101 protein-coding genes and 1 tRNA gene (2 of these 102 running past the window's edge) are annotated in these 115343 nt (G+C 41.9%); 50 read left to right on the forward strand and 52 right to left on the reverse strand.

The genetic code is table 11. The features are described 5' to 3' along the window. From A7985_RS00745 to A7985_RS00775, 7 genes are all read left to right on the forward strand, one after another. On the forward strand, nucleotides 1–2604 hold the 3' portion of the coding sequence (locus A7985_RS00745) for a bifunctional aconitate hydratase 2/2-methylisocitrate dehydratase (protein WP_081310375.1). The gene continues 207 nt to the left of window position 1, outside the view; the window shows 2604 of its 2811 coding nt (coding positions 208–2811); its start codon lies beyond the left edge, outside the window; the stop codon is at nucleotides 2602–2604. 822 nt (nucleotides 2605–3426) lie between these two features. Further along, nucleotides 3427–4257, forward strand: coding sequence for a formyltransferase family protein (locus A7985_RS00750; protein ID WP_065788541.1), 831 nt, complete (start codon nucleotides 3427–3429; stop codon nucleotides 4255–4257). Then, nucleotides 4244–4852: a LysE family translocator gene (locus tag A7985_RS00755; protein ID WP_065788542.1), complete on the forward strand. Its 609-nt coding sequence runs from the start codon at nucleotides 4244–4246 to the stop codon at nucleotides 4850–4852. Before A7985_RS00750 ends, A7985_RS00755 begins: the two co-directional genes overlap by 14 nt. Nucleotides 4853–4897: 45 nt before the next feature. Further along, complete coding sequence (locus A7985_RS00760; RefSeq protein ID WP_176716669.1) at nucleotides 4898–5314, forward strand: ParB N-terminal domain-containing protein; 417 nt, start codon at nucleotides 4898–4900, stop codon at nucleotides 5312–5314. Then, nucleotides 5304–6281: a 2,3-diaminopropionate biosynthesis protein SbnA gene (sbnA, locus tag A7985_RS00765; RefSeq protein WP_065788544.1), complete on the forward strand. Its 978-nt coding sequence runs from the start codon at nucleotides 5304–5306 to the stop codon at nucleotides 6279–6281. Before A7985_RS00760 ends, sbnA begins: the two co-directional genes overlap by 11 nt. 12 nt (nucleotides 6282–6293) lie before the next feature. After that, on the forward strand, nucleotides 6294–7295 hold the full coding sequence (gene sbnB, locus A7985_RS00770; RefSeq protein ID WP_065788545.1) for a 2,3-diaminopropionate biosynthesis protein SbnB: 1002 nt from the start codon (nucleotides 6294–6296) through the stop codon (nucleotides 7293–7295). Nucleotides 7296–7689: 394 nt separating this feature from the next. Then, entirely contained in the window at nucleotides 7690–7914 is a 225-nt protein-coding gene (locus tag A7985_RS00775) for a hypothetical protein (protein WP_065788546.1), read from the forward strand. 639 nt (nucleotides 7915–8553) lie between these two features. On the opposite strand, the gene A7985_RS00780 is transcribed toward A7985_RS00775, so the two are convergent. After that, the gene (locus A7985_RS00780) at nucleotides 8554–9381 is read right to left on the reverse strand and encodes a hypothetical protein (protein WP_065788547.1); all 828 of its coding nucleotides are present in this window, start codon (nucleotides 9379–9381) and stop codon (nucleotides 8554–8556) included. Nucleotides 9382–9904: 523 nt separating this feature from the next. Here A7985_RS00780 and A7985_RS00785 point away from each other — a divergent pair. Continuing rightward, nucleotides 9905–10228, forward strand: coding sequence for a hypothetical protein (locus A7985_RS00785; protein ID WP_065788548.1), 324 nt, complete (start codon nucleotides 9905–9907; stop codon nucleotides 10226–10228). Nucleotides 10229–10436: 208 nt separating this feature from the next. Here the strand turns inward: A7985_RS00785 and A7985_RS00790 are convergent, their stop codons facing one another. Together A7985_RS00790 and A7985_RS00795 are read right to left on the reverse strand one after the other, a co-directional pair. After that, on the reverse strand, nucleotides 10437–11042 hold the full coding sequence (locus A7985_RS00790) for an HAD-IB family phosphatase (protein WP_065788549.1): 606 nt from the start codon (nucleotides 11040–11042) through the stop codon (nucleotides 10437–10439). A 138-nt stretch (nucleotides 11043–11180) separates the two neighbouring features. Continuing rightward, the gene (locus A7985_RS00795) at nucleotides 11181–13211 is read right to left on the reverse strand and encodes an EAL domain-containing protein (protein ID WP_065788550.1); all 2031 of its coding nucleotides are present in this window, start codon (nucleotides 13209–13211) and stop codon (nucleotides 11181–11183) included. A 159-nt stretch (nucleotides 13212–13370) separates the two neighbouring features. Here A7985_RS00795 and A7985_RS00800 point away from each other — a divergent pair, with 159 nt between their 5' ends. Beyond that, a complete protein-coding gene (locus A7985_RS00800; protein ID WP_065788551.1) occupies nucleotides 13371–14519 on the forward strand; it encodes a hypothetical protein in 1149 nt (382 codons plus the stop codon). Between the two features lie 144 nt (nucleotides 14520–14663). Here the strand turns inward: A7985_RS00800 and A7985_RS00805 are convergent, their stop codons facing one another. The 3 genes from A7985_RS00805 to A7985_RS00815 form a co-directional block, all read right to left on the reverse strand. Continuing rightward, complete coding sequence (locus tag A7985_RS00805) at nucleotides 14664–15566, reverse strand: sterol desaturase family protein (protein WP_065788552.1); 903 nt, start codon at nucleotides 15564–15566, stop codon at nucleotides 14664–14666. Nucleotide 15567: 1 nt separating this feature from the next. Then, nucleotides 15568–16170, reverse strand: coding sequence for a hypothetical protein (locus tag A7985_RS00810; RefSeq protein WP_065788553.1), 603 nt, complete (start codon nucleotides 16168–16170; stop codon nucleotides 15568–15570). An 89-nt stretch (nucleotides 16171–16259) separates the two neighbouring features. After that, complete coding sequence (locus A7985_RS00815; RefSeq protein ID WP_065788554.1) at nucleotides 16260–16838, reverse strand: TetR/AcrR family transcriptional regulator; 579 nt, start codon at nucleotides 16836–16838, stop codon at nucleotides 16260–16262. A gap of 208 nt (nucleotides 16839–17046) precedes the next feature. Between A7985_RS00815 and A7985_RS00820 the strand changes: the two genes are divergently transcribed. Together A7985_RS00820 and A7985_RS00825 are read left to right on the forward strand one after the other, a co-directional pair. Beyond that, nucleotides 17047–17250 (forward strand): hypothetical protein, encoded by a 204-nt coding sequence (locus tag A7985_RS00820; protein WP_065788555.1) that lies wholly within the window; start codon nucleotides 17047–17049, stop codon nucleotides 17248–17250. A 120-nt stretch (nucleotides 17251–17370) separates the two neighbouring features. Further along, on the forward strand, nucleotides 17371–18414 hold the full coding sequence (locus tag A7985_RS00825; protein ID WP_065788556.1) for a fibrinogen-like YCDxxxxGGGW domain-containing protein: 1044 nt from the start codon (nucleotides 17371–17373) through the stop codon (nucleotides 18412–18414). 52 nt (nucleotides 18415–18466) lie between these two features. On the opposite strand, the gene A7985_RS00830 is transcribed toward A7985_RS00825, so the two are convergent. Then, a complete protein-coding gene (locus A7985_RS00830) occupies nucleotides 18467–19687 on the reverse strand; it encodes a phosphatidylserine decarboxylase (RefSeq protein WP_065788557.1) in 1221 nt (406 codons plus the stop codon). Nucleotides 19688–19894: 207 nt separating this feature from the next. Then, nucleotides 19895–20791 (reverse strand): TIGR01777 family oxidoreductase, encoded by an 897-nt coding sequence (locus A7985_RS00835; RefSeq protein WP_065788558.1) that lies wholly within the window; start codon nucleotides 20789–20791, stop codon nucleotides 19895–19897. A gap of 148 nt (nucleotides 20792–20939) precedes the next feature. Between A7985_RS00835 and A7985_RS00840 the strand changes: the two genes are divergently transcribed. Further along, a complete protein-coding gene (locus A7985_RS00840; protein WP_065788559.1) occupies nucleotides 20940–21971 on the forward strand; it encodes an AI-2E family transporter in 1032 nt (343 codons plus the stop codon). Here A7985_RS00840 and A7985_RS00845 read toward each other — a convergent pair. The 5 genes from A7985_RS00845 to A7985_RS00865 all read right to left on the reverse strand — a co-directional run bounded on the left by A7985_RS00845 (nucleotide 21961) and on the right by A7985_RS00865 (nucleotide 25003). Then, nucleotides 21961–22374, reverse strand: a complete 414-nt coding sequence (locus tag A7985_RS00845) for a hypothetical protein (protein ID WP_065788560.1) — start codon at nucleotides 22372–22374, stop codon at nucleotides 21961–21963. The genes A7985_RS00840 and A7985_RS00845 overlap by 11 nt on opposite strands. Next, a complete protein-coding gene (locus A7985_RS00850) occupies nucleotides 22358–23701 on the reverse strand; it encodes an ATP-binding protein (RefSeq protein ID WP_065788561.1) in 1344 nt (447 codons plus the stop codon). Before A7985_RS00850 ends, A7985_RS00845 begins: the two co-directional genes overlap by 17 nt. Further along, nucleotides 23695–24369, reverse strand: a complete 675-nt coding sequence (locus A7985_RS00855) for a response regulator transcription factor (RefSeq protein ID WP_065788562.1) — start codon at nucleotides 24367–24369, stop codon at nucleotides 23695–23697. The genes A7985_RS00850 and A7985_RS00855 overlap by 7 nt, the downstream gene beginning before the upstream one ends. 2 nt (nucleotides 24370–24371) lie before the next feature. Then, nucleotides 24372–24623 (reverse strand): PepSY domain-containing protein, encoded by a 252-nt coding sequence (locus A7985_RS00860; protein WP_065788563.1) that lies wholly within the window; start codon nucleotides 24621–24623, stop codon nucleotides 24372–24374. 80 nt (nucleotides 24624–24703) lie between these two features. Further along, a complete protein-coding gene (locus A7985_RS00865) occupies nucleotides 24704–25003 on the reverse strand; it encodes a YciI family protein (protein ID WP_065788564.1) in 300 nt (99 codons plus the stop codon). Nucleotides 25004–25178: 175 nt separating this feature from the next. On the opposite strand from A7985_RS00865, the gene A7985_RS00870 reads away from it, so the two are divergent. After that, the gene (locus A7985_RS00870) at nucleotides 25179–26603 is read left to right on the forward strand and encodes a sodium-dependent transporter (RefSeq protein ID WP_065788565.1); all 1425 of its coding nucleotides are present in this window, start codon (nucleotides 25179–25181) and stop codon (nucleotides 26601–26603) included. Nucleotides 26604–26640: 37 nt separating this feature from the next. On the opposite strand, the gene A7985_RS00875 is transcribed toward A7985_RS00870, so the two are convergent. Beyond that, on the reverse strand, nucleotides 26641–27285 hold the full coding sequence (locus A7985_RS00875) for a CPBP family intramembrane glutamic endopeptidase (protein ID WP_065788566.1): 645 nt from the start codon (nucleotides 27283–27285) through the stop codon (nucleotides 26641–26643). Nucleotides 27286–27409: 124 nt separating this feature from the next. After that, the gene (locus tag A7985_RS00880) at nucleotides 27410–28018 is read right to left on the reverse strand and encodes an inner membrane-spanning protein YciB (RefSeq protein WP_065788567.1); all 609 of its coding nucleotides are present in this window, start codon (nucleotides 28016–28018) and stop codon (nucleotides 27410–27412) included. A 121-nt stretch (nucleotides 28019–28139) separates the two neighbouring features. On the opposite strand from A7985_RS00880, the gene A7985_RS00885 reads away from it, so the two are divergent. Next, on the forward strand, nucleotides 28140–28415 hold the full coding sequence (locus A7985_RS00885) for an HU family DNA-binding protein (protein WP_065788568.1): 276 nt from the start codon (nucleotides 28140–28142) through the stop codon (nucleotides 28413–28415). Nucleotides 28416–28422: 7 nt separating this feature from the next. Here the strand turns inward: A7985_RS00885 and trpA are convergent, their stop codons facing one another. The 6 genes from trpA to A7985_RS00915 are packed head-to-tail and all read right to left on the reverse strand — an operon-like array spanning nucleotide 28423 to nucleotide 34942. Further along, the gene (trpA, locus tag A7985_RS00890) at nucleotides 28423–29229 is read right to left on the reverse strand and encodes a tryptophan synthase subunit alpha (RefSeq protein ID WP_063374940.1); all 807 of its coding nucleotides are present in this window, start codon (nucleotides 29227–29229) and stop codon (nucleotides 28423–28425) included. Then, nucleotides 29226–30410: a tryptophan synthase subunit beta gene (gene trpB / locus A7985_RS00895; protein ID WP_063358447.1), complete on the reverse strand. Its 1185-nt coding sequence runs from the start codon at nucleotides 30408–30410 to the stop codon at nucleotides 29226–29228. The genes trpA and trpB overlap by 4 nt, the downstream gene beginning before the upstream one ends. Before the next feature lie 7 nt (nucleotides 30411–30417). Further along, the gene (gene trpCF, locus A7985_RS00900; RefSeq protein ID WP_065788569.1) at nucleotides 30418–31782 is read right to left on the reverse strand and encodes a bifunctional indole-3-glycerol-phosphate synthase TrpC/phosphoribosylanthranilate isomerase TrpF; all 1365 of its coding nucleotides are present in this window, start codon (nucleotides 31780–31782) and stop codon (nucleotides 30418–30420) included. Beyond that, nucleotides 31775–32779, reverse strand: a complete 1005-nt coding sequence (gene trpD, locus A7985_RS00905; protein ID WP_065788570.1) for an anthranilate phosphoribosyltransferase — start codon at nucleotides 32777–32779, stop codon at nucleotides 31775–31777. The genes trpCF and trpD overlap by 8 nt, the downstream gene beginning before the upstream one ends. A gap of 8 nt (nucleotides 32780–32787) precedes the next feature. Beyond that, a complete protein-coding gene (locus tag A7985_RS00910; RefSeq protein ID WP_063374943.1) occupies nucleotides 32788–33372 on the reverse strand; it encodes an aminodeoxychorismate/anthranilate synthase component II in 585 nt (194 codons plus the stop codon). Continuing rightward, nucleotides 33362–34942, reverse strand: a complete 1581-nt coding sequence (locus A7985_RS00915; RefSeq protein ID WP_065788571.1) for an anthranilate synthase component 1 — start codon at nucleotides 34940–34942, stop codon at nucleotides 33362–33364. Before A7985_RS00915 ends, A7985_RS00910 begins: the two co-directional genes overlap by 11 nt. Before the next feature lie 509 nt (nucleotides 34943–35451). On the opposite strand from A7985_RS00915, the gene rnm reads away from it, so the two are divergent. Genes rnm through rluB form a run of 5 tightly spaced genes read left to right on the forward strand, consistent with a single transcriptional unit; the run spans nucleotide 35452 to nucleotide 39223 of the window. After that, entirely contained in the window at nucleotides 35452–36300 is an 849-nt protein-coding gene (rnm, locus tag A7985_RS00920) for an RNase RNM (protein ID WP_065788572.1), read from the forward strand. A gap of 1 nt (nucleotide 36301) precedes the next feature. Further along, nucleotides 36302–36922, forward strand: a complete 621-nt coding sequence (locus tag A7985_RS00925) for an L-threonylcarbamoyladenylate synthase (protein WP_065788573.1) — start codon at nucleotides 36302–36304, stop codon at nucleotides 36920–36922. A 2-nt stretch (nucleotides 36923–36924) separates the two neighbouring features. Then, entirely contained in the window at nucleotides 36925–37722 is a 798-nt protein-coding gene (locus A7985_RS00930; RefSeq protein WP_065788574.1) for a segregation and condensation protein A, read from the forward strand. A 56-nt stretch (nucleotides 37723–37778) separates the two neighbouring features. Next, the gene (scpB, locus tag A7985_RS00935; RefSeq protein ID WP_065788575.1) at nucleotides 37779–38366 is read left to right on the forward strand and encodes an SMC-Scp complex subunit ScpB; all 588 of its coding nucleotides are present in this window, start codon (nucleotides 37779–37781) and stop codon (nucleotides 38364–38366) included. Then, the gene (rluB, locus tag A7985_RS00940) at nucleotides 38363–39223 is read left to right on the forward strand and encodes a 23S rRNA pseudouridine(2605) synthase RluB (RefSeq protein ID WP_065788576.1); all 861 of its coding nucleotides are present in this window, start codon (nucleotides 38363–38365) and stop codon (nucleotides 39221–39223) included. Before scpB ends, rluB begins: the two co-directional genes overlap by 4 nt. Nucleotides 39224–39284: 61 nt before the next feature. Here rluB and A7985_RS00945 read toward each other — a convergent pair whose 3' ends face one another. After that, a complete protein-coding gene (locus A7985_RS00945) occupies nucleotides 39285–40028 on the reverse strand; it encodes a YciK family oxidoreductase (RefSeq protein ID WP_065788577.1) in 744 nt (247 codons plus the stop codon). Nucleotides 40029–40278: 250 nt separating this feature from the next. On the opposite strand from A7985_RS00945, the gene A7985_RS00950 reads away from it, so the two are divergent. From A7985_RS00950 to A7985_RS00970, 5 genes are all read left to right on the forward strand, one after another. Then, complete coding sequence (locus tag A7985_RS00950) at nucleotides 40279–42732, forward strand: VolA/Pla-1 family phospholipase (protein ID WP_065788578.1); 2454 nt, start codon at nucleotides 40279–40281, stop codon at nucleotides 42730–42732. Between the two features lie 90 nt (nucleotides 42733–42822). Next, nucleotides 42823–43827 carry a protease SohB gene (gene sohB, locus A7985_RS00955; protein WP_065788579.1) on the forward strand — a complete coding sequence of 335 codons (1005 nt, stop codon included), beginning with the start codon at nucleotides 42823–42825 and terminating at the stop codon, nucleotides 43825–43827. Nucleotides 43828–44058: 231 nt separating this feature from the next. Then, entirely contained in the window at nucleotides 44059–44580 is a 522-nt protein-coding gene (locus tag A7985_RS00960; protein WP_065788580.1) for a hypothetical protein, read from the forward strand. Nucleotides 44581–44794: 214 nt separating this feature from the next. Further along, nucleotides 44795–45544 carry a class I SAM-dependent methyltransferase gene (locus A7985_RS00965; RefSeq protein ID WP_065788581.1) on the forward strand — a complete coding sequence of 250 codons (750 nt, stop codon included), beginning with the start codon at nucleotides 44795–44797 and terminating at the stop codon, nucleotides 45542–45544. Between the two features lie 38 nt (nucleotides 45545–45582). Continuing rightward, entirely contained in the window at nucleotides 45583–46869 is a 1287-nt protein-coding gene (locus tag A7985_RS00970; RefSeq protein WP_065788582.1) for a cytochrome P450, read from the forward strand. A 39-nt stretch (nucleotides 46870–46908) separates the two neighbouring features. On the opposite strand, the gene A7985_RS00975 is transcribed toward A7985_RS00970, so the two are convergent. Next, entirely contained in the window at nucleotides 46909–48282 is a 1374-nt protein-coding gene (locus A7985_RS00975) for an alkaline phosphatase PhoX (RefSeq protein WP_065788583.1), read from the reverse strand. Between the two features lie 167 nt (nucleotides 48283–48449). Here A7985_RS00975 and A7985_RS00980 point away from each other — a divergent pair, with 167 nt between their 5' ends. The 4 genes from A7985_RS00980 (at nucleotide 48450) to A7985_RS00995 (ending at nucleotide 54943) form a co-directional block, all read left to right on the forward strand. Continuing rightward, nucleotides 48450–48935, forward strand: coding sequence for a Fur family transcriptional regulator (locus A7985_RS00980; protein ID WP_065788584.1), 486 nt, complete (start codon nucleotides 48450–48452; stop codon nucleotides 48933–48935). 69 nt (nucleotides 48936–49004) lie between these two features. Continuing rightward, complete coding sequence (locus tag A7985_RS00985) at nucleotides 49005–50336, forward strand: dihydroorotase (protein WP_065788585.1); 1332 nt, start codon at nucleotides 49005–49007, stop codon at nucleotides 50334–50336. A gap of 416 nt (nucleotides 50337–50752) precedes the next feature. Beyond that, on the forward strand, nucleotides 50753–51358 hold the full coding sequence (locus tag A7985_RS00990; protein WP_065788586.1) for a porin family protein: 606 nt from the start codon (nucleotides 50753–50755) through the stop codon (nucleotides 51356–51358). Nucleotides 51359–51844: 486 nt separating this feature from the next. Further along, nucleotides 51845–54943: a hypothetical protein gene (locus A7985_RS00995; RefSeq protein WP_065788587.1), complete on the forward strand. Its 3099-nt coding sequence runs from the start codon at nucleotides 51845–51847 to the stop codon at nucleotides 54941–54943. Nucleotides 54944–54983: 40 nt separating this feature from the next. Here the strand turns inward: A7985_RS00995 and A7985_RS01000 are convergent, their stop codons facing one another. The 3 genes from A7985_RS01000 to codB form a co-directional block, all read right to left on the reverse strand. Next, nucleotides 54984–55865, reverse strand: a complete 882-nt coding sequence (locus tag A7985_RS01000; RefSeq protein WP_065788588.1) for a bile acid:sodium symporter family protein — start codon at nucleotides 55863–55865, stop codon at nucleotides 54984–54986. A gap of 223 nt (nucleotides 55866–56088) precedes the next feature. Beyond that, nucleotides 56089–58716: a TonB-dependent receptor domain-containing protein gene (locus tag A7985_RS01005; RefSeq protein ID WP_081310377.1), complete on the reverse strand. Its 2628-nt coding sequence runs from the start codon at nucleotides 58714–58716 to the stop codon at nucleotides 56089–56091. Nucleotides 58717–58846: 130 nt separating this feature from the next. Beyond that, entirely contained in the window at nucleotides 58847–60055 is a 1209-nt protein-coding gene (gene codB / locus A7985_RS01010) for a cytosine permease (RefSeq protein ID WP_065788589.1), read from the reverse strand. A 149-nt stretch (nucleotides 60056–60204) separates the two neighbouring features. Here codB and A7985_RS01015 point away from each other — a divergent pair, with 149 nt between their 5' ends. The 4 genes from A7985_RS01015 (at nucleotide 60205) to A7985_RS01030 (ending at nucleotide 64463) form a co-directional block, all read left to right on the forward strand. Next, nucleotides 60205–61437, forward strand: coding sequence for a DEAD/DEAH box helicase (locus tag A7985_RS01015; protein ID WP_065788590.1), 1233 nt, complete (start codon nucleotides 60205–60207; stop codon nucleotides 61435–61437). Nucleotides 61438–61554: 117 nt separating this feature from the next. Next, entirely contained in the window at nucleotides 61555–62118 is a 564-nt protein-coding gene (locus A7985_RS01020) for a DUF6817 domain-containing protein (protein WP_065788591.1), read from the forward strand. 294 nt (nucleotides 62119–62412) lie between these two features. After that, nucleotides 62413–63189 (forward strand): hypothetical protein, encoded by a 777-nt coding sequence (locus A7985_RS01025; protein ID WP_065788592.1) that lies wholly within the window; start codon nucleotides 62413–62415, stop codon nucleotides 63187–63189. Between the two features lie 290 nt (nucleotides 63190–63479). Then, on the forward strand, nucleotides 63480–64463 hold the full coding sequence (locus A7985_RS01030; protein ID WP_065788593.1) for a hypothetical protein: 984 nt from the start codon (nucleotides 63480–63482) through the stop codon (nucleotides 64461–64463). A 66-nt stretch (nucleotides 64464–64529) separates the two neighbouring features. Here A7985_RS01030 and A7985_RS01035 read toward each other — a convergent pair whose 3' ends face one another. From A7985_RS01035 to A7985_RS01045, 3 genes are all read right to left on the reverse strand, one after another. Beyond that, nucleotides 64530–66185, reverse strand: coding sequence for an alpha-keto acid decarboxylase family protein (locus A7985_RS01035; protein ID WP_065788594.1), 1656 nt, complete (start codon nucleotides 66183–66185; stop codon nucleotides 64530–64532). 31 nt (nucleotides 66186–66216) lie between these two features. Continuing rightward, nucleotides 66217–67047, reverse strand: coding sequence for an MBL fold metallo-hydrolase (locus A7985_RS01040; protein ID WP_065788595.1), 831 nt, complete (start codon nucleotides 67045–67047; stop codon nucleotides 66217–66219). A gap of 334 nt (nucleotides 67048–67381) precedes the next feature. Next, nucleotides 67382–68818, reverse strand: coding sequence for a glycoside hydrolase family 15 protein (locus A7985_RS01045; protein ID WP_065788596.1), 1437 nt, complete (start codon nucleotides 68816–68818; stop codon nucleotides 67382–67384). Nucleotides 68819–69262: 444 nt separating this feature from the next. On the opposite strand from A7985_RS01045, the gene A7985_RS01050 reads away from it, so the two are divergent. The 5 genes from A7985_RS01050 to A7985_RS01070 are packed head-to-tail and all read left to right on the forward strand — an operon-like array spanning nucleotide 69263 to nucleotide 74850. Continuing rightward, entirely contained in the window at nucleotides 69263–71188 is a 1926-nt protein-coding gene (locus tag A7985_RS01050) for a GMC oxidoreductase (RefSeq protein WP_081310379.1), read from the forward strand. Continuing rightward, nucleotides 71181–72311 (forward strand): ferritin-like domain-containing protein, encoded by a 1131-nt coding sequence (locus A7985_RS01055; protein WP_065788597.1) that lies wholly within the window; start codon nucleotides 71181–71183, stop codon nucleotides 72309–72311. The genes A7985_RS01050 and A7985_RS01055 overlap by 8 nt, the downstream gene beginning before the upstream one ends. After that, nucleotides 72311–72826, forward strand: a complete 516-nt coding sequence (locus A7985_RS01060) for a hypothetical protein (protein ID WP_065788598.1) — start codon at nucleotides 72311–72313, stop codon at nucleotides 72824–72826. The genes A7985_RS01055 and A7985_RS01060 overlap by 1 nt, the downstream gene beginning before the upstream one ends. Nucleotides 72827–72878: 52 nt before the next feature. Beyond that, nucleotides 72879–73796: a myo-inosose-2 dehydratase gene (gene iolE, locus A7985_RS01065; RefSeq protein WP_065788599.1), complete on the forward strand. Its 918-nt coding sequence runs from the start codon at nucleotides 72879–72881 to the stop codon at nucleotides 73794–73796. A gap of 22 nt (nucleotides 73797–73818) precedes the next feature. Further along, on the forward strand, nucleotides 73819–74850 hold the full coding sequence (locus tag A7985_RS01070) for a sugar phosphate isomerase/epimerase family protein (protein WP_065788600.1): 1032 nt from the start codon (nucleotides 73819–73821) through the stop codon (nucleotides 74848–74850). A gap of 61 nt (nucleotides 74851–74911) precedes the next feature. On the opposite strand, the gene A7985_RS01075 is transcribed toward A7985_RS01070, so the two are convergent. The 5 genes from A7985_RS01075 to A7985_RS01095 form a co-directional block, all read right to left on the reverse strand. Further along, entirely contained in the window at nucleotides 74912–75094 is a 183-nt protein-coding gene (locus A7985_RS01075; protein WP_141685238.1) for a hypothetical protein, read from the reverse strand. A gap of 288 nt (nucleotides 75095–75382) precedes the next feature. Then, the gene (locus A7985_RS01080) at nucleotides 75383–76405 is read right to left on the reverse strand and encodes a fibrinogen-like YCDxxxxGGGW domain-containing protein (RefSeq protein WP_065788602.1); all 1023 of its coding nucleotides are present in this window, start codon (nucleotides 76403–76405) and stop codon (nucleotides 75383–75385) included. A 299-nt stretch (nucleotides 76406–76704) separates the two neighbouring features. Continuing rightward, nucleotides 76705–77223 carry a hypothetical protein gene (locus tag A7985_RS01085; RefSeq protein ID WP_065788603.1) on the reverse strand — a complete coding sequence of 173 codons (519 nt, stop codon included), beginning with the start codon at nucleotides 77221–77223 and terminating at the stop codon, nucleotides 76705–76707. A gap of 9 nt (nucleotides 77224–77232) precedes the next feature. Further along, on the reverse strand, nucleotides 77233–79299 hold the full coding sequence (locus tag A7985_RS01090; RefSeq protein WP_065788604.1) for an LruC domain-containing protein: 2067 nt from the start codon (nucleotides 79297–79299) through the stop codon (nucleotides 77233–77235). 286 nt (nucleotides 79300–79585) lie between these two features. Then, nucleotides 79586–81790 (reverse strand): serine protease, encoded by a 2205-nt coding sequence (locus A7985_RS01095; RefSeq protein ID WP_065788605.1) that lies wholly within the window; start codon nucleotides 81788–81790, stop codon nucleotides 79586–79588. Nucleotides 81791–82099: 309 nt separating this feature from the next. Here A7985_RS01095 and A7985_RS01100 point away from each other — a divergent pair, with 309 nt between their 5' ends. From A7985_RS01100 to A7985_RS01110, 3 genes are all read left to right on the forward strand, one after another. After that, a complete protein-coding gene (locus tag A7985_RS01100; protein ID WP_065788606.1) occupies nucleotides 82100–82492 on the forward strand; it encodes a hypothetical protein in 393 nt (130 codons plus the stop codon). Nucleotides 82493–82723: 231 nt separating this feature from the next. Then, complete coding sequence (locus tag A7985_RS01105) at nucleotides 82724–84184, forward strand: YHYH protein (protein WP_065788607.1); 1461 nt, start codon at nucleotides 82724–82726, stop codon at nucleotides 84182–84184. Next, the gene (locus A7985_RS01110; RefSeq protein WP_065788608.1) at nucleotides 84181–84702 is read left to right on the forward strand and encodes a hypothetical protein; all 522 of its coding nucleotides are present in this window, start codon (nucleotides 84181–84183) and stop codon (nucleotides 84700–84702) included. The genes A7985_RS01105 and A7985_RS01110 overlap by 4 nt, the downstream gene beginning before the upstream one ends. Nucleotides 84703–84769: 67 nt before the next feature. Here A7985_RS01110 and A7985_RS01115 read toward each other — a convergent pair whose 3' ends face one another. Beyond that, nucleotides 84770–85897, reverse strand: coding sequence for an FAD-dependent oxidoreductase (locus tag A7985_RS01115; RefSeq protein ID WP_218061272.1), 1128 nt, complete (start codon nucleotides 85895–85897; stop codon nucleotides 84770–84772). Nucleotides 85898–86169: 272 nt separating this feature from the next. Here A7985_RS01115 and A7985_RS01120 point away from each other — a divergent pair, with 272 nt between their 5' ends. Both A7985_RS01120 and A7985_RS01130 read left to right on the forward strand, forming a co-directional pair. Then, nucleotides 86170–86613 carry a hypothetical protein gene (locus A7985_RS01120; RefSeq protein ID WP_065788609.1) on the forward strand — a complete coding sequence of 148 codons (444 nt, stop codon included), beginning with the start codon at nucleotides 86170–86172 and terminating at the stop codon, nucleotides 86611–86613. 315 nt (nucleotides 86614–86928) lie between these two features. Continuing rightward, nucleotides 86929–87780 carry an ATP-grasp domain-containing protein gene (locus A7985_RS01130; RefSeq protein ID WP_065788611.1) on the forward strand — a complete coding sequence of 284 codons (852 nt, stop codon included), beginning with the start codon at nucleotides 86929–86931 and terminating at the stop codon, nucleotides 87778–87780. A gap of 173 nt (nucleotides 87781–87953) precedes the next feature. On the opposite strand, the gene A7985_RS01135 is transcribed toward A7985_RS01130, so the two are convergent. The 8 genes from A7985_RS01135 to A7985_RS01170 form a co-directional block, all read right to left on the reverse strand. Then, entirely contained in the window at nucleotides 87954–88310 is a 357-nt protein-coding gene (locus A7985_RS01135) for a hypothetical protein (RefSeq protein WP_141685239.1), read from the reverse strand. A gap of 95 nt (nucleotides 88311–88405) precedes the next feature. Next, nucleotides 88406–88897 carry a GNAT family N-acetyltransferase gene (locus tag A7985_RS01140; RefSeq protein ID WP_065788613.1) on the reverse strand — a complete coding sequence of 164 codons (492 nt, stop codon included), beginning with the start codon at nucleotides 88895–88897 and terminating at the stop codon, nucleotides 88406–88408. A 347-nt stretch (nucleotides 88898–89244) separates the two neighbouring features. Then, on the reverse strand, nucleotides 89245–89547 hold the full coding sequence (locus A7985_RS01145) for a hypothetical protein (RefSeq protein ID WP_065788614.1): 303 nt from the start codon (nucleotides 89545–89547) through the stop codon (nucleotides 89245–89247). Between the two features lie 235 nt (nucleotides 89548–89782). Continuing rightward, entirely contained in the window at nucleotides 89783–90067 is a 285-nt protein-coding gene (locus A7985_RS01150) for a DUF7684 family protein (protein WP_441843336.1), read from the reverse strand. A 797-nt stretch (nucleotides 90068–90864) separates the two neighbouring features. Beyond that, complete coding sequence (locus tag A7985_RS01155) at nucleotides 90865–91290, reverse strand: hypothetical protein (protein WP_065788616.1); 426 nt, start codon at nucleotides 91288–91290, stop codon at nucleotides 90865–90867. Between the two features lie 3 nt (nucleotides 91291–91293). Further along, the gene (locus A7985_RS01160; protein ID WP_065788617.1) at nucleotides 91294–91545 is read right to left on the reverse strand and encodes a hypothetical protein; all 252 of its coding nucleotides are present in this window, start codon (nucleotides 91543–91545) and stop codon (nucleotides 91294–91296) included. 800 nt (nucleotides 91546–92345) lie between these two features. After that, entirely contained in the window at nucleotides 92346–92744 is a 399-nt protein-coding gene (locus A7985_RS01165) for a hypothetical protein (RefSeq protein ID WP_065788618.1), read from the reverse strand. Between the two features lie 582 nt (nucleotides 92745–93326). After that, nucleotides 93327–93403 (reverse strand) — tRNA-Pro (locus A7985_RS01170). 350 nt (nucleotides 93404–93753) lie between these two features. On the opposite strand from A7985_RS01170, the gene A7985_RS01175 reads away from it, so the two are divergent. Then, complete coding sequence (locus tag A7985_RS01175; RefSeq protein ID WP_065788619.1) at nucleotides 93754–95139, forward strand: fibrinogen-like YCDxxxxGGGW domain-containing protein; 1386 nt, start codon at nucleotides 93754–93756, stop codon at nucleotides 95137–95139. A gap of 50 nt (nucleotides 95140–95189) precedes the next feature. On the opposite strand, the gene A7985_RS01180 is transcribed toward A7985_RS01175, so the two are convergent. The 5 genes from A7985_RS01180 to A7985_RS01200 all read right to left on the reverse strand — a co-directional run bounded on the left by A7985_RS01180 (nucleotide 95190) and on the right by A7985_RS01200 (nucleotide 101893). Next, nucleotides 95190–95675, reverse strand: coding sequence for a DUF6702 family protein (locus A7985_RS01180; RefSeq protein ID WP_370671160.1), 486 nt, complete (start codon nucleotides 95673–95675; stop codon nucleotides 95190–95192). A gap of 11 nt (nucleotides 95676–95686) precedes the next feature. Next, nucleotides 95687–98143: a M1 family metallopeptidase gene (locus tag A7985_RS01185; RefSeq protein WP_065788621.1), complete on the reverse strand. Its 2457-nt coding sequence runs from the start codon at nucleotides 98141–98143 to the stop codon at nucleotides 95687–95689. Between the two features lie 153 nt (nucleotides 98144–98296). Next, nucleotides 98297–99295, reverse strand: a complete 999-nt coding sequence (locus A7985_RS01190) for a CobW family GTP-binding protein (protein WP_065788622.1) — start codon at nucleotides 99293–99295, stop codon at nucleotides 98297–98299. A 263-nt stretch (nucleotides 99296–99558) separates the two neighbouring features. After that, nucleotides 99559–100977, reverse strand: a complete 1419-nt coding sequence (locus tag A7985_RS01195) for an alanine/glycine:cation symporter family protein (RefSeq protein ID WP_065788623.1) — start codon at nucleotides 100975–100977, stop codon at nucleotides 99559–99561. Between the two features lie 193 nt (nucleotides 100978–101170). Next, nucleotides 101171–101893, reverse strand: coding sequence for a metal-dependent hydrolase (locus tag A7985_RS01200; protein ID WP_065788624.1), 723 nt, complete (start codon nucleotides 101891–101893; stop codon nucleotides 101171–101173). Between the two features lie 319 nt (nucleotides 101894–102212). Here A7985_RS01200 and A7985_RS01205 point away from each other — a divergent pair, with 319 nt between their 5' ends. The 4 genes from A7985_RS01205 (at nucleotide 102213) to A7985_RS01220 (ending at nucleotide 108110) form a co-directional block, all read left to right on the forward strand. Then, entirely contained in the window at nucleotides 102213–103703 is a 1491-nt protein-coding gene (locus A7985_RS01205; protein WP_141685241.1) for a hypothetical protein, read from the forward strand. A 165-nt stretch (nucleotides 103704–103868) separates the two neighbouring features. Continuing rightward, the gene (locus A7985_RS01210) at nucleotides 103869–104180 is read left to right on the forward strand and encodes a hypothetical protein (protein ID WP_065788626.1); all 312 of its coding nucleotides are present in this window, start codon (nucleotides 103869–103871) and stop codon (nucleotides 104178–104180) included. 309 nt (nucleotides 104181–104489) lie between these two features. Continuing rightward, nucleotides 104490–107276, forward strand: coding sequence for a collagenase (locus A7985_RS01215; RefSeq protein WP_065788627.1), 2787 nt, complete (start codon nucleotides 104490–104492; stop codon nucleotides 107274–107276). Between the two features lie 81 nt (nucleotides 107277–107357). Continuing rightward, nucleotides 107358–108110 carry a transporter substrate-binding domain-containing protein gene (locus tag A7985_RS01220; RefSeq protein WP_081310381.1) on the forward strand — a complete coding sequence of 251 codons (753 nt, stop codon included), beginning with the start codon at nucleotides 107358–107360 and terminating at the stop codon, nucleotides 108108–108110. Between the two features lie 39 nt (nucleotides 108111–108149). Here A7985_RS01220 and gloA read toward each other — a convergent pair whose 3' ends face one another. The 4 genes from gloA to A7985_RS01240 form a co-directional block, all read right to left on the reverse strand. Next, entirely contained in the window at nucleotides 108150–108590 is a 441-nt protein-coding gene (gloA, locus tag A7985_RS01225; protein WP_065788628.1) for a lactoylglutathione lyase, read from the reverse strand. Between the two features lie 69 nt (nucleotides 108591–108659). Continuing rightward, a complete protein-coding gene (locus tag A7985_RS01230) occupies nucleotides 108660–110609 on the reverse strand; it encodes a pre-peptidase C-terminal domain-containing protein (RefSeq protein ID WP_065788629.1) in 1950 nt (649 codons plus the stop codon). 5 nt (nucleotides 110610–110614) lie between these two features. Continuing rightward, on the reverse strand, nucleotides 110615–111292 hold the full coding sequence (locus A7985_RS01235) for an Lcl C-terminal domain-containing protein (protein ID WP_065788630.1): 678 nt from the start codon (nucleotides 111290–111292) through the stop codon (nucleotides 110615–110617). Next, nucleotides 111289–112800, reverse strand: coding sequence for an ethylbenzene dehydrogenase-related protein (locus A7985_RS01240; protein WP_065788631.1), 1512 nt, complete (start codon nucleotides 112798–112800; stop codon nucleotides 111289–111291). Before A7985_RS01240 ends, A7985_RS01235 begins: the two co-directional genes overlap by 4 nt. Before the next feature lie 158 nt (nucleotides 112801–112958). On the opposite strand from A7985_RS01240, the gene A7985_RS01245 reads away from it, so the two are divergent. From A7985_RS01245 to hda, 3 genes are all read left to right on the forward strand, one after another. Next, nucleotides 112959–114146, forward strand: coding sequence for a sensor domain-containing diguanylate cyclase (locus tag A7985_RS01245; RefSeq protein ID WP_065788632.1), 1188 nt, complete (start codon nucleotides 112959–112961; stop codon nucleotides 114144–114146). Nucleotides 114147–114220: 74 nt separating this feature from the next. Beyond that, nucleotides 114221–115279 (forward strand): DUF2066 domain-containing protein, encoded by a 1059-nt coding sequence (locus A7985_RS01250; RefSeq protein ID WP_065788633.1) that lies wholly within the window; start codon nucleotides 114221–114223, stop codon nucleotides 115277–115279. After that, on the forward strand, nucleotides 115279–115343 hold the beginning of the coding sequence (hda, locus tag A7985_RS01255) for a DnaA regulatory inactivator Hda (protein ID WP_063359204.1). Its footprint extends 640 nt past the window's final position; the window shows 65 of its 705 coding nt (coding positions 1–65); it begins with the start codon at nucleotides 115279–115281; its stop codon lies off the right edge, out of view. The genes A7985_RS01250 and hda overlap by 1 nt, the downstream gene beginning before the upstream one ends.

A 115343-nucleotide genomic window follows, 5' to 3' on the forward strand; every position in this document is an offset into this window, starting at 1 on the left:
CAATTCCTAAAAGAAATTATCCTAGGTGAAGAGACCGTCGCTGAAATCACAGCTGATTTCGCATTTGAGCTTCTTTCTCACATGAAAGGTGGTCCTTCTATCGCTGTGCTTCTTGATCTTGCAATTGGCAATGACGAAGTGACTGCGAAGCAAGCTGCTGAAGTACTTAAAACACAAGTATTCTTATACGATGCTGATACCGCTCGTCTACAAGATGCATTCAAAGCAGGTAATGCAGTTGCTAAAGATATCCTAGAAAGCTATGCAAAAGCTGAGTTCTTCACGAAGCTTCCTGATGTTGCAGAAAAAATCGAAGTGGTTACTTTCATCGCGGGTGAAGGTGATATTTCTACTGACTTACTTTCTCCAGGTCACCAAGCGCACTCACGTGCTGACCGTGAACTTCACGGTCAATGTATGATCACACCTGAAGCACAACAAGAAATTGTTGCGCTGAAAGAAAAGCACCCTAACGCGAAAGTGATGCTTATCGCAGAAAAAGGTACTATGGGTGTAGGTTCTTCACGTATGTCTGGTGTGAACAACGTAGCATTATGGGCCGGTACTCAAGCAAGCCCTTACGTTCCATTCATCAACATCGCACCTGTTGTTGCAGGTACAAATGGTATTGCGCCTATCTTCCTTACTACCGTTGATGTAACGGGTGGTATTGGTCTTGACCTTAAAAACTGGGTTAAGAAAGTAGACGCTGACGGCAATACAGTGACTGATGAAAATGGTGACCCAGTATTAGAAGAAGCATACTCAGTAGCGACTGGAACTGTGCTTACTATCGATACTAAAGCGAAAAAATTATTCAACGGCGAAGCAGAGCTTGCTGATATTTCTTCTGCATTCACGCCACAAAAAGTTGAGTTCATGAAAGCGGGCGGTTCTTACGCGGTTGTATTCGGTAAGAAGCTTCAAACGCTAGCGGCAGAAACACTAGGTGTAGAAGCACCAACTGTTTATGCACCTTCTAAAGAAATTTCACACGAAGGCCAAGGCCTAACGGCTGTTGAGAAAATCTTCAACCGTAATGCAGTTGGTGTTGCTTCAGATACGCCATTACATGCAGGCTCTAACGTTCGCGTTAAAGTTAACATTGTAGGTTCGCAAGATACTACAGGCCCTATGACGTCACAGGAGCTTGAAGCAATGGCTGCTTCAACGATTTCTCCACTTGTTGATGGCGCATACCAATCTGGCTGTCACACAGCGTCTGTTTGGGATAAGAAAGCGCAAGCTAACATTCCAAAGCTAATGGCATTCATGAACAAGTTTGGCCTTATCACTGCGCGTGACCCTAAGGGCATTTACCACTCAATGACTGACGTTATCCACAAGGTACTGAATGACATTACTGTGGATGACCGTGCTATTATCATCGGTGGTGACTCACATACTCGTATGTCTAAAGGCGTGGCGTTCGGTGCTGACTCAGGTACTGTTGCACTTGCACTTGCAACGGGTGAATCGGCTATGCCAATCCCAGACTCTGTAAAAGTGACCTTCAAAGGTAAAATGGCAGAGCACATGGACTTCCGTGACGTTGTACACGCAACGCAAGCACAAATGCTTAAGCAATTTGGCGGCGAGAACGTGTTCCAAGGTCGTATCATTGAAGTTCACATTGGTACTCTAATGGCTGACCAAGCGTTCACTTTCACTGACTGGACTGCAGAAATGAAAGCGAAAGCGTCAATCTGTATTTCAAACGATGAAACGCTTATCAAGTCAATTGAACTTGCTAAGAGTCGTATCCAGATCATGATCAACAAGGGCATGGAAAACGAAGCGAAGACGCTTCAAGGCCTTATTGACCTTGCAGATGAGCGTATCGCTGGCGTTAAGTCTGGTGAGCAACCAGCTCTAGCACCGGATGACAATGCTAAGTACTATGCAGAAGTTGTTGTTGACCTTGACGAAATCGTTGAGCCAATGATTGCAGACCCTGACGTAAACAACGAAGATGTGTCTAAGCGTTACACGCACGACGTAATTCGTCCTGTTTCATACTACAACGACAAGCCAGTTGATCTTGGTTTCGTAGGTTCTTGTATGGTTCACAAAGGCGATATGCAGATCATCGCGCAAATGCTTCGTAACCTTGAGAAGCAAAACGGTTCAATTGAATTTAATGCGCCTCTAGTCGTTGCACCACCAACATATAACATTGTTGATGAGCTTAAAGCGGAAGGTGATTGGGAAATCCTAGCTAAGTACGCTGGCTTTGAATTTGACGACGAAAAGCCAAAAACAGCTGCACGTACTAAGTACGAAAACATTCTATATCTAGAGCGCCCTGGGTGTAACCTATGTATGGGTAACCAAGAGAAAGCTGAGCCTGGTGACACTGTAATCGCAACTTCAACGCGTCTATTCCAAGGCCGTGTTGTAGCAGATACATCAGAGAAGAAAGGTGAGTCTCTACTTGGTTCAACGCCGTTAGTTGTACTTTCAACTGTACTTGGCCGTTTCCCAACTATGGACGAGTATAAAGCTGCGGTTGAGGGCATTGACCTAACAGCATTTACTCCGCTTGAAGAAGAACTAACGACTAAGTTTGGTTCTGAGCAAGCTGTACCGGTAAAAGTTGTTTAATCTGTAAAGATAAACAAATAACCACCAGAAAAAGCGCGTTTTATACGCGCTTTTTTATTACTTTTGAAATTGAGTCTAACAGGCTTCGTCGTATATAAGGTGTATATGCAGCGCTTTATAGCTAACCGTGTGGCGTCTCTATTCACACTGAAATTAGTAAGCTGGAATATCCTGTTAGCCAAAATTCAATTTCCTCATCGCTTCTACACTGCATTCAAAATACATAACTTTGAGCTCTCTGCTACTGCGTAAATAGTGGCATGAATCTATTTGATCATTGCTTTTCCTATTTATAGATTTCGAGACTGTTTTCTTTTTTAGTGTTTTACCCTTCGTGTAAATTTAAGGGCTCATATTTTTAAGAAGTAGGCTAAATAATATAAGTCATTAAATGGTCGAGTAATTATAATAGGGCGAGAAATTAGTAATCGCCTTCTATAATTCACGCCTTTAAAACGAATAATCCTAATTAATTTTAGAGTTACATGGTGTTACAGGTTATAAAAGTAACTCTTTTAAATAATTCGATTGTCCTTATTTTCAGAACTAGTTAGCAGTAAACAATTTATTTTTTACCCTTTTTGGGAATTAAAACCCATGAAATCAATTGTTAATGTGCTAGCTAGTGTAGGAAGTAGTGTTAAAGGGTTAGTTTGGTTTTTAAAATTAACCTAAAAACAATAATAAAGTTTTATGGATATTGCCATATTGGGGATTTTTTAACTCTTTTTTTAATTGACATTGAATGTACCAAAGATCAAGAATAATAGGCCATTAGGTGAAAATAGATTATTTCGTGGGTAATAACCAAAGGATATTGAAATGAAAACCCTATACGTGCTTACCGAAGCGCTATTCCATACAGCGTATCTTGTAGATAAAATATCGAAAAACAAAGCGTTCGATAATATAGTTTTTCTAGTAAGAGATAATAAAGATCTAGACAAAGAACTGCTCATCAGCTTGCATAAAAAATATGAAGGAAATTCTGATTTATCAATTGAACATCTTAATGAATTTGACAGAGCGTATGGTGGACTGTCTCTTTCTGAAATAGATATGATTAAGAGGTTTGGCGTACCTGGTATACCGCCTATTGGAGTAGATAATTGCATCGTACTCACGAGCTTTAATAGCGATACTATAAAAAAAATGGTGAGTGCTGATAAAACACTTAAATGCGCGGCAATATTTCTAGACTGTATTTTAGATGATTGGTGGATAGACTGCTTTGAACAAAGAATAGTAAATGCGCATTCCGCCGTTCTACCTCATGCCCGAGGTATGTTTGCCATTGAGCAATACTTACTTTGTGCATCTCCCGCTGATATTGAAGAGGCTGCTGGTGCAACGATTCATTATGTAAACAGTGGTATAGATAAAGGAAATATCATAAAAACTAAAAAGCTGAAAAACCTATGGGAGTTGGAGTCAGTGTGGTCTATCAAGGCTGATTCTTACATGACAGCATTTAGTCTGATAGAAGAGTATACTAACCAAAAAGATTGTTTTTCCCTTTCTGATTCCACACCGCAATCTCATTTTGGTCCATTATTTTTGGAAAAGAACTTTACTAAAGAGAAGCGTATATTAGCTCAGAAAACATTTTCTGAAATGAAAGAGTCTCTTGGAGTTTGCAATGGAGCAGCTTAACATTGTCTTATTTTTAACTACAAGTTTGGTGATCAATGCGATTCCCGGACCAGATGTTCTGTATGTTATTAGTAATTACAAATATAAGGGTTGGAAAGCGGCAACTCCTAGCATTATAGGGCTGTTCTTAGGGTACTTATTTCACGTGTTGATTACATTTATTGGTATATCAGCAGTTATTGCTAGTACCCCTGTTTTGTTTAGTGTAATAAAGTACCTTGGATCTGCTTATTTAATATGGATGGGTGCTAGTATTATATTGGAGGTTTTCAGAAGGGATGGCCATAAGCCAGATCAAGTTGAACAACCCAATCAAACAAATAAGTATCTAACAAGAGGGTTTATTATTAGCGCATTAAATCCTAAAGTTAGTGTTTTCTTTTTATCTTTTTTACCTCAGTTTATCCCTCAGAATGATAAGAACAGTTTTGTTATCGTGATTCTTGGTCTCATTTTCTGTATAGGGGCTACATTTTTCAATTTTTTATACTGTTTTCTTAGCAGTGTTAGAACGAAGAAAGTATTCAAACATAAACTTTTAGATTACTTACCAGGCGTTATATTAGCTTCGGTAGGTGTTTATACCGCATTTTAAAAAAACCTTATGTCAACCAAGGAACTCGGAGAAAATGATATGAGTATGGCAGAGATCACACTCGGCTTTAAATCAGTATCTTCACTTTTACCATCGGAAGAGCACTGTTCAAATCATGCTAGTTATCTAGCCGATAAAATATCTAAACATAAAGTTTGGACACACCCTGTTTTAATTGATGAACAAACCAATGTAATTCTTGACGGACATCATAGATTTAGTGCTGCTAGAGCATTGAAGCTTACAAAAATCCCTTGCCTTATGGTTAACTATGATAGTCCATTGATTAGTGTAAAGTGCTGGGATACTGGTGTTGAAATAGACAAGTCTCAAGTTATCTCAACAGCGCTTGCAGGCAAGCTGCTGGATAAAAAATCGACTAAACATGAATTACTAATAAACATTCCATTGCAATATGCGCTACCAATCGAATTTTTGATGGAGGGTAGTCATGATCTTTAAGTCACCCTTAGATTGCGTGTTTGATGATTTATTTGTTGAAGAAAATACACTCTTACCGCATGCCAATTTATTCCTAAAAATGGAAGGTTTTTCAATTGGTGGCTCTATAAAGATAAAACCAGCGCTTAAGATGATCAGCCGCCTTGAGTTGCAAGGTAAGTTGAAAAAGGGCAGTAAAGTTATTGAAAGCTCTTCAGGTAACTTAGGTATTGCATTAAGTATTATTTGTGCTGCGAAAGGTTATGAATTTATTTGTGTCGTCGACCCGAACATATTACCTAGCTCAGAAAGGCTTATTAGAGCTTACGGGGCTAAGATCATCAAAGTAAAAAACAAAGACGCGAATGGTGGCTTCCTGAATAGTCGCATCGCTAAAATAAGAGCGCTTTGCCAGCAAGATGAGTCGTTAGTATGGATAAATCAGTATGAGAATATTGATAATATAGAAGCACACTATTTGTACACGGCAAAGTCTATTGCGGGTCAATTTCCTAATTTAGACTATATCTTTGTCGGCGCTGGTACTACCGGAACTTTGGGTGGAATAAGCCAGTTTTTCAAAAAGAATATGCCTCAAACTAAAATTATCGCTGTAGATTCTGTCGGTTCAATCACTTTTGGTGGGATCAGTGGCAAGCGGAAAATCCCCGGATTGGGAGCGAGTAAAGAGCCGCCGATTAGTCGTCTATCTTATTTTGATGGATTAATCAGGATTGAAGAGCAAGACACACTGGACATGTGTCATCAACTTGCAAGCCGAGGTTTATTAGTCGGTGGGTCAACAGGAACCGTTTTGTGTGGTGTGAAAGCATACGCAGATCAAATACCTGTTGGGGCAACGGTCGTCGCAATCTCACCAGATCATGGTGAACGTTACTTAAATACAATTTATTCACCCGAGTGGCTTGATGAACATTTTTCTATCAATAACGCCGACTCAGAGCAACTTTTACAAGAAAATTTTTAAAGGAGTATTAGTATGAAACCTTTTAAGGTTATTGGTGCCAAGGCTGTATCACAGTGGTTAAATAGTCATGGAGATAAATTACTTGATAGTGTTGCTGATTGTTATTGCGAATTTGAAGCTGGTAATACAGTTTGTCCAGACAGTTATTTTTTGCGCTACCCTGAGCAACCACAAAATCGCATTATAGCGCTGCCTGCGTCTATAGAGTCTGAAAAAGAACCTGTTTCAGGCATCAAATGGATAGCGAGTTTCCCTGACAACTTAAAGTCTGGTTTGGACAGAGCATCTGCGGTTGTGATCTTAAATGATAGAGAAACTGGTTACCCTTTGGCGTGTTTAGAAGGCTCGCAAATTTCATCATTTAGAACAGCTGCTTCAGCGGTTCTTGGCGCAAAATACCTCCACACAACGCCAGGTAAAATTGAGAATTTATCTGTTATTGGCAGTGGCTTGATTTCTCATACAATCGTCACGTTATTGGAGCAAACTGGGTGGCAAATTGATACGATGACAGTCATCGATTTGGATATGCAGCGAGCGCAAGAGTTCTGTGCTAAATTCCCTCATATCCGAAGCAAGGGAAGCGATGATATTTCTGATATCGCAAAGTCTGACTTAATCATGTTCGCAACTTCTGCAATTACGCCTTATGTTAAAGACAAAGCGCTTTTAGCACATAACCCAACAGTTATTCATATGTCACTTAGAGACATTGCACCGGAGCTTGTAGTTGATAGTCAAAACTTTGCTGATGACATAGATCATGCAATCAAAGCCAACACGTCACTAGAATTGGCTGAAAAGCTCAATGGCAATAGGGCGTTTATGGGAGGTAATATCGTTGATTTAATTAAACAAAGGGTGAAACCTGACTTTAATAAGCCACGTATTTATTCCCCATTTGGGATGGGCATACTTGACGTATTACTAGGCTATCGAATTTATCAGGATACGACGTCGGATAATTCAGTTGAAATAGAAGACTTCTTCCCTGTTCCGTATAGTAAGAACTAAGCAATTTCGACTAATAAGCAAGTTGCTACTCAGATTGTACAACTTGCTTATATGTGACGTGATGGCCAAATCAGAAATCCCAAGCATGGATACGGAAATAACATGGAAACTATCCGTCGCTACCCCTATCCACTGGTCATATGTAAGTTAATTAATCTACAACGGCCATGTACCTTGCCTCTTTAAGTGCTTTTTGCCGCAGCCACATAGGCTTTCAGTTCGCCTTTGCTCAATTCCTGACTAAACTTTGCTGGATGTACTTCGTTTAATAACTAGATGATTGGTGTGAGATATTAAGAATTCAGGGCGGCTATGTCTGTTTCAAGTAAGTATGTTGGCCGCAGGTACATGAGCACACTAAGGTGAAATATTAAAGCTTTATGGGGGCCAAGGTATGGTGGTTGACGCGACTAATTTTTATTTTCAGAGCTATGAGCAGTGGCGGCATGCGATTACTGTGAAATGCAATATCAAACTGACACCAGAGTATGCGCGATCACGGATTGCATCATTAAGTGACTCAAATGAGCGTCATACTAAAGAGTTTGCTGACAAATATGGTGAAGCTTATTTAATGCAGGTCATTGAATGGTTCGCACGTGCTGAGCAGGAAAGCTAGCTGTAAAGTTTACTAGGCTTAAATGGTAATAGCCTTAGCTATTATTGATATTTAAAACCTGTGCAAACTAAGCATTTTGTATGTAAGTGCATATCACCATATAACGCTCTTACAAGTTTTGCAAAGCTGTTAGCGTTGTGTTTGGGCGTTGAAAACTGATTCTTCAGGTGCAGCGTGATTCGTGGGCACCTTGTCCTACCGGACTCACATAGTGAGACATTTCAGATATAGGGTAGGTATTAATGCCTTTTATAGCGATATATCTGATGCTGATAAGATGGCTATTTTATCGGTATTGGGAGTGTTGATAACCCAAAAATACTCAATTGCATAAACTTAGAGTCGGATTTTAGTTTCAGATAACAGTTTGGTGCGACTCATATATAAGTTACTTGGAATGGTTAAACATTGCAGGTTTAAAGCTGTAATTTTTTCACCAAAAGGGACTTTTTTAGTCAGTTTAACCAGTGTCCATGTTGAGCTCGAAGATGTGTATTCTGAGCAAGAATTTTGGTTCCTACAGTATTGATGAGAATAAAAAGCTCTGACATTTATATTTGGCAGAGCTTTTAAATTAAGGAAAAGATATTAATTTTTATTCATGTCAAAATAAATTCTGATACTACCGTCGTGGACGTATTACAATTCGACACAGCCTTCGCATGGAGGAATACTGGGACCTTGTACCCAAGTGCTGCCCATGTTAATGGTTTGGTGATAGTTGCCATCATGCACAGTGACTTGAATGTCGTAAATACCACCACCTGCGTGGGCTGAAATTGGTAAAGTGTAGCTACCAGATGTACGGGTTGTGGTAAATGTCTTTGAGCTGCGAGTATTGTAACCGTCACTGCGAGAGGTAATGGTTAGTTTTACTGGGGTTTTCGAGTCTTTAGCAGCTTTTGAATATTTATCAACAGAGTAGTTCACTTTGGCTGTGATCAGACCGCCAGACGTACTTAATCCACGTTTTGACACGGATGGTTTATTTTGTACCCATACCCCCTCCGCAGAGCATAAATTACCGCGTGTTATCCAGACTAGGCCGTAACCATGTGTCTTATTAAAAGACATGTAGTGATATGAGTTTGCATCTAAATTGGATTTATCTCGTCCCGTATAACCTTTCTCTGAATTGTGAAAGTTTACATAGGCGTACCTATCGAATAAATTGCCTTTTGCTCTAAAACTTGAGCCTCGCAAAACGTGTTTTGGAGTTTCGACTCTCAAATAATCGAAACTGTCCAGTAGCTCAGACATACTCTCAAAAAATTCTGCCCACGCTACGGGGTTGTATGGGTTGCCATATACCTCTAATCCGTCTGACACTGCGTGATACACTTGATGAACTTCTACGTCATATGGCGCATGTCGCCCGTAATCACAATTTGCGGGTAGGCTATTAGTTACCGCAAGTGCAGAGTTACTAACAAGCAGTGTCGCTAAAGCAAGCATTGTTTTTTTCATTTTTTATTTCCTTATTTAATTATTGTTTTTATAAGTTTTTTATTTTTGTGGTTTTTAATTTGTATATTTAAAGTATTTGTGTTTTTTGTTTTTATCAATGCTTTGTAGCAGGTTTTATAATTATTTTAATAGTTGCTCGGTGCTCTTAATATAGGATTTTGCAATGGTAGGTATGTGTTTGAATGTTAATTTGTTTTTGTTTTTAAACTGTTATTCTTGTCAGTTGATTTTGTCTTTTTGTTTGCTTTTTGTCCGCTTTTTAATCTTTTTTCTTCTCTGTTTTTCTTTCTATTTATTTTTTTAAATTTGTTTTTCTTTCTTGCAACGATTTTTATTTTATTGTTCTTTTTTTTGAGTTTTATTTAATTAATTTAATTATAAATTTACTTGTTGTTTTTTATTTTTTTGTTGTGTGGCGAGTGAATATTAATCAAAAGGGGAGGTTGGCAGTTCATGTTCGAAGTGCTTTGAACGCCTATGAGGACAAAGCCTATATGGATTTCAAGCGACAGGTACCCCTAGTATGACACTCTCTTCATCAGAGATTTACGATATATTTATGAATGGCAATGGCAATGGTAATGATTGGTATGAGTGCGCAGGTGGTTTTGTTGTGACGGGCATGTATTTTTATGTTGAAGGCGATAGAAGTGTAGAACGGTTTGAATGTAAGAGGGTCATGGGCAAATCAACTTCTTATCTCCATAGCCACAAGGATGCTGATATTAACGGCCCTGTAGTGTGCGGCAAAGTGGATGGTAGAGAAACTTACGCGACAGGGTTTTATTATCAAGAGACAGGTGATGGTCGTATTCGCTATATGCAATGCAGTTTTTTTGATAAATAAATTCTGGGATTGTCTAGTAGTACTAATAAATTTTAAATTATTTTCTGAGGAGTGGTTTTAAACTTCTTTATGATTTAATTCTCACCTTTATATGTTGATTATAAATGCAGGCTGTCGAAAGCTTGTTGAGGTTTTTACTGAATGTCATTAATGAGTTAGCTGCTCCTTAGCTTTTCTAACTCTTAAAAAACGCTATATTCATGCGTGTTTAGGTTATTTTATTACCCTGGTAAAAGCGTGTGTCGGCTATACTTAACATCGCCATATCTTCTTCGGTGTCACCATAAGCATATATATGTTCATATTCGCTTAGGTTGGTCTGCATTTCGAGTAATTTCACTTTATTTACTCCACTACAATCTCCAAGAATATAGTTTCCTGTATATTCTCCATCAATACATTCAAGTTCACTACATAATAAGTTAATGCCGATTTGTCTGCACCAGATTGATAAATATGGGTTTATTGATGCAGAGACGACATATACATCGTGATCCATAGTTTGATGCCATTTAATCTTATTTAGCACCTCTTGTCTTATTAGTGGTGGCAAAACATACTCGACGTATTGGCGTGCTTTTTCCACTACTTCATTTTCAGTACGACGCCAAAAAGCGACTTTTGATAGTATGGGACGCGTTTTGTTCGCTGGTAAAATGCCAAGCTTATATAGTGCTATGATTGGGAGCACTAAAAAGTAGCCGATATAAAGCCGAGCTTTAGGTGTGGCGAAGAAGATGAATTTGGTGTAACAGTCTTCTGTTGTAATGGTGCCATCAAAGTCGAACAAGGCAAGTGCCTTATGTTTCTTCATTGCGTTTTTTGTAGTGAAGTTAATTAGTCTAGTCTACCCTAATTGGCTGAGGTATCCCTTATAAAAATCTCGATGAAATACATAAAGTAACCATTCGTGTCTCATGATGTATGGGTAGGCCTTCTGATAATCGCCCTATTACTTGTTTGAATAAAACTGACTCAGATAAGCAAGGACCTCTTGTTTGGGGAGCGCTTTTTGGTAATACCATCCTTGTACGGTTTCGATTTGTAGCGCACGTACAAACTTTAATTGCTGTTCCGTTTCGACGCCTTCGGCGACCAAACGCTTGTTCATCTTGTGCAGCAATTCAACGACATGTTGATAAAAATCGGCACCGGCTGTAGTTTGTGCTTTGTCCAGCATGGATTTGTCTAATTTTATGATGTCTATTGGCAATTCCGCCAGCATGGACAAACTAGAGTATCCGGTACCAAAATCGTCGATAACGGTTTTAATATTATGTTTTTTTAATTTTTCGATATTAGAAATGACAGTCGTCTTGTCTTTGAGATATGCAGACTCGACCACTTCAATTTTCAATTGATTGGGAAAATGCTTAAAGTTATCGCAAACATGGGTAATGAGCGTGTTGTCGCAAAGTACTTTGGGGTTTACATTGATACTGATAATGGGCTTATAGCATCTTTTGGCAAAGTAATGCAGGTCTCTTTGTGCTTGTTCTATGACCCATGTATCAATGATATCTGTTCTGTCATTTTTAATTAGTGTGTCTAAAAAGTAAGGGCCTGTAATCGTGTCATCTGGTTTTTGTAATCTCAATAGTGCTTCAAAACCGCGAATTTCATTTTTCTTCTGACATATTTGTGGCTGATAAAAGAGCAGTAATTTTCCATTACTTATCTCCAGTAGCGCATGCTGTAATTCCTTGTTTGATTGTTCAATATCTTGGCGATGGGATAAAAAGTCTTGTTCGCTAGATTGCCTCAACTGCTCTGCAATATTGAGTGAGTCACTGAGCTTACTGACCGCATTGACAAAATGAAACTGCTCACTTTGTTTTTTCAGAAATGGGTAGTAGATAAAAGCGTTTAGTGAAATCAAAAAACACTGCAATATCACGCCTGAAAAGCCATTAGATACCTCGTAGCCACTAAAAAGTGTAGGTAGCATCCAGCTTATGTGCACATCAGATACAGTGACCCAACCCGCGCTAATAACGGTATAAGAAATAATAAAATTTACAATCGGCGCAAGCAAAAAAGGAATTAGCATGACGGGGTTTAAAAATACCGGTAGCGCAAATAGGATAATTTCGCAGAAGTTGAAAATTGTAAAAGGCAAAGACAGCTTGACGATGTTTCGCTCATGGCTGCCTCGTTTCAAGAAAAATGCCGCAACAATCAGTCCTGCAAAACAGCCGGTGCCGCCAGTTAAAACAAAAGTATCGTAAAAAGTTTTAGCTGGTAGATTGGCCAATATTGGCTGGAACAAGTACTGTGCGTCAAACAGCATGTTAAAAGTATTGTCGCCATGAATACCCACAAACCACAGAGTATGAATAACAACCATCCGTTGAAAAGTGAGTTGAGCAATAGAGAGCTCATCAGGGTTTGGTGTGATGAAAGTTGCGATTTCATTCCCCATGACGTTGAGCAAGGGCATAAATGCGTAAAAGCTGAAAAAGGCGATAAAAAAGGGCAGAATGATCAGTAGCTTTTCACTGAGGAAACGGCTTACTTGGTGAAAGTAAATCGCTAAGTTGGGCTGTTTCTTAATTAAGAAAATAAGAAGCACACTGCTAATACTGGGGATTATAATCGCATAAGGAGTGGCACCGCTTGGGTTTAGTGCGAAAGCACCTTGGTCTAGGACTATGTATTGCCCGTGAACAGAGAAGGATAACAGTGCCAACATCGCTCCTACAATGCCGCTCTGGCCGTAATTTTTACAAACAAAAAAGCCGATTGATATTGCCACAATGACGGGAAAGAGAGCCAGTATGAGTGATGCTGCATTGAATACATTTTCGTATAGTGGGTGGGTAACGGTAATGACGTTTAACGCCAATGCACTATTAAGAATAAAAATCGCCAAAGCGCTACAAACGAAATAGGGAATTAATGCTATGAATGCCTCTCTCAGCGAGAGTAAATACTTGCTGTGTAAGATAGCTTTTAATATTGATTTTAAGCGAGGGTACGACAATCAGTTAGCTCTTTAATTCTTGTAACGCTAAGTATAATCGTCCTTGGTAATTCTGCACGATACTTTGCGCTATTCGACTGAACATAAAAACATTATCAATGAGTACTATTAAGTTGCGTCCTCTATCTTATTTGTTCATATGACCGCCGGAGTGAGCGCATGCCCGACAAAACTGAGCCAACCCATGTAGAGGGTGAGTCCTTTTCACTGCGCCAAAGAGTAAAACAGAACATACGCAGTGTTATGCTCGGCTTAGCCGGGCTTATTTCAGCTGCTGTAATTCCTGTATGGCAAATTTATTTTGTTGAGACGCCAGAAGTTGTGATTGAAATAGCGTCTATTAACCGCAATGAATCCACGCGCTTCAAGGTGCCACTGGATACAGACGAGCTTGTGTTGCTGGAGCCTTATATCTCTGACGAACTGCTGTATGAGTATAACAAGTTAGGGCAGCAAGGCGACAAGATAGATTATCCTGAGTTTACGCTTAACACTGTTTACAACGCCTATGAAAAGGCTAAGCAGGACCTAAAGAATATGGCCGTGACCAAAGCCAATTTGCAAAAAAGTATTGAGCGCATTGAGGCTTATTTAGATCCTAATAACCATCAATACCCTTTAATTGAATTTCGGGTCAGCGAACTTAAAGAGTGGGATTTGAGTAATTACATTGACGATTCTGAAGCCCGCTATTTTGAAGAGCAGGTACTCGCAATTACGCGAAATTATTCTCAAATGACTTTTGATCAACACGAAGAGCCACAAATTAATATTGTTGCACTTAAGTTCCTACTTAACGATGTAAAAGAGGACATTCATGACGTCATCGCAGAATCGAGCATCAGATATGAGCGCCTACGAGATGATATTAGAAACATAGAAACACAACTTCAAAAGCTCAAGTCTCAACAACATGAGTTATACAGCTATTTCGAGGTGGAAATTGTTGCCTCGAATGCTGGCCGAGCAAGTACTTCATTGCGTCCTTTAGCACTCATGCGGGTGCAAATCAGCCGAAATAACTACGTAGATATTCGTCTGCAGCTTCTAGACTATACCGAACAAGCCGAGCTTTCACCGTCATCAACAAATATCTTGCGCTATCGCTCAAATGAGCTGAATACTTTTCCTCATGAAGATCTGGGCCTCATTAATACATTCTGGGGCAGTACTGGACGAGTGCGACTTTACGCCATGGATACGAAACACAATGTATTTGTATCGAATCAAACCGCCTTTGTAGATAATCGCAATCAAAAATTGATAGTGGATAAATTAAAGGATGTCGCAGCAGATTACATGCAATAAGAATGGACACTTATAGTGAACGCCTATTTAAGGATTATCAGTCAGTGCTTGCTGATGATTACAATTTAAATGGTACGAGTAAGTTTGTTAGTCAATAAAAGCCAGAACCAATCGAGTCGATACTGGCTTGTTGGTGATAATGGCCTAATTAGATTCGCTGTTTTTCTTCTGTTGGGTTTGCTGCCAAGCCCAAAGAGGTGGCTTATAAAGCAGCCTAAACTTATCAGCCCAACTAGAAACCGTACTTATTTGTTGTACTAATTTTATGTAGCCACTAAAAAAAACCTTTATTGGGTTAACGCTATTTAATTGTGGATAGACGCCATACTTTACTTTTTCTTCTTCTTTGGCAAAGGTGCCAAAAAGCCTGTCCCAAATGATAAAAATGCCTGCGTAGTTTTTATCTAGGTATTGGGTATTTCTTGCATGATGCACTCTGTGATGTGATGGCGTGTTAAAAATCGTCTCAATTGGACGAGGTAATTTTTTAACGGTTTCGGTGTGTAACAAAGTTTGATAAACCTGCACTATCACTTCTGCAAGCAGAATAATAAATGGATGAAACCCTAATAAAGCAAGAGGTAAGTAAAAAAACAGTGGGAAAAGCCAGTCTAAAGGACCGTGACGATACGCAACTGAAATATTGAAATGCGGTGAGCTATGATGGACCGTATGTGTTGCCCATGCAAACCCATTCTTGTGTAAAAATCGATGTTCCCAATAATAGGCAAGATCTGCCAAAATAATGCAACACCCGATTGTCCAAAGAGTTGGTGGCAGTTCAACCAGCTTAAAGTTGTCGTAGACAAAAAAGAATACGGCGATGTAGGCAAGTGCAACAAAACTTACTAATAGCATGAACAAGCCCAGCGTAATGAAGTTTGTGACGCTATCCCCTAATAGGTTTCTAGTGATCTGCTTTTTAAAGGCATATCTTAGTAACTCAACAACAAATAGGGCAAGGGCAATGACAAAGAACCAATCATCAATAAATGCTTCGAGCCACCAGATATCGTCAACGGAAAAAGGTATGGTGAGATAATCCACGTTATTGCTCCTCGTAATTCACGAGTACTTCAGTTGCGATCACTTCACTATTTTCTGACAGGTGATGGATCTCAATGACATGTTCTAGATTGCGTCGATAATCTATTTCTTGCCACGCTTTTGAAAGCTGTGAAGGCGTATATTTTTTCTTTTGCAGCAAGCGGTCATATGTCGCTGAAGCAATCGTGGTTGTCGCTTTGGTACTTGATAAGTCTGAGGTCGGGTATCCTATCGTGACTTTGGCACTATCATAGTTGGCCGAAAAGTCTCGATAATAGACGTAGATAACAGCAGGGTTTCGTACCAACTTTTGGTTAAGCTGCTTATTGTTACTTAACTCGCGCCAAAGTTGCTCCACTTGTGAAGTTGCAAGCATTGCTGTATTCCCTTCAATCATAAGCGCTTCTAATTGCTTTGTATCACTTCGACTGGTTTTACCCTCTGAGCTCACGACTACGGTGTTGTTGTTTACGATTGGCTGCTCGCCAGTTTTAGTGGTAGTTGGAACGGTGATTGCGCGCGCAGGAGTCGGTTGCAATAAAGCAACGCCCCACACCGCAAATACAATGGCACCGGATAGTAATATTGAGCCTGCTAGTTTCATATCTTGTCCTAAATATGGCAATGATTTAATTCTAGCTTAAATTTCGAGCTTTAAATTGTCAATGTGAAAATTTATTATTTGGGCTGGTTTCACTCCAGGGTGGTACATAAAAGCTTAGTACTTGATTTAAGCTTATGGACTTGGTCTACGAAAGTGAGTGGTAAAAACGATTCAGATAACAAGTAATTAGCATAGATGCCGTAAGCCACAAGTTCGATTTTATCGTCGCTAGCTCTGGTATATTGGGATTTTAAAATATTACTTACTATTTCAATAAATTCAGACATTATTTGTTGTTGATCCGCTTTAATTGGCGGTAGCCGCTTCGCTTCGGAAAAAATAGCTTCTCCGACAATGGTGTCATTGACTTGTTCCTTTGAGCCTACTGTAAACAAAGCATCTATCAAAGACTCAGCTTTATTTTCACTGGGCAACCATGGAAGCAATTGCTGCCATTGCTGGCTATATTTGGCTTTAAGCCTGCTGCTCAGAGCACAAATGATATCGTCCCTGTTTCCTATGTAATGGCGTAAGATGGTGCGTTTGACGCCTGCCGTTTCGGCAATATTTTCAAGTGAGGTGGCTTGAATACCATATTTTAAGATGCATACTTCAAGCGCATCTAAGATCTCTTCTTGACGCTGAGCGGCCATGCTAGGTCTAGGCATGTTGATTACCTTTTTCGTGATTTTGCATACTATAACAACCCGCATTTTAATTGTCATGTTGACAATTAACTTCAGATAAGAGTATAGTTTAAATTGTCAGATTGACAATAAATGTGAGTTAAAAGGGCCGTGGAGTGAGGAGAAGAGGCGCTGACGCTATCACTTCATGTTTTTAACAGTGAGATTTTCGATAAATGTTGGAGGTTATATGTTGTTCGGTTTTCCTTGGAGTTATTGGTTGGGCTTCGCTTTGGTACTTTGGTTGTTATTTGATCTTATCAGAGGCGAAGCATACCTATGGCATCCGTATAATCGCAAGGTGCAGCCTGGGATGTACTGGCTCACGATGTTGGTTTGGTCTTTGATTGCGGCATCTTGTTTTATTTACCCCTATTGGTCATTTTCCTATTAAAGACATGTATAGCAGATGTTCTGAAAAATATGTTTGTACCTTATTAAGAAATTTATCCCATAAATGTGTACTGTTCATAACTATGAAGATTTGTTTGTAGTTGATTAATAGAGCATATTTATGAATAACATAGTTAAATTTAGCTTAATTTCTGTCGCATTAACATCGAGCCTAGGTCTATTGAACCAAGCGTTTGCCCAAACAGGCACTGAGCAGCAACCTCAAGTAGTAACAGATACGGATTGGCAGGAATCAGCGACGAGTGTGACTACCCTTAAGCAAGTTGGCGTGGGTACTAGTGCACCAAGCGATGCGCTACATGTCATTGGAAATGCGATTGCTGACGATCCTTTGCAACCGTCTCACTTAGTTACAAAGCGCTACGTAGATTCACAAATTCAAAGTATTACGTCTCAATCAGCAGCCCAACAGCAGCAAATACAATCTCTGCAAAGTCGCGTGGCTGAACTAGAAGGCCAGTACCAAACAATACGCAATGACTACACTCAGGTGATAGCACGCTTAGACGAGATTGAAGATACGCTCTCACCAACGGGTCGTAATTGTTTAGATATAAAAACGCAGTTGCCAGTCGCCGCTACCGGATTCTATCTTATTGACCCTGATGGCGAAAATATGGGCGTAGAAGCCTTCAAAGTCTGGTGTGATATGGATTATCAGGGCGGTGGTTGGACGTTATTCGCTAATCATAAAGACAATATCGTGAATATTCAGGAAGGCGAGGTTATTTCACCAGCCAACTTCTCCGTAATGAAAGCACAGAGATGGCAGGCACTGAGACAGACTGTTACTGGCGGCATGATGTTTAAAGATGAGCACGGTCGCATTACGCAGGTATATCAGGCTAAAATGAACAACGCAAATTGTCGCAATATTTATACAGATGATAATTTAGCGGCATTGTCCACATGGGGCGAGTATGGCTTGATTTGGCATCATGAAGATACTCACTGCGATGTATCGTGGGACTTTGCGGGCGTCATACTTGGAGACAAAGATTCTACGCGCGTTGAGTCATATACCTATCAAGGTGCATCGGTCATTCAAGCGCCTAATTCTAAAACGAGTTTTGATGTTTGGCCTTATGGCAGTGATGAAAGTTCGCGACATCAACAAAATGAATTACTTTACTTTGTAAAGTAATTTAGTACAAAGACATCTCAAAGTGCATGATTACGCACTTTGAGATAGACCGCTATTTTTGATGGCCTAGTGCTTGTCTGACCTTCATTAGCCTTGGCTTATCAGGTCCTTTAACCGATTTGTCAGCAACTTTAAACTCGAGTCGCTTGTTTGGTTCAAACGCGAGTACGATTGAGGAGCCACCGTAGCCAAAATGACCCATATATTGACCTTTCTCTATTTTTTCACCAGTACTTATCGCATTAGTAATGCTGCCGACACCCCAAAAGCCGATTGCTATCATGGCCACTAAACCTAAACTGTCGGTCTTGATGACCCAAACATAGCGTTGATGTTTACCGAGTTTTTGATACCAACCAGCCTTATCACTGGTGGTAGGCGCTAAAGGTCCATAAGGGTTACTGGGATCGAAGTCATCAAAGTCATAATTATAAGAGCCCGCATACAGTCCTTGTTCTATCACCTCACCTGTGACCGGCGCGTGAAAGTGGTGGTAGTCAGTAAACCAGAGCAGGGCGTCAAGTAATGGCCCGCCAATAAATAATCTACCATAGCCAGGGATCGCCTCAATTAAGTTAAATTCATCACCCGATTTATTAGGTAGCAAATAGCGAGTATGTTGGTTGGATTTTTTGTCTTCATGTGCCAGATAAAAAACCCCGCCGTCACATGGGGCGACAATAATACTGTCTGATTCTGGACGCTCATCGGGTTTTAGGTTGCGTAAAAAGAATTGATTAAATGATTCAAAGCCGCCAGAAGGGCTATTGGGATCTGGTCTGTCGTATTCGTTGATATCGAAAGGATGGGCCTTTGTTCCTGTATATTTCATCCACGCTTGTAATGTGGAGGTAGAGTCGGTGCTGTTTATCCAAATGCCATGGCAATCTAAGAAGGTTTTAAACCAATTTCTAAAGCATGATTCATTTGCAAGCTGAAGCCCAGTTTCTGTATTGACCAAGTAATCCCAGTACTCAATATACTCACCTGGGTTACTCGGTGCTGGCGTGTATGTCAGCCATTTAGTGAAAAAGTGGCTAAGCGTATAACCAGGTTGCTGGTAAAGATAGGGCAACCAGTAGTTAGCAACTTCTTGTCTGCGTGCAATGGTTGTCTCAATACATAGCTCAGAAAGCGCGCCTAAATATAAATATTTATAATGTGGATTTTGCTCAAAAATAACCGTTAGCTGGTTTATATGTGCCTCGCAAGCGCTTACATGATCAGACCAGTTGCATGGCGTGGGAAGAGGGATAGGCGTAATTTGTGACATGTTAATGCATCCTTATTTAGTCGAATTTGATAGCCCACATCACTACAAAAACACTTTGAATGGCAGTAAAGTTGTTTCAAGAAAGGTGGTTATCGGTCAGTGTAGCTGAAAATGAACGAGGTGCAGTGTTGTGAAGTAGCAAACATAACTGGATTCAAAAAACGCTTTAGGCGTACACTTTTTGAATCGCAGGACAAGAGGAATTGCTCAGTGCATTATTTGTTTCAGTGCCTCTTCTAAAGAGGTATATCGAAATCGATAATTGGCATCCAGTGCTTTTTGCGGTATGACTTTTTGGCCATAAATAAGAATGTCTGACATTTCACCAAAAGCCCATTTCAAAAAACTCTCAGGCAGCCAAAAAAAGGCAGGCCGATTAAGCACGTTAGCTAAGCAGTAAGTGAACTCTTTATTGGAAACGGGGTTAGGTGCTGTCGCATTGAAGGCACCTTCTAATTCAGTGTGTTTAATTAAAAAGAGGATCAGTTGGATCATGTCATCAATGTGGATCCAAGACATCATTTGTTCTCCCGACCCCATCGGGCCGCCCATTCCCCAAGAGAAAGCGGGTAACATTTTTTTTAGTGCGCCGCCATGGCGAGATAACACAACACCTGTCCGTAACAGGCACACTCGAGTTTGTTCACTTTTAGCGGCTAAAGCGGCATCCTCCCAGTCTCTACAAAGCTGGTGGCTGAATTCATCGAAAGGTTTGTTGAAGCTTTCATCTACCGTAATATCTGCTGACTGCCTGCCATAAACGCCTATGGCACTGCCTGAAATGAATGTGTGTGGCGGATTTTGAGCTGCATTTATGTGGCGTGAAATTTGTTCTGTCAGTCCAACACGGCTAGAGGTAATGGCCTCTTTTTGTTTATCACTCCAGCGTTTGTCTGCAATCGGCTCACCGGCGAGATTAATGATGATGTCTATTTCATTAAAGTCGACCTCATCGAGCTGTGAAACAAAATGTCCATTTTGTGGCAAAACCTGTCGCGCTTTGACTTCGCTTCTAGTTAATATGGTTAGGTTATGTTTGTTGACTAAAAACTTACAAAGTTCTTGGCCGATAAGTCCTGTAGCTCCAGTGATCAGTATATTCATTCCACGCCCAAATAGTGATTGGTTTAAATATGTTTTTAGTTTTACCCTAGTGTTTTGAAAACATTTTCCATTACAATAGTAGCAGATACATATAAAAAATTATGTGTGATCATTTCTTCAACGTTGCGACCTCGCATAAGGATCAAAAGTGTCATCATTAACAGGAATAAATAAAAGCTTAGTCGTTTTAGCTTCCTTATTCATTGTATTGGCAGGGATAAAACTTGCAAACGATATATTGGTACCGTTTATTTTGGCTGCCTTTATCGCGATTATTTGCAACCCATTATTAAAGTTTTTTGCCAGTTATCGTATTCCAAAAGGGGCTTCGATCTTGATCATCATTGCCTTTGTTGGACTACTGGGCATGAGCTTAGCTGGCTTAGTTGGCCAGTCTTTAAATGATTTCTCTCAACAATTACCGAGCTATAGAGAGGCACTGCAAGATAAGTTCATTTGGTTGGTAAATATTGCAGCAAACTACAATATTTTAATTGATAAACAGCAGTTAATTTCTCTTTTCGATCCCGGAAAAATGATTGATGTCGCCACGAACATGTTAGCTGGTTTTGGTGGTGTAATGGCAAACATCTTTTTGATTTTATTGACCGTGGTATTTATGTTGTTCGAAGCGCCCATGCTAAGCAAAAAAGTACATCTGGCACTCGATGATCCGCAAATGAAAATGCAGCAAATCGATCGTTTTCTCAATTCTATCAACAGTTACCTGGCCATTAAAACATTGGTCTCTTTGGCAACGGGGGCATTGGCAAGTTTGATACTGTGGATTTTAGACGTGGATTACTTTGTCCTATGGGGCGTCTTGGCATTTTTACTCAATTATATACCCAATATCGGTTCTATCATTGCTGCCGTACCACCTGTGCTTCTTGCATTGGTAACTCATGGACCGGTTGTAAGCGGCCTTGTCGCAGCAGGGTATCTTTCAATTAATACTGTCATGGGCAATATTGTTGAACCTAAATATATGGGCAAAGGCTTAGGCTTATCTACGTTAGTGGTATTTGTCTCGTTAATATTTTGGGGATGGTTATTGGGCACCGTTGGTATGTTGCTATCTGTGCCATTAACTATGGTCGTAAAAATTGGATTAGAAAACAGTGAAGATGGCCGCTGGTTAGCGACCATGCTAGGTAGTTTCGAAGGGTCTAAAAGTTAGCTTTTAGCTCTTTGGTATGGTGCTGTAAAAACGCTATTTTACAGCGCTTATACACCTTAGCTGCACTGGTAGAGTTTGGCAGTTCTTTTAAATAACGCCATTTGCAGGAATCTTCCATGTAATGGCTTTGACTTAGAAGGCTCCGTTTAATGATAGGCATTAATTGCGTATTACCAGTGTCTTTTTCTAGCTCTTCAGTGTCCATGATTAGCTTGTTGATCCAAGCCTGTCGGTCCCGCTCGAGCATTTCGATATTCCCATCCAAACACATCAGGTAACGCTTAGCTTTTTGCGGATGGTCAGAATCTAAATGTGTGCAGTCTACGAGTGTATTGGTACGCGCACTCGTATCAAAACTGAGTGCCGCCACGGTAATTATAAATAGATTAGTGATTTTGCTCATAGCCAAATTCTATTGTAAATTGCGCCCCACCAAGTTCACTGTAATCAATGATAATGTTGCCATGATAAGAGGCGACTAAATCTGAAACGATAGCCATTCCAACACCATGTCCAGCTTCATATGTATCCAAACGCGTGCCACGTTGTAATAGCTCGTGACGTTTACCTTCAGGTATGCCTGGACCATCATCACCAATAATAAAAACGGTGCCTTTACTTGGAGTTGTTTTTACTTGTATATCAATTTTATGCGCACATGCCTTACATGCATTATCGATGATATTGCCCAATATTTCCATTAAATCGGTTTTATCACCAAGGAAAGCGGCATCGTCAGCACAAAATGCCGAAAATTGAATCGCTTTATCATGATAGACCTTACTCATTGCATTTAATATAGAGTCGAGTACAGGCTTAACGAGCGTTTGCTTTTTCCAAGTATCGGATGCCCCCGTTGCTGCGCGTTTAAGTTGATGCTCAATCATGGCATTGATACGGTCAAGCTGTTCTTGTGCCTCTGCGTCATTAGCTAAGGAGCTTGATTTTAATACCGCTAAAGGTGTTTTAAGCGCATGTGCGAGATCGCTAAGTGAAGCCCTATAGCGCTCTTTTTGGCGACGTTGAGAGTCAAGCAATAGGTTCAAATCAGCCTTAATTGTATTGAGCTCAACTGGGTAAAGGCCAGAAATCTTGTCACGTTCACCAGCCTCGACTTCTTTAATTTCTTTATCAAGGCGTTGAAGCGGTCTGGCATTCCAAACAAAACCAAAAGCCATCAATGCGGCTATCACAACGCCCATAATCAGCATCCAGTTGACCAGCGTATTTCTGAACTCGGACATGAGGGCTACCAAGGCAGAATTCTTTTTAAGTAAAATAAACTTTGCTTGTTGGGATTGCTCGGCATTACCGAGTATGACCGTCAGGCTGAGTTGCCAAAACTCTTCGCCACTGTATTCGACCTTTTTGAATTCGGATGCACCAGCTTGTGTCTGAGACACATCAGGTGTCACGGTTAAGCTAACAGCAGACTCTGAATACCAAACCAGAGTATTCTGTTGGTAAACGAGTGCGTACGTATCAGAGTTTAGCCTGTTAAGCTCTGGTGCAAGAATGGTTCTGGGCATTGAAATACCATCAGATACAAACTCTACTTCGGAGATCAGCGAGTATAGGTGTGCTTCCAGCGTCTTTTCTGTGGCATCAATCAGCGTCGCGTGATAGGCGCGGCCAATCGAAAAGAATAACGCGGGCAGGGCTATTATTAAAACAAAGACAAGGATAAATCCTTGCCTTATTTTAAGAGAAATCTGCGCGCTACTTACCACTGGGTTTTAAACCTGTAGCCTCTACCACGCAGGGTTTCAACTGGGTTTAATGTACCATCTGGGTCTAGCTTTTTCCTCAGGCGCAGTACAAACACTTCAATCACGTTTGAATCTAGGTCAAAGTCCTGATCGTAAATATGTTCTGTAAGCTCCGATTTAGAAATCACTTTGTGCGGGTTAACCATTAAGTACTCAAGCACTTTGTATTCGTAAGCTGTAAGAGTCAGCTCTCTTTCGCCTACAAATACTTGCTGAGAACGTGTGTGCAATGTGATTGGACCGATTGAGATTTCTGGGTTTGCTTGACCTGCACTGCGTCTTATCAACGCATTGCAACGTGCAATCAGCTCTTCAACATGGAATGGCTTAGTGAGGTAGTCATCAGCACCCGCATCTAGCCCTTCGACCTTTTCTTGCCAGCGATCGCGCGCGGTCAATATCAAAATTGGAATTTTGATGTCTTGGGCTCTTGCGCGTCTTATTAACTCAATCCCATCAATTTTCGGTAGACCTAAATCAACCACCGCCAAATCAAGTGGGTATTCCGTTAAGTGAAAAAGGCCATTTTCTCCGTCGTGACAAAGGTCTACGCTGTATTTCTCTTTTTCTAAAACGTTACGTAAGTTTTCAGCTAATTGAACGTCATCTTCTATTACTAAAATTCGCATTGTCAATCCTTCTTCACTTCACCCGTTACTTTGTGAACTTTAACATCAATGATCCTGCCGTCGCTTTGAAGAATTCGTACCACATAGTAATCACCTTCAAGAGAGATCTTTAAGGTTTTTCCTGGCTGTTTGGTCGTTGCTAATTGTACGGCTTCTTTTTTGCTTATGGTGTCTTGAGTATTTTTTGCTTGTACAGGACTGACAGCCAGTGCACAGACCATAAAAATAGCCGCAAGACAGTTTGGCAACTGCATTCTAAGCTCCACAGTAGGGTTGCTTAACATCTTGATCAGGAGGTTAAGATTTTTTGTCTTAACCACTGCTGAACTTTACGTTAAGGTAAAACTTTCTTATATGGTTTGACTACGCTTTGAGCGTATACACCAGCTTCAATATAGGGGTCTTCATTTGCCCAAGCCTGTGCCAACTCTAATGAGTCAAACTCCGCGATAACCAAAGAACCCGTAAAGCCAGCTTCACCTGGGTTTTCGTCATCAATAGCGGGTAGTGGGCCTGCTACAAATAGCCTTCCCTCTTCCTTAAGCGCATTTAAACGTGCCAAGTGAGCAGGGCGAGCGCCTAAACGTTTCTCTAGTGAATTTTCCACGTCCGTTGAGTAAATCATGTAAAGCATAATAGTAAGAAATAATGCGTAATTAATTTTGTGTTTCGTATCATAGACTGGATTGTCCCCAAATGTAAATGAATAGGCGTTATCTTAAGAGATTCTTGTTTGGGACTTGAAATCCGCAGGCCTTGGCTGTTACAGTCCTTCGACTATCGTGAAAAATAATAATAAGGTTGTTTTAATGAGTGCAAACCGCGAGCAATTTAGCTCCCGACTGGGTTTCATTTTAGCAGCGGCTGGCTCCGCTGTGGGGATCGGAAACTTGGTTGGTTTTCCTGTATCTGCTGCCAAAAATGGCGGTGGTGCGTTTCTGATTATTTATGCACTGTTTGTTGCGTTTATCTGTTTGCCAGTCATGATTGCCGAAATGGCACTTGGTCGCAAGGCTCAAAAAGATCCGTATGGCGCTTATCATTCGCTTACTGGGGGAGATAAGAAGTGGTCCTTTGCCGGTGCACTCGCTGTTTTAACACCATTTATGATTGCCGTCTTTTATATGGTGATCACCGTTTGGATTTTTGGATACCTAGTCCAGACCCTTATTGGTAACCTCGATCAACTTGCAAACCCTGACAATTTCGGCACGTTTATTAATGAATACACTGTGTTTGCCTATATGGCAGGGGTGGGATTGCTGGTGAATTTAATTCTGGTTGGTGGTGTGAAAGAAGGCATCGAAAAGGCCGCTAAATTGATGATGCCGGCCTTGTTTGTGCTGCTTATTGGCTTGGTTGCGTATGTGTTGACATTAGATAATGCGATGGACGGTGTACGTTATTATATTGTGCCAGACTTTTCTAAAATGGATGCCAGTGTATTGAACGGTGCGCTATCACAAGCGTTTTTCTCGTTATCGTTGGGTATGGGTATTTTAATCACCTACGCGTCTTACATTTCTAAAAAAGAAGACATTGTTGGTAGTTCCAAAATGGTTGCCGTGACGGACTCATTAGTGGCGTTTATAGCAGGCCTAATGGTTATTCCAGCCATCTTCAGCTTTAACCCGAACGTCAATCCTGAAGAACTATCTGACTCTTCGGTCTCAATGATCTTTGTATATTTGCCTCAGTTATTACTGACAATGCAAGCTGATATTGGCTACGTGGGTGCATCAATTGTTGCCGGAATATTCTTTTTGTTGGTTTTCTTTGCCGCGATAACATCTTTGGTGTCGATTGTTGAGGTACCCACTGCCAGCTTAATGGAAGCGAAAGGTTACAGCCGTAAAAAGTCGTTGACTGTATTAGCCGTAACAACGGGTGTTTTGACTGTGTTGTGTACAATGTCATTTGGCATGGTAGATAGTTTAACTCAGTTTACCCAGTATGGTGGCGTAAATAAGAGCTTCTTTGACATTGTATCTGACGTTTTTTATGACACGATTTTGCCATTTAATGGTTTGTTACTGTGCCTATTTGTAACGTATCGTTGGCGTAAAGCGAACTTGTCAGAAGAGCTTGCTCATGGCAATGAAAGCTATAAAGGCAGCTTTATGGAAAAGTATGTTAACTTCTCATTGTCGACCTTTATTCCAGTAATTTTGCTGCTGATATTTGTGAATACGGTAGCAACCAAATACTTTGCTATTAGCTTATTTGGTTTTTAAGTAAAGCGTAAGATATGTGGGGTGGGCGCCCCACATATCATGTAAATGTCACGCCAGCATCTAAGTATTTCCCTGCACCAATCGTAAATAACCACAATCCCCACAAACTATGTTCAAGCACACACACGGCTAAAGAGCGACTGTGCGCATAGGTATAAGAAAATAGCAGTCCACCAAAGAAAGACATGATAATGGCCATCCAGTTGTCATACACACAATGAGCGAGCGCAAAAACACTGGCACTGAGTAATATCCTCACCGTTTTACTCGGTAAGATACGTTTGTAGCGGTGGAAAAAGTAACTTCTAAATATAAGCTCTTGAGGCAAGACGGATAAAATTGGATAGGCGATAAGTAATACCAACCAATCTGTGGTTGAGTTGATGGGTAAGTCAAACCACGTTTCTTGACTGATTAATCCGTATAGCATGCCTGAAAATAACGCGCCGATAAAAAAGATGGAGAACAATCTCTTTTTGATGGCGGAGAACTGCCCCAAGCTAGTCAACCTGAAACGTTTAAAGTGTGGATCTGAAAGCAGTAAGTAGGTACACACCGACATAATAATGATGAGGGCGGGAAATAGCCAATTGGCCAATTCATGACGAAAAAAGTAGGCAATAAATGGAAGCAGAAAAAAGACCGAGAATAGCTCAAACCAACGAAACTGATGTGCGTTCAAAGAAGTGACCCCAAGTGTTGCTGTATCAATAAAATATAGCAAGTGTCGGGAGGATTTCGCGTAATCTAGAAAAAGATTACGCAATGGATAAGGTATACAAAACCCCAAATAGATTGGATGCTATTTAGTCGTCTTCAGGCAGGTATTTCGAGACTTTCATGATGGTAATGAGGATAGCAACAAAGGTAATGGCCATCAGCCCGAATACTTTAAAATTAACCCAAAAATTCAAAGAAAAGTTATAAGCGACGTATAAGTTGAGCACTGCAATAAAGAAAAACAGTGCAGACCATGCAAGATTCAGCCTATCAAACAAAGTCTCTGGAATATCTAGCTGTGCAGCTGGGTTATCAGATTGAGTTTTTTCGTCTTTATTCGCTTTTTGATCTTGTAGCATCGCACTATTCAAAACGCTTAACAGTGCCTTTTTGGCAAGATTCTTTTTAAATATGTAGTGAGACACCAACAAACTGGCCCCGAGTATCGCGTAGATGATGGTTGCTTTCCACATGATGAACTGCTCATCTTGGAATAGGATTGTCATGCCCCCGAGTAATAAAGCGATTGCAAAAAACACCCAATGTCGTTGTGATACTTTACCGTCGGTGAAGTATTGGTAAATCATTTGAATGACTGACGCCACGATTAATACCCCAGTGGCCCAAAATATGTCCATAAATTTGTATACTGCAAAAAACAGGATTAGGGGAAAATACTCTAGTATAAAAGTCATTCACTTCCTCGATGATTAAGCCTTTATTGCGTTGTATCAAGATATTGTCACAAGTTCAAGATTGACTTTTTAAGGCGAAGCTTCTAGCCTCCGCACAATTTAAAAATAAATTGAGAACTCTATGAATAAGAGCGAACTAGTATCCGCAATGTCCGCAAACAGTGAACTGACCAAAAAGGACTCAAAAGCAGCGCTAGATAGTATTCTAAACGCGGTCTCAAAGCGTTTATCTGAAGGTGACCCTGTATCTTTGGCTGGGTTCGGCACATTGTCTTTGAGCTATCATCCTGCTAAGGCTGGTCGTAACCCAAGAACGGGTGAAGAAATCATGATTGAAGGGCAAAATAAAGTGTTGTTTAAAGCGGCCAAAGCGCTCAAAGACGCTTTAGCCAAGTAGTATAAAATTATTTCTGTGTTGCAGCCTTCATGGTTGCAACAAACTCACGTAATCGCTCACACATAAGCGCAGGCTCAGTTAAGTTTTCTTCAATAATTTTCACGACTGCAGAACCAGAGATTGCACCGGCTGCGCCTGAGTCGATGGCAGCTTTCACATGCTCTGGCGCTGAAATACCAAAGCCCAGTAATGCTGGTGCGGCATTATACTCTACTAACTTATTGATCATGGTATCCGCTGGCATTTCAGCCTTTGTCTCAGTGCCTGTTACACCTGAGCGAGAAAGTAGGTAGGTGTACCCGCGACCGTAGCTTGCACACTGACGCAATGTGTCATCGCTTGCATTAGGCGTTGCGATGAAGATAGGCTCAATTTCAGCCTGCTGTGCAGCTTGTCTGAACATCTTAGACTCATGCAGTGGTACATCTGCAACAAGGATAGAATCAACCCCCGCATCTTTGGCTTGCTGGTAGAAGTTTTCAATACCTTGCGCAAAAATAAGGTTTGAGTACAGCAACAAGCCGATTGGAATATCTGCATTGTATTCGCGGATTTGGCGAATAATATCAAAGCAGTCTTGGGTGTTGATTTTGCTCTCAAGCGCGCGAATATTAGCTGCTTGAATAACCGGGCCATCCGCAATTGGGTCTGAAAATGGAATACCCAGCTCTAGTGCGTCTGCACCGCCATCAATCAGACTTTTTACGATATCTAGGCTGATTTCTTTCGTTGGGTCACCTAAGGTTACAAACGGTACAAAAGCGCCTTGTCTGGCATCGTTTAGACGTGTAAATAGGTTGCTATATCGGCTCATAGTTCACCTCGCTCATTCAATACGTTGTGTACATGGGCAAGATCTTTGTCACCACGGCCACTTAAGTTAACGACAATTATGGTTTCTTCAGTTTGTTGCTCTGCATACTTAAGTGCATAAGCTAAGGCATGGCTTGATTCAAGCGCAGGGATAATACCTTCATTTTTTGCCAGAGCTTGGAATGCATCTAGGGCTTCAGTGTCAGTAATACCGACGTACTGAGCACGACCGGTTTGATGCAGGTAGGCATGTTGCGGGCCTACCGCAGGGTAATCAAGACCCGCAGAGACTGAGTACGACTCTTCGATTTGACCATCATTGTCTTGCATGATGTAGGTATACGCACCATGAAGGATACCTTGGCTACCTTTACAAAGTGCAGCGCCATGCTCTTCAGTATCAAGGCCTTTACCAGCAGGCTCAATACCGACAAGTTTAACGTCTTTTTCATCGATGAAATCAGCGAACATACCAATCGCATTTGAGCCACCGCCTACACACGCCATAACAACGTCTGGTAAACGGCCTTCAGCGTCAAGAACTTGCTGTTTAGCTTCTTCACCAATCATACGTTGGAAATCTCTAACCAAAGTTGGGAATGGGTGAGGACCAGCGGCAGTGCCAAGCAGGTAGTGGGCAGTTTTGTAGTTTGCAGACCAATCACGCATTGCTTCATTCACGGCATCCTTTAGCGTGCCTGAACCCGCTGTTACTGGGATAACTTCTGCACCCATTAAGCGCATTCTAAATACGTTAGGCTGCTGGCGTTCAACGTCTTTTGCACCCATGTATACGCGACACTTTAAGCCTAATAGCGCACACGCCAATGCGGTCGCAACACCATGTTGTCCAGCACCAGTCTCTGCAATAACTTCTTTTTTACCCATGCGTTTAGTCAGTAGGGCTTGACCCAATACTTGGTTTGTTTTGTGCGCACCACCGTGAAGCAAGTCTTCACGTTTAAGGTAAAGTTTTACCTTAGGGTTTTTGATTAGGTTGCGAGACAGCGTTAAAGGCGTAGGGCGACCTGCATATTCATTTAGCAGTGCATAAAATTCTTCTTTAAAGCTTTCGTCTTGCTGTGCTTTGTTAAACTCTTGCTCAAGTTGTTTAAGCGCTGGTACGAGTAACTCAGGGACGTACATGCCGCCAAAGTCACCAAAATATCCTGTATTAGTCATATCCACCTCAGTATTTTCGAATATTGTTGAAAGCATCACGTAATTTTTCTGGACACTTTTTGCCGGGGCTCGTTTCTACCCCTGAGTTAAGGTCAAATCCAGCAGCACCCAAGTAGGATGCGTCACTGACATTGTCTGCATTTAGCCCGCCTGCGAGCATAAATGGCTTTTTCGCACTTTTAAGTAGTTGCCAATTAAATACTTTACCCGTACCACCAAATGCGCTTGCAGTCTTGGTGTCGTAAAGATGTTTGTCTACTTCATCAAAAGGCGCAGGGAACTCATCGACAATGCCCTGTGCTTTCCATATCTGACAATTTACTGGTAATTGCTTGCGAAGGTTGGTGATAAACTCTTGTGTTTCGTGGCCATGCAATTGCACTACACTTAGGCGTAGGCTTTGTGCATATTCAACGATTTGCTCAGCGGGTGCATCGACAAAGACACCCACATATTTCAGTGGCGCGCTATCAACGACAGCGCGAGCGCAATCAAAATCGACGTATCTCGGTGATTTAGGGTAGAAAATTAATCCACCGTAAACAGCACCTGCGTCATAGGCTGATAAAGCATCATCTACACGCGTCAATCCACAGACTTTATTTTCACCTAAGATAAGCTTACGACATGCGCCTTCTAAGTCTTCTTCTGCCATCAAAGAACTGCCGACCAAAAAGCCATTGCAGTGTGGCGTGAGGCGTTTAACATCATTGTGCGTATAAATGCCAGACTCAGAGATAACGGTTTTATCTTCTGGGATTAAGGTGCGCAGATGCTCTGTTGTCGCAAGAACTGTACTCAAATCTCTTAGATTGCGGTTATTGATACCAATCAGCTTGGCATTTAACTGGAGTGCACGATGAACTTCTTCTTCGTTGCTCACTTCTGTGAGTACGGCCATATTTAACGAATGCGCTAAATCGGCAAGTTCATTGTAAGTTGCATCATCTAATACCGAGAGCATGAGCAAGATGGCATCGCCACCTTTCAAACGTGCTAAATACACTTGGTATTCATCAATAAAGAAGTCTTTACAAATAAGAGGTTGATTGACCTTTGTACGAACGTAACTCAGATAATCATAACTTCCTTGAAAGTACTTCTCGTCAGTCAATACACTAATGCAGGTGGCATATTGTGCATAGACGGCTGTGATCTCATCGAGATCGAAGGTTTCTCTGATCAAGCCCTTTGAAGGAGAGGCTTTTTTACACTCCAGAATAAACTGTGTGCCAGACTTTGACATTTCGCCGTAAAAATCACGCTCAGTGGGTGTTACTTGATCTTTAAACTCGCTTAGCGGTAGCATCTGTTTACGCGCTTCGAGCTCCACACGTTTGTCAGCGACAATCTTTTCTAACACGTTAGCCATGACTTACCTCCGCAATGGCCGTTAAAGTTTCTTCACAGCGACCAGATGCCAGCACCTCAAGCACTTGCTTGGTAGCAGACTTTAGGTCAGCTGCTTTACCCGACATAACAAGTAAAGCACTGACATTTGCAGCGATTGCAGCGTTATGTGCAGGTTTACCGTTACCACTTAAAATGTCTCGAGTTGCCTGTGCATTATACTCAGGTGTATCACCCGCAATGTCCTCCAACGAGTAGTTGTCTAAACCGAAATCCGCTGGCGTTAACGTATACTCTTTGATTTCATTGTCTTTAAGTTCAGTAACCTGTGTTGTACCGTGTAATGCAATTTCATCACAGCCAGCGCCATGAACAACCATTGCACGCTTGGTACCCAGCATTTGCAGCGTTTCAGCCATAGGACGGCAAAGTGCTGGATCGTATACCCCGAGTAGCTGAATATCCGGTTTAGCTGGGTTTGCCAGTGGGCCCAGAATATTGAAAAGGGTACGTGTTTTAAGCTTGGTACGTACTGGCATCGCATGCTTTACGCCACTGTGATAGAGCGGGGCAAACAAAAAGGCAAAGTTGGTTTTTTCAAGGCAGTTGGCGCCTTGCTCTGGTGTCATCTCTAAATTGATACCTAATGTACGAAGCAAATCAGCCGAACCAGATTTACTGGAAACACTGCGGTTGCCGTGTTTAACCATCGGGATGCCGCAAGCCGCTGCTACGATGGCAGCCGTAGTACTGACGTTGATGGTATTAGTGCCATCGCCACCCGTACCGCAGCTATCTGCACAATCTAAGCCTTTATTATCAAAAGCAACAGCATGATCGCGCATCGCCTTTGCAGCACCTGCAATCTCAGCCGCAGTTTCCCCTTTGATTTTCAAAGCAATCAGCGCAGCTGTGAGCTCCACTTCAGAAAGCTGGCCTTGCATTACTTGGCTAAATAACTCGGTTGTTTGTTCAAAGCTTAGCGACTGTTGGTCAATCAATTGATTTAAACTTTCCATGTTGCCTCCTAGCAGGTCAAATAGTCGATGCTTTGCTTAAGTAGCTTGGCACCATCTGGTGTTAAAATAGACTCAGGGTGGAATTGATACCCGATAACCTTGTCTGTTGTATGGTATACAGCCATTGGGATATCTTGGTATTTCGCAATCACTTTGAGTGTGTCAGGTACGCTGGTTGCCATCAGTGAGTGATATCTTGCCACTGGGAATCGCTTACCTAGGCCGGCAAAAACAGGGTGTTCTTCAACATCAATATATGAAGATTTACCATGTACAGTTTCGCCAGCATGGCCAATTGTGCCGCCATAGCTTTGTGTAAGCGCCTGCTGACCTAAACAGATGCCAAGCATTGGAAATTTGCCTTTACAGAGATCTATCAGTTCTAGCAAGCAACCAGCTTCGCTTGGCTTACCTGGACCGGGCGATAATACCAAGACAATAGGCGCAGTTTCATTACACATTTTGTCGTAGATGGTGCGAGCATCAATGTGGTTCCGGTAAACGACGAGTTCACTGCCCAGCTGAGACAACTCATCAACAAGGTTGTAGCTGAATGAGTCAAAGTTATCTAAAAAATATACTTTAGGCGTCATGACCCACTCCTTGATAGCTGGACTGAATGGCTTTGATCACTGCGCGTGCTTTTGCTTTTGTTTCGTCTGCTTCAGCTTGAGGATCTGAGTCGAATACAACACCAGCACCCGCTTGTACATAAGCCGTATCGTTTTTCACAAAGGCTGAACGGATCACAATACAGGTATCCATCGCACCGTCTCCAGTGAGGTAGCCAACGGCCCCCCCGTAGCTGCCACGACGTTGTTTTTCTGTATCGCGAACTAACTGTGCTGCCTTTACCTTAGGTGCGCCAACCAACGTGCCCATATTCATACAAGCTTGGTAAGCGTGAAGTGCATCTAGGTCTGGCTTAAGTTGACCAACTACGCGAGACACTAAGTGCATTACTTGTGAATAACGGTCTACTTTTAATAGCTCTTTAGCGTGGCGCGTACCTGGGACGCTTATTCGCGCTACATCATTGCGTGCTAAGTCCACAAGCATTAAATGCTCAGCGCGCTCTTTTTTGTCGTCACGTAATTCAAGCTCAATACGGCTATCTAAGTCTGGGTTAATGGTGCCATCCGCAAATTTTCCGCGAGGACGAGTACCCGCTATAGGGTAAACCTCCACTTGGTTACTTTCTTCACAGTACTTCAATGCCGACTCTGGCGATGCACCAAATAGAACAAACTTTTCATCGCGCATATAGAACATATATGGACTTGGATTTTGTTTCTTTAGGTGTTTGTATGCCGCAAGGGGTCTAGGGCAAGGTAGTGAGAAAGTGCGAGAGGGGACAACTTGGAAAATATCGCCATCGACGATGTTTTTCTTCAGTTGCGTCACTTGCGCTTTAAACACATCATCTGAGATATCCACATGCACTTCATGTTCGGAATCTTCAGGTCCTTCTTTGTAAGAGACATATTCGTCGCACTGACGATTTAGCTCTTCAAGTTGTCTGCCTACCTCAAAACAATTGGCATGAACATCTGGGCCGTTAAAAACATTACCGATAAGCTCGGTGGTTTTTGCTTGATGATCTATCAATACCATTGTTTCAGCGAGATAAAAGACATAATCAGGACAGTCATTTTTGCCATCAGGCACTTCCGGTAAGGATTCGAAGTTTGCCACCATATCGTAGGCAAATACGCCACCTAAAAATACCGAAAACGGCGTGTCTGAGTTACGTTTTATAGAATCAACACAAGTTCTCAGAGCACTAAAAGCATTATCTGCTTTTAATTTACTGTACTCATCCAAACTAAGATCCTGCGCATTATACGTGAGCGTTAGCACTGCATATTCTTTAACAACAGTACAGTTTTCTACTTTATCTGCGAGATAATTTAGTAACTGTTCACCATTGTTAGAGAGTGCACGTACTTTTACTTCCAGTCCGTTACACTCAATTCTCAATGCAGCATCCGCTAAGATAATGCTTTTTACATTGTCCTTGGAATCAATTTCAGCTGACTCCAGTAACAGCGAATTGGGCTTATTGAGGGCCGCGTATAAAGACAGAGGGCTTGCGATATAATCACGCCGCTGCCTTATACTTGTCACCTCACCCGGTGTTGTAGTTATATGACTAAAAATCAAACCTCATTCCTCTTTAGTACAAAAAACCCCCCGAAGTATTTTTACTTGCGGGGGGTGTGTATTTAGTTACAACAATGCCTTCCCGCTAATTCAGGCACCACCACCAAGATTTTGTAGATGAATTGTTGCAAAAATTGTTAATCATTATAAAAATTCCATAAAAAAACCCGCGAGCTCAGCGCGGGTTTATAAGTCGTCAGACATAACGAATCACACCCGCAGTTACGAGTGCCACCACCAAACGATTTTTGTTTTTTGTGTTAGATTCATTTGTAAAGTTTTCGTTATTCCGATTTAAGTAGGTACAGTAAACCTTACTCTGGTACAAACTGTCAAGTACAAACATCAAAAAATAACCAATAGCATTAAATTATGTTGAACTATACGAATATTGACCTAGTGATTATGTTGTATTCGCCTCGTTAACTGCGACTTTTTAAGTAAATTAAAACGTACGTGAAATTCTCCTCGTGATATACTGCGAGCGTTTGTTTTTAGAGGATTAAATTTTGATTAAATATGACTTACACAGTCATAGTACTTTTTCTGATGGGCGTTTAGATGTGGCAGACCTTATAGAGCGCGCAACAGAAAAAGGCGTTGATGTACTTGCTTTGACGGATCACGATACCGTCGCCGGTATTCCCGTTGCTCAGCAATATATTGCTGAGCAAAATCTTGACCTGAGATTGATCAATGGGGTTGAGATTTCAACGAAATGGGAAAGCTTTGAGATTCACATTGTTGGCTTAAACATTGATATTGAATCCACACCACTTCTCACGTTACTAAAGACACAGCAAAATAAACGACGTGAGCGTGCAAAAGAAATCGGTGCCAGACTTGAAAAGCGAGGTTATGAGGGCATTTACGCGCAGGCACTCGACTTGGCTAAGGGCGCTGAAATAACCCGCGCACACTTCGCTAAAGCTCTAGTCGAGCGCGGTGTTGCCAAAAACATCCAAGGGGTATTTAAAAAATTTCTAGCACGCAACAAAACGGGCTATGTTCCCAGTTGCTGGTGCACCATGGCTGAAGCAATTGAGGCAATTCATAGTGCTGGTGGTGTTGCGGTACTTGCGCACCCCGGGCGCTATCAGATGTCTAATAAATGGCTGCGCAAATTATTGGATGAGTTTAGTGCATCTGGGGGCAAGGCGATGGAAGTGGCTCAGCCGCAACAGGCCCCAAGTGAAAGACAGTTTTTAGGGCAGTTGTCTCGTGAGTATCACCTTCTTGCAAGTCAAGGCTCTGATTTTCATTATCCAACAAGTTGGTTGGATCTAGGAAGAAACCTATACTTACCAAAAGATTGCCAAGGTGTATGGCAGTTTTGGGGAGCCACAGAGGAATGTTAGCATGAGTCAATTTTTTCATATTCACCCAGATAACCCACAAGCACGTTTAGTACGACAGGCTGTCGAAATTATTCAAAAAGGCGGTGTGGTGGTTTACCCAACTGATTCCGGCTATGCCATAGGTTGCAGCCTAGGCAACAAACAAGCCAAAGAGCGAATTGAGCGAATTAGAGGGATAGAAAAGCACCATAATTTTACCTTGATGTGTCGTGATCTGTCTGAGCTATCTACTTATGCAAGAGTCGATAATCAAATGTTCAGAATGATCAAGAACAACACACCGGGCCCCTATACATTTATTCTTAAAGGTACTAAAGAGGTACCTCGCCGCTTGCTCAATGATAAGAAAAAAACCATTGGGATCCGAGTGACTGAGCACCCGATAACTTGCGCAATCTTAGAAGAGTTAAATGAGCCGCTAATGTCCTGCTCTTTGATTTTACCGGGTGAACAATTTACAGAGTCAGACCCAGACGATATTCGTATGCAACTTGAAAAGCATGTGGATCTCATTGTACATGGCGGTTATTTGGTTGAGCAGGCTACCACGGTGATTGATATGTCTGATGACAGCATTGAGATCTTACGTCACGGTTGTGGTGATGTATCACCATTTGAATAAGCATGACTGAGCAACAACAGCAAACACCGCTGGCTTTTTTGAAGGGGGAGGCCGTTTTAGAAAAGCCGGAAGACCTTTATATTCCACCCGATGCCTTACAGGTTATTCTTGAGAGCTTTGAAGGCCCGCTTGATTTGCTTTTGTATCTTATCAAAAGGCACAAGCTCGACATATTGGAGTTACCAATACTGAGTATTACGCAGCAATATGTGAGCTATGTTGAAATGATGCAAGAGATGCAGTTAGAGCTTGCCGGTGAGTATTTAGTGATGGCGGCGTTACTGGCACAAATAAAATCACGCTTGCTATTGCCAAAGCATGAAGAGTTAGAAGAAGAGGAAGATCCGCGCGCAGAGCTGGTTAGACGCTTACAAGAGTATGAGCAGTTTAAACAAGCCGCTGAAAACTTAGATAAGATCCCGCGCGTTGATCGAGATATCTTTATTGCCCGCGCATTAATTGAAGACGCGAATGATAATGCGGACACGTTGCCAGACGTTGAACTCAGGGAGCTATTGTTAGCGATGAGCGAAGTCATGGCCCGTGCCAAAAAATTTGAACATCACCAAATTAGCGCAGAGGCTTTGTCGACTCGAGAGCGAATGTCTATGATACTGCAATACTTGAGCGAAAACCCGAACCCTGTGGAGTTTAGCGCTTTGTTTAGTATCAATGAGGGGAGAAGTGGTGTTGTAGTAACTTTTATTGCTATGTTGGAGCTTTTAAAAGAGCAACTTATCTCTATCGTGCAGGTGAATATCGGCAGTGCAATTTATTTGTCATTAAAACTACAAGAGTAATGCGCTCTCTGTCATAATACCGCGCTTTCTACTAGCCTTATGAAAAATACTGTGACATGACACGCCGAGTAAGTGACGAACAATTGGTCGAACTGGTTGAAGCGGCCATATTTGTGGCAGATAAACCACTGTCTAAAAAGCACATGAAAGAAACTGTGTTGCAAGACATCAGTGTGTCTGACCGACGTTTACAGCAGGCAATAGAAACCATTTCGGAACATTACCAAACTCGGGGCATAAAATTAGTTGAAGTAGGTACTGGATATCGATTTCAGGCTTGCCCAAGCTTAAGCCCTTGGCTCAATATGTTATGGCAAGAAAAGGCACCGAAATACTCTCGAGCAACGCTCGAAACACTGGCGTTAATTGCCTATCGGCAGCCTATCACTCGTGGCGAAATTGAACAAGTCAGGGGTGTTACAGTGAGTTCTAATATTATGAAGAGCTTACTTGAGCGTCAGTGGATAAAAGTGGTTGGGCATAAAGAGGTGCCAGGCAAACCTGCGCTGTATGCGACCACCAAGTTATTTTTAGACTACTTTTCGCTGAATAGTTTAGATGGTTTACCAAAACTGCCTGAACTACAAAGTGAGAAGTTAGATCAGATGTTAAATGATCCTTCTGTGAGAGAACCATCAGAATGAGTGAAAAGCTACAAAAAGTATTAGCACGTGCGGGCGTTGGCTCGCGTCGTGAAATGGAAAAGTACATTGAATCTAACCGAGTTAGTGTCGATGGCAAGGTGGCAAAGTTGGGCGACCGTGTTGAAGAAAATGCGGTGATCCGTGTTGATGGGCACGTTGTTAAGATTGAGCAAAAAGAAGAGCGCATCTGCCGTGTGTTGATGTATCACAAACCAGAGGGTGAGTTGTGTACACGTAAAGATCCAGAGGGCAGACGCACAGTTTTTGATAGGTTACCGCGTTTAGAGGGCGACCGCTGGATAGCGATTGGTCGATTAGACATCAATACGTCGGGTCTACTGTTATTTACGAATGACGGTGAGCTGGCTAATCGTTTAATGCACCCTAAATATGAGGTTGAAAGAGAGTATTCTGCTCGCGTATTTGGCGAAGTAACGAATCAAACGCTTAAAACGCTAACACAGGGTGTTGAACTAGAAGATGGCCCTGCCAAGTTCTTGTCAATCAAGCCTCGTGGTGGAGAGGGGATCAATAAGTGGTTCAACGTAACACTAACGGAAGGGCGTAACCGTGAAGTGCGTCGTTTATGGCAGTCTCAAGAGGTTGAAGTATCGAGGCTGATCCGTGTTCGTTATGGGAAGTTGGAATTGAATAAACGCCTTCCTCAGGGGGGCTGGGAAGAGCTGAAGCTTGAAGATGTTAACTATCTGCGTAAATCAGTCAGTCTGCGCCCTGAAACACAAACAAAGCTCTCTGTGATGCCTGAAAAGCGCAAAGATAAACGTGCTAAAGTAAATCGCATCAGAAAAGCTGTTCATAAACACAATCAGCGACTCAAGCAAAATAAACGTCGCTAGAATGGGTTAACACAATAAAAAGGGCGCTTTGGCGCCCTTTTTTGATTCTAATAATCGGTGATTACTTAGGTTGTGCGTCTATTGACTGGCCATTCACATCTGCAGAGTCATCAGACATTAAATATAAGTAAGTTGGCATTAAGTCCTGTGCAGTTTTTAGTGTGTCTGCATCTTCGCCAGGAAAGGCGGTTGCACGCATACTTGTACGTGTTGCGCCAGGATTAATACAGTTAACCCGAATATTCGTTTTACCCACTTCAGCGGCCCATGTTTGCATCATGCCTTCTGTCGCAAATTTAGAAATAGCGTACGCACCCCAAAATTCACGGCCTTGCCTACCAACACCGGAGGAGGTGAATATGATTGATGCTTTAGGTGCTTTGCGCATAACAGGGAATAGGAAACGTGTGATCATCGCTTGCCCGGTTACATTGACTTTCATAACATTTTCGAAGGTCGATACACAGAAATGCTCAAGTGGTCCCATAGTGCCTAGAATAGATGCGTTATTTAACAAACCATCCAATTTGCCGAACTGCTGCTCTATGGTAGCTGCGAGGTCGCGATAATGCTGTTTAGTTGCACCTTTGAGGTCCAATGGGACGATAGCAGGTTGTGGATAACCAGCTGCCACAATTTCGTCGTAAACAGCTTCTAATTTACTGGTGGTTTTACCCAGAAGAATAACTGTTGCGCCATGTTTCGCATAATTTATTGCGGCAACACGGCCAATACCGTCACCCGCCCCAGTGACTAAAATCACCTTATTTTCTAGCGCGTTGCTAGCTGCATCATATGTGTGCATATTGGACCTCTAACAAATACATTTGCTATATTTTATCATAGTCATGACGCAAGTTATCGAATTTATTGCAAATAGGAGTGGCGAAAGGCTACACTTTGCGTTAAGTTAAACTGGTCTAATGTCTTATTAAAAGCAAAATTACATAGTTTTAACGAATTATTCTCGGCGGCTTATGGGTGCTTACATCTTAAGGCAGAGGTAAGACTCGACCGAGAAACAATAATAATAAAATTATGTCGGAGCCAATATAATGAAGAAACTGATACTACCACTTGCTGTTTCAGCCGCATTAGCGGGCTGTGGTGGCGGTGAAACGCTAGAAGATGTAAAACAAGATACTAAACCTGTAACCCCTGTTGCATCGGTTAAGTTTGATCCTTCCAACGGCGTTATTTCCATACCAAATGACATCCTATTTAGTGGCACGCAAGATGGCACACTGAATATTCCAGGAGAACTCGACTCAGAGTCGATGCCTTTGGTTTCAAAAGCCGGCTATGCGGATCCATCTCTAGCGATTGGTGGTCTTGACGGGTGGTCAACACAAATGCCATACCAGATTGCGTTAGACACACCAGCAAATGTTGCGATTGATGCAGCCTCTGTGGCGACTCCGGGCTCTGTGCGTATATTCGAAGTCGTGATGGGTGCCGATCCAGAAACTGAAGCGTGTGCAGGCTTCTCTGCAGCATTAGCATGTAAGGTAGTGAGCGAGCTTACTTTTGGTCCTACAGGTGATTTCGTTTCTCAGCTGAGCGCAGATGGTAAAAACATCAATGTTATTCCTGTGAAACCATTCAAAACGAATACGACCTATATCACGGTTTTAACAACCGGTATTAAAGATAATGTAGATGGTGGTCGCAGTTTATCTCCTTCTTCAACATATACTTTGCTACGTCAAGAAGCGCCGTTAGTAACAGATGCCCAAAAATCACTACAAGCGGTGATCCGCAGCTATGAGCAAGCTTTGGTAGCAAGTGAGTCTATTGGTGCATCAGACATCGTATATACGGCTGCAATGACGACGCAATCTACGGGTGCCGTTGTTGGTTCAATTAAAAAGATTTTAGCGTCAACCATTGGTACCGAAAGACAGCCAATGGTCACTGTGCCTGAACAAGGTGTGACGTCTGTCGCTGACATTTTTACAGCGCTGCAAATTCCTGTTTCGGATCAAGTGCTTGCTTTGGCTCAAGGTGTGAGATACCTAAAGGGTAGTGTTCAGTTACCTATGTATTTGTCACCACCAAAAAGCGCTGAACCGACGGCTTTAGCGGACACATATTGGGAAGCGCAGTGTGATAACGGTGTCGCTTTGGCAGCCGTCAAAGCTGCTGCTGGAGAGCTTCCTCCGGTCACCGACCCTGAGTCTAACGATGCTCTGTGTAGCGCGTTATCAAATGGTCAGTTACGTGATTTGGGGCTTGATAAGCAAAAATTCTTAACCAAGTACAACCCAATTCCAAAGCAGTTTGGTGTAGCAAATGCGCCAGTTCAAATCACAATGCCAATGATTGAGACCAATCGTCCAGAAACGGGGTGGCCGGTTGTTATTATGCAACACGGTATTACCAGTAAAAAAGAAGATATGCTGGGCCTGACGCTAGCATTAACTCAAGCTGGTTTCGCGACAGTGGCTATTGACCACCCATTACATGGTGAACGCGGCATTGACGCTGATGATGATGGTGTAGAAGATTTCAATGCAACCACTAAGAGTGTGCTGCATTATATGAACCTGCAGTCGTTACTTGTTGCAAGAGATAACCTGCGTCAATCTACAGCTGACTTACTAGCACTTCGTTTAGGCTTACACGCTATTAATGCGGCCTCGCAAGTGCCTTTACTTTTCAATACGAACGACGTTAGTTTTGTGGGTCAATCATTAGGTTCTATTGTCGCTCCGAGCTTTATTGCGCACGCTAATCTACCGTTTGAAGAGGATGTGTTAAAACCAGCTGAACCACTCTTTAAAGTGGGCGCTTCGGCACTATCAAGCGGTGGAGCTGGCATTGCAAACTTCTTGGTTGAATCTGCGTCATTTGGTCCTGTCGTTAAGGCATCGGTACTCCTCGGTGCGTCTGATTTAGCCGTTTCTAAGAAGTTTAACGACTATAGAAATACCGGCGCTGTTTCAGATTGTAGTGAATTTGCACAAGACCCAAGCCGTTTTACAATTTGTGCATACAATACATTCACAGCGACGTTGCAAGCTGAAGAAGATACAGCTTCGTTGGCGGTGATTGACGCGACGGTCAATCAATTCGCATATGCATCCCAAACGGTATTAGATAGTGCTGATCCACTTAACTACGCTCCGTTAGTTAGGGCGGTAAATACACCAATGTATATGAGCGTTGTGGTTGGTGGTGAAGGCGATAATAAAGCTGACCAAGTGATTCCACCAAATACTGCGGCACGTAACCCGCTAGGTGGTAGTACGCCGCTTGCTGCATTTATGGGCTTAGAGACTGTAACTGAATCAAAACTGTCAACTGATGGTACACCTGGGCGTTATGTCGTGAACTTCTCGCAGGGCCACCACAGCTCGCTGCTAACACCATCCTTTGATGAAAATACTGGCGGTACAGCTCAGGGACACGCTCAAGCAAGCCTTGAGATGCAAACTCAGGTTGCAACTTATCTCGCTTCTAAAGGTTTATCTTTACCAATTACTGATACAACAGTTATTGCAAAGTAAGCTTATTTAAGACAAGATTGAAAAGCCGCTAGTGAGCGGCTTTTTTTTTGTAATATAGTTTGATTTAAAGAATGACATCAGGAGATTACATTGGCATTTTTGTTTGAATATGGGTTGTTCCTAGCGAAGGCTATAACGGTTGTTGTTGCAATTGGTGCTATTGTGGTTTTGATAGTGGGGGCGAGTCAAAAGCCAAAGAGTAAATCTGGAGAGATCGAAATCAAGGATCTTTCGGAAGAACTAGCGCAAGCAAAAGAATCATTTTTACACCAAACTTTGGATAAAAAAGAGTTAAAAGCGCATTTAAAAGAAAGCAAGAAAGCTTCTGAGGAAAAGCCTCAAGGCCAAACGTTTGTGATTGACTTTTCTGGTAGTCTTGATGCACATGAAGTGTCGAGTTTGCGTGAAGAAATCACCGCAATCTTGACTATCGCTAACAAAGAAAAAGATCAAGTATTGGTCAACTTAGAAAGTGGTGGTGGCGTGGTACACGGTTATGGATTAGCGGCTTCGCAGCTGATTAGGCTTAAACAATCAGGCTTACCTTTGACTGTGTGTGTCGATAAGGTTGCAGCAAGTGGTGGCTATATGATGGCGTGTGTAGCAGATAAGATAGTCGCCGCTCCTTTTGCAGTGGTGGGCTCAATAGGTGTTCTTGCTCAGCTACCAAACTTCAATAAAATCCTGAAAAAGAATGATGTTGAATTTGAGCAAATTACAGCAGGACAGTATAAGCGTACATTGACAATGTTTGGTGAAAACACAGATCAAGGACGTGAAAAGTTTAAAAGTGAAATAGAACATACACACACCTTGTTTAAACAGTTTGTGGCTGAACACAGGCCAAGCTTAGATATCGACAAAGTGGCAACTGGTGAACACTGGTTTGCAACCCATGCAAAAGAGTTTGAGCTAGTAGACGAAATTAAGACCAGCGATGATATTTTGCTAGAGCTAAACAACACGCACCAGCTGTATAAAGTCAAATACAAAGCTAAAAAAGCGCTTGCGGAACGTTTGGGCATTGGTCTGAGCGTTGCAGCAGAAAAGCTAGGTATAAAAGTATTGTCTCGATTGCAAAGTAATAAGTTCTAAAACTACATTAATCTTTTTTAAGACGATATTTTCAAATATAAATTGGCCCGATTGTTTATGCGATTGGGCCTTTTTTATTATAGCCCTCCTTACTATAAAATTAAGCTCAAAGGCTTATTAAATCCCTCTAATACTAATTACTTTTTATACTGTCATTTATAACGGTTTTTGCTGTGTCTCTGGGTTGATAGTATAAATCAACTAGGACAATGAGTTATATAATAGAGTAGCATGGATCAACTACATAATTTCTCTAATTCGATAGAGAGTCGACAGCAATATTCACAAGTAATGACTTACCAAAATGAGCATGTGATTGATAAGTTTACAGAATCATTCGACGTGTCTAGAGATGAGTCCGCAGCCATTTTCGAAGAGATGAAAAAGTTACTGTGGTTAATGTACAGTGCCTCACAGGAATCTGGTCCGGAAATATATGTGCATAAAGAAATTTTAGTCATCGATGAAATGTGGCACACCTTTATTCTATTTACTCAAGATTATGACGCTTTTTGTCGTCAATTTTTCGGAGAGTTTCTGCATCATAGTCCCACGACGTTAAGTGAAAAAGAAAAAATGAAAAGAGACTATGAGAACGCGCAAAGCTCGTTTGTAAGTGCGCGCAAAGCCGAGTTAGAAGCCCAATATTCTTACGTTTATGATGTATTGGGTGAAAAAACTTTGCTCAAGTGGTATCAGGAATATCCAGAAGTATACTCAGAGCAAAACCTTAAAAACCTTAGAAAATACTAACAAAAACTATTTGGAGAAATTATGAATAAAGCAAAAATCATCAATTCACTTGTAAATAAAAATCTGGAGAGTAACAACGGCGCAAGATTCTGCGGATGTGTTATTTGTTGTGTTGACAGACATTCACCTAACAATAAGTAAGCGTATGAAGGCTGTACTATAGCGTGTACAGCCTTTTACTGGTTTTAATGATAAATATATGAGGTGATAGGATTTGTCAGAATTTCTTTTTAATTACGAGCGAGCTTTTAATCCTTTAATTACAGGCCATTTAGAAAGTGCGTCTTTTGACCTCATGTTAAATCAGCAACAAGCGAAGCAAATTCATCGCTTTCTCGCTTTAGAAAAGGGCATGAATATACTCGATATTCCCTGTGGCACTGGGCGTCACGCAAAACTATTAGCAGAGCAAGGATTTGAAATAGACGCATTAGATTATAATGCCGCGTTTATTGAGCAAGCTCATCAGTATGCAAAAGACGCTGGTCTCTCTGTTAATTTTATGCAGGGGGATATGCGTGAGCTCAGGTTTAAAGAAAAGTATGACAGAATTTTTAACGTTTTTAGTTCGTTTGGTTACTTTGACGATAAAACTAACTTGAAAGTGATGCAAGAAATGTCATCAGCACTTAAACCAGGTGGACGTCTGCTGTTAAATGTTCTCAATGGTGAGTCTGCGGCAGTAAAGGCCTGCGAAAATGGTATTGTGCGTCAATTTAAAGACTTGAATTCGCATTACGACCCAGTCAGTAAAATATTAACAACCAATCGTGCGCTTAAAATAGAAGGTGACGAATACAGCTACGAGTTTAAGGTGCGCCTCTACAGTGCCTCTGAATTAACTAACATGTTAGAAATGTGTGGTTTAGTGCCTTTAGAGTGGTTTGGCGATTGGTCGGGATCAGCTTTAACCAGTACTTCGGCACAAATTTTTGTCATTGCGGAAAAAAGCTTAGCCGCTTAGTGCTCCAACAAAGTTGCTATAAGTCATGGAGGAGTGTTGTGGATCTACTTGAAAAAAAACAAAATGGTATTGAGCAACCAGTGCATGTCGCATTGACTGACGTGAGTCAACTGAACGGTTTAAGCTTGGTTGATTATATAAAATCGTGTGTGGCTCAATTTGGAAATGTATTCACATTGTCTATTTTTGGTGGGCCAAAAATCACGTTAGTTCAGGAGTCAGACCTATTCAGCGAAACCGTGGCAAAAAATAAGATGAATATTAATCCTGAACTTGTGGAGGTTAGGAGCAAATTTGAAATTGAAAATGTATTTTGCGATGAGCAACAGATTGCCCAAATGAATCGAGACTTTGTACTCGCATTAAAAGGGAAAAAGCTAGCAAATACACAGGCACGTTACAATGAAAGACTCGATTTTGAATGTCAGCAATTTGCCGAGCACAATTTAAAGGCACAGGAATATTGTGAAGTTGAGTTAGCTAAGCTACAACTCAATACCATGGTAAAGGCGAGCATGTACGCACTTTTTGGTGAACCTTTAGCAAAAAACGAGGCCATTGCTGAATATTTTAGCTTTAGCGAAAGCTTGTCACCAAGCGCAACTGATGACACTGAAGATTCAAATAGAATGCACTTCGCCAAAGAAAAGCTACTTTTAAGGTTTGAGCAAGTCCTCGCAGAAGCTCAAACACCACTTATACAATCATTAAACATTGGATTGTTTAGCAGCCCAGTGTTAAATCAAGAGGATAAAGCAAAGGTATTGCTATATTTTTTATGGGGTTCACTGTCAAACATCCTACCTGCGATGCAATCGTTTTATCGAATACTGGTTCAACATAGCAACTATGCCAATGAAATTAGAGCAAACCTTAATTTTGATATGTTGCCTCTAATCAAAGAGGTGCTTAGGTTACGTGGGAATAAGCCCATTTATAGGTTAGTAGAATCTAATATCGTGATTAAAGAGACAGATGGTAAAAAATTTGTCGTGCCAAAGGGTCATTGGTTGGGTTTCATTTCACAACTACACCATCAAGATGAACTGAACTTTAGTGAGCCAAACAAGTTTGACCCAACACGGTTTTGCAAAGCTATCAGCCCTATAAAAAATAGTAAGGGCCCGTCATTATTCGTTTATGGGGTAGGAAACGCAAAATGCCCCGGCAGCGCTTTTGCAAATCACATGATGGCAAGTACGGCAGAGATTTGGCTTAAGCATTTTGATGCTCAATTATGTGACTCGTACCAAATAGAAGCCATGCGCATGTTTGATTCTGTATTGGGAGACAAGCAGTCACTTTTATTGAAAATAAGATCTTAGCCAAGGGTATTTGGACCATTGGCTAACATGGAAACGCGACTACGCTTTGTAATTCGTCCAGTTGCCACGGATCGCCAGTGTTTTTGTCGGAGAGTAGATGTTCACGAATAAAGTGGAGCCATCTGGAGAGAAGCACGCACCCGCAAGCTCTGTTTGGGCATTGAGTTTACCAAATGGGTAAACTGCGCCTTCTGGTGATACGCCACGCAAATGATTTTTTGTGATAGCGGTATATTGATCTTCACACACTAATAGGTGGCCCTGTGGGGTAACTGTTAAATTATCGCCGAAATTGTACAGTGACTTATCAGTGCTTTCTAAAAATAGTTGTAACTGCCCCGGATGTTTTGCTTCATCTTCGGTACCTTCATAGGCTGATGGTTGATAGCGCATGATTTGGCCTAGTTCTTTTTCACCCCCATTAGTACAGCAAAAATATAGCTCGTTGTTGCCAAAATGAATGCCTTCGCCTCTCGCAAACAGCGCAGCGCCTTTTTCATGTCCCCGAACACGAAGGTCATCATTTGGACTCTGAGGATTGTCTAAAGTAATCCAGCTTACCTCGTACCATTGAGACACAGGCATTGTTTTGTGATGCCAATTACGGGTGTCAAGTTTGCTGGCATGCTTTAATACAAGGGCTTGAAGGGTGCCACCCGCTGTCAACTTGCCTTTCTGGTTAGGTATAAATCGGTAAAATAGGCTGTCGTTTCTATCTTCTGTCAGGTATATGATACCTGTCCTTGGATCAACAGCCGCGGCTTCATGGTTAAATCTACCCATATCTACTAGTGGCACAGGATCACACAAACCGATTTTGTCTGTTGGGACTTCAAATATGTATCCATGGCTTTTAGATATTTCGTCATCAGGCGTGCGTACTGTTTCCTCACATGTCAACCACGTCCCCCAAGGTGTTGTGCCGCCTGCACAGTTTCTTATAGTCCCCACTAGGCTGTAATATTGCTGTTCTATTTTTTGTTTCTGTAGGTCATATACAATCGTGGTTGTGCCACCGGGTAATGCAACACCTTGCTTGTTTGTATCAAAAGCTTTTTTACTTTGATGCAGGGTGATTTCTGGCGCAGCTGATTTGAGGTGTTTAGGGCTCAACTCGTGGTTTCTAACAAGTGCAACGCGATGATTATCTAATCCGATACAGCCCATCCCATCGGCGTTGTCTGGTACAACAAGCCCATCGTCCATTGGGTCATTTAAAGACGAAATTACTTCATAACTAAAACCTGCGGGTAAATCTAACAAACCGTTTGGGTCCGAAATGAGCGGCCCATAACCTGAGCTGGTTGGTGTTTTATTCAACGGTTTTTTTTGAGAGCAGCCAAGTAGGCTGTTATTTAAACCCAAAAATGCGAGTGCGGCCGAGCCTTTTGTGAATTGTCTTCTAGAGACCATGCTAGATACCCCTGAGATTTGCTGATGCTTATACATGACTTATTTTTACACACCAGTTTGTGGTTTTATCTTACGCACTAAATTTGACGGGAAAATTATTGCGATAGATAGATATTTTGTGAGATGTTATAATATAACAAATTCAATTGCGACATCATCGGGGCAATATGTGTCAAAAAAGTATTAGCAATGATTATTTAATCGACGTTTTTAATCATGCAGGGATCAAGGCCACAGATAAAAGAGTGGCGATTTTCAAAGGCCTTATGATGGCAGAGCAAGCTTTATCACCCTATGAATTGGCACAATATTGTAAAGAGCACTTAGCGCTAACGCTCCCTGCAGTGTCAATCTATCGGGTATTAGACTTGTTGGTGGCAGCTGACCTAGTTCACAAACTAAATACGGTCAATAAGTATATTTGTTGCTCCCATATTGATTGCCATAAACCCCATCCACACAATCAATTTTTGATTTGTTCTGTCTGCCAAAGAGTTGATGAAGTACACATGTCTAGCCAATTGATGACGCAATTATCTCAGCAGATCCAAGAATGTGGCTATCAACTCAATTCGCCACAGTTTGAGTTTCAGGGGGTCTGCAAAAGTTGCCAAGCACAGACTGGTGATTCATTAAAAGGGTTGAGTGCGTAGTGCCTTGCAGCAAAGCATATACCCGATCGTAATTCAGATTTATTAACACTGTTTAAAGGTGAAGTATCCATGGCGAATATTCTTATTAAAAATGCGCAACTAGTTAATGAGGGCAAGGTTGAACAGCGCGATGTGCGCATCGTTGGCAAGAGGATTGATAAAATCGCTCCAGACATTAAAGCCACAGGGATAGAGCAAATTATAGATTTAAAGGGTGACTTTTTACTACCAGGGATGATCGATGACCAAGTGCACTTCAGAGAGCCTGGATTAGACTGGAAAGGGACCATTGGGAGTGAATCTCGCGCAGCGGTAGCTGGTGGCATTACCAGTTACATGGAAATGCCAAACGTAAGCCCTGCAACAACAGATCAACTCGCGGTCATGAATAAACATCAAATCGCAGCGCGCACTTCTGCGGCAAACTACTCATTTTACTTGGGGGCAACGCCGGACAACTTAGATGAGATCAAAGCCTGTGATCCTAGTTTAGTCTGCGGTGTGAAAGTGTTTATGGGAGCATCTACAGGAGATTTACTGGTAGAACACCCGAGTGCACTAGAGGCCATTTTCAGGGAATGCCCAGTACTTATTGCGACCCATTGTGAAAAAGGGGATGTGATAGCAAGCAATTTAGCAACATTGGGTGGCAAAGAGCTAACAATACAAGATCATCCTGTGATCAGAGATGCTAACGCATGCTATCAGTCATCTTCATATGCTGTAGAACTTGCCAAAAAGTATGGTACACAGCTACATGTACTGCATATTACAACTGCAAAAGAGATGGATCTTTTTGAGCCGGGACCAATAGATGGCAAACAAATTACCGCAGAAGCTTGTGTACACCATTTGTGGTTTAACCAAACGGATTACGACCGTTTAGGTAATTTAATCAAGTGTAATCCTGCGATTAAAGCAGAGTCAGATAGACTGGCGTTAATTGAAGCATTGACTAGCGGCAGACTAGATATTATTGCCACTGACCACGCGCCACACACATGGGAAGAAAAGCAGCAGGCCTTTGCTAAAGCACCAGCCGGTTTGCCTTTGGTACAACACGCTCTGCTGACTTTATTTGACCAAGTTCAGCAAGGTAATATGACTTTGCCTCAGATTGTGGAGAAAACCGCGCATAATCCTGCAAAGCGATACAAAGTAAAAGAGCGTGGATTTGTCAGAGAAGGATTCTTTGCTGATTTAACCGTCGTGAGTGCCAAGGCTGGTGAGGTTGTTAGGCATGACAATACGCGCTATCACTGCCAGTGGTCTCCATTTGTTGGTCATCAATTCTCGCATCAAATACGCTACACGTTTGTAAATGGTGAGTGTGTCTACCGTGATGGAGAAGTGATAGATGTGGCTGACAATGCAATGCCACTGGTATTTGATAGATCTTAACCAACTTCAAGGTGGTAGCATCATTGCTGCCGCCTACTGAGTCCCTTACTTGTCAGTTTTATAAAACTTCTTATTTTCCCTTCGTTTTAAGGCTTAAAGTAATCAGACGCCTAACTGACTCATTTTTACCCGAATGAGAGTTTTACTTTTTGCGCAACCGAAGTAAACGATTTTCATTAAAATCGACAGGCGTTATTGAAAATAATCAACTTTATGATGTGTTATTTTTTGAAAATTAATATTTTAATATTGTTGGTGTCTTTTATATTATTGATGGTTTTTTAGTTGGTTTTTGTTTGTATTTTAATTTTATCTTACATTTTTTTACAAAGGCGTTTTTGTTTTTATGGTTAAATCCTTTTCGATTTTAACAAAATAAACCTACAATTTAAAACTGTGGGATAAAAGGAATTTAAATGAATAAAATACTTCCATTATCGATCTTAAGCCTAAGTACTTTTTTTGCTTCTGTTGTTCAAGCCAACGATGAAAGCGATAACGGATTCTATACTGGTGCTTTCTATAACTCTCAATCTATTTCTATTTTCTCAAATGACCGCGATTTTAAGGTGGCGGGGTTTGTCGGTGGCTACCAATTCAATAAGTATTTCTCAGTTGAATCGCGCTATGGCAAGGGGATTTCGGGCTACGATAATTCCATTTTTATTGAAAGCTATGATTATAAGGAAGATATAAACTATCAGATCTCACTATCAGCCAAAGCAGCCTATTATTTTACAGATGACTTTAAGGTTTATGGTATGCTGGGGTACACTGATACAGAGCTCAAAATTGCTACAGTGGCAGGCACCTATATTGATGATGTGTTTCAAGGCTATCGTGCGGCAAAAATATATAAAGATGTGAGTGGGCTTAGCTATGGTATTGGTATTAGTTATGCGTTTAATGATCAGTTTGCTGTATTTTTAGACCATCAAAGATTACCTGATTTTGATGTGGGCCGACCTGAAGTTTCTTACCGTTGGGATAGCACAACATTGGGTGTTACTTACTCATTTTAAGCAATTTCAATTCTTATGAGGGGTTACATATTAATTGAGTAACCTCATTTCTCGTTTCGTTGAATTAAGCAGCGTTTTAAGATAGCACATTCTCTTTCGTTATCATTTTTATGATAGCGGTAGGTTTAATTTTTACTTGTTGGGATAAGAATTTTACCCATTTATATTTAAAATTAATGAGTGATTATTAAGCTAAAAGAGTGTTTGTTACTTTTTTATGTTGGGTTGATTTTGGTATGGTTAATTGGAGTTAAGTTTATATAAAAATAATATTTTATAAGATTTTGGTATTTTAAGTGTTTTTTAATAGGGTTTATTCAGTTTTACATTTTGAGTCTCTTCAGCAAATATCTCCGTTAGATTTTCTCACGCCATTCGCGCAAAAAGCGTCCAAAACTCATGATTTTACTTTAACGTTTATTGTTGCTCAATGTTCAAGGTACAGTTATTTTAACCTGTGGCTTTAATGACGAGTAAGGATTGCACATGCCCATGTTAGATACGCTTCCGCATATGATTTTACCTCATTTAGACTTTTCTGCTGTACTGGAGGGTCTAGATGCAGAGCTGAAAGAGCTTGAACAGAAAGTTCAGAAGGTGACAGAGAATAGGGCGTGGGATGAATTAACTCACACACTCTTAGCGATAGAACGATGCAAAGAAGTGTTCCAACAGCCACGGTGGTGGAAAGACTTTGCTGACCTGTTTGACATGGTAGAGCAACTCATTTTGTGCTTAGAATCACGTGATGAAGAGAGTTACAAAACCCTGTTAGAGACGAGCGCTTATCAAAATTGGTCTAAATTAAGGCGCTCGTGGGGTGATATTACCCAATCAATAGGGGGGCGATCACTGGTTATCAATGAGTCGATTAGTCATGCTGAAGAATTCGGCTTTAAGCGACCTATGCAGCAATTGAGTGTTGCAGATCTCAGCTTTGGCTTGTTTATCAATGCAGGTGCCCGTTTTAAATGGGAGGTGTTGCATCAATCTCATGCCCACGACTTGTTTGGATCTACCTTATGCCGTGAAGCGGCGATTGTGTCACATTATTTAAAGGCCTCAATCGGTTTGAAGGCATCAGTGCAAGCCCGTGCGAGCGTTATACAAGTTGCCGGTAGCACAAAAAGCGATGTCACACTTGAGATGACCGCGCTCTACCAAACGCCAGCTCGAAACAAAACCTGTACTGTATTACATGCCATGAGTGCAACGCCACTTATTCCTTGGAGCCTTGGCAGTGTCAGCGAGGCCATACAGTGTCCAAACCACCTTGGAGAAATGGAAGGGTATCGAGCATTTAATGTGATTCGCAAAGCTTCTTTCTCACTACAAGGAGAGTTGGCAGTTGGCAGGTCGATCAGTACATTTTCAAAAACTGCAGGTCAGCCAGTTGATATTGATGTAAGTGCAAGATTAAAAATAACCAAGCATGTTGCTGTGACTGGTGAAGTTGAGCTTCAAATTTTTAAAAGCCCGACCAATCAATTGTCAATTCGGGTGAAAAAAGCAGTGCGGGACGCCGATGAAAATCGAGCTAGTTTGGTTGTGGGTGGGCGAATAACGGGTTTAGATGCACTCGCAAGTCATCAACTAGAAAAGCTGCTTGGTTACGGCGATAGACTGGTACAGTCTCTAGGTACGTACAGTAATGTCGGTCAATACTTAGCCGATAACTTAAGTGCCAGAACGAAAAACAGTGAATGGGCTTCGCACTTGAACACATTGTTTTTGAGTCACGATCAAACAAGGCAATCACTCAATGAAGCCGTTGGCGATGCTATCAACTTGGCATTTGAAAAGCTGAATTTTAGCCTATCTACAGCAACAGACGATTTCACACGTGAATTGACAGAGCAATTGATGCACACCTTTGGTATAGATCTACAAGAAATAGTCGGTAATCCGGCGCAAGAGAGCGTATTTTATGGCATTCAAAGCTTGATAAAGGAAGAAGTTGAAAGGGTCAAGGGCGAGTTTTCACACGCTGCTTGTCAGTTGCATCAGGACGTGCAAGCAGGTTCACAAGCAGCACTTAAACCTATCAAAAAAATCAGCAAAAATGCCCAGATGCTTATTGAAGATACAAGTGTGACGGCCGTTGAGTTGTATGAGAAATTAGCCCAAGAATATACAGAGACTAAAAATAGAATGAAAACTGCGTTGTCTCGCGCAGCGGATATACAGCTAAATTTGCACTACCAGTCGACAAGCAGTCATGTAAATTTGATTGACCAAAGTTTAACCATTGTACTCAAAGATTCAACTTCAGAGTCAGTTTCGAGGTTATATCGCAGTTTGGTAGTTGGCAATGACGACGCGGTATCAACGTTAATTAAGAGTTTGAGTAAAGCAGGTGTAATTGAGTACCAAGCTGAATCATTGTCGCTTACAAACTTAACGAAAAACGAAATTTCTCTTGGCATAAATGTTTTGGGGTATGACATTGATAATGTATCGGACACTGTCAGCGATCTTCAATTACATATCGACCCGATGGGTAAAATTATGCTTGTCCATACGCATAACTTAAGTAAGCAAGCGCGTGGCTTTGACGAGGCGCGAAAGGCCTGTTTTAACTTTAGTTATGGATTTGCACAGGCTGCGCTCGAACAACAATGTCACGGGGCACTCGCGTTTAGCTACTCTAATCTAGATCACAACTTGCATAGCCCAGCGGAGTTGCGGTCAGTATTATCGGCTTTGACACTATCGCACTTTAATGCGCAATTATCACAAAGTGGATTTGGCTTTTCACCTTTGGTAAGTCAAGTTGAAGCGGATGATGCGTTGAATATGTTTGAGCAATACACTCACCCTTCAGCTGGAAAGGGTATTCAATATCATTCGAATGATAGTCGTAGCAACATATTAATCACCCTGCGTGCAGGTGGTTATATCTATAACCAGTTACTTTCTCTTGATGATACGCAGCTGTTTGATACCGCTTTTAAGGCATTACTCTTTTCTGAAAAGGGTCGATATAGAAATCGAGGTTGGCGTGAATATAGCCAAGGTTTACGAAATATTATTGCTGCATATACACGGTTAGAGCCACGTTTTCACGATACAGCAAACTTGTATCGTCATTTAGGAGAAAGCAATTCTTTAGACTATAAATTGATTCGCTCAGAGTTGGCTTCCAGCCGTTACTATCAAGATTACTTTGGTTACTATGATGATACAGATTGGCGGGCACTATCAAAACGCTTAGCACTGTTATTTCGTAAAGCTGCTGCATTGCGCGACATTTTTGTGGAGCTGCAAAAGATAGCGCGGTATATCACTGATTTGCCAGAATATGTATCTCATGATTTGGCTAAGCAGCTTATGCATAATATAAACATCAGCAATCAAAAAATTGAACGTTGTCTGGAGGAATGGATTCAGGTTGACGGAGTATTTCAAGCCTTGCTGAAAGATTTAGGCATGGCTTTTGGTGTGAGTTTAAGTGGCATTAACACCACGCTGCTTCTATTTATGGTGCTTTTGCAACGCACACTTCGACAAGATAACCTGTTTGCGGTCACCATTGAACTTCAGAAAAACGATGACTCCCATCGTAGTGTGATTTGTGTTTCTTAACGGCCTAATTAAGGGAGGATAAAAAGCCCATAAGGGCTTTTTAGACCGAAGCGCTGGATTCGACCTGAGGCGCGGAGCGCCTAACCCAAGCGACAAAAATCCCTGCACTAACAAACATAAATAAACCATAAATACTGGGGGCAATTGACATCACCTCATCTTTTAGCAAACCAGTCGTTACTAATAGGGCCAAGGTACCATTTTGCAAGCCAACCTCTAAAGTCACTGTGCGGGTTTGCGCACGGTTGTGGAGGTAAAGCGTTGCCACGGCATATCCCATAAGCATGGTAATTAAGTTGAGAACAATTACAGCGGGACCAGCCATGACAATATAGTCAATAAGCTTATCGCCCAGCTGAATACATATACTGAGTATCACTAAAAGAAGCACCGCCACAGAGAACCAGTTAATATAGGGGCCTGCTTTTTTGGCAGACGTAGGCCACTTAGCCCGAATGCCCATACCAACGATGACTGGGACTACACCAACGACGATAAGCTGCAACCATGCTTTCAAAATCGGGAAGTCTATTTCACTACTTCCTTGACCATAAAACCCGATGGCCCAAGCTGCCATAAACGGCAGTATAAAGGGCGTGATAAACCCCACGACAGCCGTTAACGAAACGGATAATCCAACATCTCCTTTGGCAAGATACGTGTAGAGGTTCGAAGTGGTGCCCCCTGGACAAAGGGCGAGTATAAATAAGCCAATGGCTAATTCAGCTGTGAGCCCAGTTACCGCTATAACCGCAATGGCCATTAGAGGCAGCAGCAGCAACTGACATGCTGCGCCAACAAAAAAGCTTTTGGGCTGCTTTAAAACTCGATAGAAATCTTGTGTAGTTAGGCTTAGACCCACGCCGGTCATGATTAAAATAAGCGCTATTGGCAAACCTATTTCTATTAAGTTGGTGGGCATGTTTATTATCCAATTAGTTGTTGTAAAGTTAAGCTTAGCAAGGCAAGCGTAGATTATATATGACTCTGTTATAATTACATTGAGATTTTGTAAAAGTTTGGCGATTAAGAATAGCGGCTCACCAAGCAAGTAATGATCCGCGACAGTGAAATGATAGAAGGTGGCCAAACGCTAGCCACATTTTATTGTTATATGTAGCTAGCTTGGTGTTAATCGCGGGAGCCTAAAACTGATAGTCGAGTTTTAAATAGCCTCGTCTACCCACAGTGTCATAAGTGAATACATCAGTGTTAGCGTCGTTCCACGATGTTAAAAATGGCGGCCGCTTATCAAATAGGTTATCAATCCCAACAGATAGCTTCAGAGCTGCATTGATGGCGTAGCTGGACTGAATATCGTGGTAGAAAATATTTGGCACGCTACTGCCAATTGGACCGCCTCCATTCTCATCTTCCGCTTTACCTATGTACTGAACACTGTAAGTACCTTGCCACTTAGATAGCGCCACAGTAGCAGATAGGTTGGATTTCCATTTCGCGAAACTGCCCCTATCCGAGGTTATTTTACCTAACAATTGCTCGGTTTCGGCGCCTGAAAATGCGGTGTTTTCGTGTTTTAGCAATCTAGTTGTGTCCCAATTGATGCGATAGTTAATCCCGTCAATGGTGGAGGTAAAATTGAGATTAAGATCTAGTCCGGCAACTTGTTCATTTGAAGCATTCATTGGGCGCTTTTCAAGCGCAGTGATTTGATGGGTACTTGGATCTCGAGTAAAGCTATTACAGTAGGCTTGATAGGCATTCGGATCACTGTAACACAAACGAAGCATATTTGAACCTGACACGGAGTTGATGGCATTATCCACCTCTATATCAAAGTAGTCGAGCGTTGCCGAAAACGCTTCCGACTGATATGCAAATCCAAAAGTAATCGTATTTGCTGTTTCTGGGCCGATTTCCGGGTTGCCGCCAACACCGGTTCGAATTGTTGAACCGTCTTGCACGAAACCTTTTGGCACACCAGCAGACAAGCAGTTGCGTAAAATGTCCCCTGAGGCACCATCGCATGGATCCATGGTAATGAGGTTTTCGACGTTTGTTCCACCAAATTGCTCAGTGATAGTGGGGGTTCTAAATGCACTAGATCGCACGCCACGCAGCAAAAGCTGTTCGTTTACCCGCCATGTTAACCCAATTTTATAGGTTGTTTTTGCATCGACATGCGCATAATCCGAATATCGTACTGCAATATCCGATTTAATCGCATCTGCATATGCAGCGTTGCTAATAAGGGGAACTGATACTTCTAAGAATGCCTCTTTGACGTTTGAGTGTCCTGAGATTGGGTCTTCTTCACCGTTTCGCATTGCAATCGCATCTGGATTTCGCCACCCTTTCTCTTTTCGGTATACCGCTCCTGTCGCAAAAGCCAAAGTGCCAGCGGGTAGTTCAGTAATATCACCGCTTAGATCAAAGCTTAGAGACTGGAGTTGATTTCCGCCTGTTCCTTCGCGTCGGTAAGTTACATAGTTGATGACTTGCTCAGAGAGTTCCCCCACACCAAAATAATCTCCGCATGGGATAGAGGCATCTTTTGATGTACTACATATATCACCATTAAGGGTCTGCGCGACTCGCTCATCATCAAAGTCATAACGCCATCCGTCAGTACCTGTATTTCTTCCATAATTATAAGACGCTTGCCAAATCCAGCTATTATTTAACTCACCGGATAAGCTCACTCCCCCCTGAAAAGTGTCTGTTTCTTGGTAGAACTCTGGGTTAGGTACTTCAATATTCCTACGGCGTTTGAGCGTCAGGTCTTGACCTGTTGGGTTATAGACAAAATCAGAGGCTACATCGATAGACTTAAACCCTCTGGGTGTGACGATTTGGTCTGAGCGTCGGTTTGCATACAGTAATGAGGTGTTAAGTTGCACGTTGTCTGAAAGCGCATAATCGATGAAGGTTGCTAAGTTGAGACGCTTCATTGGGTTGTATGAGTTTAGCGACTCAAACCAATTGTAGCCATGCAATGTGTTGTTGTAGTCTTCAAATTGGTTGCCGTCGCTATTAGGAGTCTGATTGAATTGCACTTCTCGACCGTCTGATAGTCTTGCGCGACCACCAATCGTAGTGCCGGAGTAAATGCAGTTTAGTTTACCATCCGACTCACTGAGCGGGCATGGGTTTCGCGTGGATTGCAGTGCATTTCCATTGTCGACATAGTTTACATTGACCGTCACATACCCCCGCTCAAATTCGCTGCCTAATGTGATGTTCAGCTCCGTATTTTCGGCATCTTTTTTACTACTTTGGCCAACTTTAGCGCTGAGGTGTGCACCACTAACGTTGGACTTTGTGATGATGTTTACCACACCAGCCACGGCATCTGCACCGTAGATGGCTGACGCACCATCTTTCAGAATATCAATGCGCTCAACTAGCCCCATAGGGATCATATTAAGATCTGGACTGTCATTCGCGCCTGTACCGCCTGCGACCAGTCGCTTGCCATCGAGTAAAACGAGGGTTCTTTTGATACCCATACCACGCAAGTTGATTTGTGCGGTAGCATATCCATTGCTCGTCCAATATGCATTAGTGGCATTGCCGGCGGGACCTGCGGAAGCACTTAAGCTTTGCAATACCTCTTCTAAATTTGAAATACCAGTCAGTGCTAAATCATCTGCGGTGAGCGTGGTAATAGGGCTGGCTGACTCAAGATCAATGTTTTTAATCTTAGAGCCAGTCACCTCAAAACGCTCTATTTGGTTAGTTTGTTCGGCCATTACCACTTGAGAAAGGCCTAGAGTGAAAAATACAAGAGAAATTTTTGAATACGAAAACATAAAGACAACTCACTGAAAAAACTGCGGCGAGTATAAAGAACTTATGAGCGCTTGAGATGTGACATATTGTCGCACTCTAAAAGTTTTTTATTTTATATAGTTAGCATTTTTTCAGTGGTTGAATTAAACGTTACCGGGTAACTTTTTGCAGTAAATAAAAACCAGTTAAACTGACCAACACCGCATTGAGTGGGACAATACCGGGCATCCAATGTCCTGCGGCAATGCCTAATACAACGCTAATAAGTGCCAGCCAATTAATGGTTTTAAACTCGCTATGTTCAAAGTCTTTGTAGGCTGCCCTGTGACTGAAGTAGTGGGCGATGAGCACGCCCCCAATAGGCGGAATCGCGGCAGACAGAAACACGAGCCAATCTACAAAGTGGTTATAGAGCCACAGAGCACACAAAGTGCCGACTGCGCCATTGATGATAGTGAGGTATTTACTAGGGAACCCTGTGATGTTGGCAAAGCCTAAGCTCGAAGCATACAGTGCATTATCATTGGTCGTCCAAATGTTTAAGCCAAGTACGATCATTGCGGGTAATATGAGACCTTGGAGCATCAGCACCTCAGAAATATCTGCTTTGCCCGTCGTCGCAGCGCCCGCACCGCCAAATACAAACATTAAACTATTGCCGATAAAAAACGCGACGATAGTAATAAATACAGCCACCTTGGCGTTTTTGCTAAACCGCATAAAGTCTGCTGTGAGCGTGCCCGCCGAAATAAATGATCCTACGACTAAGGTGATTGCTTGAGCTTGGTTCAAGGGATGTTCAATTGACTGTGAGGCTAATTGGTGCAAGCCACCCGCGCTTTCAAGCGCCATCCAAACAGAAAATCCGCCCAACAATGTAATGGCCGGCACGGCAATGGCAGACAAGATCATGAGCGCCGAAATACCAATATACGCAGTGGCGGTCATTAAAATGCCGGCGATTAAAATAAGAATGTTGAGGTCAACCCCTGTCACTTTTTGCACTGGTAAAGCAAACATGGCAACGCCAACACCAAACCAGCCTACCTGTGTGCCCGCGAGTAACAAAGAGGGCAACCAAGCACCTTTGATACCAAACGAGTAACGTGCCAATAAGTGAGTAGACAGTCCTGTTGAAGCGCCAATATATCCAAGGGTTGCAGTATATATGGCCAAAATACAATTACCTACAGCTATGCTTATCAGAAACTGAGTTGAATCTAGACCAACACCTAATTTACCTCCTGTCCACATACTGGCCGAAAAGTAAGTTAAGCCAAGCATCAACATCAGCATTGAAAGAGAAGCGCGTCTCGCTGTGTTCGGCACAGCGGCTAACTCGTATTCGCGGTCTGCCATAAAATCTCCATGGTGTGATTATACCTTTTAGTTTAGTGGGATATTGCAGATCAAATATGGAGAAGTCATATTGCGCGAAGGATAAAGTACACAAGAGGAAAGCGTATTTGCTATACTCCGCGCATCTTTAGCAGTATCAATAGGCACATATGTCTTTTCAATCCTTAAATCTCGTTGATGAATTGAATCAAGCACTCACCCACCTTGAGTTTGTAGAGCCCACAGAAATACAAACTTTAAGTATTCCTCTCGTCTTACAGGGGAGTGATTTATTGGCCACGGCTCAAACGGGAACAGGCAAAACAGCGGCCTTTATGCTGCCTATTTTAAATAAACTGATAAATGAAGACCATGCTCATCAAGCTGTGCGCGCTTTGGTACTTGCGCCAACGCGAGAGCTTGCGCAACAAGTTGCTAAAGATGCGCGGCGCTTAGCAAAGTTTAGCGAGATTAAAGTAGCGTGTATTTACGGCGGGGCAAATATTGGCCCGCAAGAAAAAATTCTAAAAGAGGGCGCTGACATTGTTGTGGCGACCCCTGGACGGCTTTTAGATCATATGATTAAAGGCTCCTTGTCATTAAATGCGGTTGAACAGCTCGTATTCGATGAAGCAGATCGTATGTTAGACATGGGGTTCATCGGTGAAATAAAGCGGATCATGCGCAAAATGCCTGAAAATCGTCAAACGTTATTGTTTTCGGCTACCATGGATGACGTTGTCCTCTCACAAGTGAATACTTGGCTGAACAATCCTGAACGTGTTGGTGTCGAGCAACAAAACAGTACTGCTGATAAGGTAGAGCAGCTATTCTATGCCGTTGATGAAGAGCGTAAAAGAGAGTTAATCGCTCACTTGATTGGCAAGAATAATTGGCAGCAAGTGCTGGTATTTACCCGTACTAAAAAAAGTGCGGATGATTATGCAAAAGAGCTGAACAAAGATGGTTTGGCAACGTTGGCTATTCACAGTGACAAATCGCAAGGTGCGAGAGACCGTGCACTTGAGCAATTTAAGAATGGTAAAACACGTGTCTTGGTCGCAACCGACGTAGCAGCACGTGGTATTGATATTAAAGCGTTAAACTACGTTATAAATGCTGAGTTGCCTTATGTGGCCGAAGATTACATACATCGCATTGGTCGAACTGGCAGAGCTGGCAATGCTGGGCATTCAATATCATTAGTCAGTATTGACGAGCAGTGGTTGCTTGAGGAAATCGAAGTACTCCTAGATACGCGTCTAACACCACAATGGCTAGAGGGGTATGAGCCAGATTTAACTCGTGAGCCTAAAGATAATCGCAAAAACTCATCAAAATCTCGTAAACAGCGTGATAAAAAACGCATTCTTGGCCAGCGCACTAAAAGGCGAAAGAGATAGCACTATAATGAAGGCTCATCAAATGAGCCTTTTTTAGTAGGATTGATTGCTGGTTTCACTGGCTTGTTCAATTCAGGTACACTAATGAGCAAAAATAATAACAGGTGTGATTGATTAATGGATAAATTTAAGGTGCTACAGGAACTGGGGGCGGGGGATTTTCAGCACCTCGACGGTTCTTTGCAATCTCATTTACAGGGTACGGAACGTATTTTGAAAGAGTGGGAAAGTAGTGAGTTGTTACAGGTCGCAGGCTTGTTTCATGCTGCGTATGGCACTGATGGTTTTGACGAAAGTATGGTGTCCTTAGCCCAGCGTAACCGGATTGCTCAATTAATTGGTGACGAGGAAGAAGCATTGGTTTATCTATATTGTGCATGTGACAGAGACTTTGTATTTCCTCAATTTGGAAGTGATAAGCCTATTCGATTTAGAAATCGGTTTACAGAGCAAGAGTTCCTTTTAAGTGAAGTGGAGACCACACATCTATGCGAGTTAACAGCCGCTAATGAGTTGGAGTTAGTATGTCGATACGCTGGGTTTAAAGCTCGCCATGGTGTTGGCCTTTTGAACCTATTCAAGAGAATGGACCCTTATCTGAGTGACAATGCACATACTGCATACACTGCCATTTTAGCGGATCTTGATACCCCAGAAAGCTCCCCCTGTCTTGAGGTATAAATACCTATTTTATATGGAGTAAGTTGGCTGCGTTGTACATTGGCGTATTTTTACGAGAAAATATACAACGCTAAAATATATTCTTCCTAGTTTAATTTTATAAATAATCATGTTCTTAATAATATATATCGTGATTTTAAATCCGCCTTTTTGGAGTTAATATTCATTTTTTATTAAGCATTAAACGAAAAATTACATAATAATTTAAAATCTTACATAATGTTCATTTTTAATTCACTGTTCGTGGCATAAATTCATTTCATGAACTACTCATACAATAAAATGGACTTAAAAATGATTAAACGAAACCGAAAATTTTTACTTGGCACTCTACTTACGCTATGTTCTGCATCTAGCTTTGCGAGTGAGCGAATTGCAGATATGCAATTTTCTGATGACAACTTTAGAAGTTGTGTACAAATGCAAGCAGATGCCAATCGCTGGACATATACTGAACAAGTGACAGAGCTAAACTGTACACAGTCGATGATACAGCAAGTGGATGAGTTGAAATACTTTTCGTCCCTTGAAAAGCTAAACTTATCTTTGAACGATATTGAAGACATTGATATAACGCAAAATAAATTATTGACTAGGTTAGAGCTGTCCGCAAACAAAATTAAGGAAATTAACTTAAGTAATAATACTAATTTAGACACACTTTATATGTCGATGAATGACATTAGCACGATTGATTTAAGCAAAAATAAACAGCTTAAGGTGTTAAGTGTGATAGGTAATAAGCTGTATTCAGCTGACTTATCTAAAAATGAAAGTCTAACTTATGTCGACCTTGGCAGAAACCAAATTAGCTGGGTATTTTTGCCAACAAATAGCGCAATCACTGAGCTGTCACTGAGTAATAATAATCTCTCGAGTATTAATATCGATAAATTGAATGATTTGAGAGTATTGAGGCTGGCAAACAACAACCTTAAATCGCTTTCTATCTCACAAAACCGAAATTTAATGTTGCTTAATGTTAAATCTAATCCGCTGAATGAATCGACTAAACAAGAATTGAAAAGCAAACATGCAATCTACAATTTCATTTTCTTAAAAGACTTCTAACTTAGCCTAATTTACTCCGCTGACTTGCCATTCAGGTGGGTCAGCACCCCCTGCCCATAGCCATTTTTTTTAAGCAATCATTTTTGGAGAATTGACGCAATTGCTGCTTTACAAGCGTTCAATATGTGTCTTTCATAAAACCGATTTCTAATAGGCTAAAGCTTATAAGCAGTGCGTACTCTGAGCGCTTAGACTATGTAATCATTCATGAATTGTTGTAATGTAATTGTGTACCCAATTTGGTTCTGTTATTTTAAGACTATTAAGTACTTATATTTGGATTAATAATTGTGTCGCCCTCAGTTGTATCAAAATTGCCACTGCTTTTCTTTGTTGCCATTTCAATTTGGTGGGGGTTTTACTATCAAAGCAACAGTAGCTTGAATGACTTCGGACAAGCAAATTTCGAATTCTTGTATCTGCTCGACGCACTTATTGTCTTACCAATTATTTGCTTTTTGGCAGTTAAAAATAAAAAGGAAGCGCTACTCAAGGCGCTCGCTCTATGTTGTTTAGCGGTTTGGGTAGGCAGCTATATCATCCCAGAAAGTAGCAAGTTGATATGGCCCTACCTTGAAAATGGTCGTTATGTTGTGACGGCGTTGATTTTATTATTTGAAATGGTCGCCATAGTTACAGTGATCCTCGCGATTAAAACGGCGTTGTATGACGATGTTGATCCTGATTTGGCGATATCAGAACCCATCGAGAAGTATTTAGGTAAAAGTGCTGTCGCGACGATTCTTAATTTTGAAACTAGAATGTGGACATTTGCGTTGTTTGCCAAGCGTGTAAAGTCAGAGAATTATCAAGGTTCAAAACATTTTACCTATCATCAAAAAGATGGCGCTCAGAGTAATTTACTGGGCTTTGTGTTTTTAATTGCCTTAGAAATGCCGTTGATGCATCTTCTTTTACATTTTGTCTGGTCACCAATGGCTGCTAATGTCGTCACCATTTTGAGTGCACTCAGTTTAGTGTTCTTTTTGGCTGAGTACCGGGCTTTTGCCAAGAGACCCATTTCGATTGATGGTCATGATTTGATAATACGATTCGGTTTATATCAGCCATTAAAGGTGCCGCTGTCGAATATTTCGAGTATTAACGATTACGATACGTTTGTCGCCCGTGATAAAAAGATAAAACGCTACAATTACTCGGGTGTGCCAAACGTTGAAATTGTGCTGGCAGAACCGATAGGACAGGTTGAGAGAGTTTACCTAGGCGTGGACCAACCACAGCCGTTTATCGCTTCTATTGAGCAAGCACGCTAAGCCAGATGGGCATGAATAAGCCAGCATGGTCATGCTGGCTTAAGTCGTGTTAATTGGAAAAACCGGCTAATTTTTCTTCCATTTGGCATTATCAGGAAGAGATTTTGCAGGGACCTTCACCTGAATAAGAGAAGGCGTATTGGCATTTTCCAGCGCGCCTAAAATGGCCTCATTTAGGTCTTCATAGGTATTAACCTGCCAAGCTTTACAGCCAAATACATCCGCAAGTTTACAGTAATCCCATTGATGTAAAATACAAGAATCAAAAAACGGTTGGTCACTGGAGAAGATTTCTGCATTGTATAACCATTGCTCTACACCATATACGCCATTGTCCATTACAAAAATAATTGGGTTGAGGCCAAACCGTGTCTGCGTTGACAAGCATTGAGGGGTCATTTGAAAACCACCATCACCGGTAAATATAAACACGCGTTGATGATCTTGCTTTGCCAAACTCATTCCTGTCGCAGCAGGGCCTATATACCCGATGGAAGAATAAGTAGGCTGCGCAACAAAGCCTCTTGGTGTGCCGACTTTCAACAATAAGCTGCCAAAAAAGTTCAGGCTTGCGTCACTGCCAATTAAGACGTTGTCGCTAATGTATTCTTTACTCTGAATGAAGTCGTAAAAGCCTTGATAAGAAATATCACCCGAAAAGCTCTGGCAGGGCTGTGCCGACGGCGCTGGAATCGCGCAAGGCGGTGCGCAGTTAATCGTTTGGTTAGTCAAAGCGTCAATGAAGTTACCTAATGGGACTTGCGGAACAAAATAGGTGCCCAGTTTCACGGTATCCCAAGCGATTAAGGCTGTTTTATCATAGTCTACGCTTTGGCCTAGTGAATTTATATCCGAGAGCCAAACACCCAAACCAAGTATGAAGTCTGACTCATTGACCAAAGCTTGTGTCACGTCCGATGAAGCCTGCCCATCAAAAACTCCCGCAAATAGAGGGTCGTTTTCTGAAAATACCGCTTTGCTGATAAGCTCGGTTACATAAGGTAGATTTAATTTTCTGATTAAGGCATTGGCCTGGTCATGTAGCCCCATCCGGTCGACCTCTGCACCTAGCCAGATGATAGGCCGCTCGGCAGCTTCGATTGCCTGCTTTATTTTTTCGACAGATTGCCCTACACCTTGTTCATAGGGAATGGGCTTTAGTGGATTTAATTGGCCAACTGGGGGTGAACACGGCTGCTGTACCATGTCTTCTAGGAGTTCTATGTACGCTGGGCGTTTTTGAGAGATGCACTGGGTCAGAGCGTAATCGATTAGCTGAGGTGCCAATTCTGGCGCATCGATTTTAATGGCTGCGGCGGTGATGTTTTTATAAATATTTAAGTCCGTCTCACCGTCGATCATATGGTGATATGTAAATCCAGTCTGTTGGGCTGTCAGACGTTTTTGAATGCTTGGTGCGCCGTTAATCACCACCACGGGTACTCTTTCAGCATAAGAGGCTGCGACTGCATTCACGGCGCTGAGTGTGCCTGCAGAATATGTGAAGCACATTGCACCAATGCCATTTAGTCTTGCATATCCGTCGGTTGCATAGCCCGCATTTAGCTCGTTTACTTCTTCGACTAGCTCGATACTACTGGGCTCAATATGTTTATTAATCCATTCGATGGTGTAATCTCCGGCAATGGAGAAAAGGTGTCTCAGGCCAAGTTGCTCAAGTCTTTCGGTGAGGTATTGTCCTACGGTATATTGTGTATCCATGCTGTGCTACCTATGTATTTAGTCAAAGAAATTAATATTCGCTCGCGCCATCAAACAGTCTGGGCAGGTAAATGTCGAAAATTGCAGGGCATTGTCGAGTCGGAAATTTTTGCAGCATAAACTGTTTAAACTCCTGATTTTTCAATCCATCATCAATCGCTTGTTTTGCCGCAATTAAATACTTCAGGTTCTCTGTCACTTCTTTTTTATCTGCGGGCGCGCCGTGGCCAGGCAAGAATATTTCGTAATCTGATGTCAGCATGTCCTCATATTGTTCCATCCAGTGGTCTAGGTACTTGGTGAGATATAAATGTGTACCACTGTAGATGAGGTCTTGCGCAATAAATACCCCCAACTCCGGGAGTTTAAGTGTAATGCCGTAGTCAATTTCAGTGTCGATGATACGTTCAATAACGTATTGCACACCGTCGATAAATTCGACTCCAGGGCTGACGGCATGCTGGGGTATGACCACTTTATCAGGTGCTAGGTCGCCGAGTTTACCCATATGGTCTTCGCGAGAAGCCTCACCATGCTCCTTCAAAAAGTCAATGGTCTCTGGCAGCGTATAGATCTCAACATCCGCAAAGGCATCGCCCAAACCAAACCAATGGTCCGGGTGCCTATGAGATAGGTACAGTCGTGCAATGGGCTTCTTTAAGCTGTCTGCATATTCCCTAAATTTTTGCGCATAAGGTTTTAAAAACTGGCCATCAATCAGGACCAGCACGTTTTTGCTCTCGATAATATGGGTTGCATTGGCAATATTGTCGCCTTCATAAGAGGAGATGAAGGTGTGAATGCGAACATCGCCAGAGTGTTTTACCACTATCTTTATCGGGTTGGTGATCGGTATATTCATAACATTTACTCATGGTTTGTCTATGGTGGGTAGGTCGATAATGCAAAGGCATTTCAAGTGCAACGGCCAACATGCGAAGCCACACTTTGTAAAGTGTTGCAATAAGCCGCGAACTAATCGTGAGATGAATGAATTTATTGCACGCGAGCACGTGTAGATTGAAATTGAAGCGCTAAGTACTGCCCACTTATCTTGTAAATAAATATCCATTTATGCATCCATCTCGACTGTTAGCTCGAAAGGAAATCACCTATACGTCAGGTCTTACAACGATTAGCTTTTAGCTAGTTATATGCTTAGCGTAATTGCCCCGACATTGCGGGGCTTGAACTACTTATAATTTTATGGCGTTGCGAAGGTCAATCGCGATGGCCACTGAAACATAACTCCATGTTAAATCGTTGGCACTGGTCATAAAGCCGTCATAACGACTAAACTGCTCTGCAAGAGAAGTATTTTCGCCACAATGAATTTGTATTCGGCGTAAATATGCATCGCCAAGTGTTTTAAGACCTTGCACAATGGCTTTGAAGGTTTTAGTCCGACTGCTAAAACACTCACCGATTTCAAGCGTGATGTTTGGGTCTTCGTAAGAGACTGCCAAGCTGAGCTGATTGATATTGTACTGGTTTATTTCAATGCTTTTTTGCTCCAAAAATAACGCAGCTGCTTTGTAGCAGACGCTACTCAAAGAGGCTGTACATAGAAACCAAGGATTGCCTTGGCTCAGTGGGGCGCTACCTGCATATTTGTCTTCCGGATAGCGACCTATTCCCGGTGCGACTGGGTCGCCCGTGGTGGTTTCTTCAATAGCATTAATTGGATAAAGCGGATCAAAAGCCTGATGTAATGCATACGCAGTTGCTAACACTTTATCTTCATGTGGGTTTAGAAATGGGTGCGAGTCAGATAACGCCTGACAAATGCCAAGCGTAGTTGCGACATCTAAATTAGAGCCTTTGTAATCTAATCCACCGACACGGTTCAATGTCGACACATAATAGCCTTTGTCTTCGTCCCAAAAGTCAGTCATCGCTTGCTCGATATTAGCGGCTTGGGTGTTGTAATAGTCTGCTGCGCCTTTGTCGTTCAGTTTAACAGCGAGATCAGCGCCTTCACGAAGAGCTGTGCGTTGCAACATGCGTGTGTAAAAATGACTTCCGTCCACTTCTTCCCACAGGTCAAAGCAAGGGTCTTGCCAGTGATTGGCAACAAAGTCTAAATCCGCTTTTATCATGCTGAAAGAGGGTTCTTGACCATCATAAAGTGTGCCTGTGACATACTCTTTTTCGCCATTTGCCAATAAGATATTTGCCCAGCGAGTAACGGTAAGTGCGCGCTGTGCTGGCCCATCATTTTGAGGACGCCCCCATGGACCGTTAAAAGCTTGTCCAGTGACGTAAAATTTGGGCTCCCCTAAGCTATTACTTACCGTTGGCGTCGTTTGGTTTATTTTAGAAAACTCGACATAGTCGATCATCATGTCGTAATACTTATCTTTAAAATTACGACGGTCTAGCCCATTGAGTTTCGCGATTTCACTCATTGTTCGTGCTGCATCTCTGACCCAGTGGTAGTAGTAATTTGGGTTTGAGCGTGAGGGGGAAGCCAGTACGGCTCCGCGTTCCCCATCTTCTGGGGAAATGTTGGCAACCATTTTATCTAGCACGTGTTTTCTTGCCTTAACAGTCCACTTATCTAGAGATTCTGCGTCTATTGATGTCGCATATGAACTGTCTGTGTTCAGTACTACGTTAGTTTGAGTTGTCATAAGTTTTCCAAGAGTAAATCGGGTTGAAATTCTCGGAATGTCTGTGTGAGAAGCCAAACATACAACCATTTTTAACACACTCAATGTCTCACATTGGCAATCCGTTGTATCGCGTCAAAGCGCATCGGAAAGTATATACATAAAATATGGCTCTTCACGTCAATATTTAAATTTTTTTAACAAGTGATTAATTTAGTAGGAAAAGTAATTTTTTATTGAATAGTCGGCAGAAGATGAATAATGCCTTTTTATTAAAGTTGAATTTTTGTTCTATTTTAAGCATTTTTGGAACACTTTTATTGATTTTAGAGACAGTTTATTGAGTTTGCCTTATATCGGAACTAATGAGTTTACTTTTTTATTTGCGCTTTAAATTATCTGCTACACTGAATTTTAGCTTGAATGTTAATGCTATTGTTAATGGATTACAGCGGGAAGACTTGTATGAGTGAAGCAAATTCAACAATGAAACAAGTAACACCTGATTCAGCAGTTCAAAATTCAGCCAATGGGAAGTACGATGCCGTAATCATTGGATCAGGGATCAGTGGGGCGATCACAGCCAAAGAGCTTACGGCTAAAGGCTTAAATGTATTGATGTTGGAAGCCGCGCCAGCCAAGGACATGACATATCGAGGGTTCAAATCATACCTCAGTAATTACTATTCCAACGCGTCAAAAGACAACAATTCACCCTACCCAGACAACCCAAATGCACGTATGCCACGCTCCACGGATGTCAGTAAATTGAAGCCGGGTGTTGCAGATACCAAAGGATACATGGTGCAAAATGGTCCCCTTGCTTTAGATAGTACCTACACGCGTGTGACCGGAGGCACGACAATGCATTGGGAAGCAAAAATTTTGCGTATGTTACCCGATGATTTTTCAATCAAAACCAAATATGGCGTAGGATTAGATTGGCCAATTGGTTATGACGATTTAATGCCGTTTTACCAGATGGCGGAACGTGAAATCGGTGTTTCAGCCAATGTCGAGGAGCAGGGGTTCTACGGCATAAAGTATGAGCCTGATTATGTTTACCCCATGTATGGTTTGCCCCCTTCTTATTTGGATAAGGTTGTCGCACAAGGTATTGATGGTACAGAGTTTGAGTTGTGTGGCGAAGTACACACCGTTAAGGTGAGGCCTTTTCCACAGGGGAGAAATGGCATACCGAACGAGCGCTACAACAAGGGTCAGGGTTTCACACCCGTCGGCGCGCTGAGTACGTACCAAGTGGAACAAGGTGGGCGCTGCCAAGGTAACAATAACTGCGTGCCTATCTGCCCGGTTCAGGCAAAGTATGATGCAAGAAAAACACTCGTCGCAGCAGCGAAAACGGGTCGACTAGACTTTCTGCCGCAAGCCGTTGCGAGCAAGGTGGTTGTCAATGAGCGCGACAATAGTATTCAGCACATTGAATTCAAGCATTACTCATCAACGTCATCTACAGAACATACGGTCCACCAAGTACATGGAAAAATATTCGTTTTAGCAACCAATGCCATTGAAAATGCGCGTTTGATGTTGGCTTCGAAGCTACCAAGTTCAAGTGGTTTGATAGGTAAAAATTTAATGGATCACACTTATTTGCTTGCTTGGGGCCTGCTACCAGAGCCCGCTGGGACTATGCGAGGAACAAAATGCACCTCTGGCATTGCTGACTTCAGACATGGTGAAGGTCGTAAGTCTCAAGCGCCATTTGGTGTCGATATTCACAATGATGGTTGGGGATGGGCAACCGGTTCCCCTTTTTCTGATATCGAAACGCTGGTGGATGAAGAAAATAAGTTTGGGAGTGAGCTGCGTCAAAGTGTCGTGGATAGAATTTCAAACCAGTTGTTGTTTGCATTTATGGTTGAACAGACGGCAGATGAAAGTAACTGTGTGACAGTTGATGAAGAGTACCTAGATGCGCTGGGTAACCAGCGCCCAATTATTCATTATCATTTATCTGACTACTCTAAAGCCGGTATTGCTTATTCTAGACATACTTCTAAGGTGTTTTTCCAGCGCTTGGGAGCACAGGACTTTTCTAGCTACTCACCACTGGACTATGGTCACTTTCAATATGAGGGCGAAGACTATTACTTTCGGGGAGGGAACCATTTTTCGGGAACACATATCATGGGAACCTGTGCGACAAATTCGGTAGTGGATGAAAATCAAAAGTCGTGGGATCACAATAACCTATATCTTATCGGCTCCGGCAGTATGCCCAGTATTGGCACTTCAAACACAACCCTGACTCTGGCCGCGCTTTGCTTTAAAACCAGCAAGCACATTATTCAAGCATTGAGCCAGTATTCGGTGGGGGTTGTGTCAGATTCAGATTACCAAATAGCAAAGGGAGCGAGCCATGAGTGATCGTATTATCAATGACATTAGTGACTTGCATCATATGTTGGACGCGGCCATTCAATTGGAGCATGCGACTATTCCGCCTTACCTGACTGCTTTATATAGTATTCATCCAGAAACCAATATTGAGGCGAGTGCGGCAATCCGAGCCGTGCTTGTTGAAGAAATGCTCCATATGACTTTATCTGCCAATGTGTTAAATGCGGTGGGTAAACACCCTGATTTAACGGCTTCTGATTTTGTGCCTGATTTCCCAACTCGGTTACCCGATGGTGAAAAAGACTTTATGGTGTCAATCGACAAGTTTTCGCCAGAAACACTGGACACCTTTCTAAAAATTGAACGTCCCTCAAAAACGCAGGATGAGGACAATCAAATGGGGCCAAGAGGGTGCATCGTAAGAAATAATCATGCCGAATTTCAATTAAAAGCCATAAGCCCTAAAGGTGCACAAGAGTATAGCTTTTATAGCATTGGTGATTTTTACGAAGCCATTATCGAGGGGATTGAATATTTAGAAGCTCAAGCGAATCAAAGCGGGAATACTATCTTTACTGGGGACCCGAGTTTACAAGTTTCTAGTAAGTACTATTACTCAGGAGGAGGCCATGTTATTGAAGTAACAGATAAAGCCACTGCAATTCAAGCTTTGTCATTAATCATTGAGCAAGGGGAAGGTCATGGCCATGAGATTTTCGACTCTGAGGGAGAGATTTCTCACTACTATCGATTTGAACAATTAAAACATGGCCAGTTTTACCAACTAGGCGATGAACCAGGTAACCCCTCTGGCGAAAAATTTAAAGTGGACTTTGAAAAAGTCTATCCCATCAAATGTAATCCCAAATTGACGGACTACCCACAAGACTCACAAATTTTTGCTGCGGCCAAAGCTTTTAATCATAACTATCAAGAGTTTTTATCAATGGTCAATAAGGCATTTTGTGGAGAGCAAGATCTGCTATTGGGCGCGGTGTGTGGCATGTTTAGGTTAAAAGAGCATGCAAACCAACTCATTCGAAACCCGATCCCGAACGCACCTGACAGTCATGGAGGTCCTACATTTGAGATAACAGGGCAGGACATGGTGCAAATTGATGATGACCGCTGTGTTACGGAGACAGTGTAATGGACAACCAAATGTATTTAGTGCAACAGTTTACTGAGCTGTCAGGTGCGCTTACAAACTTTAATGCCTTCGCGCTCAATGGGACGGGGCAGGTACAAAATTATTATGACACTCTAAATCACATTGTCGGGCAAGCAATTGTAGAAGAGCTGCTTTCTACTTTTGTATCGCTGTACGAGTCTGCGTCGAACCATGAGCAATTTAATGAATCGTTAAGAAAACACATTTTAGGTGATGAAAAGCTGGGTCCAGTGGCGAGAAATATCATTAAACTTTGGTATACCGGCACTTGGTATCAAATGGCCCATTTTTGGCGAGACGCTTATGGTATGAGCGATGACGACATTACATTTTTCGTCAATTCAGCATCATACGCAGAAGGGCTTTTGTGGCAAGCGATCGACGCGAATCCTTCGGGAGCGAAAGGGCCGGGCTATGGTTCTTGGAGCTCACCACCAAATATTCACTTCGACAATGGGTGGCAGTTTAAGCCCTTTACCCATGCTAGCAAGTAGACGCATAACGACTTAGCTAGCTAAATATACTATCACCAACAGGGAGTTTAAGATGAGCAGACCAACCATGTTTCCAGCGGGCACAATTAAGTTTGGGATCACGCCAACAGGCTGGGTAAACGACGACTTTTTGGACATCGATACAGGTATTCCATTTGGTCAAATTGTCAGTGAAATGGCACTTGCAGGATTCGAAGGGTGTAGCCGAGGGCACAAATACCCATCTGATCCGGAAGAATTAAAGCGGGATTTAGAACTTCGGAATCTTAATATATCTGAGCCGTGGGTAAGTACTTACTTTACGATTAATGATATGCGTGAACAGACATTTGAAAGCTTTGACAAGGAAATCAAATTTTTACAACAAATGCAAAGTGGTGATTTGGTGCTCGCGGAATTAGGAGGGTCATCTCATCAACAGCCCATCGCGCTGGTACCCAATGCCCCCAAATTCAGCGATGAGCAGTGGTGTAGGCTAGCTGATGGGTTGAACGCGCTTGGCCATAAAGCAAATTGCCAAGGTATACAAATGTGCTACCACCATCACATGGGTACTGGTGTGATGACCATGGAGGCAATTGCAAAACTGGCTGAATTAACAGACCCAAATTGCGTCCATTTCTGCCTTGATACTGGCCATTTGTTTTTCGCAGGCGGTGATAATTTAGAGTTTATTAATTTATACGGCGAGCGTATCAAACACGTGCATTTAAAAAACATCCGCAAAGAAGTGATGGACTACAGCCTAGCCCATGATTTGTCGTTTAAAGAAGCAATATTACGTGGCGTATTTACCGTACCGGGAGACCCTGCCGGCTGCCTTGACTTTAAAGAGATCTTGCAAGCTTTAGCTGACAAAAACTTTGCTGGCTGGCTTATCGTAGAGGCTGAGCAAAATCCCGCGAATGCCAATCCTTTATTGTACGCGCAAATGGCACGCAAATACTTACAAGAAGTAACTGGCTTGTAAGGCATAATAAGGAGTGGTTTTTATGCAACATCATTCAGACATGTACTTTAGCTTTTTTATGTTTGGTTCAAACTTTGCGATAGAAGACCCGGCGTTTTTAGACCACGCGATGGTGCATATTCGTCGCTTGGCGGAAATGGGCTATACCGGTTTTGAGTTTCATCCTGGCAGAGAAGAGACGACCGCATACGCTTTTCCAACCTATCAACAAGAGCTTGATGCCTACATTGCATTTCGTAAGCGGATGGATGACGAAGGTTTTGCGCATATAAAAGTGGCGACGAATGTAGGAGCAACGACAGCATGTGATCCGAGCTCGTCGTGCGCAAATATACGTGAGGCCGGCATCGCCTATTTAAAGTCACGTATCGATATTACCGCTGCACTTGGCGGGCAGATTATGATGGGCCCGATGGTGATCCCGTATGGTGGGTTTGTTGTCAGCGCTCCAAATGGTGAGCAAGTGTGGAGTGACGAGCTACAAGATGAGCTGACGATGCGATATAACACTGCACAACAGAGTTTTATTTTATTGGGGGAATATGCGACATCCAAAGGTGTTAAGTTGGCGATTGAGCCAATTAGTCACTGGGAAACTCCGGGGCCGAATAAACTCGCTCAGTTAATTACCTTTTTAGATGGCATTGATAATCCCACTGTTGGAGTGGTGCTAGATAGCGCGCAAGAGGTACTGGACGGCGATGGTCCTGAGGTGTTTAAGGCACAGATAGACTACATTGCCGATCAAGGAAGGTTGCATTATGCGCAGGCATCACCGCCAGATAGAGGCGATCTGGTGAACTGTTGGCTTCCTTGGGAGGCGATTTTTACACCTATATTGAGTCGTTTTAACGGTCCGATTGCAGTAGAAATATTTAATGCCGTAGGTGCTTTTAATCATGGCTTGCGACTAAGTCGCCGAAAATTTTGGATACCGGAGGTGGATGCTCCCAATGGCTATCCAAATGCATACGAGATAGCACAGAGCGCCTATGACTTTACGCAGACCAAGCTTAATAAAATCCGCTGTGAGTTATCATCGAATTCTCGTTAGTTAGTCCATTCGAGTAATTAAAGAAGTGGCACCTCTCATGCCACTTCGAATTGACAGTCTACTAACAGGCTGCTTTTGAAGGCGTGGTTTCAGGCACGGTGCAACAACTATCAAATGAATAAGTTAGGCACATTGCAGCAGACATGCCGCCAGCCACCGCCGGGGTGTTTTCACTGCCTAAAGTTTTATGCGAGAGTGATAACTTCTTGAGGTTTTTCTTCGCTAATTTAATGCTTTTCATCATATATCTCCTTTACGAATGCCAGCTAAATTGCTGAGACTAGAAATTATCATAACGAACCTATTTTTAGAATATTAATTCTTGATTTAGCTTAAGTTGTGAATAAATAATCTTTAATTTCTGGATTGATTTGTTGAATCGGGTAAGTAGGAGGGACTTATTTCAATCGTGTCTGTAGATACATGTACTTAAATTTTTAATGACAGCGGTTGTGTAAGGTTGGTAGTAAATATGGGCATTTAATTATGCCCATATTTACTTCGTCCGCTAGGAGGAGAAATCGATGCTATCTTAACGCATCCACAGTAGTGCCCACTGTGTGCCGTTAGGCTCAACACGATTAACACATTGACCTGAGCCCTTACTACCAGACGAATAAGTGCCTCTCGCTACCCAGCAATAATCGGCATGAACATCATTTTGCCAACCCACTAAAGTATGCGTGTTTACCATTGAAGCGTACTTAGGTGAAACACAGCCTGGGATAACTTCTGCGCCCGGTGCTAGGCTTTTGGTACAATCAGGCTTGTCAGTACGCATGTGCATAAAGTCTACGCGTTCATTGTAACCCCAAGTGTAGCGCACAAGCTCTAGTTCAGAGGTTGTAAAATTAACACCATAGACATTGTAGCCTCCGCCACAATTAGCACTTGCGCAACTTACTTGCTCTCTGACATCAGAGAATACACCCAAGTCACCTTTAAATAACCAAAGCTTAGTCACGTTATTAGGATCAGTCTCTGGGACGTCGCCATACTGATTTATTGAACTTTTACCGCCAGGTTCGTTTTTAGGGTAGCTGCCTACTAATGTCCAACCACCACCGTCGGTTGTCATATCACAATACATGCTGACAACTTCGCCTGATGCGTCATACAGATCGTAAACACCGTCACCTTGGCTTAGCCCAGATGCAAGGATGTCATTACAACTTGTTGCCACAGTTGGCTGGACAGGACTTAATGTCCAGTCACCTTGATTGCCATTTGCAGCAAACCAAGTACCACTATAAGTACCTTGTACATCTACATTACCAACAAAGTATTGGGTGTTTGAAGGCGTTTTATCAGACAGTTTAAAGTTTATAACATTGCCTTTTTGAGCTGTGGAACCAGACATAAACTGGCTTGCTGCATCCGCATAAAAGTGTTCTTTATCGCCTGTAATTGAAATGTCCTGCGATGAGCCTGATTCAACGACACCATTTAAAAGCGCATCAGTTGTGAGTACATAGTCACCTGCAATTGGCAATTCTTGAGCTGTTGCTATATTTGCCGCGAGTAGGGAGCTAATGGTAAGCGCTAGTTTTTTCATATCTTTCCTTTGAGTATCTACAATACGTATTGGGTATTTTATAAAGTTAATAAAAACTATAATGAAAACTGGGTTTAATTTCATTTATTAAATGTAGTGGTGGGGATTTTAATTAATATATTAATATGTTCAAGGTTATTTTAATTTTATTATTCCTTTGGTTTTATTCTAATAATATTGGGTTGGTAATAATTAATAATTTGTATTAATACGTAAATGAAAAAAGCATATCTCTTAACGGGATATGCTTTACGTTGGACTATCGTGAGTCTACACGAAACTTGTGAAGGCTTTGGATATTAGTTAATAATCCACTGCTGAGAATCTAAAGACCCATCAAACTCCCAAGTGAATACCAAAGGTTCGATGCTGGTGCTGTAATACCAGATTTCTGCTTTTAGTTTTTGCTCAGAATGCGGCAGTAAAATGTCTACTGTCAGACCATTACTGTCAATGGGGGCGCGTAAAAAGCAATTTTCATCGCTTGTCAGAGTTGCTTCTTGTTGGCAGATGTTGATAAAAGCTCTACTGCTTACGACATCAGGTCCAACTGAAACGGAGACTGGTACATCAGTGCTGAAGTCAAAAGACTCATCAACTACGACTGCTTCCATACCTTCTCCACTGGTTGACTCTTCAGCTGCTTGCTCTTGTGTTGTGTTTGTTTGCACCTGTGTGTCGCTAGTGCTTGCGCTCTGAGCTTGCACGTTTTGGCCCGTCGAGTTTGTAGAGCTGGTGGGTTGTTCGTCAGAGCCACCAGATCCACCACCGCAAGCCGTTAATAATAATGTGATTAGAGTTACTGTAAGCTTGTTCATAATCGTCTCCTAGTTTTGTGATGCGTTGCTGATGGTGAATTGGTTATTTGGTACTGGATTTTCAAACCAAGTTGTATACTGCGCACCTGCTGATTGGGCAAAGTCTACAAATTGTGGGTAGGCGATAGACATATCAACTCGCTCGATTGGATGGTCCCATTCAGAGTTAATAATAAGTGCCCATGGCAGCCCCGTTGAGGTTTGAAAATAACCATTGGATGATGATCTATCATCAGCTTGGTCTAGGTAACTATTGTCGAATGCTTCTGTTGGTTCATGATTTTTGAGGTGCACTTCCCAGCCTCGGCCATTGTTCTGGTCGACGAAAGGCCCATGGTAGTAGCCGTCTACCGCGAAAATGAATGGGTCGACTTTACTGGTGGTTGCAACACTTGCACTGTAGCTTGTTGACAAAGGTATGGTGATTTCGAACGGAAAAGGTGCTCTTTGAATGTCACTGCATCCGGTTTCAGTTCTAAAGAATTTACAGCCAGGTTGAACTGGGACCATTTCTCTGGTGTCCGCAAATATAACCGCGATAGCTTCATCGCGACCAGCTTCAAGTGGGCTGTCCGTTTGAGTAACACCATCTATTGTGAGTTCGATATTTGCTTCATCAACATGCTGGCGTGCGATGTCTTTTAAACGTATTGCAAATGCATTGTGATAGCCCGCTCCAACGGCGGTTAGTGCACCTTCAACTTTGTAACGCACTACTTGGTTGCCAATTTGGCTAGTAACTACGCGGTATCTTACAACAACATCATTGAAATCATAATCGCCTTTTTGAGGCCATAAGTCTTCAAAAGCCGCTGTTTTCCAAGAGGTTGCGTTTTGGATTAAGCTACTAGCAACGACAGATACATTTAAATCTTCAACTTCACCATTGTCTATACCCCCTTGAGGCGCAATGTCGCTGTTGTTTGAGACTCTGAACCTTGCCCAAGTGCTGCCTTCAGCTGCGTCAACAGGCACAGGTATAAGCACTCGATTCTCTCCTGCACTGCCTTGGTATTGGCTGATCACGCGTTCAGATTCTTGAAATTCACCGTCTCTATTCCAGTCAACCCACGCATTGACATAGCCTGTTTTTGAAAGGGTAAACGAAATGAGGCTATCAAAACCCGTCTCTAGACTGGTTAAGAAACTAACGCCGTTGTCATCATCATTTGCTTTCGGAAAGTACTCTGCACTGACACTTTCACCGAAGAATAAATCTCCAACATTGTGACGCGCACCATTGGCATCTAATGAGGTGCCGTAACTATCTGGCGCATCGCCATAGTCTATCGTTGGGTCTTCACTGTCATCAATAATCGGAGCGGTAGCGCAGCGCGCGCCATCGTTGGTGCTCGAAATTGGTCCGTATGCAAACAGTTGTGTGTTAGCTGGGTTATCAATATCAATTTTGTAGACATGGCCGTCTTGGTTTCTGCTGATGTAAAAGTTGTTTTCTACATCAAAGTACACCGCACCAAAAGTACCTGATTGACCAACGTTTCCGAGGTTGGAGCTTGTCCCGTTTGATACATCAATTCTGTGTAAGTTACCGTTACTATCAACGCTGTAAGCAAGGCTAGTATTCTCGTCTGGTGCAAATGCCATATCAAAAATATTTAGGTTCAATGCGCTGCCATCAATGATGCGTGTCGCTTGCAGATAGTCGCTACTGTTTTCGTCTAGCGATACTCTATACAACCCTAAGCTGCTGCCTTTTTTGTATACATAAAAGGCATTTTCGTGTATCGCGACATCACCGACATAGAAGTTAGTATCAGGAAAACCGGACGTCATAATCGGCTCTAAGACGTAGTCTTTGCCAACACGGCCGATGTCTTTATTACTGTAATCCCAACCGTAAATATAGCGGTCATGTACACTAAACCCAATGCCGTTTAATTTGTTTCCAGTGCCCACGTTTTCGGCAAAAGTTGTATAGGCACCAGACACCAAGTTTACGCCATACATGGTGGCTGTATTGCCTTGCACTAAAAAGGCTTTTGAAGGGCAAGTATCGAATGGGGCGGCGGATACGCCTGCTGACAGGACGCAGGCTCCAAGTAAATATTTTTTCATGTGACTCTCCAACGTTTTATTTTGCTGTCTTATACATTGCAAGCGGAGGGCCAATTTTAAGTTCTTGAAAATAAGTGATTTTTAATTTTAAACTCTATTGGCGTTGCAATATGCGAGGCAGTTTCAAAATAAAAAATGCAATTTAAAAAGGGAGGATTTAGAGAAGGCTATGGCAATGAATTAGGCACGAGTAGTCAAAATAGCGCCTCGATATTTTAATGTTTTTAAATGGCCCTAAGTACTAGGGCATGATTGGCTATAAAAATAGTAGAACAGTTAACGTTACTTACTTTTTAACACGTCTAACGCTTGTTAATAGAGCAAGCATAAATAAGCTAAATATGCCAAGCGAACCACTTTCTACGTTTTTAACTTCAACACTTACGGTTTCAGACTGAGATAGACCAAATTCGTCGGTTGCAGTAACCGTGAATACAATCGGGCCTGTTTCGTTTACATCTGGTGCAGTAAAATTAAATTGGTTTTGGTTACCAGGTAAAGTTACCGATGGTCCTGAAGTCTGCTCCCAACTAATCGTGACGTTATCGCCATCTGGGTCTTTTGCGTCAACGACATTAATCGTGATTGCTTCACCTTCATGCACGCTTGAACTGCTACTGGTTAAAGAAAGGGTAGGCGCATTATTTTTAATGATATTGACTTTAACAAGCGCAGTTGAAGATGCCTCATATTCGTCAGTTGCGGTTAGTTGATATGTAACAGTTAAGTCTTCAGTCGTCTTTTCAGCTTTGAGTGTTACAACACTCTCTTCACCAACTTGTTGTTCCTCATCAGCAAGCTTAACCCAAGAGTAAGTGATCGTATCATTTTCTCTGTCTGTGGTAGCGCTTGCATCTAAGGTAAATTCAAGCTCACTACGCACATCCAATTCAGTTTGTGCAAGCTCAATAGTTGGTTCTGTATTGACGAATGTGGTATTGAAGTTTTTGAGCGCGACGTTATCGTTGCCAACTGTGAAAATATAGTCCTTCAAATATTCGATGCGAATTTGATTAACGCCGTCAATTAATTCGACGTTAAAAGGTTTGTATACTCTTTCGTCTCCACTATCAATGAGGACTTGCTTACCGTTATGGAATATACCAACTACATCGTATCCGAGTTCACTTGAAACAAGATAGTCAAAGCTAATATCTTTGATGTGAAGGTCATCGATGTTAATCATGAGCGTTGATTCTTGATAAGGCTCCGTTACTTCTGGATTCTCATCTCTGTCAGTGACATCGCCGCTTACAAGGGTTGGCTCTTGCTCTGGTGTTTTACCTACATACCAGTTTTCGTCACCGCCTGTTGACCATTTAACGCTTGATGGTGTCGACATCATTTCATTGATACTTTCTTCGAACTGAGTCAGTTTTGTATAGCCAAAAACAGCTGAGTAAAGGCTGGTAGATGGTGACGTGATACTTGCTTGAACTGTATATTTGTCATGCTTGGAGCCATCAGGTGTCAGCACAGTGAATTGACATTGTGCGTCAGGCTCAAGGACTGTATTAGCACAGTTTTGTTCAGAGAGTTGAACACCCTCTGCGTGCTGTGACAGGCTGAACTCAGCAATTGCCAGAGGGTAATCTAATGTGTTCTTGAAGGTATTTTGAATAGCGAATGAGGGTTTATCTTCTGTGTAAACATGCGACTCATTTTGGCCAAAGCCAAAATCTGAAGTTTTAGATTGTACCCAATAGAATAGAGACTCTACGTCTGCATAGACGCCGGGTTTATTTGGTAATGCACAGCCTTCTCCCCAGCTAACAACACCGACCTGAAACCATTCATCATTTTTCTGTACGATAAGAGGCCCGCCGCTGTCACCTTGGCACGAGTCTTTGCCACCTTCAGCTAAACCAGCACATATCATCGAGTCAGATATACGGCCGTTATAGTACTCCGCACTGTTGCACAATTCATTGGTGACGTATGGCACATCGACTTCTTGTAGTTTATCTGGAGACTCTCCCCCTGAACTGAGTCGACCCCAGCCCATAACTTTTAGGTTATCACCTGCGACAAGGCTATTTCTGATCACCTGATCAGCGAGTTTAATTGGCTTGATGTTTTCAACTGGACGGTCAAGTTCCAATACTGCGATGTCGTTATTGTATTGCATCCCCATGTTATATTGGTCGTGCATTGACATAGAGACGATGTTGTAAGTCTGCCATTGCGAATCGTCTGTGAGATCATGACCTTCAAATTTAACAGTAAAGCGCTCTGCGGGGATCCCCTCGATACAATGACTAGCCGTGAGTACCTTATTGTCGCCAATAAATGACAAGCCACAGAAGTGACCATTGTCTAATTGAAGACTTCCCATGAATGGGTAAGCAAACTCTGCTGTTTCTTGTCCACCTACGATACGAGGTGAATCTATTCCACGACTCTGTTGTGGTTCTAATTTACTTTTTGCGTAAACGCTAAGTGGCGTGGTAATTGTTGCGAGTAAAAGCAATCCTTGTAGTTTGTTATACATACTTGTTCCTGTTTTATGTAATGAAGCATTCATTCTATAAAAATAAACTGATTTGTCCAACTCAGTCTAATAGTTAACTTTATGTATTTATTTATTATTTACATATGCTCTATAAAAAGGAGATTAACTTTATACTATTTTCAGTATTGCTCAGGGTGGGTGTATAGAAAGCTTGAGTTCATCCCACTAAAAATGACAGTCATCCTAATTGCACCTTTTCGCTATGACAAACGTAAAAATCTAGATTATGTTAAGCAAGGTAATTAAGAGTCTTACCATTGGCGTTATGATAAGCCGTAAGGAGAAGAAATGAAGTTTGAGCAATTATTAAGTCACTTTGATACGGGTATCTGTGTTGATCAACTGCAAAAGGAGTCCTTGTTAGACATCGCCTTACTATTTATTGGTGTTGACGGGGAAATTGACGAAAGTGAAAAGCAAGTGGTTTATGACTGGGCAAAAGGGTTGCAGTGGAATTCAACCATTGCAATTGAGGATTACCTTGAAGACAGTTTAGGTAAGTCAATTCTCGCAGTGCAGCAAAATGACATCGAGTCTTTCATTAGACATCGCATACATCACATTGTAGATGAACCAATGAGACGGTTCGCCAAAGAGTTAGTCGTTAAAGTGATTGAAGCTGATGGTAATGTAGACGAAGCGGAAGAAAAGGCTTTAGCTATACTGGAAGCTGAGTTGTAGCGCGATTTGTTGATTTAAAATGTAAGGTCAGGTGCAATGCAATTGTGCTTGGCCTAGCTTATTAACTAAGGTTTATTCAATAACTCAGCTCTTTGCGCTTACTTAATGTTAGATGTATATCAAACTTCCTTATTTTTTGCACATTTCACAATAGTGTTTTCAACATATTTTATGTAGCCTGAATAAAATATCCTATCTTTACCGAACAACTAGAAATAAAGAGGGCGTGATATGGCAAAAACTATGGTGCAAATAAGTGCAGCGTCTGTTTTGTACCTGCTGTTAGCTGGATGTGGTGGCAGTAGCAGCTCTGATGATGGTTCAAATGTAACTGGCGAACAAAACAATGTACCTTCGTGTTCACCCAATCAATTGGTCACGCCAAGGGGCAGTGGCAGTGTATCTGTGAGTAGCTCTTTGCAATGCACTGATTCGGATGGTGATACTCTGACTTTTGAGCCTTCGGTTATAGAGAGTAACAATGTAGCCACCGGTGAGTATTCAGTCAGTATTTCGGTGTCGGATGGCAGGGGTGGACAAACTGCTGTGCAGCTGCAATATCAAATTACTAACCAGTCTCCACATTGTAGCCAAGCGAATCAACCAAATATCCCCTCGAGTAGCGAAAACCTGAATATTGCCAGTTACCTGTCTTGTAACGATCAAAATGGTGATGCTGTGACTTTATCACCGCAGAGCATAGACATTTCAAATTTAGCCAATGGCAATTACCAACAACAAGTAACCTACAGTGACGGTGAGTTAAACGCGATACTCACATTTGAATACATAATTAATGATGAGACACAGGTCGAGCTGACTCGATGCGAACGCATTACTCAATCTGTCTCTTTGTCAACTGAGAGCGACGTCAGTGTGACATGTGATGCTGACTATGCGTACATCACATCTGATACTTATCCAAGCCATGATCTGATGAACGGGATAACCGCGACCAATGAGCAGATCCCTGTTCCTGCGATTGATTATGCTGCACCGATTAAGCTTGAGCCGCATACCGCCACAGCCCCAACAACCATTGACGCTGCGCTTGGTGTGGCGGTGAACGGAGTGCCTATTTATGATTATTCGGCGGCTGGTGAATTAGATTTGTTTAATTACGATCCAAATATCGACACAGTGAAACTTGGCCAGTTAGATAATTGTGGGGGACATGCGGGGCGAGGTGATGATTACCACTATCATGCAGCACCAACTTGTATGATGGATGCCATGGAAAACCTCAGTGACGATACAATTCTAGGTTGGGGATATGATGGCTACCCGTTGTATGGGTTTAATCACCCTGATGGCGGTACTATTTCAGACGGAGATTTGGAACTATGTAATGGCTTACCGGATGAAGATTTTGGATATAGATACCATCTGTCAGTTGCACCGCCTTATGTCTTTCAATGTTTGGTCGGTGAGGTTAATACGGCTATTTTACCGCGAGTTGCGCCTTTGTCTGGCGGTGGAGATCGCGGCGATCTTCGTCCACCTGCTGGTGATGTACAAAACTTGACCCATACCATTGACAGTGATGGTAAAAGAACCATGAGTTATGACTATCAAGGTGAAAACTATTATGTAACCTACACGCCAAGCAAAAGCCAGGCTAACTGCTATGATTTTGAAATGAAAGCTATTTCAAATAATGGGGCAATTCAAACGGGAACATACTGTCGATGAGTAAAACAAAAAAAGTAATCTTCAGTTGTATGACGTTATGGCTACTGAGTGCAAGTATGTTCGCCAGCAGTCATGCACTGAAAGAGACCACTGCGACAATCACGTTAAGAAGTGGACAGCTAGATGTTTTAGTAAATACAAACTTCTCACATTGGTTGTCTCTGTTACATAGTAACGAAGCGTGGTTACTAGGTGACACGGAACGGGTTTTATTGGCCAATCACACCGATTCAGAAAAAGTAAAATTGCTGAAGGAACTGATCTTACAGCACACAAACTTGAGCAGTAATGGCACGAAGCTTAACTGCAAAGTGAGTCAATTTCCAAGCAAACTGAGCGAATTGCAAAAGGATCATCATAAGCGAGCCTACTTTAGACTTGGGTGCAAATCGCCTATTAACAAAGTAACAGCCGTAAGTCTTTCTTTACCCAAGTCTTTGGGTCGAGTGTATGTGAGTTTAGTACAACCTAAACAACAGGTTATTGGGGCTGGTCAAAAAGCAGTGTTTAAACTTTAAATTGAGTTGCGCCATGCAGCGAGTTGTTGCATGGCTTTTACTTAGCTGTTCTCGTAAGAAGAGGGCATTAGGTGCTTAATTTTCTTGCCAAATCTGCGTGACCTCTCACCATATTCAGTGTCAGCTGATCATTTGGCTTTGTGTCATATGCTCTTTTTACTGCCGTGCCGCCTATGACAATTGACCCTTTACGCGGAAACATGTAGAGATAGCCTTCTGGCGTTGGCACGACATAGGAATAGGTAATCTCGGGTTGAGGGAGTAAGTGTGTTAATTGGCCTTGAATGGGGTACATGCTGTTATCACCAAAGAGCACACTTGCGCCAAGTCCGGTACAGTTGACAATGACGCTCTCTTTTAGTGAGAAGACGTCATCTACACTCTTAAACTGTGCGAACTTCAACTTGGCACCCGCGCGCTGCGCATCTTGTAAAAGAGCGGGCAAATAAAGCATTGGGTCAATGATTAACGCCTTCATATAGCTCTGATATGGATAGCCAAATAAGTTATCGTTGGTACTTGTTGCGAGTTCTGGATATAAGTCATTACCACCAGGTAGAGTACTTATAGATTGGCGTTCTTCAGGCAGCAGTAGATGGTAATTGTTCCAACATACCCCGTAGCGAGGACGGTTTACGTAAGTGAGAAAGCGCGCAAAAGATCCGCGAATGATCGGCCTATCTCGTGTTAAAAATTGCGAGGTGACTACTTTTTTATCGAAGTAACTGCTAGGTAGCCACAGTGCAGCAGCAATATTAGAAGTTGTGTTTGGTGGAAAGTCCTTTGCATAGATTGTGACATTAAAACCTTGTTGCGCTAGCAAAAGGGAGGTTGTTAAGCCCATGACACCGGAGCCTAGTACTGCTATATCTCGAGATAGGGGTTGGCTCGCAAGTTGAGCTGCGATGATAGATGTACCCCAAGAAAGCGTGATGCCACCACCTCCGTGACCATAATTATGTACGATGGTTTTATTTTCGAGCTGCTCCAACTCTAGACGGTACCCTTGCGGTCTAAAAGGGCGCAGACCGACAACTGAATGGGTGACTCTATCCATTGAAGACTTGAGCGCTTTGTAATGAGCGTATCGGCTTTGCTTATTGGGAGTAGCTTTTGGGATTGATGCGCATGAGGCTAACCCTAACATACCAAGGCTATATCCCGCTCCAATTAAAAGATCGCGTCTATTCATCATAAATCGTCCTTTTCGTATTGATATAGTATCACATTGTACCCAATTTAATTAAATGTAAAGTGAAAGGAGACGATGCTACTTATCTGATTAAGGTACAGTACACATTGCGCTTGTCATTTCTATTGGTTGTTTTATAACCCATTTATTTAATTTAAGGGCTTAATTTTTTTGTTATATAGTTGATTTTCTGTAAAAAATGTATAAGGTTTGTTCCTTTTTTAGAATTATAAAAATACAGTATAATTTTTTGAGCATTAACAAGGAGCCACATAATGCTAAAAGCCATTTTTCCGTTAACGATTGCACTTGCCTCATATTCATCACATGCGGACGATTTTGAGTTTTCTTCGGGTATAGGGCTACAATATGGCGGTATAGTTGGGGTACAAGCGGCTCTAAAACAGGAAAATAGTAAATATTTTGCCTCTTTAGGTCTTTACGGCGTATCTGTAGGGGGGCAATATGTCGTGTCTGAGAATACCAAACACGCGTTAGGTTTCAATGCTGGTAGAATGCTTCTGATTTTCGGTGATTATACCGATTATGTTGCGTTAACTTATAATTACCATGTCAGTGGCTTTCATAACTCAGGCTGGGAGTTGGGTACTGGTGTGGGTTATTTCGTCAATGAGGAATCCTCTACAATCTTTAGTTCCAAAGTAATCGAAGAAGAAAAAGAAGCCAATTTATTTATCAATATTGGTTATAAGTTTTAATGCACTAGAGGTAGTTTGAGTATAACCTGCACTTTGCATATCATGCCCTTCGCTAAAAGCGCATTGCAAGTTTGCATTACGGTTATTTGAAATATTCAATACTCCTGTATTGATTCTCTGCTCAAGCTCTACTAGTTTTTTAGGGCGGCGAGACGCTCCCGCCCCTTTAAAAAGGGCCTTCAAGACCGGGACGGCCCGGCAGCTATAAAGAGGCTGCTTAGCGAGAACGGTCATCAATATTATACCTTAGCTTTTTTAACTTAGCCTCTAAAGTAAAACTGATGTGCTGTGCACAGCTTTACAGAGGATATGACTATGAAGCCCGTAATTTCAATCGTGACACACCAAGATGCGCCACAAGGGGTCGCCGATGATAAAATTTTGGCGGCCGAACTTACAAAGCGGGGCGTCCATGTTCAATTTGCAGTTTGGAATGATTATAGGGTTAACTGGTCTCTAAGTGACCTAGCCCTAGTGCGCTCAACTTGGGACTATCATCTACAGCCAACAACATGGCACCAGTGGATTAAACAGGTTTCGACAGCTACCAAACTGGTGAATTCAGCAGAACTGCAATTGTGGAATAGCAACAAATCTTATTTGTTAGAGTTAGTGTCTAAGGGAATAAATGTAATACCAACAAGATCACCTTCTACCGTGACTGAGCTTTTGAAAACATGCAATGAGAATGATTGGCATGATGTCGTTATTAAACCATCAATTGGTGCCAGTGCGTTTGGCGCTAAACGTTTTAATACATCATCTCTAAGCACAGAAGGGGCTGTGCACTTTAACGAACTTGTCAAACGCTTCGCAGTGATATTGCAACCGTATCAAAAAGCAGTGGAAACTGAGCGTGAACGCTCCCTTGTATATATAAATCAAAGCTTTTCACATGCGTTTAGCAAACCCGCATTTCATTCTGAACTTGGCAATCAGTTACTTGAAGCGCATCAAGCCTTACCTGATGAACAGAAATTAGCAAAGAGAGTGTTGGATGCGTTACCCGAATGTCCGTTAATTGCACGCATAGATTTATTACCGTCCGAATTTGGTCCTAAGCTGATGGAAGTAGAGCTAATCGAACCCGAGTTAGCGCTGCACTTTAGTGACAAATGTACGTCAATGCTTGCCGATGCTTTGATGGAAGAGGTGAGGGCTGTTTGAGTGACTAGATAAGGGGGGCGGTTTTGAGTCGCGCTCAGTGTTGGGCTAGTGGCACTTATTATTTATAAAGCCTATTAGCTAGCCCAGTACATTACTTTATTCACTCTGGCGTTTAGTAACTTTCGACTCGCATTAGAGCAAACTAAGCGTATGTCGTCATTTTTAGTGTGTTTTTATACGCCGCCTGAAATTAACACGGATTTATCTACTGGTGGGTTCGTACATTTCAAGTTTGCGGTTACATAAGGCCAATGGACCCTTTTCGCATGAATTACAAAACCTTGCTTCATTGTGTAATCTGAAAGCTCAAATGAACCAGCGCAGAGTTCAGCAGCTCTACGCATTAACTTTACTCTTAAACTGTCATATGACTCATTATTACTACCGTCAACACGAACGAGAAATTTGTTTTCGGTTAGCACTTTTTCTGAATATCCGCTAGCCCCATTGTGAGGGTAACCATCAAGTGGTTGATATGAACTACAGCCCATCATTCCAAAAGTTAGGAGTAGTATTGTAAATCTGAACAACGTTAAATACCTCGTGAAAATACCAAAATCAAAGGGGGCAGAGTAATTGCTTTAGTCGACCAAATTTGCTGTAAAGTTATTTGGTTGAAAGGCCCTCACTGAGTTATTAATACTCTTTTCATTAAAACTGCGTTTTCGCCGTAACTAGGGCATATGGTTGGCCTTGGAACTTTTGTGAATTCTAGCATTGACCAAAAGCTATCAGCACCTTGAACTGCAACAAGCGTTATTCTCTTAATCCTTTTCTGTAATGCGACTCTTATAAGCTCTTTCACCATTTTACGGCCTATACCTTTTCCCTTTGATTGTGAGTTAACTGCCATATCATGCAGAAATAAGGTATCACTATTTCCAGTATCTGGCAGAGGCTCAAATAGTTTTGGTGGCTGAGTGCCATGCCATGGATGCGCTAACAAATAGCCCAATACATCATTTTGGTTTGAAACACAGACAAAGCATGTTTCCGGTGACGCGGAATATTTAGATTTGAGTACTTCTAACTCTTCCGGACCAATTTGATGATAAGCGTCATTTTGAATGTTCAAGATAGCAGGCCAGTTTTCCTCTTTTATTTCTTGAATCTTCATGTACCTTGCATCCTTGTGAGTTAAATTTGTACTGTGTTAATTTTGACTAAAGTTAAATGCTAAATGTGACCTGCGCAATATTCTTCAAAGCGAATTGTAACCAGTAAGCAAAAAGGCGGGATTATATGCGTTTACGTCCCGAATGTCACAACGTAACACATCTATTTCTCCCCAAGTTTCAATAAGAAAGTGACAATTCAATTGGAGAATGCCATTAACTTTGAATCCTTTGGTTAATTCAACGCTCTAGGTGTGTAAAAGGGGTCGAGTAACAATGATAAGCAAGCGCCAGAGTATTGTAAGTTTGGTTGAATGGGTTTGTACTAAACCGTTGTGATGCCAAAAAGTTAGAGCTTACCCGTATGATAAAACTCTAGTCGCTTCTTTACAAATAAACATTGTTCTAACCAGTCATTTTTCTCGGCAATATCTATTAGTTCAGATGGCTCTTTATAAAGCTCCAAAGCATCGGAAACATCGATGGTGATAGCACTCTCAAATTCATTCAAGATCTTTTCAATACGACATACTAAAGGTTTACAATCTGATTTATGAGATACATCAAGATGCGCCAAAAGAATTCTCATTGAATTGATTTTCGGCTCTCTAAATTTATCTCTTTTGATCTTTCTTAGTAACCAAGTCCACATATTTTCACTATATTTTTGAGTGTTTTTAACTACATCAATTTTATTATAAAACTCAGAGAGTAATAACAGGTTTTAATGTGTAATGTTTATTGCGATTCACCATAGCAGTATCTCGAAACTTTGTCACTATTTTGGGGTTTTTATTGAATAAAATTTGGTGAAGATAAGTGAAATTAAAATATATAAGTATTTTAAGGTGGTTTTTCTGTGGGGGATTTTCATTTGATATGGATTTTTATATGATTAATACATCTATATCGGATTTACTATCAAGCGTTAGCATTTTAGCGAAGTTAATTACATCATCTACAGACTCCGCGGGGTGACTTGTCGTTGTTATAAATTTTGGTGTTATAGAGTCGCCGATTGCCAGTTCATCAATAATATCTTCAATCTTTTCACAGTCAACACCAACGACGCAAAACAAAACATATCCTCTATCCAATAGAGATAAAATTATCTCATTCTGTTCAGTGCTATAGCGTCGCGTAGAAACTAAAACTACTCTCGAATTCTTCATGGCATATAAATTTTATGCATTCATTTGTTATGTAACGTTATACATGGCGATTGTTTGATATATTGAAAAGCGCTCTATACTTTTGAAAAATACATAGTTTTTAGCAGGGTTTGGTGCTATTGCTCTGTATTTTAGGTGTGTATCTTACCGATGTTTTATTACGTATCTTTTACATCGTCATGTGAGCTTTCCACTACGCTAGAAAAGGCATAACTAAAAACTGTTCACCCTTCTCATTTAACGGTTAGTGCTCGTTTAATTAGGGGTTAAACTTGGTAATCCTGCGTTTGAAATGTCTCTTTGGCCAGTTTAGCTTTATTAATATGCTCATTATGACGTTCAATAAGTTCAGATAATTGTCCAACTCGACTTGGAATATTTACAATTTGAACATTGCCGTTGCTGTACCAACCTTTGTTTATACACTGCTATTTTCTTCACAAGGTAGAAATTCTGTACTCAATTCAGTCGGTCTAAGTGGATATTCTTTACTATTTACGCCTATGGCTATAAAAGTCAGGTCAAATAAGGCGATGATTTAGGCTATAAATTTACAATTGCGTTGTGGTATTTTGGATATTTGAAAATAAACCTAACGCCTTAATAAAGGACATAAAAGCAGATGGACGTAATGGTGATTAAGGAGCGCAAGCCATACATTTTGTGCCCTTGTCATAAACACCAATGATACATAAAGTCCATACTCCACTTTAAGGACTTTTTTACAGGTGCGGCTATGAGGCGTTTAGTTTAAAATGATCCTAAACGCCTTCATGAGTTCTTGTTTGAGGGTTTTGTTATATGCTCTTGGCTCTCAGACCTGCGATAACTGGGTTAATAAGAAGCAAGAAGACAATTAGCCCGCTCAAAGGCAGATAAAGGCCAACTTCTCCATCCGAGACATCTTGATATGAAGCGTATAATACGTACGCTATGCCAGTTACCCCCGAAATTTTTGGAAAATCATGCATAGACAATGTAAGCGTCATCCAAAATAAAGCAGAGACTAATACGTAAAACCCAAAGCCTTGATTGTCTATTAGGGTCTTGATTCCTTCAAGGTCTCTTGATGGCATTTCAACGGCAAAGAAACTTATAACAGATATTAGCCACAGCAGTGCACATATAACAACACCACCGTAAACCGCAACCTTATAACCTTTAGCAGATTTCGTATCTGGGAAAATGTAGTATTTTAGAAGATTTATTAGAGTTATGTTCATAATTTATAGATACTCTTTAAAGAGTAAATAGATAACTGGAGACGAAATAAAGTAGCCTGTTATTAAAATTTTGAAAAAGCTATCACTGGTGGCGGAAATATTTGCAGCTATACTAAAGGACTCTTCATCGGGCACTTCAAAAGGTCTTATTCTTCTGTATATTTTGAAAAAAATAACGCCAACAAGAAAGGGTATCGTTATCGCTGTGATTAGTAGCACCACAAATAACCATGCTTCAATACTTGTTGATTTCACAGTATATTCCTTGAAAGTATCGTGGCTTAACTTACAATCCGAGCTCGCTGTTATGTGCCTATAATTTTTAATTAACCTATTATGATTTCTATTGAGCTATTCATGCTGCCAATAAAAATTACTGAAAGGCAAAAGTGTGAGTAGAATAAACGAAAGAGTAGGAAAATTCCTTCCCAAAAATAAGTCTAAACCTGAAATTTATACCAGCATTATTAACTATTTAAAGTTGCTCTACTACATATAAATGACTGTTTTACCGAGCATTTCAGTAACTGAATGACAGGAATCAAAGGGGTCAGAGTAATTGATTGTAATTTAGAGCGATCGATGACTTATTTGGGTGTATTTCATATCCAAAAATGTTACTGAGCTAAAGTTTCAGTTTGTATGCAGGCAAGTCTTCATTTTTTAATGATATTGGTTGCTTAAGAAGACTAGATAAAACGAGTCAAAGAGCGTGTTCAAACCAAGTTTATGCGCCATTAATAATGCATTTGTTAAGTGCAGTGCTGTAATTTTACTATTTTATCCCCCTTAATGTTTACAGTAATGTGGCTTTAAGCACCACCAGCTGAAAATTTTAAATTACGATAACGACTAGATTCCGGCATGCTTAAATGAAAGTGTTGGTTTCAGCGCAACTTTGACAAATACACAAGTTTCCATTTGATGCTCATTTCCCGCCTTGCTTAAACAAGGTTCTAGTAATAGAAAAGTCTTCATAGGTTGCCAAGCTGAAATCAGTAAAGCTACAAAAATAATTACCAACCAAGTGTGTTGGGGTCTTTTTGCTGGATTTGTTAGCTACTAAAAACTCTTGCCAAAATAGGAAAAAGAGCTGTTAAGCAAGCAGTTAGTAAAAATGCATGGAATATCATTAAAAATATAGTGTGGTAAAGGCGCTTACAAGTCTCTTTGATTGTACAGAATATAGGGTTTGCATATAGCGGAGTTAAGAACGGCAAGGGACCTTTACTTATCTTACTTTTATTAAAATAGTTAACTGAAGCGAACCCCATCATCACAACTTGCACGACTGCAAAACCCGTGAAAAAGATAATTTCGCTGAGGAACTGAGAAAATCCATTTGCAAGTTGAGAAAGGATAAATATAAGAAGCATTAAACCAAGCAGCTTAAAAAAAGCATGTTGATGCTTTGCGTTGAACTTTTCTGCAAATAATTTAGGTAAATAGTCCATGTACTTTTCGTTCGTTAACGCCTTAGATACCCGTGCTCATTAGCATAAGTAAGCGTTTATTGTGATTTGGCTCGTTATACACCATTTTGTGCTAATTTCTCAAGCGTATTACCCATATATAGGCGCTGAAATTTCCTAAGGTTATGGTTCTACACGTGCTGTTGACCACAGCCCGTGCGCTTTATGTGTTAAGAATCTCGCAGCCATGCAAGCACTCCAAGATACGCTATATCACGCACTGCCAGCAGAATTGGTAGTGCAATTAGTAACGCAAAAAAACGTAATAGGGCAGGAATTAGCAAAAAGTTGCGCTTCTGATTACCAGACGTTCAATATTGTAGTTTGCCGCCAGGGCTTCTAAGTTAATACCAAATGCTGAGGCTAATATAAGGGCTGGGTAAAAATACATTACTTCTTGCTGGTAATTCTATGTTGATTGCTGAGGCTCAGGTGCTTGCTGTTGTAAGTAAATAAGCGTGAGTTTTACGGTGTTTTTGAGCTGAGGTTTTGCACTTATTTTGCACAAGATAAGGTTTAGGTGTTGAAATACCTTTCCAAGTATTTGAAAGGTAGGGGAAAAGCTGGTCGGCATAGCAGGATTTGAACCTGCGACCCCTGACACCCCATGACAGTGCGCTACCAAGCTGCGCTATATGCCGACTTGGTTTGTCACTATAATGATTTTATTTTAAAAGGCAATAACTAATTGGTTTGTTTGGACATTAATTCATCATATCACTTAAATTGAGTGTTACTGGCTGTATTTTCTAGCGAAAAAAGTCGAAAAAACCAATTTGTAAATATGATGTGAAAATAGATACTGTAACTTATCAAAAGTTAACCCTTGCACTGCTTTAGCCCAAAATGTCTAATAGCTTATTCCTAAGTTAATGAAAAATATAATTATTTACTACTGACTATCTATATCAAACCCATAGAGTTTGTTAGCCTTTGCATCACAAGGTGGCATTGAAGCCGCCAAATATCCAATGACAAAAAGGAAACACATATGTTTAAACAAGCTTTACTGACAGTATCGGTGTTGGCTGCTTGCTCTGCAAGCGCAGTTGTACTGGTTGAAAATACGACGGACAACATTGGCGCAGTGTTAAACGTTGCAGACAATGAAGTCGTGATTTCAGGTGTTGCAAGTAACCTAGATCAAGAGCCTGGTGCAGTTGCATTACAAAACAATCAAGATGGAACGTTTACAGTAAGCTTTAAAGAGTGGGAATATCTCGATGGTGCGCATTCCAATGAGACTATCTCAACACTCAAACTCAGTGCAGGCACGCACACCATGCAAGACGGGTCTATTTGGGAGGTAGGCACTGTTGATTTAAGCACGGCTAACCAAACGTTTAACTTTTCACAGCAGTACGATCAAGTTCCATACTTATTTTTAAGCCCTCAGTCTGACAATGGTGGGTTTGCTTATGTGGCACGTGCTAATAGTGTGAATCAAATTGGGTTTAGTGCCAAAATCCAATATCAAGAATTACAAACGGCAGCAAATACACGTGCTGGGCAAACGGTTGCATATTTGGCTGTATATGCGCCTAGCAAATCAGGAAATTTGGATACGGGTGAAGTGTATAGGCTAAACCAAGTTAAAGTAGACGAGTTACCAGTGCAATTCGAAAGCCATGAGCTGTTTTTACAGGAAGAGCAATCACGAGATGCAGAGCTTGTGCATGTCCATGAAGTGATTAATGTTCTTGATATCAATGGACACCTATTTGCACAAGATATTACGTCAATTGGTGGTGATACCGCGACCATCCGCGCCAACAAAAATGTCAACCCAGCAATTGGAAATACGAGCTGTAAGGCTATTTTAGATAAAGACTCAGCTGCGAAATCTGGTTACTACACACTAGATCCTGACGGCACGGGAGGGTTGCCTGAATTCACCACTTACTGTGACATGGAGACCGAAGGGGGCGGTTGGACCCTTATGGGGATCCGTTATGTACCGGGTAAAGCGTACAATCACATTCATGACTTTGAAGTACTGTTTACAGCGACACAAAACATCACTTCATTTGATGACAACTATCACTTAACCGACACTCAGTGGGTTCATTATAAAAATAACAGTCAAGAGTTAATGGTTACGATGCGTGATGTCGGTGTGTTTGCGGTTGCTGATATTGCAGTATTGAACAACGCGAGCTGTATTCCACTTCAAGATACGTTAGGTAGAAATCATGGTATGACAGGTGAGCATCAGTTCAGACTTTACTGGCATGAGACATCGGGTTGCAGTGGCACTGGTAGTGACTATTCAATGTTAAACTATCACAATATCTATGCGTATGCAGGCGGGGTGTATAAAGCTGGCAATGTCGCGGGTATAGCGGTAGAACAAACTACGTATATCTTTGTGAGATAAAGAAAAAGGAGCAACCTGAAGAGGTTGCTCCTTGACAATAGCAGAGGGGTTTAAAAACGCGTTACTAGCCAAGTTTTATCATGGCTAAAATACAAAGTACGAATTTTGCCTTTACCTTCAACGTTGACCATATTGACCTGAGTAGGCCACAGGTCTCTTAGTGCGCCGTTAAACATTTTAATGCCAGCAGTCGCTTCAGATAGTTTGGTTTCTTGGTATACCCAAAAAAACTTACCGTCTACTTCAAATCCAACGTCTGTGAGTTCTATGGCGTCACCGTTTAAGGTTTTAAGTTGAAACTGCTTGGCCACATAGTCGGCAAACTGTTGCTGCGTTTCTTTTGAGTTCAGAATGTCAGCATGTTTATCAAATAGTGACTGCACGGCATGTTCAGTATCATGAAGATAAAAGCGATGCATCAGCTCTAGCTGACCCGTATTTTTGTTAAACAAGGCCGTTGTTTCAGATGCCTTTTGTTGGTGAGCCATCAGCGTGGTACTCATCAATAACATTAACACGGTTGCCAAAAGGTGAATGTGCTTAGCCATTACTTATCCTCTTGCTGGTTGTCAGCTTTGATCTTAGTTTTGATGTCTTGCATGATATCGCGCTTCACTTTGTCCTTACTTTTCGCCTTTTTATACGCTTCAACGCGAGAAGGAATAATACGACGAGGGTAGTGATTGTTCTCAATATTCACGTCGGCCGTTTCCCAACCTGGATCGACAACAACTTGCTTTAGCACCTTGTTTTTGTCAGTCACGATTAACTTACGAACTTGCTTTGGCGAACGACGCCAAATTTCAGCAGGAATATACTGATTTTCTGTACTGCCATCTTCATAACTTAGCTCTAGTAAGATAGGCATAACCAGTCCACCAAGATTGGAGAACTCAAGCACATAATAGTTTTTGTCCTCTTCTAACGCGCGGGTAAGCGTTTTGCGCTCCCATGGTTTAAGAGACTCCATGAACTCCCTGTATTGGTTTCGCTCTTTATTCGTGACCGTAAAGCGATCATTTTCGTCGTAAAAGTCGCTAATATCTGGGTTCAATTCAATCCATAACTTCTTGCCTTCAGCTTTATTACGCTCAACGAAAAGCGATGAAGGTTTGTTTTGTTCAAACTGGCGTTCGCGGGCAAAGTCGATGTCTGGATCGTGTGTATCTAGACGCATTTGGTACACTTTGTCTACGGAAATATCAACGTGATCGGTCGAGTAAAACCAGCCTCGCCAGAACCAATCTAGGTCAACACCAGAGGCTTCTTCCATAGTACGGAAAAAGTCAGATGGTGTAGGGCGTTTAAAACGCCAGCGCTCAGAAAACTCTTTAAACGCAAAGTCGAATAGTTCACGGCCTAAAATTACTTCTCGTAATATATTTAAAGCAGCTGCTGGCTTAGTATAGGCATTAGGACCTAAATTTAAGACGCTGTCAGATTGGGTCATGATTGGAACCTGATTTTCAGATTTCATATACCCGACGATGTCTCTGGGTTCTACACCCCATGGAATATTTGGATCCCATTCACGTCCTGCCACACCATCAAGGAAGCTGTTTAGGCCTTCATCCATCCACGTCCACTGGCGCTCGTCCGAATTCACTATCATAGGGAAGTAGATGTGACCAATTTCATGGATGACAACACCAATCAAGAAACGCTTTTCAGCTTGAGAGTAGGTACGTGTGCCATCGTCTTGAAGCTCTGTACGCGGACCGTTAAAGGTGATCATCGGATATTCCATACCGCCCACTGGGCCATTGACCGACTGTGCAGTTGGATAGGGGTAGTCAAATGAAAAGCGAGAGTACACTTCCATTGTGTGGATCACAGATTCTGTTGAGTACTTTTTCCAAAGGTCACCCCCTTCTTTGGGGTAGAAAGACATCGCCATAACGTGCGGCATCTCGTCACCGCCTTGCTGGTAGCCACGTGCATCCCACATGAATTTACGTGATGAAGCCCACGCAAAATCGCGTACATTGTCCGCTTTAAACTTCCAAGTTTTACGCTTATTGGTGCCTGCTTTTTCATTATCGAGCGCTTCTTCTTCAGTCACGATAAAAACTGGGCGCTTGGCGGTTTTCGCTTCTTTTAGGCGTGCACGTTGTGTTTTAGTCAGCACATCTTTTGGGTTGGTCAGTACACCTGTTGCACTAACAATATGGTCAGCGGGTACTTCAATTTCGACTTCGTAGTCGCCAAACTCTAGAGTGAATTCACCGCGTCCAAGAAACTCTTTGTTGGTCCAAGCTTCATAATCGGTATAGGCGTGCATTCTTGGGAACCACTGTGCGAGCAAGAATATGTCATTACCGCCTGGTCTGGCATCATCAGCAAAGTGCTCGTAACCAGAGCGCGCAGACACTGCGTCTTCTTCGACAATGTTGAACGCAAAGTCAATGGCAAACTTTACCGAGTCGCCTGACTTCAAAGGCTTGGGTAAATCAATACGCATTTGTGTACCCACAATGGTAAAGCTTAGCTTTTTACCACGGTTATCTGTCACGGCACTGATTTCGTAGCCAAGCTCATTGTCAGTCATAAACTGCTGTCTTCTCAGCTCGCCTAAACTGATTTTCGCAGGCTTATTCGTATCGCCAGCCTGTGTGAGGGGCCCTCTGCGCCCAACGCCACCAAAATTGTTCGCCATATTGGCGATAGAGTCATCTTTAAAGATGTTTTGGTCCAATTGAACCCAAAGGTACTTTAGACGGTAGGGTGAGTTGTTATGATAGGTGATCTTCTCATGACCAGTTAACCGACGTTTTTTCTCGTCAAGAGAGACTTTAATTTTATAGTCTACTTTTTGTTGCCAGTATTGCTGGCCGGGCTCTCCAGCCGCATTGCGGTAGACATTTGGCGTAGGCAGTACTTCATCCAATTGACGGAATTTGTCTTCAAAGTCGCCCTTTGTTTGTTTTATTGCTGACGCGTGAGCTGAAGATAAAAATATCAGCGGTGCGAGCAGCGCAATGATTAATGATGTGTTTGTTTTCATTTTATATTCTTTCTTGTTTTCACTATTTTAATTGCTGAATCACAGCGGTATATGTTGGTTAGGTCGTAAGAAACCTCCTATAGTTTGCAATTGTTATATTGTAACAACGCTAAAAAATGTAAATAAAGCGTTTGCGATGAGTGTTTTGGCATTTTAAATAAGGCAATTAAGTAATAACGCTTGCCATTTTGGATCTCGGTGTAATGCAATGATCTCAATGCGGCTTTCCAAACATTCGTCTAACTCTATTTCTGTGATGCCATCGGCAGTTTTGTTATAAGCAAAGATACCCTGAGCAGTTATAAATACGGCTTTGAGGCGTTCAGCTTCAATACTGGTGATAAATTGGTGCAATTTCTGACGATCAAATATTTGATCTGGTGAAAAGCGCCAGCCAACACTGAGAAAACCTTCTCCCTCATTTTGTGCTTCAAGAAAGCCGCTGTTTGGAATGGGCTGGGTATTGATGTCTCTCGTAGGGTCGACTTCGTGATGGTGGTGGTGACAGGGAGGTTTAATAAGTGCTTTTGTCGGGCCAACTAACCATTGGCTATCTAATTGACCTTGCTCGCAAAAGTATAGCTTTTTGCTGTCAAAACCTTGCTCTGATAAGTAACGAGTGAGTGTGTCTTGATGATGAGGGGCGTATAAATCTTGCTTATTGCCAATCACAACATCTGATATTGCAATTTGTTGAACAAAAGTTGCGTGCTCTGTGTAGCGTTTATTCTCTAAATTACGAGCATCTACCAAAGTGATCACTTGTTCTAAGTTTAAAAGTTTCTGGTAATAGTCATTAGAGAGTAATTGTAGGACTTCGAGCGGATGGCCAAGGCCTGTAGGTTCAATGAGTAGCCTGTGTGGTTTAGCTTCACTGAGCAGTTGATTTAATGCGATTTGCATTGGCAGACCTGACGCACAACACATGCAGCCGCCGGGTACTTCACGTATGAATACCGAGTCATTTTGTTGTCCATTCAACAGATTGCCATCAATGCCGATTTCTCCAAATTCATTGACCAGAATCGCCCAGCGTTCATTTTCAGGCTTTTGCGAAATCAGATGTTGGATGGCTGAGGTTTTACCCACTCCCAAAAAACCAGTAATGATATTGGCTGGAATGGCCGAAATTGGCGCACGTGTATTTTGCATTGCTTGCTCCAAAATATTCAAAGCGATGGTGACGGTTCGAGTGGATTATATTTGAAATGTTATAATATAACAATTATTGAATTCTACCGAATTGTATAATCTTAGATTAATTCGTCTATGGGTAGCGCACGGTTGTGCAGGGCAGTGCTGAAGTCTCTTTTCAGCTGATTGAAAATAATAGGAAGGGGCAATTGATATAGTCGAGGTTATCAATCAAAGAAAGAAAAACGGCAGGTTTGCTGCCGTTTTCAATAAACTAAAGGCTATTTTTTGTGCCAAATCCCTGCTGGCAGTGTTTTAGCAATTTCTGGTCGGCTACTTGGGTCAAATTTAGGTGTTTTACCTTCTTTTAACTGAGCTCGGTAGTCTTTAGCTAACCATATAACAATACCTGAGAGCATAAACAGAGCGGCAACGTTGACGATAGCCATTAACCCCATTGAAATGTCTGCTAATGTCCATATGAGACCAAGTTCGCCTACAGCACCAAACATCACCATGCCTAAAACACAAACTCGGAAAACCATCATCGCCATTTTATTTTCTTGCAGAAAAATCAGGTTTGTTTCAGCATAGCTATAGTTGGCAACAATTGACGTGAATGCAAAAAAGAAAATCGCAACCGCAATAAATACAGCGCCCCAGTCACCTACGTGTTCAACAATGGCTTTTTGAGTAAGTGCTATACCTGTTAAACCAGAGTCTGGTACTAATTGATTTGAAAGTAAGATCAACGCTGCGGTAGCACTACAAATAACAATCGTGTCTACAAACACGCCAAGCATTTGTACATAGCCTTGAGAGGCAGGGTGGTTAGGATTAGGCGTTGCACTTGCTGCTGCGTTTGCGGCACTACCCATACCCGCTTCATTAGAGAATAAGCCTCGTTTTATACCTTGTATCATCGCTTGCATAACCGCGTAACCCACGGCGCCGCCAGCGGCTTGCTCCAGCCCAAATGCGCTGTCAATAATTTGCTTAAAGACCGCTGGAAGCTGCGAAAAGTTGCTAAAACATACGTACAGCGCAACGAGTAAGTATGCAAGTGCCATAAACGGTACCACGAGCTCTGCAAAGCGTGCGATTGTTTTTAAACCACCAAAGATAATGATAGCTGAGCCAACCACTAAGATGATACCCATCATGTATTTAGGTACATCAAATGCCACTTCAAATGCTGCTGCAATGGAATTTGATTGTACGGCGTTAAATACCAATCCAAACGCAAGAATTAAGCACAGCGAAAATAACACGCCCATCCAGCGTTTATTCAGTCCGTACTGCATGTAGTATGCTGGTCCGCCGCGGTAGTTGCCTTCTTCATCTTTTACTTTGTAGAGCTGTGCGAGGGCGCTTTCTGCAAAGCTGGTTGCCATGCCTATCAGTGCAATTAACCACATCCAAAATATCGCGCCCGCGCCACCAAGGTATAGTGCTACAGCAACACCCGCCATGTTACCTGTGCCCACGCGAGCCGCCAGCGATGTACAAAACGCCTGAAATGATGAAATCCCTTCACCTGAACCATTACGGCTGTTGGCCATAACTTTGATCATATGGGGGAACTGGGCAAATTGAATGAACCCCAGTCTCACAGTAAAGAAAACACCGGCTGCTATTAATAGGTATATAAGAATATGTCCCCACAACAGGCCACTGATTTGGTTAATAAACTCAGCCATCGGATATCCTTTGATTAAGGTAACGAATAATTTTGAGAGCGTAACTTACCATAAATAGGGCGGTTCATGAAATTACTGCGATAATTACAACGATACATTGAACAGGCCGTATCGGTATTTTGACTAATATTTTCAATTAAATAGCAGTGCTTTACCTCTTTTTTGTACCAAGCTATAGGTTACCAAGTAAGTGTTAAGATAATTCGAATGGCCATTCATAGTCGGAGAGGTTAGGTAAAAAGGGTATAGTTTGGAGTTTGGCTATCCAAGTATTAAATATATCGCTCACGTTTGAAAAATAGGGCATCGCAAAGTAGACACAACCTAAAGTGATACCAACCTGTGCAAGGGAGGTGAAAGGGTAACGTAAATCAATGGGTTTGAGCGCGGTACCAAATGATGCTTTTAGTTCTTTATTGTCTATATCTACGCTATAACATTCGTCCAGGACTAGATGTGTCAAGGCCCCTATAAAAACAAAAATGCTGCAAAGTAGTGCGAGGTGCAGTGTCACACCAAGCAGCAAACTACTGTGAAATGTCAGTAAGCCGAACATACAAACTGCTGATAAAGAATGCAGCGTTGCGCGATGCACCGTAAAGTGTTCGAAAATAGGTTTAATGACAAACATAAATAGTAAATATACGCTAAGTCCTAGCACCCATGTTTCTATTATGGAATTGAACTGAAAATTGAGTAGTAAAATCCCAGCGACTAAAATGGCAAAAATACTAAACAAACTATTCAATGATTTTGACTTGTCGGAGTCCAAGTCCGGTAATAGCCCTGCCAATGCGCCGACAATAAATAAGCCTAAAGCCTGAAAACCACTGACTTCAGACATACTTAAAAGTACAGAGCTGAGTGTTGCACTGACAATTGTTGAAGCCTTTAAGTGGGTAGAAAAGTTTGCCATATCACTTCCAAGTGTTTGATCTGTTTAGTAGTCATTAGTGTCATAAGGTGCTTAGTGTACATTAAATCGAGTCAGCGCGAAGGGATAATAGCAAGGTTCGTCGAATACGCTTACATATTCATAAATACGTGTGCGATTGTCATATTTTTGCAAAAAACAAGAGGAACCTCTGGTAAACAGGTGCATTTATTGGCTACTGTAATGATATGTAATGTTCTTTACATGAGTACTTTACTAGCCTAATTGGAGAGCCGCCTTGAGGTTGTTGAGTGGCCATGACACGAACCAAGCTTTTTACGTTATTCGGGAGTGATAAGGGATGCACTTTCTAAATCCAATGCTGCAAAGCCACCCAATGGAGAGCCCTTTTATCCAAACCTGGCTGAATCGATTGGCTGATAAATATACACCAGATCTTTTCACGCCTTCACTTCAATCGCAATGCTCAAGCGAGAGTGAGCAGCAAGTTGACATCTATGATGCACGTCATGGCAGTGTAATATACACAGAGTTTTCAGATACGGTTAAAACAGCTGAAGCCATTGCGGTACAAAATGGACAGCTGGTTGGCGTTGGGCACTTTCATGAAGTGTACAAAGCGGTAAAAAAAACGGATGGGTTGGTGCGGTTCCATCAATTGCAGTCTCATGAATCCATGATGCCTAGCTGTATGAGTGTTCATTGTTATCTTGTTGAGTCTGCTTTGTGTCGTCATTATGCCGACTTGGGGCTACACGGGTTAAGCGGTGTCGCGACAAGAGTGAGTCAAAACTATGGCTGCGACTATGTTTTTAATGCCCTTACATATTTAGATAGTAGTCTTAAAAAAGGGGATTGTTTATTCTGTTTTGGATTAGAACCTTATCTTTTAAATTGGGGAAAACCGCTTGAAGCATTGAGTGTGCAAGCTTTAGATGCAATCGGCATCAATAGGCCGGTGTGTATTGTGAGCAGCGACTTTTCTTCTGCCTATGTTAATACGCAGCTAATTGATAGAGTGAAGGCGAGTGCGCTGGGCAAATCACCTTCATTTAAGAGCTTTATTGAATCACTTAAGCAGTTTAGCTTCGTCACTGCTGAAGGAATGTCTATTTTACCTTGGGCTTTTCGCGACAATGAGCTTGTTTGGCAGTTAAGTGAGTTGGGCTGCGCATTTGATGGAATTATCGAACAAGGAGAAAAGCAAGGGGTTTGCCATTTCGAGGCCGCCATTCAAAGCCAGTTCGTTGCATTGTTGTTTGATAAACTGGTTGAATCCAGTACAAGGCAGTGTTCATTTTCGACCTATGACACATTCCAATGCCATATCGATGAGCTTGCGCGGCTAGATCATTGCGAAGTATTAAAGTCTGCCCAGCTTACTCGGCTGAGTCACCAAACCTCTGTAGGGCTCAGTATGGGGCGACTCGCAACAAGCGGGTTTAAGTGGGTGAATGACTATCACTTCAATGAAATTTTAGTACCTTGTAAAAGTGTGCTTCAAAATGGCTGCAATCTATGCCTACAAAGCAACTTTCCCAGTGAGCCTTTGTCCCCTTTAAGGTTAGCTGAAATAGCCTGCGAACGGGACATTGAGGCTATGCCGGCCCATTACACCAGTGAACAGCGCACTTTAGATCCATCTGAGCGGGTGACCGTCGTACAAGCACTTCATGCAGTAACCCATGGGGCTGCTCAACATATCAATATGTGCAAATACAATATGATTGGTGAAGCTGCCAATTATATGGTTTTAAGTTGTGACCCGTTATGCAGTGGTGACCGTTTGAGAGATGTAAAACTAAAACCTGTAAGGCAAAGCAATAGTTGATTTGCAAGCAAGAAAAGCCCGTTAATACTGCGACACATTTAGAAACTATTTGTTGCATCAAAAAGGCTGACAGCAGCACTTTATCCTGCTTAACTTATCCGTGTAATGGAGTGTAATAATTTCGCGTGGCAAAATAGTCGCAGATTATTAAGGTAGGATAGGTACATGATTTCCACTATTTTCAAGTCATTATTTTTTAAAACATTAAAAAGTCAAGCTGGTAAGCGCGTAGCGAAAGCGGTAGTTGATAAGTGTGTTGATCAGGGGCTGGATTACGTCAAGCAATCTCATCAACGTGCCGAGCAACACAGCCAAATTGAAACATTAGGCCTGGTTGAGGGGTTAAATAATCTGACAAAGAGAAATTTGCCTGATGGTGATTATCCCCTTCGATTAGAAAAGCAAACGTTGTTGGTTACTATGCGTAATCAAGGTGTCATTCATATTCAATATTTGAATAAACCAGTCCATATTTAGCACCTTCGTGTTATAAAAAACTCAAAAACGATTGAAATAAAGCTGTCAGATTTCAAACATCCTCTATTGTCATAGTTTTACTTATTGATACCATAATCACCTGTAATTTATGGGGTTTTTGTGTTGCAGAGCAAAGCCCGACTGACCTTCTAAGAATAAAATAGTTAACAAAAAATAATTAAAGTGCCGAATTATTAGTCTGTTTATTACGTAAAGTTATATAAAATATATTGTATGCAATATTGCTAGTGTGTTAAAAATATGTTCCCGGTTAGCGGGTTTGGATACACATTTTAAAAGGTTAATAATATGAAACTTAAAGCAATTGTCTTGTCATTGCCGGTATTAGCATTCAGTTTACATGCGCATGAGCATCAAGCTGAACGCGCATTTAAACCATTGACAACATCTTCTCCAGTGCACCTTTCTCATGGTGATGAACACGGTATAAAACACAACGAAAAAGCCCCCTCAGCTCAAAGTGAGTCGCGTTTTGTCGCAGCGAACTTGATGACGGCAGATGTGATGTTGTCGGCATCAAATGAAATCGCGGCAAACTGTAATTTAGATCAATTAGCACAGGCCAGTGCGAGTAATATTGCAAACTTAGTGGTGGGTCAGGGGACGACTTGTGTCAATCAACTCTTTAGCGCGCCAAGTGCAACACAAGTAGCCGTGTTTACAACGGCCAAAATGCGCGCAGCTGCGGAATATGCAAGATCCCAGGCGTCCAGCTACGATGGTAACGGTAGTGCCGCTTTAGAGTCTTTGTTCTTATTCATTCGTGCAGGGTATTACGTTGAATTTTACAATGATTCTGTAACGTTTGGTGCAGATCTAAAGCCAGTCGTGAAAGGCGCTATCGATAGTTTTGTGAATAATAGCAACTTTTACAACAACAGCGATGCACATGGCCGCGTATTGCAAGAAGTTATCACCACGATGGATTCTTCCGAGATGCAGGACGTGTATTTACCGGTCGTTAAATCTTGGTTGCAACGTTGGAACCAAAGCTATGCTGATAAATGGAATATGCGCAGCGCGGTTAATGGGATATTCACGATTTTATTCAGAGGCCAGTGGAACGACAATTTTGTCACGTTAGTGCAATCAGATACCACACTTGTAAGTCTACTGGATAACTTTAGCAAACAAAGCTGGATGATTGGGTCCGATGCGGAATACATGATCATCAACTCAGCAAGTGAATTAGCACGTTTGAAAAACTACAAAAATGCGGCAATTCAACCTGCTGTAGATACTGCACTAAAAGCCTTATTTAGTCGCTATGAAAGCTTTGGTTATGGTGATGGTATTTGGTTAGCCGCCGCTGATGTCGCAACGTATTATGCTGACTGTAATGATTTTGGAATATGTAACTTTGAGCAAGAGCTTACAGGTAAAGCATTGTCACAAACATACCAATGTAGTTCAACGATTCGCATTCGTTCGCAAAACATGACCAATGCCCAGCACCTGTCTGCGTGCCAAACCATGGCGTTAGAAGAAACCCGTTTTCATGACATGCTAGAAACAAACAATACGCCTGTGGCTGATGACAACAATACTATGTTACAGGTGAATATTTTTGATAGTAGTGGCGATTACGCCAAATATGCCAAAGCTATCTTTAAAATTGATACCAATAACGGCGGTATGTATTTAGAGGGCGATCCGAGTAAAGTTGGTAATCAAGCAAACTTTATCGCTTATGAGGCAAGTTATGCTAAGGCTGACCACTTTGTGTGGAACTTAGAGCATGAATATGTGCATTATTTGGATGGTCGATTTGATTTGTATGGTGACTTCAATGCACCGACTGAAGCCATCGTGTGGTGGAGTGAAGGGGTTGCAGAGTACGTTGCTAACCTGAATGACAACCAAGCCGCCATTGATACCATCAAAGATGGCAGTACATATCAACTGAATGAAATCTTTGCGACGACCTACGCTGGTTTTGATCAGGATAGAATTTACCGATGGGGGTACTTAGCCGTGCGCTTTATGTTTGAGCGTCACTTCGAAGAATTGAAAGTCATGTTATCGCAAACAAGGCAAGGCAATTGGAGTGGGTATAAGGCTACCATTGATGGTTGGGCGCAGCGTTATTCTCAAGAATTCACGCAATGGACACTTGACCTAGCTGGTGGAGCAGACAACAAAGCACCAACAGCCGTAGTTAATGGCCCATATTCAGGGGCTGTAGGCAGCGATATTGTCTTTAGTAGCCAAGGTAGCTCAGATCCAGAAGGGCAGGCGCTTACTTACCTATGGCAGTTTGGTGATGGCAATCAAAGTTCAGAAGCAAACCCTAGACACAGTTACAATGCTAAGGGTGAGTACACTGTGTCGTTGACCGTAAGCGATCCGCAGGGGGCTCGTGCGACAGTATCGACAACCGCTAATGTCGCACAAGACAGCGATGGCGTTACTGAGTTACAAAAAGGGCAAACCGTTACGGTAGCTGCACAGCAAGATGAGATGAAACACTTCAAGATTCAAGTGCCAGCAGGGGCGACCAATCTGACTATTGTAACATCAGGTGGCACTGGCGATTCGGATCTATATGTTAAGCACGGCCAAACACCTACACTCACAAGTTACGATTGTCGGCCTTATGTGGGTGGAAATGCGGAACGTTGTGATATTGCAGCGCCAACCGCAGGTACTTATTTCGTCATGTTGAGAGGATATAACTCATTCGAAAACGTCTCACTGTCGGCGGACTTTACAGCGCCGCCAACAACACTGCCGGACCTTTGTAAAACACAGGGCGGTGTATCTGATGGACGCCTGATAGCGGGCACCGCAGTGTGTTTAGCGAGTCAAGAGCCTATGTGGTTTAGTCTTGAAAATGTGCGAGATCAGGGCAATATCAGTATTGAAACAGCGCATGGCAGTGGCGATTTAACCCTTGAGTACAGCAATCAAGGCTGGCCTACAGACTCAAATGTCGATGCGCGTTCGGCACGTGACGGCAACAGCGAATGTATTAATTTGTCTGGTCAAAGTCAGTACTGGGGCTACTTGAAAGTTTCGGGGGCACCATCAGGTGCAACGCTGTTGGTCAAATATAATGATGGCAGTTGTCAGTAACATCCGTGGATAAAACTTGATGACTGAATGGCGAAGATATAAATTTAATGTATTGCCATTCAGTCATTTTTAGGAGTTACGTTGGTACAGCTAATAATTGTTGGCATTTTGATGGTGTTGCCTTGGTGTGCGTGGAGTGAACAAGCAGCGCGCATTAAGCTGTATACGTACCATGATAAGCCCCCCTATATTGTGAGCTTAAAAGAAAAGTCAGGGCTTTATTTTGATATTGTGAGGCTATTGAATGAGTTTCATGATGATGTTCAATATCAGCTGGTTTTCAGGCCAAAAACTCGTATTCGTAGTGAATTAGAGCAAGAGCAGCTCAATGGTGCGGTTTTGGGTGTGAATCCGGCGTGGTTTGGGGATAATGATCAAATCAAATACCTCTGGAGTGATCCGCTTTTTTACGATACTGACGAGTTTGTCTCGAGCGTAAAAAGGCCATTTGAATATAAGAACCCAACATCATTACATGGCAAGCGCTATGGGGGTGTACAAGGCTATTTTTATCCTAAATTGCATGACGCTGAAAAGCTAGAAAAACTCCAACGTGTTGATGCGAAAAGTGAAAAAGCGCTTTTAGAGCTTGTGCTTAAGCAACAAGTTGATTTTGCCGTTGTGAGCCGTCCTACCTATTTTTACTTTGCAAGAAAACATGGTTGGTGGACTAGCCTAGCGCTTTCTCATCAAGCCCATCAAAAGTACTACCGCGCAGTGCTTGTCCCAAAAAAGTACAAAAATAAACTTGGTACGTTACTTAGTACGACTAACTCAATTGGCTTCAAAAAGCACATGAAGCAATTAGTGAGCTCGTATCATATTTCTGAATAATTGAGTAGAGTGAAGCATGGCTTCACTCTATGAGTTAGCTCACCAGCTGCCTGTATTAGGCATGGAAACCCATGGTTCCTGGGGTTGCTTGGGCTCATCTTTTTGTAATAACTCGATTGAAATGCCATCCGGTGATTTTACAAAAGCCATGTGGCCGCATCGAGGTGGACGGTTAATGGTGACACCCGCTTGTTGTAGCTTTTCGCACAGTGAATAAATATCATCGACAGCGAAAGCCAAATGGCCAAAGTTTCTGCCACCGGTGTATTCTTCAGGATCCCAGTTGTAAGTCAATTCGATAGTCGGAGAGAAGGTCTCTTGGGCCTGTTCAAGCTGCCCTGGTGCTGCTAAAAATACTAAGGTAAAACGGCCTTTTTCACTTTCTTTGCGTTTTACTTCAACAAGTCCTAGCAGATCACAATAAAATTTAAGTGATGCGTCTAAGTCTTTTACACGCACCATAGTATGTAGAAAATTCATATTTTGCCCCTCATGATAGTGCCCTATAGATATGGGCTAACTATTACATCACAAGGGGCAAGGCGCGAATTAGTATTCAGCGACCAACTTTACACCACTATATGTTTCATACGCTCTGACACCTAAATGCCACGTGCCTGCACTTGGGTTAGTGATTGTACAGGTTTCGGAGTTACCATTTTCATATGGACGACATTCATAGCTCGATGTTGTTGGTTGGCTACCTAAACGCACATATAAGTCAGCGTCACCTGTGCCGCCACTGATAGTAACGGTCAATTTAGTGGTACCCGCTGGGACATCAAAAGTTTTGAAGTTCCAATTAGATTTATTCGCACTAAGTCCAGTCCACTCTTGTCTGTTGCCTGGGTTTGTTGTCGCGCTGTACGAGCCAACCAGAGAGACGCCACTATACGCTGCATAGCCGTTTAGCATGACATAATAGGTGCCTGTTTGAATTGGTGTGATATTACAAGACTCATTATTGCCATCTTTGTAAGGGCGGCAGTCGTAGTTTGATGTGCTTGGCTCTGCGCCAAATTTTACGTACATATCGACATCACCCGTGCCGCCACTGGTCGAGAATTTAAGACTGGTCGTATTGGCTGGTACTTCCATGGTGTACACAGACTTTGCGCCTTTAGCACCGCTGATGCCTGTCACTGGTACGTCATTCTCAAGTACATTTGGCTCAGGCCCAATTGGTGTTTCTATTACCGAAAGACCGCTGGTATTACGAACGAGAGGCAGTACTTCGCCCAAACCGCTGGCATACCACCAACTCACGTTACCAGGCAGTGCAAGTGGATCTGCTGCACGTTGTTCACGCGTGAGGGTATTCGCACCTGAGGTAAACTGTGCCGTTCTAACTTCCAGTTTGTTGGGCGTAACTGAAAGCACCTTAAACTGTTGAATGCTCGCTAGATCGATAGTCCAAGACTTAGGATCATTTGCCGAACGAGCAGGCGCCCCCCAGCTTCCTTCACCCACATAAACCGTACCACCGGAAGTCGTCTTCACGAAGTTATTACCAGAAGGTTTCAGCGCTTCTGTGATTTTATTGATATGCGTATCAGACTCAACCACAAGGTTCATGGCATTGTTATAGAAGTCATTTGCCCACCAAGTGTGTAAAATGGTGTTATCAGATTTACCTGAGTAGTGTGGGTACATAGGTTTATGGTACTGAGCAACACGCCACTTTGCACTGTTACCTTGGCTTTGTAAATCCTGTTTAAGCCAGTTATTCATCGCGGTTGCATAGCTTGACCAGCCGCTATTCTTGTATTGGCTATTTAACGTGTAGACGCGTAAAAGGTTTGCAACGTTGAAAGCGCCATAGGTGTCTGCACTGGTACATTGTCCATCATTGTTGTAGTCGACACCAAACACTTGGCATAGCGTTTTGTAGTTATCATCTTCATGGTTACCATGGGTAGCAATGAACGGGTAGACGCGTTTATAGCTTTGACCGCCAATCACATCTGAAGAAAACGTCAATTGCCAATCTTTCAGGTATTCTTTCATCTCAGAGGCTGAGTTTGCATTGGTATAGTCACCACCATGCATGATAAATAAAGGTCTAATTTTGGCGACCATTTGGTTACCCGAGCGGCGTGTTGTCCATCCGGTTCTGGTATCACCGCCTGCAATGGCAACAAACCCGGTATTGGTACTCGCCGGTGCGGTTTTAAACCAAAGGTGCTGACCACAGCCTGTGCTATCACATACGCGATAGTATATGGCGGAGTCGGCAGGTAAACCTGTAAGCTTAACAAACTGGCTGTTTAAGCTGCCTGCAAAAGTATGGCTTGCGGTAACGGACTTAGTTGTCCAGCTTGATTCATTGGTGCTAGTACCATACTTTATGACGTGGTTTGAACCGCCAGATGGAGTAAAGCCAATGGTGGCCTGACTGCTCGGGTTTCCGTCCCAGATTATGCGGTGGTAGTCACTTGCGGCATAACTGGCGTTTGCCATAAGTAACGTACTAGCGATACCAATGTGGAGCGCTTTCATAGTTGTTATTCCTGTTTGTGTTGTTTAGTTGTTGCGCGACGACTTAGCTGCGGGTGAGTATTTGCTGTTGGTATATCAGCCACCAACATGACAAATGCGGCATTTCGGTAGGGCAATGTGTAGCTTTTACCAAAATGGAAATTAATGGCAGTGGCCCCAAGACCATTGGCACGATACTTTGCGGGGAGTGGAACGTCATGCTCGGCACTCCAATAGTCTCCACGCTTGATATGCACAAAGTAATCGGTCGCGATATAAGGCTGTGATGGAGAGCTTGGTTCTTGTACTAAGCTGATAAGTTCAGTTGCACTGGGTAGCCGCCAATTACTTTGCCCGCACAGACTTTGTTGATTGGTGCGGCGAATAAGGTCAGCAGTGTCGCAGCGTTGGGGTTCAAAATAACAGTCGCCAAAATTACTTTTTCCTGTTTGACCATCAAACCAAGAATAGGTCCAGTAACCATCGTGGACGCTTTCATTATCGGTTTTCACTTCCCACAAAAGGCCATTTTGGCTGTCTAATACGCAGGCCCAAGGGCCTTGCCAAGGCAAGAGCGTCTGCCCAGCGTTTGTAATTTTGGTAAAACGTTGATGCTGGATCAGTTTTGGTTTTTCTCGTGGAAGCAAGCAAACCACAATCAGTGCACTTAAAATAAGAACGGACCAAATGATGCGATTAATCATAGCGCATACCTCAACTTGATGGCCTGCATGTGGCGTGTATGCGCAATTTGAGCGTGATCGAAAGCAGATACCCACATGCAGGTCCCAGTTTGCAGGGCAACATCGTATTTGGACTGGGTATTATGTTTTCGAACGAGCTCTAACGTCCACTGGCCATCTTTCCACTCACCTCTGGCTCTGACATCGGCTCTATCTCCTTCAAATCGGTTAGAACGATACAAAACGGAGGATAAAAAAGTGCCAATTGGATATAAGTCATCAGACTCGCGGTAAGGGGATGAGCCAAACCAAGGAAGCACGCTATCGCGATGCTGTTGGTAGATATCTAAATTGTTGGGTAATCGCTTGGGAATTACAGTCTTTGGCGTGTACCATTGCCAGTTCATTACATAAGCGCCACTTTCTTTGCCATCGGCTTGATAGCCTGCCGTATATCTGCGATTCCCACTTAAATGGGGGGCTGGTGGTCCGATAAAGTTGTCGTCGGCGAGGTACATGTCATTAGTGCGCACAGCCTTCCAGTGCCATAGATCTCGCGTTTTTCCATCAAGGCTGGCATGGTAGCCTTTACCGTGCCAATTTTTGGGTTTACCATTAATAGGCTTATCGCCTAGATGTAGTGTCTTGTCGCCGGCAATTTCGCATCCTTCAGATAGCATGACTGCAAATTTGTCTTCATAGAAAGTGCGTTCGTCGAAGTTATAAAATCCGTTTTCTTGCACTTGCCATCCTTGAGCGGTTTTTAAAAGTGGCAAATGATGCGTGCTCTTTGTCTCGTCTTGCCATGAAATTAAAAAGTAGCTCTCGTATTTGTTTGCGAGTGCTTTGACGGTAACTTCGGTCGCGCCTTGGTTAAAGTTTGCCCCGCCTATGGTCATGAGAGAAATCGGATTTGTTTTTGTCCAAGCGAGTTCGTCTGCTTTGCCATCAATTTCAATGAAAGTGGCATCATCAATTGTTAATACGTTGAGCTGGTGGGTTGTGTTCTTTACTAAAAATAAACTGGATAGTGACACTGCACATATGCCGAATATATAACTGAGATGGCGTAAAGTCGCTCTTTTGGGGAGCAGGATGGAAAATACGCGTCGGCCATTCTGAACGACATAAATCCATGCATGAAAGACGAGGTAAAAGCACATTGCCCACATTGCAATCTGGTGAATAGTGCGAGAGACATCAGCGTACAGACCTGCCCATACAAGCCAGCCAGAAATACTCACAATAGGCAGAGAGATATAGCCTAAGTAATTAATAATTTTGTGGTATTTTGACTGAATACTACGAAAAGGACTTGTAAATGAATACAATAAATAGGAGGCTATAATTAACGATAGGGCAATGCCGAACCCTAAGTGCCAAATGTGCATTTGACCTTGTGGCAACAAAGTTGATATTGGGGACATCCAGTCTTGACTGATTAGAGCAATCCTCAAGCCTGTTATCATACTGCCGATAACAACAGCGATGGCCAAAATATGAAAAATGATGAAGGTTTGCCGATCCATAAACGCGCGCATATTATTATTTTTGTAAATTAAGTGTAAAATATTATGTTTACACAATTATGTCATTTTTCAAATACTGCAAAAGGTTAAAGTTATGGCTAAACTTTGAGCTGTTTGGCTTATGAATATGAAAAATTTGGACTAATGAGGGATACGAAATGAAAGAAATAGCTGTAGAGGCAGTAGATAGCGGCTATGTGATAGATAGCATGACAGACATTGTGGCATGCTTAAATACGTCAGACTCAATTCAACGATTTTTGTTAGACATTCACTGTATCTTGCAAAAAGTCACCTATGCAGACAATTTTTTTGTCGTGTTGTACAAAGAAAATGGCAACCTCTCCTTTCCCTATTTTCATGATGTCAAAGATGATATGCAGGCGGAAGATTTAGAAAATCTCTCATTGGATGACATTTCTCATTCTCTTACTGCCTATGCGTTAAAAGCGAATCAAGTGTGCAACTTTAATCAAACTGATATTGAAGCGCTGATGAAAAACAATGAGGTGAATATATTAGGGTCTATTCCAATGCAATGGCTTTGCTTTCCGTTGGTGAACCGCAATCAGCATCTGGGAGCCTTTATTATTCAGTCATATCGCAAAGAAGATGAATACTCAGGCATGATTGTGGATGTGCTTTATACAATCAGTCATGTAATTTCGTCTGCACTAGATGCTTTCAATAATCAGCAAGCTTTGCTTGAAGCTAACCGGGCTTTACAAAACTATCAATCTGAGCTGGAAGCTAAGGTATCAGAGCGCACGTCGGAATTAGAGCAGAGCTTAAAGGATCTTGAGCAGGAGATTGAGAAAAGGGAGGCATTACAGCAAAAGCTTGAACATGACTCTTTGCATGACAGCTTAACCGGGTTAGCTAATCGGAAGTTTCTATTTAGAGAGTTAGAGCGTTTATCAGCGCGCTCACAGCGCAGCGATGTGTTGGTATACGTTCTGTATCTGGATTTGGATGATTTTAAGCCCGTTAACGATAACCATGGTCATCAAAGTGGCGACCTTGTATTGCAAACAGTGAGCAACCGCTTAAACCAAGTATTGAGAAGTTACGATTTTATTTGTCGTTTAGGTGGAGATGAATTTGTTGTGATGATCACAGAGAAGGTCGATATGTCTTCGCTAGAGCTGCTGGCAAATCGCATCTTAAAATCGATTTCATCTCCTATCAAACTTGAGACCGGGATTGAAGTGAGCTGTGGATGCAGTATCGGCGTTGCGTCGGTTATTAATCAACCTTTCAGTGCAGAAGGTATATTACATGATGCAGACCTCGCGCTCTACGAAGCAAAAGGTAAAGGAAAGAATCAAATATATTTTGCTAAGTAAATGTTTAGGCATTGCTTTACCAGCGCGTATGATTGCATTAGGATCAAACTTTATATTTGTTTAGATGGTTGGTAATGGCACAAAAACTTTTCCTACTTTGTTTATTTTGGATGTGCAGTACAGCTTATGCGATAGAGGTAACTGACCTCTATGAAGCCACTCTGGTAGTGGATGATAAAACCCGAGCAACCAGAGCTAAAGCCAGTCAGGATGCATTAGACCAAGTCATTAAAAAGCTGACAGGGAAGGCGGGGAATGGCGACCACCCACTAATCAAAAAAAGCAAACGGCGTATTTCTGACTATATGCTCAAATATGAGTATATTGAGCACATTGAAGGTGAACTAAAAATCAAAGTGCGCTTTGAAGCTGAAAAAGTTGAAAAGCTCGTTAGAGACAGTGGGTTTGGCCTATGGGGTAACCGTAGGCCGCTGATAGCGATATGGCTAGCTATCGAAGATAATTTGCGACGCGATTTCGTGACACAAGAAAGCTATCCGCAGTTAGAGCGGCTCATTTATGATACCGCGGCAGAGTGGGGCGTACCCGTAGTTGTTCCTTTGATGGATCTTACAGACAGATCTCAGGTCGGAATAGCTGAAGTTTGGGGGAACTTTTCTGAGCCAGTAGAGGCCGCTTCAGCAAGATATAATGCGGAACGCGTAATTACTGGACGACTGTTCAAACAGCCAAATACCAGTCGTTGGCAGCTAGATTGGCGCTATACCGATGCTGACATGTTTGAATCTGTACAACTTGTGGGTGACAAACAACAGTTACTGATCTCGATGGTCAATGAAATGTCATCAGCGCTGGCCGATGAGTACGTTATAGATCCAAATAAATCGTATGCCACGAACAGTACAGTGATCACGGTTGATGGACTGCGAACCTTTGATAAAGTGGAACGCGCAAAAAGACAGTTACTCACTATTAGTACAGTAAGCAGCGTGGATGTGGTGTATCGTAATAAAGAACAAGTGCAATTTGAAGTAGAGCATATGTCGTCGGTATCTGATTTACAAAAGTCTTTAAAGCTAGAACAATCATTTGAAGTTTATGTCGATCCGCGCGCTTTTCACCAAGTCGCGAGCTCTTCTAATTTAAGGTATAGCTGGGTGGGGCAGCAGTGATGTTAGATCCGATGCAGTTGGCTTTACCGGTTACCTTGCCCGATGATGAAACTTTTACCTCCTA

The sequence above is a fragment of the Pseudoalteromonas luteoviolacea genome (assembly GCF_001696455.1).
GTDB lineage: Bacteria > Pseudomonadota > Gammaproteobacteria > Enterobacterales > Alteromonadaceae > Pseudoalteromonas > Pseudoalteromonas luteoviolacea_C.

What these genes read in the sequence shown, in the direction of transcription:
- A7985_RS00750 (WP_065788541.1), top strand. Translation starts at nt 3,427, where the DNA reads ATGAAAACCCTATACGTGCTTACCGAAGCGCTATTCCATACAGCGTAT.
- A7985_RS00755 (WP_065788542.1), top strand. Translation starts at nt 4,244, where the DNA reads ATGGAGCAGCTTAACATTGTCTTATTTTTAACTACAAGTTTGGTGATC.
- A7985_RS00760 (WP_176716669.1), top strand. Translation starts at nt 4,898, where the DNA reads ATGGCAGAGATCACACTCGGCTTTAAATCAGTATCTTCACTTTTACCA.
- sbnA (WP_065788544.1), top strand. Translation starts at nt 5,304, where the DNA reads ATGATCTTTAAGTCACCCTTAGATTGCGTGTTTGATGATTTATTTGTT.
- sbnB (WP_065788545.1), top strand. Translation starts at nt 6,294, where the DNA reads ATGAAACCTTTTAAGGTTATTGGTGCCAAGGCTGTATCACAGTGGTTA.
- A7985_RS00775 (WP_065788546.1), top strand. Translation starts at nt 7,690, where the DNA reads ATGGTGGTTGACGCGACTAATTTTTATTTTCAGAGCTATGAGCAGTGG.
- A7985_RS00780 (WP_065788547.1), bottom strand. Translation starts at nt 9,381, where the DNA reads ATGAAAAAAACAATGCTTGCTTTAGCGACACTGCTTGTTAGTAACTCT.
- A7985_RS00785 (WP_065788548.1), top strand. Translation starts at nt 9,905, where the DNA reads ATGACACTCTCTTCATCAGAGATTTACGATATATTTATGAATGGCAAT.
- A7985_RS00790 (WP_065788549.1), bottom strand. Translation starts at nt 11,042, where the DNA reads ATGAAGAAACATAAGGCACTTGCCTTGTTCGACTTTGATGGCACCATT.
- A7985_RS00800 (WP_065788551.1), top strand. Translation starts at nt 13,371, where the DNA reads ATGCCCGACAAAACTGAGCCAACCCATGTAGAGGGTGAGTCCTTTTCA.
- A7985_RS00810 (WP_065788553.1), bottom strand. Translation starts at nt 16,170, where the DNA reads ATGAAACTAGCAGGCTCAATATTACTATCCGGTGCCATTGTATTTGCG.
- A7985_RS00815 (WP_065788554.1), bottom strand. Translation starts at nt 16,838, where the DNA reads ATGCCTAGACCTAGCATGGCCGCTCAGCGTCAAGAAGAGATCTTAGAT.
- A7985_RS00820 (WP_065788555.1), top strand. Translation starts at nt 17,047, where the DNA reads ATGTTGTTCGGTTTTCCTTGGAGTTATTGGTTGGGCTTCGCTTTGGTA.
- A7985_RS00825 (WP_065788556.1), top strand. Translation starts at nt 17,371, where the DNA reads ATGAATAACATAGTTAAATTTAGCTTAATTTCTGTCGCATTAACATCG.
- A7985_RS00830 (WP_065788557.1), bottom strand. Translation starts at nt 19,687, where the DNA reads ATGTCACAAATTACGCCTATCCCTCTTCCCACGCCATGCAACTGGTCT.
- A7985_RS00835 (WP_065788558.1), bottom strand. Translation starts at nt 20,791, where the DNA reads ATGAATATACTGATCACTGGAGCTACAGGACTTATCGGCCAAGAACTT.
- A7985_RS00845 (WP_065788560.1), bottom strand. Translation starts at nt 22,374, where the DNA reads ATGAGCAAAATCACTAATCTATTTATAATTACCGTGGCGGCACTCAGT.
- A7985_RS00855 (WP_065788562.1), bottom strand. Translation starts at nt 24,369, where the DNA reads ATGCGAATTTTAGTAATAGAAGATGACGTTCAATTAGCTGAAAACTTA.
- A7985_RS00860 (WP_065788563.1), bottom strand. Translation starts at nt 24,623, where the DNA reads ATGCAGTTGCCAAACTGTCTTGCGGCTATTTTTATGGTCTGTGCACTG.
- A7985_RS00865 (WP_065788564.1), bottom strand. Translation starts at nt 25,003, where the DNA reads ATGCTTTACATGATTTACTCAACGGACGTGGAAAATTCACTAGAGAAA.
- A7985_RS00870 (WP_065788565.1), top strand. Translation starts at nt 25,179, where the DNA reads ATGAGTGCAAACCGCGAGCAATTTAGCTCCCGACTGGGTTTCATTTTA.
- A7985_RS00880 (WP_065788567.1), bottom strand. Translation starts at nt 28,018, where the DNA reads ATGACTTTTATACTAGAGTATTTTCCCCTAATCCTGTTTTTTGCAGTA.
- A7985_RS00885 (WP_065788568.1), top strand. Translation starts at nt 28,140, where the DNA reads ATGAATAAGAGCGAACTAGTATCCGCAATGTCCGCAAACAGTGAACTG.
- trpA (WP_063374940.1), bottom strand. Translation starts at nt 29,229, where the DNA reads ATGAGCCGATATAGCAACCTATTTACACGTCTAAACGATGCCAGACAA.
- trpB (WP_063358447.1), bottom strand. Translation starts at nt 30,410, where the DNA reads ATGACTAATACAGGATATTTTGGTGACTTTGGCGGCATGTACGTCCCT.
- trpCF (WP_065788569.1), bottom strand. Translation starts at nt 31,782, where the DNA reads ATGGCTAACGTGTTAGAAAAGATTGTCGCTGACAAACGTGTGGAGCTC.
- trpD (WP_065788570.1), bottom strand. Translation starts at nt 32,779, where the DNA reads ATGGAAAGTTTAAATCAATTGATTGACCAACAGTCGCTAAGCTTTGAA.
- A7985_RS00910 (WP_063374943.1), bottom strand. Translation starts at nt 33,372, where the DNA reads ATGACGCCTAAAGTATATTTTTTAGATAACTTTGACTCATTCAGCTAC.
- A7985_RS00925 (WP_065788573.1), top strand. Translation starts at nt 36,302, where the DNA reads ATGAGTCAATTTTTTCATATTCACCCAGATAACCCACAAGCACGTTTA.
- A7985_RS00930 (WP_065788574.1), top strand. Translation starts at nt 36,925, where the DNA reads ATGACTGAGCAACAACAGCAAACACCGCTGGCTTTTTTGAAGGGGGAG.
- scpB (WP_065788575.1), top strand. Translation starts at nt 37,779, where the DNA reads ATGACACGCCGAGTAAGTGACGAACAATTGGTCGAACTGGTTGAAGCG.
- rluB (WP_065788576.1), top strand. Translation starts at nt 38,363, where the DNA reads ATGAGTGAAAAGCTACAAAAAGTATTAGCACGTGCGGGCGTTGGCTCG.
- A7985_RS00945 (WP_065788577.1), bottom strand. Translation starts at nt 40,028, where the DNA reads ATGCACACATATGATGCAGCTAGCAACGCGCTAGAAAATAAGGTGATT.
- A7985_RS00950 (WP_065788578.1), top strand. Translation starts at nt 40,279, where the DNA reads ATGAAGAAACTGATACTACCACTTGCTGTTTCAGCCGCATTAGCGGGC.
- A7985_RS00960 (WP_065788580.1), top strand. Translation starts at nt 44,059, where the DNA reads ATGGATCAACTACATAATTTCTCTAATTCGATAGAGAGTCGACAGCAA.
- A7985_RS00975 (WP_065788583.1), bottom strand. Translation starts at nt 48,282, where the DNA reads ATGGTCTCTAGAAGACAATTCACAAAAGGCTCGGCCGCACTCGCATTT.
- A7985_RS00980 (WP_065788584.1), top strand. Translation starts at nt 48,450, where the DNA reads ATGTGTCAAAAAAGTATTAGCAATGATTATTTAATCGACGTTTTTAAT.
- A7985_RS00985 (WP_065788585.1), top strand. Translation starts at nt 49,005, where the DNA reads ATGGCGAATATTCTTATTAAAAATGCGCAACTAGTTAATGAGGGCAAG.
- A7985_RS00990 (WP_065788586.1), top strand. Translation starts at nt 50,753, where the DNA reads ATGAATAAAATACTTCCATTATCGATCTTAAGCCTAAGTACTTTTTTT.
- A7985_RS00995 (WP_065788587.1), top strand. Translation starts at nt 51,845, where the DNA reads ATGCCCATGTTAGATACGCTTCCGCATATGATTTTACCTCATTTAGAC.
- A7985_RS01000 (WP_065788588.1), bottom strand. Translation starts at nt 55,865, where the DNA reads ATGCCCACCAACTTAATAGAAATAGGTTTGCCAATAGCGCTTATTTTA.
- A7985_RS01005 (WP_081310377.1), bottom strand. Translation starts at nt 58,716, where the DNA reads ATGTTTTCGTATTCAAAAATTTCTCTTGTATTTTTCACTCTAGGCCTT.
- codB (WP_065788589.1), bottom strand. Translation starts at nt 60,055, where the DNA reads ATGGCAGACCGCGAATACGAGTTAGCCGCTGTGCCGAACACAGCGAGA.
- A7985_RS01015 (WP_065788590.1), top strand. Translation starts at nt 60,205, where the DNA reads ATGTCTTTTCAATCCTTAAATCTCGTTGATGAATTGAATCAAGCACTC.
- A7985_RS01020 (WP_065788591.1), top strand. Translation starts at nt 61,555, where the DNA reads ATGGATAAATTTAAGGTGCTACAGGAACTGGGGGCGGGGGATTTTCAG.
- A7985_RS01025 (WP_065788592.1), top strand. Translation starts at nt 62,413, where the DNA reads ATGATTAAACGAAACCGAAAATTTTTACTTGGCACTCTACTTACGCTA.
- A7985_RS01035 (WP_065788594.1), bottom strand. Translation starts at nt 66,185, where the DNA reads ATGGATACACAATATACCGTAGGACAATACCTCACCGAAAGACTTGAG.
- A7985_RS01040 (WP_065788595.1), bottom strand. Translation starts at nt 67,047, where the DNA reads ATGAATATACCGATCACCAACCCGATAAAGATAGTGGTAAAACACTCT.
- A7985_RS01045 (WP_065788596.1), bottom strand. Translation starts at nt 68,818, where the DNA reads ATGACAACTCAAACTAACGTAGTACTGAACACAGACAGTTCATATGCG.
- A7985_RS01050 (WP_081310379.1), top strand. Translation starts at nt 69,263, where the DNA reads ATGAGTGAAGCAAATTCAACAATGAAACAAGTAACACCTGATTCAGCA.
- A7985_RS01055 (WP_065788597.1), top strand. Translation starts at nt 71,181, where the DNA reads ATGAGTGATCGTATTATCAATGACATTAGTGACTTGCATCATATGTTG.
- A7985_RS01060 (WP_065788598.1), top strand. Translation starts at nt 72,311, where the DNA reads ATGGACAACCAAATGTATTTAGTGCAACAGTTTACTGAGCTGTCAGGT.
- iolE (WP_065788599.1), top strand. Translation starts at nt 72,879, where the DNA reads ATGAGCAGACCAACCATGTTTCCAGCGGGCACAATTAAGTTTGGGATC.
- A7985_RS01070 (WP_065788600.1), top strand. Translation starts at nt 73,819, where the DNA reads ATGCAACATCATTCAGACATGTACTTTAGCTTTTTTATGTTTGGTTCA.
- A7985_RS01075 (WP_141685238.1), bottom strand. Translation starts at nt 75,094, where the DNA reads ATGATGAAAAGCATTAAATTAGCGAAGAAAAACCTCAAGAAGTTATCA.
- A7985_RS01080 (WP_065788602.1), bottom strand. Translation starts at nt 76,405, where the DNA reads ATGAAAAAACTAGCGCTTACCATTAGCTCCCTACTCGCGGCAAATATA.
- A7985_RS01085 (WP_065788603.1), bottom strand. Translation starts at nt 77,223, where the DNA reads ATGAACAAGCTTACAGTAACTCTAATCACATTATTATTAACGGCTTGC.
- A7985_RS01090 (WP_065788604.1), bottom strand. Translation starts at nt 79,299, where the DNA reads ATGAAAAAATATTTACTTGGAGCCTGCGTCCTGTCAGCAGGCGTATCC.
- A7985_RS01095 (WP_065788605.1), bottom strand. Translation starts at nt 81,790, where the DNA reads ATGTATAACAAACTACAAGGATTGCTTTTACTCGCAACAATTACCACG.
- A7985_RS01100 (WP_065788606.1), top strand. Translation starts at nt 82,100, where the DNA reads ATGAAGTTTGAGCAATTATTAAGTCACTTTGATACGGGTATCTGTGTT.
- A7985_RS01105 (WP_065788607.1), top strand. Translation starts at nt 82,724, where the DNA reads ATGGCAAAAACTATGGTGCAAATAAGTGCAGCGTCTGTTTTGTACCTG.
- A7985_RS01110 (WP_065788608.1), top strand. Translation starts at nt 84,181, where the DNA reads ATGAGTAAAACAAAAAAAGTAATCTTCAGTTGTATGACGTTATGGCTA.
- A7985_RS01115 (WP_218061272.1), bottom strand. Translation starts at nt 85,897, where the DNA reads ATGATGAATAGACGCGATCTTTTAATTGGAGCGGGATATAGCCTTGGT.
- A7985_RS01120 (WP_065788609.1), top strand. Translation starts at nt 86,170, where the DNA reads ATGCTAAAAGCCATTTTTCCGTTAACGATTGCACTTGCCTCATATTCA.
- A7985_RS01130 (WP_065788611.1), top strand. Translation starts at nt 86,929, where the DNA reads ATGAAGCCCGTAATTTCAATCGTGACACACCAAGATGCGCCACAAGGG.
- A7985_RS01140 (WP_065788613.1), bottom strand. Translation starts at nt 88,897, where the DNA reads ATGAAGATTCAAGAAATAAAAGAGGAAAACTGGCCTGCTATCTTGAAC.
- A7985_RS01145 (WP_065788614.1), bottom strand. Translation starts at nt 89,547, where the DNA reads ATGTGGACTTGGTTACTAAGAAAGATCAAAAGAGATAAATTTAGAGAG.
- A7985_RS01150 (WP_441843336.1), bottom strand. Translation starts at nt 90,067, where the DNA reads ATGAAGAATTCGAGAGTAGTTTTAGTTTCTACGCGACGCTATAGCACT.
- A7985_RS01155 (WP_065788616.1), bottom strand. Translation starts at nt 91,290, where the DNA reads ATGAACATAACTCTAATAAATCTTCTAAAATACTACATTTTCCCAGAT.
- A7985_RS01165 (WP_065788618.1), bottom strand. Translation starts at nt 92,744, where the DNA reads ATGGACTATTTACCTAAATTATTTGCAGAAAAGTTCAACGCAAAGCAT.
- A7985_RS01175 (WP_065788619.1), top strand. Translation starts at nt 93,754, where the DNA reads ATGTTTAAACAAGCTTTACTGACAGTATCGGTGTTGGCTGCTTGCTCT.
- A7985_RS01185 (WP_065788621.1), bottom strand. Translation starts at nt 98,143, where the DNA reads ATGAAAACAAACACATCATTAATCATTGCGCTGCTCGCACCGCTGATA.
- A7985_RS01190 (WP_065788622.1), bottom strand. Translation starts at nt 99,295, where the DNA reads ATGCAAAATACACGTGCGCCAATTTCGGCCATTCCAGCCAATATCATT.
- A7985_RS01195 (WP_065788623.1), bottom strand. Translation starts at nt 100,977, where the DNA reads ATGGCTGAGTTTATTAACCAAATCAGTGGCCTGTTGTGGGGACATATT.
- A7985_RS01200 (WP_065788624.1), bottom strand. Translation starts at nt 101,893, where the DNA reads ATGGCAAACTTTTCTACCCACTTAAAGGCTTCAACAATTGTCAGTGCA.
- A7985_RS01205 (WP_141685241.1), top strand. Translation starts at nt 102,213, where the DNA reads ATGCACTTTCTAAATCCAATGCTGCAAAGCCACCCAATGGAGAGCCCT.
- A7985_RS01210 (WP_065788626.1), top strand. Translation starts at nt 103,869, where the DNA reads ATGATTTCCACTATTTTCAAGTCATTATTTTTTAAAACATTAAAAAGT.
- A7985_RS01215 (WP_065788627.1), top strand. Translation starts at nt 104,490, where the DNA reads ATGAAACTTAAAGCAATTGTCTTGTCATTGCCGGTATTAGCATTCAGT.
- gloA (WP_065788628.1), bottom strand. Translation starts at nt 108,590, where the DNA reads ATGAATTTTCTACATACTATGGTGCGTGTAAAAGACTTAGACGCATCA.
- A7985_RS01230 (WP_065788629.1), bottom strand. Translation starts at nt 110,609, where the DNA reads ATGAAAGCGCTCCACATTGGTATCGCTAGTACGTTACTTATGGCAAAC.
- A7985_RS01235 (WP_065788630.1), bottom strand. Translation starts at nt 111,292, where the DNA reads ATGATTAATCGCATCATTTGGTCCGTTCTTATTTTAAGTGCACTGATT.
- A7985_RS01240 (WP_065788631.1), bottom strand. Translation starts at nt 112,800, where the DNA reads ATGGATCGGCAAACCTTCATCATTTTTCATATTTTGGCCATCGCTGTT.
- A7985_RS01245 (WP_065788632.1), top strand. Translation starts at nt 112,959, where the DNA reads ATGAAAGAAATAGCTGTAGAGGCAGTAGATAGCGGCTATGTGATAGAT.
- A7985_RS01250 (WP_065788633.1), top strand. Translation starts at nt 114,221, where the DNA reads ATGGCACAAAAACTTTTCCTACTTTGTTTATTTTGGATGTGCAGTACA.